86 protein-coding genes and 3 tRNA genes (2 of these 89 only partly in view) are annotated in these 96795 nt (G+C 74.4%); 24 read left to right on the top strand and 65 right to left on the bottom strand.

The features are described from left to right. Window positions 1-8, top strand: partial view of a VOC family protein gene (locus O2W53_RS22385; RefSeq protein ID WP_269165269.1) — the 3' portion only. It extends 424 nt beyond the left edge of the window; 8 of the gene's 432 nt are visible here — the last part of the coding sequence; the start codon falls outside the window, past its left edge; its stop codon occupies window positions 6-8. Here the strand turns inward: O2W53_RS22385 and O2W53_RS22390 are convergent. From O2W53_RS22390 to O2W53_RS22425, 8 genes are all read right to left on the bottom strand, one after another. After that, window positions 1-310 carry the 5' portion of a ribonuclease E inhibitor RraB gene (locus O2W53_RS22390; protein WP_269165270.1) on the bottom strand. The gene continues 62 nt to the left of window position 1, outside the view, so only the first 310 of its 372 coding nucleotides appear in the window; it begins with the start codon at window positions 308-310; the stop codon falls past the left edge of the window. The two genes, O2W53_RS22385 and O2W53_RS22390, sit on opposite strands and share 70 nt — an antisense overlap. Next, on the bottom strand, window positions 303-2051 hold the full coding sequence (locus O2W53_RS22395; RefSeq protein ID WP_269165271.1) for a proline--tRNA ligase: 1749 nt from the start codon (window positions 2049-2051) through the stop codon (window positions 303-305). Before O2W53_RS22395 ends, O2W53_RS22390 begins: the two co-directional genes overlap by 8 nt. 47 nt (window positions 2052-2098) lie before the next feature. Next, window positions 2099-3193, bottom strand: coding sequence for an amidohydrolase family protein (locus O2W53_RS22400; RefSeq protein ID WP_269165272.1), 1095 nt, complete (start codon window positions 3191-3193; stop codon window positions 2099-2101). A gap of 4 nt (window positions 3194-3197) precedes the next feature. Further along, complete coding sequence (gene ffh, locus O2W53_RS22405; protein ID WP_036339798.1) at window positions 3198-4769, bottom strand: signal recognition particle protein; 1572 nt, start codon at window positions 4767-4769, stop codon at window positions 3198-3200. 184 nt (window positions 4770-4953) lie between these two features. Continuing rightward, window positions 4954-5145, bottom strand: a complete 192-nt coding sequence (locus O2W53_RS22410) for a hypothetical protein (RefSeq protein ID WP_269165273.1) — start codon at window positions 5143-5145, stop codon at window positions 4954-4956. A 95-nt stretch (window positions 5146-5240) separates the two neighbouring features. Beyond that, on the bottom strand, window positions 5241-7652 hold the full coding sequence (locus O2W53_RS22415) for a [protein-PII] uridylyltransferase (protein ID WP_269165274.1): 2412 nt from the start codon (window positions 7650-7652) through the stop codon (window positions 5241-5243). Between the two features lie 94 nt (window positions 7653-7746). Further along, entirely contained in the window at window positions 7747-8085 is a 339-nt protein-coding gene (locus O2W53_RS22420; protein WP_012950005.1) for a P-II family nitrogen regulator, read from the bottom strand. Continuing rightward, window positions 8082-9431, bottom strand: a complete 1350-nt coding sequence (locus O2W53_RS22425; protein WP_269165275.1) for an ammonium transporter — start codon at window positions 9429-9431, stop codon at window positions 8082-8084. The genes O2W53_RS22420 and O2W53_RS22425 overlap by 4 nt, the downstream gene beginning before the upstream one ends. Before the next feature lie 379 nt (window positions 9432-9810). Between O2W53_RS22425 and O2W53_RS22430 the strand changes: the two genes are divergently transcribed. From O2W53_RS22430 to O2W53_RS22450, 5 genes are read left to right on the top strand one after another with little or no spacing between them, the layout of a single operon-like run. Continuing rightward, window positions 9811-10521, top strand: coding sequence for an energy-coupling factor ABC transporter permease (locus O2W53_RS22430; protein WP_269165276.1), 711 nt, complete (start codon window positions 9811-9813; stop codon window positions 10519-10521). Further along, complete coding sequence (locus O2W53_RS22435) at window positions 10518-10853, top strand: PDGLE domain-containing protein (protein WP_269165277.1); 336 nt, start codon at window positions 10518-10520, stop codon at window positions 10851-10853. Before O2W53_RS22430 ends, O2W53_RS22435 begins: the two co-directional genes overlap by 4 nt. 1 nt (window position 10854) lies before the next feature. Next, window positions 10855-11637: a cobalt ECF transporter T component CbiQ gene (gene cbiQ, locus O2W53_RS22440; RefSeq protein WP_269165278.1), complete on the top strand. Its 783-nt coding sequence runs from the start codon at window positions 10855-10857 to the stop codon at window positions 11635-11637. Then, entirely contained in the window at window positions 11634-12383 is a 750-nt protein-coding gene (locus O2W53_RS22445) for an energy-coupling factor ABC transporter ATP-binding protein (RefSeq protein WP_269165279.1), read from the top strand. Before cbiQ ends, O2W53_RS22445 begins: the two co-directional genes overlap by 4 nt. A 13-nt stretch (window positions 12384-12396) precedes the next feature. Next, window positions 12397-14190, top strand: coding sequence for a SpoIIE family protein phosphatase (locus O2W53_RS22450; RefSeq protein WP_269165280.1), 1794 nt, complete (start codon window positions 12397-12399; stop codon window positions 14188-14190). A 29-nt stretch (window positions 14191-14219) separates the two neighbouring features. On the opposite strand, the gene ftsY is transcribed toward O2W53_RS22450, so the two are convergent. Beyond that, entirely contained in the window at window positions 14220-15422 is a 1203-nt protein-coding gene (gene ftsY, locus O2W53_RS22455) for a signal recognition particle-docking protein FtsY (RefSeq protein ID WP_269165281.1), read from the bottom strand. Between the two features lie 39 nt (window positions 15423-15461). Here ftsY and O2W53_RS22460 point away from each other — a divergent pair, with 39 nt between their 5' ends. Next, entirely contained in the window at window positions 15462-17123 is a 1662-nt protein-coding gene (locus O2W53_RS22460; RefSeq protein ID WP_269165282.1) for an alkaline phosphatase D family protein, read from the top strand. Between the two features lie 47 nt (window positions 17124-17170). Continuing rightward, window positions 17171-17914 (top strand): endonuclease/exonuclease/phosphatase family protein, encoded by a 744-nt coding sequence (locus tag O2W53_RS22465; protein WP_269165283.1) that lies wholly within the window; start codon window positions 17171-17173, stop codon window positions 17912-17914. On the opposite strand, the gene smc is transcribed toward O2W53_RS22465, so the two are convergent. From smc to O2W53_RS22525, 12 genes are all read right to left on the bottom strand, one after another. Next, a complete protein-coding gene (gene smc / locus O2W53_RS22470) occupies window positions 17915-21481 on the bottom strand; it encodes a chromosome segregation protein SMC (protein ID WP_269165284.1) in 3567 nt (1188 codons plus the stop codon). Window positions 21482-21604: 123 nt separating this feature from the next. Further along, on the bottom strand, window positions 21605-21796 hold the full coding sequence (locus tag O2W53_RS22475) for a hypothetical protein (RefSeq protein ID WP_269165285.1): 192 nt from the start codon (window positions 21794-21796) through the stop codon (window positions 21605-21607). A gap of 149 nt (window positions 21797-21945) precedes the next feature. Continuing rightward, a complete protein-coding gene (locus O2W53_RS22480) occupies window positions 21946-22221 on the bottom strand; it encodes an acylphosphatase (protein WP_269165286.1) in 276 nt (91 codons plus the stop codon). Continuing rightward, complete coding sequence (gene mutM, locus O2W53_RS22485; protein WP_269165287.1) at window positions 22218-23096, bottom strand: bifunctional DNA-formamidopyrimidine glycosylase/DNA-(apurinic or apyrimidinic site) lyase; 879 nt, start codon at window positions 23094-23096, stop codon at window positions 22218-22220. Before mutM ends, O2W53_RS22480 begins: the two co-directional genes overlap by 4 nt. A 3-nt stretch (window positions 23097-23099) precedes the next feature. After that, window positions 23100-23918, bottom strand: a complete 819-nt coding sequence (gene rnc / locus O2W53_RS22490) for a ribonuclease III (RefSeq protein WP_269165288.1) — start codon at window positions 23916-23918, stop codon at window positions 23100-23102. A 16-nt stretch (window positions 23919-23934) separates the two neighbouring features. Next, window positions 23935-24231: a 50S ribosomal protein L32 gene (rpmF, locus tag O2W53_RS24005; RefSeq protein WP_442929038.1), complete on the bottom strand. Its 297-nt coding sequence runs from the start codon at window positions 24229-24231 to the stop codon at window positions 23935-23937. Then, window positions 24117-24842 carry a YceD family protein gene (locus O2W53_RS22500; RefSeq protein ID WP_269165289.1) on the bottom strand — a complete coding sequence of 242 codons (726 nt, stop codon included), beginning with the start codon at window positions 24840-24842 and terminating at the stop codon, window positions 24117-24119. The genes rpmF and O2W53_RS22500 overlap by 115 nt, the downstream gene beginning before the upstream one ends. Before the next feature lie 143 nt (window positions 24843-24985). Next, on the bottom strand, window positions 24986-25675 hold the full coding sequence (locus O2W53_RS22505) for a hypothetical protein (RefSeq protein ID WP_269165290.1): 690 nt from the start codon (window positions 25673-25675) through the stop codon (window positions 24986-24988). Further along, window positions 25672-26157 carry a pantetheine-phosphate adenylyltransferase gene (coaD, locus tag O2W53_RS22510; protein ID WP_269165291.1) on the bottom strand — a complete coding sequence of 162 codons (486 nt, stop codon included), beginning with the start codon at window positions 26155-26157 and terminating at the stop codon, window positions 25672-25674. Before coaD ends, O2W53_RS22505 begins: the two co-directional genes overlap by 4 nt. Beyond that, entirely contained in the window at window positions 26154-26708 is a 555-nt protein-coding gene (gene rsmD, locus O2W53_RS22515; RefSeq protein WP_269165292.1) for a 16S rRNA (guanine(966)-N(2))-methyltransferase RsmD, read from the bottom strand. Before rsmD ends, coaD begins: the two co-directional genes overlap by 4 nt. A gap of 61 nt (window positions 26709-26769) precedes the next feature. Next, window positions 26770-28965, bottom strand: a complete 2196-nt coding sequence (gene recG, locus O2W53_RS22520; protein ID WP_269165293.1) for an ATP-dependent DNA helicase RecG — start codon at window positions 28963-28965, stop codon at window positions 26770-26772. Between the two features lie 11 nt (window positions 28966-28976). After that, window positions 28977-30578, bottom strand: coding sequence for a DAK2 domain-containing protein (locus O2W53_RS22525; protein WP_269165294.1), 1602 nt, complete (start codon window positions 30576-30578; stop codon window positions 28977-28979). Window positions 30579-30808: 230 nt separating this feature from the next. On the opposite strand from O2W53_RS22525, the gene rpmB reads away from it, so the two are divergent. Beyond that, entirely contained in the window at window positions 30809-30991 is a 183-nt protein-coding gene (gene rpmB, locus O2W53_RS22530) for a 50S ribosomal protein L28 (RefSeq protein WP_442928852.1), read from the top strand. Between the two features lie 136 nt (window positions 30992-31127). Here the strand turns inward: rpmB and O2W53_RS22535 are convergent, their stop codons facing one another. Genes O2W53_RS22535 through O2W53_RS22545 form a run of 3 tightly spaced genes read right to left on the bottom strand, consistent with a single transcriptional unit; the run spans window position 31128 to window position 33269 of the window. Next, window positions 31128-31754 (bottom strand): cytidylate kinase-like family protein, encoded by a 627-nt coding sequence (locus O2W53_RS22535; protein WP_269165295.1) that lies wholly within the window; start codon window positions 31752-31754, stop codon window positions 31128-31130. Then, entirely contained in the window at window positions 31742-32245 is a 504-nt protein-coding gene (locus O2W53_RS22540; RefSeq protein ID WP_269165296.1) for a GNAT family N-acetyltransferase, read from the bottom strand. The genes O2W53_RS22535 and O2W53_RS22540 overlap by 13 nt, the downstream gene beginning before the upstream one ends. Beyond that, window positions 32229-33269 carry a thiamine-phosphate kinase gene (locus O2W53_RS22545; RefSeq protein WP_269165297.1) on the bottom strand — a complete coding sequence of 347 codons (1041 nt, stop codon included), beginning with the start codon at window positions 33267-33269 and terminating at the stop codon, window positions 32229-32231. Before O2W53_RS22545 ends, O2W53_RS22540 begins: the two co-directional genes overlap by 17 nt. A 122-nt stretch (window positions 33270-33391) precedes the next feature. Between O2W53_RS22545 and O2W53_RS22550 the strand changes: the two genes are divergently transcribed. After that, window positions 33392-33625 (top strand): Lrp/AsnC ligand binding domain-containing protein, encoded by a 234-nt coding sequence (locus O2W53_RS22550; protein ID WP_014742398.1) that lies wholly within the window; start codon window positions 33392-33394, stop codon window positions 33623-33625. A 5-nt stretch (window positions 33626-33630) separates the two neighbouring features. After that, window positions 33631-34248, top strand: coding sequence for a DUF3515 family protein (locus O2W53_RS22555; RefSeq protein ID WP_269165298.1), 618 nt, complete (start codon window positions 33631-33633; stop codon window positions 34246-34248). Window positions 34249-34310: 62 nt separating this feature from the next. Here the strand turns inward: O2W53_RS22555 and O2W53_RS22560 are convergent, their stop codons facing one another. The 6 genes from O2W53_RS22560 to O2W53_RS22585 form a co-directional block, all read right to left on the bottom strand. Next, window positions 34311-34967, bottom strand: coding sequence for a hypothetical protein (locus tag O2W53_RS22560; protein WP_269165299.1), 657 nt, complete (start codon window positions 34965-34967; stop codon window positions 34311-34313). Continuing rightward, window positions 34964-36142 (bottom strand): D-alanine--D-alanine ligase family protein, encoded by a 1179-nt coding sequence (locus O2W53_RS22565; RefSeq protein ID WP_269165300.1) that lies wholly within the window; start codon window positions 36140-36142, stop codon window positions 34964-34966. Before O2W53_RS22565 ends, O2W53_RS22560 begins: the two co-directional genes overlap by 4 nt. An 11-nt stretch (window positions 36143-36153) precedes the next feature. Continuing rightward, window positions 36154-37314: a cystathionine gamma-lyase gene (locus tag O2W53_RS22570; protein WP_269165301.1), complete on the bottom strand. Its 1161-nt coding sequence runs from the start codon at window positions 37312-37314 to the stop codon at window positions 36154-36156. Between the two features lie 39 nt (window positions 37315-37353). After that, window positions 37354-38349, bottom strand: a complete 996-nt coding sequence (locus O2W53_RS22575; protein ID WP_269165302.1) for an NAD(P)H-dependent glycerol-3-phosphate dehydrogenase — start codon at window positions 38347-38349, stop codon at window positions 37354-37356. A 177-nt stretch (window positions 38350-38526) separates the two neighbouring features. Then, window positions 38527-40071 (bottom strand): amidohydrolase, encoded by a 1545-nt coding sequence (locus tag O2W53_RS22580; RefSeq protein WP_269165303.1) that lies wholly within the window; start codon window positions 40069-40071, stop codon window positions 38527-38529. Further along, entirely contained in the window at window positions 40068-41501 is a 1434-nt protein-coding gene (locus O2W53_RS22585) for a serine hydrolase domain-containing protein (RefSeq protein ID WP_269165304.1), read from the bottom strand. The genes O2W53_RS22580 and O2W53_RS22585 overlap by 4 nt, the downstream gene beginning before the upstream one ends. A 125-nt stretch (window positions 41502-41626) precedes the next feature. Here O2W53_RS22585 and cofC point away from each other — a divergent pair, with 125 nt between their 5' ends. Genes cofC through O2W53_RS22600 form a run of 3 tightly spaced genes read left to right on the top strand, consistent with a single transcriptional unit; the run spans window position 41627 to window position 45307 of the window. Further along, a complete protein-coding gene (gene cofC / locus O2W53_RS22590) occupies window positions 41627-42268 on the top strand; it encodes a 2-phospho-L-lactate guanylyltransferase (RefSeq protein WP_269165305.1) in 642 nt (213 codons plus the stop codon). Between the two features lie 14 nt (window positions 42269-42282). Beyond that, complete coding sequence (locus O2W53_RS22595; protein ID WP_269165306.1) at window positions 42283-44355, top strand: RNA degradosome polyphosphate kinase; 2073 nt, start codon at window positions 42283-42285, stop codon at window positions 44353-44355. Window positions 44356-44365: 10 nt separating this feature from the next. Next, entirely contained in the window at window positions 44366-45307 is a 942-nt protein-coding gene (locus O2W53_RS22600; RefSeq protein WP_269165307.1) for an NUDIX hydrolase, read from the top strand. A 26-nt stretch (window positions 45308-45333) separates the two neighbouring features. Here O2W53_RS22600 and leuD read toward each other — a convergent pair whose 3' ends face one another. Both leuD and leuC read right to left on the bottom strand, forming a co-directional pair. After that, window positions 45334-45939 (bottom strand): 3-isopropylmalate dehydratase small subunit, encoded by a 606-nt coding sequence (gene leuD, locus O2W53_RS22605; protein WP_269165308.1) that lies wholly within the window; start codon window positions 45937-45939, stop codon window positions 45334-45336. A 5-nt stretch (window positions 45940-45944) separates the two neighbouring features. Further along, on the bottom strand, window positions 45945-47369 hold the full coding sequence (gene leuC, locus O2W53_RS22610) for a 3-isopropylmalate dehydratase large subunit (protein WP_269165309.1): 1425 nt from the start codon (window positions 47367-47369) through the stop codon (window positions 45945-45947). An 88-nt stretch (window positions 47370-47457) separates the two neighbouring features. Here leuC and O2W53_RS22615 point away from each other — a divergent pair, with 88 nt between their 5' ends. The 3 genes from O2W53_RS22615 to O2W53_RS22625 are packed head-to-tail and all read left to right on the top strand — an operon-like array spanning window position 47458 to window position 49480. Next, entirely contained in the window at window positions 47458-48120 is a 663-nt protein-coding gene (locus O2W53_RS22615) for an IclR family transcriptional regulator (protein WP_241176056.1), read from the top strand. 41 nt (window positions 48121-48161) lie between these two features. Continuing rightward, complete coding sequence (locus O2W53_RS22620; RefSeq protein WP_269165310.1) at window positions 48162-48671, top strand: ArsR/SmtB family transcription factor; 510 nt, start codon at window positions 48162-48164, stop codon at window positions 48669-48671. Then, window positions 48668-49480, top strand: a complete 813-nt coding sequence (locus tag O2W53_RS22625; RefSeq protein WP_269165311.1) for a M23 family metallopeptidase — start codon at window positions 48668-48670, stop codon at window positions 49478-49480. Before O2W53_RS22620 ends, O2W53_RS22625 begins: the two co-directional genes overlap by 4 nt. Window positions 49481-49541: 61 nt before the next feature. Here O2W53_RS22625 and O2W53_RS22630 read toward each other — a convergent pair whose 3' ends face one another. From O2W53_RS22630 to O2W53_RS22665, 8 genes are all read right to left on the bottom strand, one after another. Beyond that, window positions 49542-49865 carry a hypothetical protein gene (locus tag O2W53_RS22630; RefSeq protein ID WP_269165312.1) on the bottom strand — a complete coding sequence of 108 codons (324 nt, stop codon included), beginning with the start codon at window positions 49863-49865 and terminating at the stop codon, window positions 49542-49544. Between the two features lie 31 nt (window positions 49866-49896). Further along, a complete protein-coding gene (locus tag O2W53_RS22635) occupies window positions 49897-51615 on the bottom strand; it encodes a sodium:solute symporter family protein (protein WP_269165313.1) in 1719 nt (572 codons plus the stop codon). Window positions 51616-51819: 204 nt separating this feature from the next. Further along, window positions 51820-51892 (bottom strand) — tRNA-Glu (locus tag O2W53_RS22640). Between the two features lie 158 nt (window positions 51893-52050). Next, window positions 52051-52123, bottom strand: a tRNA-Glu gene (locus O2W53_RS22645). Window positions 52124-52167: 44 nt separating this feature from the next. Further along, window positions 52168-52239: transfer RNA gene (locus O2W53_RS22650), tRNA-Gln, on the bottom strand. 85 nt (window positions 52240-52324) lie between these two features. Then, window positions 52325-53380, bottom strand: a complete 1056-nt coding sequence (locus O2W53_RS22655; RefSeq protein ID WP_269165314.1) for a CPBP family intramembrane glutamic endopeptidase — start codon at window positions 53378-53380, stop codon at window positions 52325-52327. Window positions 53381-53589: 209 nt separating this feature from the next. Next, complete coding sequence (gltX, locus tag O2W53_RS22660; RefSeq protein ID WP_269165315.1) at window positions 53590-55074, bottom strand: glutamate--tRNA ligase; 1485 nt, start codon at window positions 55072-55074, stop codon at window positions 53590-53592. Next, entirely contained in the window at window positions 55071-55880 is an 810-nt protein-coding gene (locus tag O2W53_RS22665) for a fumarylacetoacetate hydrolase family protein (RefSeq protein WP_269165316.1), read from the bottom strand. Before O2W53_RS22665 ends, gltX begins: the two co-directional genes overlap by 4 nt. 67 nt (window positions 55881-55947) lie before the next feature. Between O2W53_RS22665 and O2W53_RS22670 the strand changes: the two genes are divergently transcribed. After that, a complete protein-coding gene (locus O2W53_RS22670; RefSeq protein WP_269165317.1) occupies window positions 55948-56346 on the top strand; it encodes a VOC family protein in 399 nt (132 codons plus the stop codon). 4 nt (window positions 56347-56350) lie between these two features. Here O2W53_RS22670 and mdlC read toward each other — a convergent pair whose 3' ends face one another. Genes mdlC through O2W53_RS22695 form a run of 5 tightly spaced genes read right to left on the bottom strand, consistent with a single transcriptional unit; the run spans window position 56351 to window position 61489 of the window. Beyond that, window positions 56351-57982, bottom strand: coding sequence for a benzoylformate decarboxylase (gene mdlC / locus O2W53_RS22675; protein WP_269165318.1), 1632 nt, complete (start codon window positions 57980-57982; stop codon window positions 56351-56353). A gap of 2 nt (window positions 57983-57984) precedes the next feature. Then, window positions 57985-58953, bottom strand: coding sequence for an ABC transporter substrate-binding protein (locus O2W53_RS22680; RefSeq protein ID WP_269165319.1), 969 nt, complete (start codon window positions 58951-58953; stop codon window positions 57985-57987). Window positions 58954-59002: 49 nt separating this feature from the next. Further along, the gene (locus O2W53_RS22685; protein WP_269165320.1) at window positions 59003-59866 is read right to left on the bottom strand and encodes an ABC transporter ATP-binding protein; all 864 of its coding nucleotides are present in this window, start codon (window positions 59864-59866) and stop codon (window positions 59003-59005) included. Continuing rightward, the gene (locus O2W53_RS22690) at window positions 59866-60654 is read right to left on the bottom strand and encodes an ABC transporter permease (protein ID WP_269165321.1); all 789 of its coding nucleotides are present in this window, start codon (window positions 60652-60654) and stop codon (window positions 59866-59868) included. The genes O2W53_RS22685 and O2W53_RS22690 overlap by 1 nt, the downstream gene beginning before the upstream one ends. A 1-nt stretch (window position 60655) precedes the next feature. Further along, window positions 60656-61489, bottom strand: coding sequence for an ABC transporter permease (locus O2W53_RS22695; RefSeq protein ID WP_269165322.1), 834 nt, complete (start codon window positions 61487-61489; stop codon window positions 60656-60658). 222 nt (window positions 61490-61711) lie between these two features. Here O2W53_RS22695 and O2W53_RS22700 point away from each other — a divergent pair, with 222 nt between their 5' ends. Further along, entirely contained in the window at window positions 61712-62518 is an 807-nt protein-coding gene (locus tag O2W53_RS22700) for an IclR family transcriptional regulator domain-containing protein (RefSeq protein ID WP_269165323.1), read from the top strand. A 10-nt stretch (window positions 62519-62528) separates the two neighbouring features. Here the strand turns inward: O2W53_RS22700 and cimA are convergent, their stop codons facing one another. From cimA to serA, 5 genes are all read right to left on the bottom strand, one after another. Next, entirely contained in the window at window positions 62529-64157 is a 1629-nt protein-coding gene (gene cimA / locus O2W53_RS22705; RefSeq protein ID WP_269165324.1) for a citramalate synthase, read from the bottom strand. A gap of 199 nt (window positions 64158-64356) precedes the next feature. After that, on the bottom strand, window positions 64357-65322 hold the full coding sequence (locus O2W53_RS22710) for an NAD(P)-dependent alcohol dehydrogenase (protein ID WP_269165325.1): 966 nt from the start codon (window positions 65320-65322) through the stop codon (window positions 64357-64359). 45 nt (window positions 65323-65367) lie between these two features. Then, window positions 65368-66387 carry a 3-isopropylmalate dehydrogenase gene (locus O2W53_RS22715; RefSeq protein ID WP_269165326.1) on the bottom strand — a complete coding sequence of 340 codons (1020 nt, stop codon included), beginning with the start codon at window positions 66385-66387 and terminating at the stop codon, window positions 65368-65370. Window positions 66388-66492: 105 nt separating this feature from the next. Further along, the gene (locus O2W53_RS22720; protein ID WP_269165327.1) at window positions 66493-69813 is read right to left on the bottom strand and encodes a S8 family peptidase; all 3321 of its coding nucleotides are present in this window, start codon (window positions 69811-69813) and stop codon (window positions 66493-66495) included. Window positions 69814-70264: 451 nt separating this feature from the next. Then, window positions 70265-71866 carry a phosphoglycerate dehydrogenase gene (serA, locus tag O2W53_RS22725; protein WP_269165328.1) on the bottom strand — a complete coding sequence of 534 codons (1602 nt, stop codon included), beginning with the start codon at window positions 71864-71866 and terminating at the stop codon, window positions 70265-70267. A gap of 159 nt (window positions 71867-72025) precedes the next feature. Between serA and O2W53_RS22730 the strand changes: the two genes are divergently transcribed. Beyond that, window positions 72026-72994, top strand: a complete 969-nt coding sequence (locus O2W53_RS22730; RefSeq protein ID WP_269165329.1) for a hypothetical protein — start codon at window positions 72026-72028, stop codon at window positions 72992-72994. Between the two features lie 80 nt (window positions 72995-73074). On the opposite strand, the gene ilvC is transcribed toward O2W53_RS22730, so the two are convergent. The 7 genes from ilvC to O2W53_RS22765 form a co-directional block, all read right to left on the bottom strand. Next, a complete protein-coding gene (gene ilvC, locus O2W53_RS22735; RefSeq protein ID WP_269165330.1) occupies window positions 73075-74100 on the bottom strand; it encodes a ketol-acid reductoisomerase in 1026 nt (341 codons plus the stop codon). A gap of 102 nt (window positions 74101-74202) precedes the next feature. After that, on the bottom strand, window positions 74203-74727 hold the full coding sequence (gene ilvN / locus O2W53_RS22740) for an acetolactate synthase small subunit (RefSeq protein WP_036340025.1): 525 nt from the start codon (window positions 74725-74727) through the stop codon (window positions 74203-74205). 2 nt (window positions 74728-74729) lie between these two features. Then, window positions 74730-76688 carry an acetolactate synthase large subunit gene (locus O2W53_RS22745; RefSeq protein ID WP_269165331.1) on the bottom strand — a complete coding sequence of 653 codons (1959 nt, stop codon included), beginning with the start codon at window positions 76686-76688 and terminating at the stop codon, window positions 74730-74732. 249 nt (window positions 76689-76937) lie between these two features. Next, the gene (locus O2W53_RS22750) at window positions 76938-79709 is read right to left on the bottom strand and encodes a putative bifunctional diguanylate cyclase/phosphodiesterase (RefSeq protein ID WP_269165332.1); all 2772 of its coding nucleotides are present in this window, start codon (window positions 79707-79709) and stop codon (window positions 76938-76940) included. Continuing rightward, window positions 79706-82345, bottom strand: coding sequence for a putative bifunctional diguanylate cyclase/phosphodiesterase (locus O2W53_RS22755; protein ID WP_269165333.1), 2640 nt, complete (start codon window positions 82343-82345; stop codon window positions 79706-79708). Before O2W53_RS22755 ends, O2W53_RS22750 begins: the two co-directional genes overlap by 4 nt. Before the next feature lie 87 nt (window positions 82346-82432). Beyond that, window positions 82433-84199 (bottom strand): dihydroxy-acid dehydratase, encoded by a 1767-nt coding sequence (ilvD, locus tag O2W53_RS22760; RefSeq protein ID WP_269165334.1) that lies wholly within the window; start codon window positions 84197-84199, stop codon window positions 82433-82435. 13 nt (window positions 84200-84212) lie between these two features. Further along, a complete protein-coding gene (locus tag O2W53_RS22765) occupies window positions 84213-85190 on the bottom strand; it encodes a bile acid:sodium symporter family protein (protein ID WP_269165335.1) in 978 nt (325 codons plus the stop codon). Window positions 85191-85314: 124 nt separating this feature from the next. Between O2W53_RS22765 and O2W53_RS22770 the strand changes: the two genes are divergently transcribed. After that, window positions 85315-86142, top strand: a complete 828-nt coding sequence (locus tag O2W53_RS22770; protein ID WP_269165336.1) for a helix-turn-helix transcriptional regulator — start codon at window positions 85315-85317, stop codon at window positions 86140-86142. A 44-nt stretch (window positions 86143-86186) separates the two neighbouring features. Next, window positions 86187-86549, top strand: a complete 363-nt coding sequence (locus tag O2W53_RS22775) for a PH domain-containing protein (RefSeq protein WP_269165337.1) — start codon at window positions 86187-86189, stop codon at window positions 86547-86549. Between the two features lie 61 nt (window positions 86550-86610). Here the strand turns inward: O2W53_RS22775 and O2W53_RS22780 are convergent, their stop codons facing one another. Then, window positions 86611-87576 (bottom strand): 2-hydroxyacid dehydrogenase, encoded by a 966-nt coding sequence (locus O2W53_RS22780; protein ID WP_269165338.1) that lies wholly within the window; start codon window positions 87574-87576, stop codon window positions 86611-86613. Between the two features lie 65 nt (window positions 87577-87641). On the opposite strand from O2W53_RS22780, the gene O2W53_RS22785 reads away from it, so the two are divergent. Continuing rightward, the gene (locus tag O2W53_RS22785) at window positions 87642-88790 is read left to right on the top strand and encodes a PQQ-dependent sugar dehydrogenase (protein WP_269165339.1); all 1149 of its coding nucleotides are present in this window, start codon (window positions 87642-87644) and stop codon (window positions 88788-88790) included. Between the two features lie 12 nt (window positions 88791-88802). On the opposite strand, the gene O2W53_RS22790 is transcribed toward O2W53_RS22785, so the two are convergent. Genes O2W53_RS22790 through gatC form a run of 5 tightly spaced genes read right to left on the bottom strand, consistent with a single transcriptional unit; the run spans window position 88803 to window position 92876 of the window. Further along, window positions 88803-89345 (bottom strand): GNAT family N-acetyltransferase, encoded by a 543-nt coding sequence (locus tag O2W53_RS22790; RefSeq protein ID WP_269165340.1) that lies wholly within the window; start codon window positions 89343-89345, stop codon window positions 88803-88805. A 9-nt stretch (window positions 89346-89354) separates the two neighbouring features. Next, complete coding sequence (gene gatB, locus O2W53_RS22795; protein ID WP_269165341.1) at window positions 89355-90857, bottom strand: Asp-tRNA(Asn)/Glu-tRNA(Gln) amidotransferase subunit GatB; 1503 nt, start codon at window positions 90855-90857, stop codon at window positions 89355-89357. Beyond that, window positions 90854-91051, bottom strand: a complete 198-nt coding sequence (locus tag O2W53_RS22800) for a hypothetical protein (protein ID WP_269165342.1) — start codon at window positions 91049-91051, stop codon at window positions 90854-90856. The genes gatB and O2W53_RS22800 overlap by 4 nt, the downstream gene beginning before the upstream one ends. Next, on the bottom strand, window positions 91048-92580 hold the full coding sequence (gene gatA, locus O2W53_RS22805; RefSeq protein ID WP_269165343.1) for an Asp-tRNA(Asn)/Glu-tRNA(Gln) amidotransferase subunit GatA: 1533 nt from the start codon (window positions 92578-92580) through the stop codon (window positions 91048-91050). The genes O2W53_RS22800 and gatA overlap by 4 nt, the downstream gene beginning before the upstream one ends. Then, the gene (gatC, locus tag O2W53_RS22810; protein WP_036340508.1) at window positions 92577-92876 is read right to left on the bottom strand and encodes an Asp-tRNA(Asn)/Glu-tRNA(Gln) amidotransferase subunit GatC; all 300 of its coding nucleotides are present in this window, start codon (window positions 92874-92876) and stop codon (window positions 92577-92579) included. The genes gatA and gatC overlap by 4 nt, the downstream gene beginning before the upstream one ends. A 195-nt stretch (window positions 92877-93071) precedes the next feature. On the opposite strand from gatC, the gene O2W53_RS22815 reads away from it, so the two are divergent. Further along, window positions 93072-93734, top strand: coding sequence for an ACT domain-containing protein (locus O2W53_RS22815; RefSeq protein WP_269165344.1), 663 nt, complete (start codon window positions 93072-93074; stop codon window positions 93732-93734). Between the two features lie 26 nt (window positions 93735-93760). Here the strand turns inward: O2W53_RS22815 and ligA are convergent, their stop codons facing one another. Then, window positions 93761-95932 (bottom strand): NAD-dependent DNA ligase LigA, encoded by a 2172-nt coding sequence (gene ligA / locus O2W53_RS22820; protein ID WP_269165345.1) that lies wholly within the window; start codon window positions 95930-95932, stop codon window positions 93761-93763. A gap of 89 nt (window positions 95933-96021) precedes the next feature. Further along, window positions 96022-96795, bottom strand: a 774-nt coding sequence (locus tag O2W53_RS22825) for an HNH endonuclease signature motif containing protein (RefSeq protein WP_269165346.1), incomplete at its 5' end; no start/stop codon positions are given.

Below are 96795 nucleotides of genomic sequence, written 5' to 3' on the forward strand. Positions count from 1 at the left end.
CGTCGTAGCTGCCCCCGTGCCGCTCGACGATGCCGACCACCTCACGGGTGAAGCCGGCCGCCGTCTCGTGGTCCACCGCCGTCATGGCACTGAACTCGAGCCACACGGTGAGGAAGCGGCGGTACAGCCCGTCGACCCGGTAGCCGGCCGCGGTGAGCTCCTCGCCCGCCGCGACCGCCGCCGACCGGGACCGGAACCCGGCCAGGTGGTCGATCGGCCGGGGCCGATCGACCTGGTCGCCGTGCCCCAGGTTGGCCTCGACCGTCTCGGCGGTCAGCCGGAGCTGCTCGGCGAGCGACGAATCAGCCACGGACCGCGGCGAGCACGGCCGCAGCTGCGTCGGCCACCGCCACCTCCGACCGCTCCCCCATCGCCCGGTCGCGGACCTCGATCACGCCCTCGGCCAGACCCCGCCCGACCGTCACGATCGTCGGCATGCCCAGCAGCTCGGCGTCCTTGAACTTCACCCCGGGCGAGACCTTCGGCCGGTCGTCGTACAGCACGGTCAGCCCGGCGGCGACCAGCTCCTCGGCCAGCGACTGTGCGGCCTCGAACACGGCGGCGTCCTTGCCGGTGGCGACCAGGTGCACGTCGGCCGGGGCGATCTCCCGCGGCCACACCAGGCCCAGCTCGTCGTGGGTGGACTCGGCGATCGCAGCCACCGCGCGGGAGACCCCGACGCCGTAGGAGCCCATGGTGACGGTGACCAGCTTGCCGTTCTCGTCGAGCACCTTGAGGTCGAGCGCCTCGGCGTACTTGCGGCCGAGCTGGAAGATGTGGCCCATCTCCACGCCCCGGGCCAGTTCCAGCGGGCCGGAGCCGTCGGGGGCGGGGTCGCCGGGCAGCACCTCGGCGGCCTCGATCACGCCGTCCCAGCTGAAGTCCCGGCCGGCGACGAGGTCGAACACGTGCTTGCCGGGCTCGTTGGCCCCGGTGATCCACCGGGAGCCGGGGACGACGCGGGGGTCGACGAGGAACCGGATGCCGGACTTCCCCTCAGCGCCGAGGACCTGCGGCCCGATGTAGCCCTTGACCAGGTCGGGGTGGGCGGCGAAGTCGGTGAACGGCTCGACCTCGGCCGGGGCGAGCTGCGCCTCCAGTCGCTTGGTGTCGACGTCCCGGTCACCGGGCAGGCCGATGACCAGCGGCTCCCGGGTGCCGTCGGGGTGCACCAGGGTGACGACGACGTTCTTCAGCGTCGAGGCGCCGGTGTACCCGGCCTCTGGGAACAGCTCGTTCGCCGCCGCGACCAGCGTCTCGATGGTCGGGGTGTCGGGGGTGTCCTCGACGTGCGCCTCGGGCAGCCCGTCGAACGGGATCGACTCCGGGACGACGGTCGAGACGGCCTCGACGTTCGCCGCGTACCCGCCGGGTGAGCGGACGAAGGTGTCCTCGCCGATCGACGTCGGGTGCAGGAACTCCTCGCTCTTGGACCCGCCCATCGCACCGGACATCGCCGAGACGATCACGTAGTCCAGGCCCAGCCGGTCGAAGATCCTGATGTAGGCGGCGCGGTGGGCGGCGTAGGAGGCGTCCAGCCCGGCGTCGTCCACGTCGAAGGAGTAGCTGTCCTTCATGGTGAACTCGCGGCCACGGAACAGTCCGGCCCGGGGTCGCGCCTCGTCCCGGTACTTGGTCTGGATCTGGTACAGCGAGACCGGCAGGTCCTTGTAGGACCCGTAGAGGTCCTTCACCAGGAGGGTGAACATCTCCTCGTGGGTGGGGCCGAGCAGGAAGTCGTTGCCCCGCCGGTCCTTGAGCCGGAAGAGGTTGGGCCCGTACTCGGTCCAGCGGCCGGTCGCCTCGTAGGGCTCCCGCGGCAGCAGCGCCGGGAAGTGCACCTCCTGCGCGCCCATCGCGTCCATCTCCTCGCGGACGACGCGCTCGACGTTCCGGAACACCCGCCAGCCCAGCGGCAGCCAGGTGAACCCACCCGGCGCCGCGCGCCGGATGTAGCCACCCCGGGCGAGCAGCCGGTGGCTGGGGACCTCGGCGTCGGCGGGGTCGTCGCGCAGGGTGCGCAGGAACAGGGAGGACATCCGAAGGAGCACGGGAGGAGTGTCCCAGGCGTCCGCCGGACGCCGTCCAGCGGTTTGACTCAGGCGACGACGACGCCCCGGAGGACCATCCGCTGCGGTCGCTGTAGCGAGTCGAGGTCGGCCCGGGGGTCGGTCTCGTAGACGACCAGGTCGGCCGGGGCACCCTCGGCGATGCCCCTCAGGCCCAGCCACTCGCGTGCGCCCCAGGAGCCGGCGGCCAGTGCGGCCTCGGCGGGCAGCCCGGCGGCGTGCAGCGCCCGGATCTCGTCGGCGATGACCCCGTGGTCGACGCCCCCACCGGCGTCGGTGCCGGCGAACACGGGCACGCCGGCCTCGAACGCGGCGCGCACCACGGCCCCGGAGTTCGCGTACAGCCGCCGCATCGTGGACGCGTAGGAGGGGAACTTGGACTCCCCCGCGGCTGCGAAGCCGGGGAAGTTCTCCACGTTCACCAGCGTCGGGACGACGGCGGTGCCCCGGCGGGCCATCTCCCCCACCAGCTCCTCGGTCAGCCCGGTGCCGTGCTCGATGCAGTCGATCCCCGCCCCGATCAGCCCGGGCAGGGCGTCGGTGCCGAAGGTGTGCGCGGTGACCCGCGCACCCTCCTCGTGCGCGGCGGCGATCGCCGCGGCCAGGACGTCGTCGGGCCACTCCGGCGCCAGGTCGCCGACGCCGCGGTCGATCCAGTCACCCACCAGCTTCACCCAGCCGTCACCGCGCCGGGCCTGCACCCGCACCTCGGCCACCAGGTCGGGCGGCTCCAGCTCGATCGCCAGCCCGGGGATGTAGCGGCGGGGGGCGGCGATGTGCCGACCGGCACGGATGACCCGGGGCAGGTCCAGGTGCTCGTCGAGCACTCGGGTGTCGACCGGGGAACCGCAGTCGCGCAACGCCAGCACCCCGGCGGCACGCTCCTCCAGGGCCTGGTCGCGCAGGTCCTCGACGCCGGTGGCGTGCACCCCGCCCCGGCCGATGCCGACGTGGCAGTGCGCGTCGACCAGACCGGGCAGCAGGAAGCCACCGCGGCTGACCGTCTCGGCGCCGGGGACCGGCTGGAAGGTGATCCGCCCGTCGGTGACCCAGAGGTCGCGGTGCTCGCCCTCGGGGAGGACGACGCCGGACAGGTGCAGGGCGGGCGCGACAGCGGTGGTCACCGGTTCAGCGGCCCTGCTGGTCCTTGAACTGGCTGAAGTCCAGCTTGCTCAGGTCGGGCATCGCCTGACCGGGCGGCAGACCGGGCACCCCGCCCGGCATCCCGCCGGGCAGCTGACCGGGCGCCCCGCCCATCCCACCGGGGGCACCGATCGGCCGGCGGGCCGGGCCACCCTTCTTGCCGCCCTTGCCCTTCTTGCCCTTGCCGCGTGCCTGCACCTGGTTCTGCCGGCCGCGCTGCTTCTTCGACATCGGGCCCATGCCCGGCAGGCCCATGCTGCCGGCCATCTGGCCCATCATCTTCTGGGCCTGGGCGAAGCGCTCCAGCAGGTGGTTGACGTCGGTGACGCTCATCCCCGAACCGTTCGCGATCCGGACCCGGCGCGAGGCGTTGATGATCTTCGGGGTGGCGCGCTCGGCCGGGGTCATCGACCGGATGATCGCCGCGGTGCGGTCCAGGTCCCGCTCGTCGACCTGCGCGAGCTGCTCCTTCATCTGCCCGGCGCCGGGCAGCATGCCGAGCAGGTTCGCGATCGGGCCCATCTTGCGGATGGCCATCATCTGCTCGAGGAAGTCCTCGAGGGTGAAGCCCTCGCGGCTGGCGAGCTTGCCGGCCATCTTCTCGGCCTGGTCGGCGTCGAAGGCCTGCTCGGCCTGCTCGATCAGGGTCAGCACGTCGCCCATGCCGAGGATGCGCGAGGCCATCCGCTCGGGGTGGAAGACGTCGAAGTCGGCCAGCTTCTCGCCGGTGGAGGCGAACATGATCGGCTGCCCGGTCACGTGCCGGACCGACAGCGCGGCACCACCGCGGGCGTCACCGTCGAGCTTGGTGAGGACGACGCCGGAGAAGCCGACGCCCTCCTGGAACGCGGTCGCCGTGGTGACGGCGTCCTGCCCGATCATCGCGTCGACGACGAACAGCGTCTCGTCAGGCTGCACGGCGTCCCGGATGCCGGCCGCCTGGGCCATCAGCTCGGCGTCGATGCCCAGCCGGCCGGCGGTGTCGACGACGACGACGTCGTGCTGGGTGCGGCGGGCGTGGTCGATGGAGTCCCGTGCGACGGCGATCGGGTCGCCCACGCCGTTGCCGGGCTCGGGCGCGTAGACATCGACGCCCGCCTGCCCGGCCACCACCGACAGCTGCTGCACCGCGTTGGGCCGCTGCAGGTCACACGCGACCAGCAGCGGGGTGTGCCCCTGGGCCTTGAGCCAGCGGCCGAGCTTGCCGGCCAGGGTCGTCTTACCGGCGCCCTGCAGGCCGGCCAGCATGATCACCGTGGGCGACTGCTTGGCGTAGCGGATCCGGCGGGTCTCCCCGCCGAGGATGCCGACCAGCTCCTCGTTGACGATCTTGATGATCTGCTGCGCCGGGTTCAGCGCCGAGGAGACCTCCGAGCCGCGGGCGCGCTCCTTGACCGCAGCGATGAACGACCGGACGACCGGCAGCGCGACGTCGGCCTCGAGCAACGCGATGCGGATCTCCCGCGCGGTCGCGTCGATGTCCTCGTCGGAGAGCCGGCCCTTGCCGCGCAGACCGGTGAAGACCTTGTCCAGGCGGTCGGAGAGGGTCTCGAACACAACACGTCCTCAGGCAGTCTGGCGTGCAGCCACCGGCCGGCCCACCAGGGAGTTCAGCGGGCCGAGCGGCACGGCTCGGGCTCCCGGGGCCACCCCGGGGCCGTCACGCCACCGTTCCCAGCGTAATGGCCCATCGGCCGGTGCCCGCCAGGAACTCGTCGGCGGTGGGCAGTGGGCTCCTGCTTCAGGCGGCGTGGCGCCAGGTCGCGGCCGCCGGACGGTGCACGTCCCCGCTGACCAGGGCGGTGCCGCAGTCGGTGCAGGCCCACTCCGGGCACGCGCCGCCGTCCTCGGTGTGGCCGTCGATGCACTCGGGCTGCTCGAAGTCGGTGTCGTGCTCACAGATGGGGCAGGGCCACTGCTGCAGGTCGCTCACGAGTGCGTCCCCTCTCGTCTCGGCGCCGGTCGTCGGGAGCGGGCTCCCGTCCGGCACGTCGAACGTCTCACGGGGGTCCGACAGAACCGCGGACCTCAGGCCGACGGCGTGTCGCGCTTGACGCCGGGGCCACCCACCGTCGCCGACACGGCAGCGTCCACCGCCCCGGGTGTCGTGCCGCGAGCCGCGGACACCAGCGCCTCCTCGACCCGACGGCGCCGGTCGGCGTCCATCGTCGCGCCGGCGGGGTCGCAGACGTAGAAGGAGTCGAGCGCATCGGCCCCGAGGGTCTCGATCCGCGCCGAGGTCACGTCCAGCCCCTGGTCGGCCAGCGCGGAGGTCAGCCGGTAGAGCAGGCCGGCCCGGTCCCCGGCGCGGACCTCGACGATGCTCGAGGCGGCACCGTCGACCTCGTTGTCGTGCCAGGAGATCCGGGGCGGTGCCGCCCGGTCCCCGTTCTGCCGGTAGTCGATCTCCCGCTGCCGCAGCCGGTCGGCCAGCGGCAGCGTCCCCTCCAGGGCGGCCCGGACGCCGTCGGCCAGGATCTCCGGCACCGGCGCCCGGCCGAACCGGGGCCGCACGGCGAACACCGACGTCGCCTGCCCACCCTCGACCGAGGTGCTGGCCGCCCGGACGTCGAGCTGGTTCAGCGCGAGCACGCCGGCGCACCGGCTGAACAGGCCGGGCCGGTCCGGCGCCAGGAACGTCACCTGCTGCCCGTCGGCGACGTCCCGGACGCCCACCGAGATGCGCCCGCCCTCCCCCGCGGACCCCGGGCCCGAGGAGCTGACCTGCGGGGTGGTCGGCTCCAGCACCGGCCCGGGCGCCGGAGCGGCCACCAGGTGGGCCCGGACCCGGGCCACCAGCGCCGCGACCAGGTGGGCCTTCCACGGCGACCAGGCGGAGCTGCTGGTCGCCGCGCCGTCGGCCTGGGCCAGCGCGTGCAGCAGCTCCAGCAGGGCGACGTCCCGGCCGATCGTCTCGGCGACCCGGTCGATGGTGGCGTGGTCGTCGATGTCCCGCCGGGTGGCGGTGGCCGGCAGCAGCAGGTGGTGGCGCACCATCGCGGCCAGCGTCGCGACGTCCGGCGGGGAGAAGCCCATCCGGGTCGCCACCTCCGCGGCGATCGGCTCCCCGACGACGCTGTGGTCACCGGGCCAGCCCTTGCCGATGTCGTGCAGCAGGGCGCCGACCAGCAGCAGGTCGGGCCGGTCGACGTCGCGGGTCAGCTCCGACGCCGCCGCGGCCGCCTCCACCAGGTGCCGGTCGACGGTGAACCGGTGCCACGGGTGCCGCTGCGGCAGCGACCGCACCCGGTCCCACTCCGGCAGCATCCGGGCCAGCAGCCCCTCCTGGTCCAGCTGCTCGAGGACCGGGACGGCGCTGCGACCACTGGCCAACAGCCGCAGGAAGGACCAGCGGACCTCCGCCGGCCAGGGCTCCGGCAGCGCGGGCGCGTGCACGGCGAGCACCTTGAGCGTGTACGGCGACAGCAGCAGGTCCGCGCGGGCGGCGGCGGCGGCACCGCGCAGCACCAGCCCGGGGTCGGCGGCCGGCCGGGCGTCGCGGGCCAGCACCACCTCGTCACCCTGCCGGACCAGCCCCTCGGCCAGCGGCTCGCGCCGCACCCGCCGGTACCGCGCCCGCGGCCGCCGCACGAGCGAGGCGTCGACCCGCCGCCAGGTCTCGTCGGCGACGAAGGCGAGCCGGCGCCCGGCCAGGCTCACCCGGCGCAGGAGGACGTCGTCGTCGGCCAGCCCAAGCGCCTGGGCCACCGGAGCCTGCTCCTGGCGGACCAGGGCGTCGCCGGCGCGCCCGGTGCGGCGTCGCAGGGCGTCCCGCACGTCGAGCAGGAAGTCGTAGGCCTCCCCCGCGTCGGCCGGTGGCTCGTCGGCCAGCTGGGCCGCGGCCAGCGCCCGCAGCACCTGGCCCTCACGCAGTCCGCCGTAGGCCTCCTTGAGGTCGGGCTCCAGCAGGAACCCCAGCTCACCGACCAGCCGGGCCCGCTCCCGGCGGAGGTCACGCAGCTGGGGCAGCAGCCGGCCGGCGTGCTGGCGCCAGGAGCCCAGCGTCGCCGTCCGCAGGGCCGCGGTGACCTCCGGGTCGCCGGCCACGTGCCGGGCGTCGAGCAGGCCGAGGCCCGCCTTGACGTCCTCGGCAGCCACGGAGACGGCCTCGGAGACCGTCCGCACGGAGTGGTCCAGCCGCACCCCGGCGTCCCAGATCGGGTACCAGAGGGCGTCGGCGAGCGCCGCGATCTCGGCCCGGCCGTCGTGCACCAGCACCAGGTCCAGGTCGCCGTGCGGTGGCAGCTCCCGGCGGCCGAGGCTGCCCACGGCCACCAGCGCGACGCCGGTCCCCGCCGGCTCGGCCGGTGGGCCGCCCCGGCGGCGGGAGGCCCGGGGGGTGCCGGCGAGCGCCTCGGCCAGCAGGCCGGACAGCCAGTCGTCGAACGCCTGCACCCGCTCGGCGCGGGGCAGGTCGGTGAGCGTCGCGAGGTCGAGCACGGGCACCTCTCGGTCGTCCAGCGGGGAAGACGGCGTCGGCCGGGGCAGCGGGTCTCCCCGCCACCCCGGCCGACGTCAGGTCACCGGACCGGCCTCAGAGCGCGTCAGCTCCGCGCTCACCGGTGCGGACCCGGACGATCTCGTCGATCGTGGTCACCCACACCTTGCCGTCACCGATCTGCCCGGTGGACGCCGCCTCGACGATCGCGTCGACCACCCGGGCCGCCTCGATCTCGCCGACGACGACCTCGATCCGTACCTTCGGCACGAAGTCCACCTGGTACTCCGCACCGCGGTAGACCTCGGTGTGGCCGCGCTGACGGCCGAACCCCTGCACCTCGCTGACGGTCAGACCGGCGATGCCGATCAGCTCCAGGGCGTTCTTGACGTCGTCGAGCTTGAACGGCTTGACGATCGCGGTGACGAGCTTCATGCCCGGCTCCCTTCCGTGTTGCGCGCCTCGGCGCGTGCCTGGCCAGCCAGGGGCGCGGTGCTGCCACCGCCGCCCAGGGAGGCGAAGTCGTACCCGGACTCAGCGTGCACGACCGTGTCGATGCCGGTCACCTCGTCCTCCTCGGTGAGCCGGAAGCCGATCGTCTTCTGGATCAGGAAGCCGATGACCAGGGTGAGGATGAAGGAGTAGGCGAGCACCGCCAGGGCACCGACGACCTGGCGCCAGAGCTGGTCGACCCCTCCACCGTAGAAGAGCCCGTCCACGCCGGCCGGAGCAGCGGCCGTGCCGACGAAGCCGACCAGGATCGTGCCGACCAGGCCACCGACGAGGTGGACGCCGACGACGTCGAGCGAGTCGTCGTAGCCGAGCTTGAACTTCAGCCCGACGGCCAGGGCGCAGAGGGCACCGGCGACGGCACCGATGACGATCGCGCCGATCGGGGAGACCGCCGAGCAGGCCGGGGTGATCGCGACGAGGCCGGCCACGACGCCGGAGGCGCCGCCCAGCGAGGTCGAGTGACCGTCACGCATCTTCTCCACCAGCAGCCAGGCCAGCGTCGCCGCACCGGTGGCGACCAGGGTGTTCACCCAGGCGACGGCGGCGGTGTTGTTGGCGGCGAGGGCGGAGCCGGCGTTGAAGCCGAACCAGCCGAACCACAGCAGGCCGGCGCCGATCATCACCAGCGGCAGGTTGTGCGGCCGCATCGCGTCCCGGCCGAAGCCGCGGCGCTTGCCCAGCACCAGGGCGAGCGCCAGGCCGGCCGCACCGGCGTTGATGTGCACCGCAGTGCCGCCGGCGAAGTCGATCGCGGCCAGCTGGTTGGCGATCCAGCCACCGGTGTGGGTGACCACGCCGTCGTCGTCGGTGAGGGTGAAGTCGAAGACCCAGTGCGCGACCGGGAAGTAGACGACGGTCGCCCAGATGCCGGCGAAGACCATCCAGGAGCCGAACTTGGCCCGGTCGGCGATGGCGCCGGAGATCAGCGCGACGGTGATGATGGCGAAGACGGCCTGGAAGCCGACGAACGCCATGGCCGGCAGGCCGCCCTCCTCGGTCGTGACGTCCTCCATCAGACCGGCCAGGCCGAAGAACTCGGTCGGGTCGCCGAGCAGACCGAAGCCGACGTCGTCACCGAAGGCGAAGGAGTAGCCGTAGAGGACCCACAGCACGCTGATCAGGGCCAGTGCGCCGAAGCTCATCATCATCATGTTCAGCACGCTCTTCGCGCGGACCATGCCGCCGTAGAAGAGCGCGAGGCCTGGGGTCATCAGCAGCACGAGGGCGGCGCTGGTGAGGATCCAGGCGGTGTCGCCGGTGTTGACCACGGCAACCTCCTGAGGGTGTCGTCGGCCATCGGCCGCAAGCGGGGGCCCCGAGGGGCCTCGGGCGAGCCACCGCCCCGGGAGGCGGTGCGGAGAAGACGGTGCCGCCACCGTGTTTCCGCCGACGGCGCGGACGTGTTTCGCCACGGTGAACTCCGCAGCGCGTGTCGCCCGGTCGTGTTCCGGACGTGTTGCCGGCGCCCCATCCGCCCCGGCGGTGTGTCGGTCGGCGTGCGCTCGGTCACGTCACCGGCCGTTCACCGGGCCTTCTTGCGAATCCTGTGCAGCTGCCAACGAGGTGCAATAAGCTCCCCGTGGCGTACGACCGCGGGCACCCGTCACCGGCCGCGCAGCTCAGCAACCCGAGGTCCCGGAGGTCCGTGTGCACGTCCCCGATGGCTTTCTCGACGCCACGACCAGCACCGGCACCGCCGTGGTCGCCGCCGCCGGCGTCGCCCTGGCCCTGCGCGGTGCCCGCCGCGAACTGGACGAGCGCACCGCCCCGATGGCCGGGCTCACCGCCGCCTTCGTGTTCGCGGTGCAGATGATGAACTTCCCGGTGGCCTTCGGCACCAGCGGTCACCTGATGGGCGGCGCGCTCACCGCGGTCCTGGTCGGCCCCTGGACGGCGGTGCTGTGCCTGACCGTCGTCCTGATGGTCCAGGCCCTGGTCTTCGCCGACGGCGGCCTCACCGCCCTGGGCACCAACGTCACCCTGATCGGCCTGGTGGCGATCGCCGTCGGGTACGGCGTCTTCCGTGCGTTGCGGGCCGTGCTCCCGGCCACCCGCACCGGCCTGCTCGCCTCGGCCGGGGTCGGCGCCTTCCTCTCGGTGCCCGTGGCAGCGCTGGTCTTCGTCCTGCTGTTCGGCCTCGGTGGCGTCGCCGACGTCGCGCTGGGGTCGGTGGGGATCGCGATGGTCGGCGTGCACCTGCTGATCGGCCTGGGCGAGGCGGTCATCACCGTCGCCGTCCTCGGTGCGGTGCTGCGCGTCCGGCCGGACCTGGTCCGCGGCGCCCGGCACCTGCAGCGGGCCAGGGCGCTCGCCCCCCGCCCGGACCTGGCCGGCGCGACCGCGGTGGACGCGCGATGACCCGCACCCGCACCTTCGTGCTGATCGGGGTGGTCGTCGCACTGCTCATCGCCGGCGTGGGCAGCTGGTACGCCAGCTCCGCACCCGACGGGCTGGAAGCGACCGCCGAGGAACAGGGCTTCGGTTCCACCGCCCGGGACAGCGCGGCCGCCGACTCGCCACTGGCCGACTACGCCATGGCCGGGGTCGGCGACGACCGGCTCTCCGGTGGCCTCGCCGGCGTGGTCGGCGTCCTCCTGGTGCTCGTGCTGGCCGGCGGCCTCACCCTGCTGGTGCGCCGGCGCCCGACCGAGGACGCCACCGCTCCCCCGGCCGGCGAGCGCCAGCACTGAGGTGGGCGCCGGACACGGCGGAGGGCTGTCCGCGGCGTACGTACCCGGCGACAGCCCGGTGCACCGGCTGGAGCCGCACACCAAGCTCGTCGCCGTCCTCGCCTTCGCCCTGGTCGTGGTGGCCACCCCGGTGGACGCCGGCTGGGCTCCGGTGGCCTACGCCGGGTTCCTGCTCCTGCTGCTGACCGTCGCCGCGGTGGCCCGGGTGCGGCCGGGCCGGCTGCTGCGGGGCCTGGTGGTGGAGGTGCCCTTCGTCTTCTTCGCCGTCCTCCTGCCGTTCGTCTCCCGCGGCCCACGCACCGACGTGCTCGGGCTGTCGCTGTCCGACAGCGGGCTCGCCGCCGGCGGCAGCATCCTGGCCAAGGCGACCCTGTCGGTGCTGGCCGCGACCCTGCTCGCCGCCACCACCGATGCCCGCGCCCTGCTGCGCGGGCTGGAGCGGCTGCGGCTGCCCACGGTGCTGGTCCAGATCCTCAGCTTCATGATCAGGTACACCGACGTCGTCGGTGGCGAGCTGCGCCGGATGCGGGTGGCCCGGGAGTCCCGCGGGTTCCGGGGCCGCCACCTCGGGGCGCTCAAGGTCCTCGGCCCGGCCGCCGGCTCGCTGTTCATCCGCTCCTACGAGCGCGGTGAGCGGGTGCACCTGGCGATGCTGTCCCGGGGCTACACCGGGCGGCTGCCCGGCGGGCCAGTCGCGGTCGTCGGCGGGCGCGCCTGGGCGACCGCGCTCAGCCTCCCCCTGGCTGCGGTCGCCGTGCTGGCGGCGGGTTCACTCTTGGGGTGAGCACCTCCGCCCCCTCGTTGCTGGTCGACGACCTGGCGTTCGCCTACCCCGACGGGCACCAGGCGCTCTACGGCGTGGACCTGCGACTGGAGCCCGGCGAGCGGGTCGCGCTGCTGGGGCCCAACGGGGCGGGCAAGACGACGCTGGTGCTGCACCTCAACGGCATCCTGCGTGGTGGCCGCGGCCGGGTGGAGGTGGCCGGGCTGCCGGTCGAGGACCGGAACCTGCAGGAGGTCCGGCGCCGGGTGGGGATCGTCTTCCAGGACCCGGACGACCAGCTGTTCATGCCCACGGTCGGCGAGGACGTCGCCTTCGGCCCCCGCAACCTCGGCCTGCCCGAGCCCGAGGTCGCCCGGCGGGTGGCCGACGCCCTGGCCGCGGTCGACATGGCCGACGCCGTCGACCGCGCGCCGCACCACCTCTCCTTCGGCCAGCGCCGGCGCGTCGCCGTCGCGACGGTGCTGTCGATGCAGCCCGAGGTGCTGGTGCTCGACGAGCCCAGCAGCAACCTCGACCCGGCCGGCCGACGCGAGCTCGCCGAGGTGCTGCAGGCGCTGTCGATCACGCTGCTGATGGTCACCCACGACCTGCCCTACGCCCTCCAGCTCTGCCCCCGGTCGGTCGTGCTGGACGGCGGGGTGGTGGTCGCCGACGGCACGACCCGCGAGCTGCTGGCCGACCCGGGGCTGCTGGCCGCACACCGGCTGGAACTGCCCTTCGGCTTCGACCCCCGCGCCGTCGGCTGACCGGCGGTCACCGATGCCCGAGCCGTCCCCCGATCTGCCGGTACCCGACTTCGCCAAGGTCTTCGACGAGGCCCCCGCGCCGTTCCTGCTGCTCACCCCGGACCTGGTCATCGTGCACGCGAACCGGGCCCGGCTGGAGGCGACCGCGACCACCCTCGAGGACACCGTCGGCCGGCATCTGTTCGACGTGTTCCCGCTCAACCCCGCCGACCCGGCGGCCGACGGCGTGGCGAACCTGGGCGCCTCGCTGGCCGAGGCCCGGGACACCCGCCGGCCGGTCACCATGCCCATCCAGAAGTACGACATCCCGATGCCCGACGGCAGCTGGACGGAGCGCTTCTGGAGCCCGCGGAACGTGCCGATCCTTGACGACGACGGCGAGGTCGTCCTGCTGCTGCACCGCTCGGACGACATCACCGAGTACATCCGGGACCGCGACGAGGCGCGGCAGGCGGCCGAGCGCGGCCAGGTCCGGGTCGAGCAGGTGGAGAGCGACCTCTTCGCCCGCACCCGGGAGCTCGAGCAGTACAACGCCGCGCTCCAGCTCAGCAGCGAGCGGGAGCGGCGCACCGCCCGCTCCCTCGCCGGGCTGGCGACGACCGTCTCCGCCCTGGCCACCGCCGAGACGACGGCCGGGCTGCTGCACCGGCTGTTCGAACAGGGCCGGTCGGCGCTGGGTGCCAGTGCCGCCTCGGTCGTCCTGCCCACGCCCGACGGGCAGGGCCTGACCCTCACCGAGGACCGCGGCAGCCGGTTGCTCTCCGCGGACGTACCGCCGGACTCACCGTTGCCGATGGCCCGCGCCGCGGTGCACGGCGAGCGGGTGCTCATCGAGGACACCGAGGCCGACCGGCCCGGGCACCCCGACGCCGTCCGTCTCCTCCAGGGTCTGGACACCCGCTCGTGGGCCGCCCTGCCGCTGCGGTCGGGCGGACGACTGCTGGGCTCCTGGACGATCGGCTGGGCCGGCCCCCGGGAGTTCGACGACGACGACGTCCGGGTGCTGGAGGCCCACGCGGCCCAGTGCGGACAGGCGGTCGAGCGGGTGGCCCGGCTGGAGGCCGAGCGCCGGCGGGCGACGGCGACCCGCAGCCTGGCGGAGGCCTTGCAGCGGTCGCTGCTCACCGCTCCCCCGCAGCCGCCCGGCCTGCGCATCGCGGTGCGCTACCGGCCCGCGGCGCAGGAGGCGCAGGTCGGCGGCGACTGGTACGACGCCTTCCTCACCCCCGGCGGCGCCACCACCCTGGTCGTCGGCGACGTCACCGGCCACGACCGGACCGCGGCGGCCGTGATGGCCCAGTTGCGCAACCTGCTGCGGGGCATCGCTCACTCCCTGGACGCGCCACCCGCCCCGGTGCTGACCGCCCTCGACCGTGCCCAGCAGGGTCTCGGGGTGACCACCCTGGTCACCGCGGTGCTCGCCCGGGTCGAGCAGGGCCCGGGCGACGGGGAGCGCCGGCTCCGCTGGTCCAACGCGGGACACCCACCGCCGCTCATCGTGCGGGCGGACGGGACGCCGGAGCTGCTGGAACGACCGCACGACCTGCTGCTGGGCGTGGACCCCGACCGGCTCCGCACCGAGCACGTCCTCGAACTGCACCCCGGCGACACCGTCGTGCTGTACACCGACGGCCTGGTGGAGCACCGCCGGTCGACGCTGGACGACGGCCTGGCCCGCCTGGTCGCCGCCGCGCGGGAACTGGCCGGCCGGCCGGTCGAGGAGCTGTGCGACGCGCTGCTGACCCGGATGGCCCCCGAGCACGCCGACGACGTCGCGCTGCTCGCCCTGCGCGTCGATCCCGCCTGAACCGTTCCCTCAGGCGATGCCCCCCGTCGTCAGGCGTTGCCGACGAGTGCCTCGGCGAACGCCTCCGGCTCGAACGGCGCCAGGTCGTCGGGGCCCTCGCCCAGCCCGATCAGCTTCACCGGGATGCCCAGCTCACGCTGCACGGCCACCACGATGCCGCCCTTGGCGGTGCCGTCGAGCTTGGTGAGGACGACGCCGGTGACCTCGACCGCCTCGGTGAACACCCGGGCCTGCACCACCCCGTTCTGACCGGTGGTGGCGTCGAGCACCAGCAGCACCTCGTCGACCGGCCCGTGCTTCTCCACGACCCGCTTGACCTTGCCGAGCTCGTCCATCAGGCCGGACTTGGTGTGCAGCCGCCCCGCGGTGTCGACCAGGACGGCGTCCACCTCGGCCTCGGTGCCGGTGCGGACGGCCTCGAAGGCGACCGACGCCGGGTCACCACCCTCGCGGCCGCGGACGGTGAGCACCCCGACCCGCTCGCCCCAGGTCTCCAGCTGGTCGGCGGCGGCCGCGCGGAAGGTGTCGGCGGCACCGAGGACCACGCTCTTCCCGTCGCCCACCAGCACGCGGGCGATCTTGCCGACCGTCGTCGTCTTCCCGGCGCCGTTCACCCCGACGACCAGGACCACGGCAGGGCGCCCGTCGTGCCGGGACGTGCGCAGGGTGCGGTCCATGTCCGGGCCCAGGACGGCGGTGAGCTCCCGGACGACCAGGTCGCGCAGCTGCAGGCCCGAGGCGGTCGCGAGCACCAGGCTCTGGGTGCGCAGCCGGTTCACGATCTGGGTGGTGGCGGCGACGCCGACGTCGGCGGCCAGGAGCGTCTCCTCGACCTCCTCCCAGTCGTCCTCGGTGAGCTTCTCCCGGGCCAGCACGGTGAGCAGGCCGCGGCCCAGCGAGGACTGCGAGCGGGCCAGCCGCGAACGCAGCCGGATGAGCCGGCCGGCCGAGGGGGGCGGGGTCTCGAAGACCAGACCCGGCTCCGGCTCCGCCGGCGGCAGGTCGACGACGATCTCCGGCTCGGCCCGCGCGGGAGCCGGTGGTCCGGTGTAGAGGTCGGCCGCGGTGGCCCCCGACGACGGGTCCGGGGCGTTCGGCGGGCGGGTGAGCGTGGTGCCGAGCGCGTCATCGGCGTCCAGGCGGGTGGTGCGCCGGCCGCGGCCGACGAGCAGGCCGACCCCGAGGACCAGGGCGACGACGAGGATCGCTATCGCGATCAGCACGAACTCCATGCCGACAGTCTCCCAGGATCATGCGGCAGGCTGTGCCCCATGCCCGAGACCGTCGACACCCGGCCGCTCCTGCTGCTCGGGCCGCTCCTGCGCCACGTCGACCCGGTGTCGGCCACCATCTGGGTGGAGACCGACCGCCGCTGCGAGGTGGAGGTGCTGGGCCGGCGGGCCCGCACGTTCTGCGTCAACGGCCACCACTACGCCCTCGTCGTCGTCGAGGGTCTGGAGCCGGGCAGCAGCACGCCCTACGAGGTGCACCTGGACGGCCAGCAGGTCTGGCCGACGTCGCAGTCCAGCACCCCGCCGAGCCGGATCCGCACGACCGGGGGCCCGGGCCCCTTCCGGCTGGCCTTCGGCTCCTGCCGCTACGCCACGCCCACCTCGGTCGACCTGCGCGACGGCATCCCACCGGACGCGCTGGACAGCTATGCCCGCCGGCTGCTGGAGCTGGCCGAGGACCAGTGGCCCGACGCCCTGGTCCTGCTGGGCGACCAGGTGTACGCCGACGAGGTGACCCCGGCGACGAAGGAGTGGATGGCCTCCCGCCGGGACCTGTCCCAGCCGCCCGGTGCCCAGGCCGCGGACTTCGAGGAGTACAGCCGGCTCTACGCCGAGTCCTGGGGCGACCCGGAGGTCCGCTGGCTGCTGTCGACGATCCCGTCCTCGATGGTCTTCGACGACCACGAGATGATCGACGACTGGAACACCTCGGCCGCCTGGCGCGCCGAGGTCACCCCCACCGAGTGGTGGCACAAGCGGATCTGTGGCGGGCTGGTCAGCTACTGGGTGTACCAGCACCTGGGCAACCTCTCGCCGAACGAGCTGGCCGAGAACGAGACCTGGCAGGCGATCCAGCAGCGCGCCGGCGGCTCGGACGACGCCGGCCCGATGCTGGACGAGATGGCCCGGGCCGCCGACACGGAGCCGGAGACGGTGCGCTGGAGCTACGTGCGGCACTGGGGGTCGACCCGGCTGATCATGGTCGACACCCGCGCCGGCCGGGCGCTGGACGAGCACGACCGCAAGATCGTCGACGACTTCGAGTTCGACTGGGTCGACGCCGCGGTGCGCCGGTCGGTGGAGGACGGCGTCGAGCACCTGCTCATCGGCACCTCGCTGCCCTGGCTGCTGCCGCACTCGGTGCACGACATCGAGCGGTGGAACGAGACGCTGTCGGTGCGCCACCACGGCAGGCCACTGGGCCGGCTGATGGAGAAGCTGCGGCAGGGGGCCGACCTGGAGCACTGGGCGGCGTTCGGGCAGTCCTTCGAGCGGCTGGGGCGGACCCTGGTCGCCGCCGCACGCGGCGAGCTGGGGCACCCGCCGACCACGGCGCTGGTGCTGTCCGGCGACGTCCACCACGCCTACGCCGCCGAGCTGGTGAACCCCGGGGACCTGGCCACCCGGGTGCACCAGCTGACCGTGTCGCCGCTGCACAACCAGGCGCCGCACGCCATCGAGATCGGCTTCAAGGTCGGCTGGAGCCGCTGGGCGCGGGTGGTGACCGGCGGGCTGCGCGCGCTCGCCCGGGTCGAGAGCAGCCCGCTGCAGTGGCGCAAGCAGGCCGGGCCCTTCTTCGGCAACGAGCTGGGCGAGCTGCTGCTCGAGGGCCGGGACGCCCGGTTCTTGCTCTGGGCGACCAGCCGGGACGACGACGGCACCGAGCACTTCACCCAGGTCCTGGACACCCGGCTGTCATGACCGCGTCTGCCGCCGATCCGAGCCGGCCTTCGACGAGGGTGCGGCTGGTGAGCTTCAACGTCCACCACGGCGTGGGCGCCGACGGCAGGCACGACCTGCCCCGGCTCGCCCAGGTCCTGGCGGCCGCCGACGCCGACGTCGTCTGCCTGCAGGAGGTCGATCGGCACTTCGGCGACCGCAGCGAGCACGTCGACCAGGCGCTGCTGCTGTCCCGTGCGCTGGACATGGAGCTGGCGTGGGGGCCCTCGATCGACGAGCCGGGCGGCGGCACCGATCGCCGGCAGTACGGCAACGCGCTGCTCTCCCGGCTGCCGCTGCTGGGCTCCGAACTGCACCGGCTGCCCGGGGAGGGTGAGCCACGCAGTGCGCTGCGCACGCAGGTCCAGCTGGCCGGCGGGGAGCTGTGGGTGACCACGACGCACCTGTCCAGCCGGTCCGCGGAGGACCGGACCGTGCAGGCCGCCGCCGTCGCCGGGCTGCACACCGACCCGCGGGCGGCGGTGCTGGTCGGCGATCTCAACGCCGACGCCGGCGCCCCGGAGCTGGCGGCGCTGCGCGAGCGCCTCAGCGACGCTTGGGAGCTGGCGGCCGAGCGCAGCGACCAGTCCGGGCGGTTCTCGCTGCACGCGCGCCAGGGGCTGACCCACCCCGCCCGCCGTCCGCGGGTGCGGATCGACCAGGTCTGGGTGTCGGCGGGCGTGACGGTGACCGGTGCCCGGGTGCTGGACGCCGCGGGGGCGTCGGACCACCACCCCCTGCTGGTCGAGCTGGACGTGCCGGTGACCGGCTGATCAGGAGGCCTGCAGCTCGCGCAGCCGCTGGCTGATCACCCCGGTGATGCCGTCGCCGCGCATGCTCACGCCGTAGAGCGCGTCGGCGATCTCCATGGTCCGCTTCTGGTGGGTGATCACGATTAGCTGCGAGGTGTCCCGGAGCTGCTCGATCAGGGTGAGCAGCCGGCCGAGGTTGACGTCGTCCAGCGCCGCCTCGACCTCGTCCAGCACGTAGAACGGCGAGGGCCGGGCGCGGAAGATGGCGACGAGCAGCGCCACGGCGGTCAGCGACCGCTCGCCGCCGGACAGCAGGGACAGCCGCTTCACCTTCTTGCCCGGCGGGCGGGCCTCCACCTCCACGCCGGTGGTCAGCAGGTTCTCCGGGTCGGTGAGGAAGATCCGCCCCTCCCCGCCGGGGAACAGCGTGGCGAACACCTGCTCGAACTCCCGCTGGGTGTCGGCGAAGGCCTCGGCGAACACCTGGTGGATGCGGGCGTCGACCTCGCGGACCACGGTGAGCAGGTCACGGCGGGTGGCCTTGAGGTCCTCGAGCTGGGTGGCCAGGAAGGTGTGCCGCTCCTCCAGGGCCGCGAACTCCTCCAGCGCCAGCGGGTTCACCTTGCCCAGCGCGGCGAGGTCCCGCTCGGCCCGCGCCGCCCGGCGCTCCTGCGCGCTGCGGTCGTAGGGCACCGGCTGGGGCTCGGGCTCCCCCGCCGCCTCCGCCGCGGCGAGCTGCGCCTGGGTCGGGGCCACCTGTGCGGCCGGCCCGTACTCGGCGAGCAGGGTCGGCAGGTCGACGCCGTACTCCTCGGCTGCCCGGGACTCCAGCGCCTCGATCCGCAGCCGCTGCTCGGCGCGGGCCACCTCGTCGCGGTGCACCTCGTCGGTGAGCCGGTCGAGCTCCGCGGTGTGCTCGCGCACCCGGGCCCGGACCACCAGCAGCTCGGCCTCCCGCCCGGTGCGCGCCTCGGCCAGGGCATCGCGTTCGGCGGCCGCGCGGGCGAGTGAGGTCGCCAGGTGGGTGAGCGCCTCCTCGGCGCCGGCCCGCACCTCGGCAGCCACCCGGGCACCGCGCTCGCGGGCGACCCGGGCGGCGGCGGCCCGCTCGCGCGCCGCCCGCTCCTGCCGGGCCTGCCGGCGCAGCGACTCGGCCCGGCCGGCCAGCGACCGGGCCCGCTCCTCGGCCGTGCGCACCGCCAGCCGGGCCTCGGTCTCGGCCTGCCGGGCAGCGGTCGCCTCGGCGCGCAGCCGGTCGCGCTCGTCGGTCGCGGGCTCCTCCTCCATCGGCGCGGCCTCGGCTGCGGCCAGCCGCTCCTCCAGCTCCACCAGCCCGGCGACGGCCTGCTCGCGCGCCTGCTCGGCGCGCACCCGGGCGGCGTCCAGCCGCTCGGCCTCGGCCACGGCCGACCGCGCCGCGGCACCGAGCTCGGCGAGCTCGGCGGCGGCGGCCGAGCGGGCCCGGTCGCCGGCCTGCCGGGCGGTGAGCGCGGCGTCGACGTCGGCCGAGCGGGCGGTGGCGGCCTCGCGGGCCCGGGCCAGCTCGTCGGCCAGCCGGACGGCGTGCGCGGCCGCCCGGTCGAGCTCGGCGGCGGCCTCGTCGACCCGCGCGCGCACTTCCAGCCCCGAGGGGGCGTTGACCTGGCCGCCCACCGACCAGTCGGCGCCCAGCAGGTCCCCGGTGTCGGTGACCGCCCGGACGCGGGGGTGGGTGCGCACGAGGGAGACGGCGGCCGGCAGGTCGGGGACGACGGCGACCCGCTCCAGCGCCCGGGCCAGCGCCGGCGCGAGCTCGGCGGGGGCCTCGACCAGGTCGAGGGCCCAGCGGGCGCCGGCGGGCAGCTCGGGCCAGCCGTCCCGGGAGACCGCCGGGAGCCCGCCGGTGACCAGCAGGCCCGCGCGACCCCCGTCGTTGCGCGCCAGGTGGGTGAGCACCGCGGCCGCCTGCTCGACCCCGGCGACCACGACCGCGTCGGCCATCCCACCGAGGGCGGCGGCCAGCGCGACCTCGGCCCCGGGCTGGACGGTCAGCCGGTCGGGCACCGGGCCCAGCACCCCGGGCAGGGCGGCAGCGAGCACCGCGGCGGCGCCGTCGGCCGGTGCCAGACCGAGGGCGAGGGCGTCGCGGCGCGCCTGCCAGCCGGCCCGGTCCCGCTCGGCGGCGCGCTCGGCCGCGGCGAGCTCGGTGACCGCCCGGGCGGCCTCGCTGTGCGCGGTGACGGCGGCGGCGTGCGCGGCGGCCAGCCCCTCGTCCCCGCCGGCGTCCGCGCTCAGTTCGTCGCGCCGGGCGGTCAGCCGGTCGGTGGCGACCTCCGCCCGGTCGGCGGCCTCCGTCGCGGCCGCGGCCAGCCGCTCGATCTCGGCCTCCCCGGCCGCGGCGCGGGACCTCCCCGCGGCCACCTGCCCGGAGAGGCGGGCCAACTGCTCCCGCCGGTCGGCCAGTGCCCGAGCGGCGGCGACCAGCGCCCGTTCGGCCTCGGCCAGCGCCGTCTCGACCTCCCCGCGGACGGCCACGGCGGTGTCCAGCCGGGCCCGCTCGGCCTCCAGGGAGGCGGCCAGCTCACGCTCGGTGGCGTCGACCCGGTCCGCCTCGGCGTCCAGCTGGTCGGGGTCCCGGCCCCCGGGGGCGGCGGCAGGGACCGCAGCGAGGTGGCGGTGCCGCTCGGCGGCGAGCTGGGCGACGCTGCGGAACCGCTCGGCGAGCGTGGACAGCCGGAACCAGCTGTCCTGGGCGGCGGCCAGCACCGGGGCGTCGGCGGCGAGCTGACGTTCCAGCGCCGACTCCTTGCCGGCGGCCCCGCCCAGCGCCGTCTCGACGGTGGCCCGCCGGGCGCGGGCCGCGGTCTCGTCGGCGATGTCGGCGTCCAGTGCGTCGCGCAGGTCGACCAGGTCGTCGGCGAGCAGCCGCAACCGGGCGTCGCGCAGGTCGGCCTGGACCCCGGCGGCGCGGCGGGCGACCTCCGCCTGCCGGCCCAGCGGCTTTAGCTGGCGGCGCAGCTCGGCGGTGAGGTCGCCGAGGCGGTCGAGGTTGGCCTGCATCGCGTCGAGCTTGCGGAGCGCCTTCTCCTTGCGCTTGCGGTGCTTCAGGACGCCGGCGGCCTCCTCGACGAAGGCCCGCCGGTCCTCCGGGCGGCCGGACAGCACGGCGTCCAGCTGCCCCTGGCCGACGATGACGTGCATCTCCCGGCCGATGCCGGAGTCGCTGAGCAGCTCCTGGACGTCGAGCAGCCGCACCTTGTCGCCGTTGATCTCGTACTCGCTCTCCCCGGAGCGGTACATGCGGCGGGTGATCGAGACCTCGGTGTAGTCGATCGGCAGGGCGCCGTCGGCGTTGTCGATCGTGAGCGTCACCTCGGCGCGGCCCAGCGCCGGGCGGCCGGCGGTGCCGGCGAAGATGACGTCCTCCATCTTGCCGCCGCGCAGGCTCTTGGCGCCCTGCTCACCGAGCACCCAGGCGATGGCGTCGACGACGTTGGACTTCCCCGAGCCGTTGGGCCCGACGACGGCGGTGATGCCCCGCTCCAGGCGCAGCGTCGTCGGCGACGCGAAGGACTTGAAGCCCTTGAGCGTCAGGCTGGACAGGTGCACGGTGGAGAGACTCCCGGGGAGGTACGACGGTCCTGCTCAGCGCAGGGCAGCCCCATCCTCACCCACGACACGCCGATCACCCCTCCCGCTGTGCACGGGAGGGGTGGGTGGGACGGAGGTGGTCTACGCGAGGACGGGGTCGGCCGACTCGTGGGCCATGCTGAGCAGCTCGCGGGCGATCGCCGCGTCGCGCTCCTCGCGGAGGTCGGCGAGCTGCGCCTCGAGCCGGCGCACCTTCGCCCGGAGGGCGGCGTTCTCCTCGGCTGCTCGAAGCTCGTGCGGAGCGACGACGGAACCGAACAGGGCCTTGGCCATGGCTCAGCGGCCTTTCACTGCAAAAGGGATGTCCCGTCGCACCGCCGGAGGGCGGTCTGCGCGGGCTGGCGTCCTCAGGGTGACACCAGCCACGACCTGGGTCAACGGCAGTGCGGGGGCGTCACCGTGTCGGGGGGATGTCGCCTTCGTCACCCCACGGTGAAGTCCGGCACCTCGCGCACGTCCTCGTCCCGGTGTTCCACCGCGGTCACCGAACCCGGGGCGCGCGGCCCGGAGAGCTCGGCGAGCACGGCCCGCACGTCGTCGTCCGGCCCCTCGAGGACCACCTCCACCCGGCCGTCGGGCAGGTTCGTCGCGGACCCGGTCAGCCGGCGCGCGCTCGCCGCCTCGCGCACGAACCAGCGGTAGCCGACGCCCTGCACCTGCCCGTCGACCAGCGCGACCACCCGCCGCGGCGTGCTCATCGGGCCGAGCGGGCGCGCGGTCGGGGCTGGCACTGCGGGCAGCTGTAGCTGGACCGGTTCATGAAGGACTCCCGGCGGATCGGGGTGCCACACCGTGGACACGGGCGGTCCACCTGGCCGTACACGGCCAGGTGCCGGGAGAAGTACCCGCTCTGCCCGTTGACGTCGACGTAGAGCGAGTCGAAGGAGGTACCGCCCTGCGCCAGGCTCTCGCCGAGCACGTCGCGCACCCCCTCCAGCAGGTCGCTCACTTGGGCGCGGGTGAGCTTGTCGGTGGACCGGGCGCCGTGCAGCCGGGCCCGCCACAGCGACTCGTCGGCGTAGATGTTGCCCACCCCGCCGATCAGCGTCTGGTCGAGCAGTGCCCGCTTGACCTCGGTGTGCCGGCGGCGGAGGGCGGCGCTGAAGGCGTCGACGTCGAACCCGGGGTCCAGGGGGTCGGTGGCGATGTGCGCCAGCCGCGCCGGGAGCCCGTCACCCGGGGCCTCCTCGACCGCCAGCCCACCGAAGGTCCGCTGGTCGACGAAGCGCAGTTCCCGGCCGCCGTCGGTGAACCGGAACCTGGCCCGCAGGTGCACCTCGTCGGGCTCGGCGGGCTTCTCCACCAGCAGCTGGCCGCTCATGCCCAGGTGGGCGACGAGGGCCCGCCCGGACGGCGCGCCGTCCGGCTCGGCCAGCGGCAGCCAGAGGTACTTGCCGCGACGGTGTGCGGCGGTGAGCGTCCGGCCGGTGAGCGCGGCGACGAAGTGCTCGGCTCCCTCCAGGTGCCGGCGCACCGCGCGGGGATGGTGCACCTCGACCTGACGGACAGTCCGGCCGGCGACCCAGCGTTCCAGGCCCCGGCGGACGACCTCGACCTCAGGCAGCTCCGGCACGGCTCAGTCCCGCGTCGGTCCGCCGTCGGCCGACAGGGCGCGCCAGGCCGTCTCGGCGGCCTCCTGCTCGGCGGCCTTCTTCGTCTTGCCTGCCCCCGATCCGCGCACCTCACCGGCCAGCAGCACGGCGGCGGTGAAGGTCTTGGCGTGGTCGGGACCCTCGTCCTCCACCTCGTAGACCGGTGCGCCCAGCCCCCGGGACGCGCCGAGCTCCTGGAGGCTGGTCTTCCAGTCCAGGCCCGCGCCGCGGGTGGCCGACTCGGCCAGCAACGGGTCGAACAGCCGGTGCACGACCGTCGCCGCGGTGTCCAGCCCCTGACCGAGGTGGACCGCACCGATCAGCGCCTCGAGCGCGTCGGCGAGGATCGAGTCCTTCTCCCGGCCGCCGGTGGCCTGTTCACCCCGGCCCAGCAGCAGGTGCGGCCCGATGCCCCCGTCGCCGAGGGACCGGGAGACGCGGGCCAGCGAGGTCATGTTGACCACCGAGGCACGCAGCTTCGCCAGCTGCCCCTCGGGCAGGTCGGGGTGGCTGCGGTACAGCTCGTCGGTGACCACCAGGCCGAGCACCGAGTCGCCGAGGAACTCCAGGCGTTCGTTGGTCGGCAGCCCACCGTTCTCGTAGGCGTAGGAGCGGTGGGTCAGGGCCAGCGCGAGCAGCTCACCGGAGAGCTCGAGGCCCAGCGCGTCGAGCAGCCAACCGGCCGCCCGCTCGGCGTGTGCGGCACCGCCCGCGGGCGCACGGACACCGGCGTCCTGGGCCCCGGGCTCCCCGGAGAGGGAGTCCGGCACCGAGGACGCCGGTGCGCTGGTCGTCTGCGCCACGCTGGAGCTGCGCGGGTCAGACCGAGAGGACCTGGCGACCGTCGTGCTGGCCGCAGGTGGGGCACGCCTGGTGCGGCGGCTTGAGCTCACGGCAGGCCGCGTTGGGGCAGGGCGCCAGCGTGGGGGCCGTGGCCTTCCACTGCGACCGGCGAGCACGGGTGTTGCTCCGGGACATCTTCCTCTTCGGAACGGCCACGGTCAGTTCTCCTCTGGGTCGGTGCGGTGGGTGGACCCCGGCTGGGGTCCGGCCGCGCTGTCGGTCGGTTCGGCACTGTCGGCCGTCTCGGTGAACCGGGCTGCGAGCCCTGCCCACCGGGGGTCGAGCACCTCGTGGGAGTGGTCGGCAGGGAGGTCGTCGAGCCGCTCGCCGCAGTCGACGCACAGGCCGGCACAGTCGGGCCGGCAGGTGGGCGACAACGGCAGGGTGAGGACGACGGTGTCACGGACCAGCGGAGCGAGGTCGAGCCGGTCGCCGTCGATGCGGCGCACCTCGTCCTCGCCGCTGGTGGCCTCGGTGGTGCTGCCCGCGTAGGCGTACAGCTCCTGGACGTCGAGCGTCAGGGTGTCCTCGACCGGCTCGAGGCAGCGGGCGCACTGGCCGGTGACCGGCAGCTCGACCTGGCCGCTGACCAGGACGCCCTCCATCACCGACTCCAGGCGCAGGCGGAGCTCGACCGGAGCGCCCTGGGGGACCCCGATCATCTCCACACCCCAGCCGCTCAGGGCCGGGAGGGTCTTCTCCCACTCGCGCATCGAGCCGGCGCGGCGACCGAGCTCCCGGAGGTCGACCTTCCAGGCCTTCTCGGCGGCCTTCTCGGCCGGCGTGGGGAGCGGCTTGTCGACGGGGTCGCCGACCGGACGCCGGACGTCGGTGGACGCAGCGTCGGAGGACGGCCCCGTGGAGCGCGCAGAGGAAGCAGGCATGTCGGTACTCGTCGTCGTCGATGGTGGGGGCGCCGGCGCGGGGCCCGCGCCGGACGGGCACGCGGGACGGCAACAGCCGGACAGACGTCCAGCCTACCCGATCCCCCGGTCCGCCCTTCCCGGTCAGGGGGTGGGCGGAGCGGTCACGGGCTGCGGAGGTTGTCCCGGGCCTTGTCCACCGAACGTGCCATGTGCGCCAGGGTGTTCCCGAAGTCGGCCAGCCGGCTGTCGACGTAGTCGTCGACCTCGGCCCGCATCCGGGCCACCTCGGCCACGGTCTGGGCACCGAGCTCGTCGGCCCGGTCGACCGCGGTGCGGTACACCTCGGTCTCGGTGAGCAGCCGCTCGTGCTCGGCCTGGCCGGCGGCGATCAGCTCGGCACGCTGCTCCTGGCCGTCCTGCACCAGCTGGTCGCGCAGCCGGCGGGCCTCGGCGAGCAGCTCCTCGGCCTCCTCCTCGGCCTGGGCCAGCAGCTCGTCGGCCTGGGCCTGCGCCTCGGTGAGGATCTCGTCCCGCTGGCGGCGGGCGGTGCCGACCAGCTCCTCCCGCTGCCGGCGGGCGGCCACGACGACCTGCTCGCTCTCGCTGCGGGTGCGTCCGGTGAGCCGCTCGGCCTCGGCCTGCGCCTGCTGCAGGATCTCGGCGCGCTGCTCGACGATCGCCCCGGCCTGCTGGACCTCCTCGGGGAGGTTCTCCCGGAGGTCGTCGAGCAGGTCGAGCAGGTGGTCGCGCGGCACCATGCAGGAGCTGGACATCGGCACGCTGCGGGCGTTCTCGATGACCGTCGTCAGCTCGTCGACGGTCTCGTAGAGCCGGTACACGACCTCCGTCACGACTGCCTTCCCTTCGTCTGGGCCACCAGCCGGTCGTTGACCGCCTTGGGGACCAGGGACGACACGTCGCCGCCGAAGCGGGCGATCTGCTTGACCAGGCTGGAGGACAGGTGCCCGACCTGGGGTGCGGTGGGCACGAACAGCGTCTCGACCGCGGCGAGCTCACGGTTCATCTGGGCCATCTGCAGCTCGTACTCGAAGTCACCGACGGCCCGCAGGCCCTTGACGATGACCGGGATCTCGTTGGCCAGGCAGTAGTCGACCAGCAGCCCCTCGAAGCTGTCGACCGTGACGTTGGGCAGGTCGACGACCGCCTCGCGCAGCAGCGACATCCGCTCGTCGACGTCGAACAGGCCCGCCTTGCCGGGGTTGACCAGCACCGCGACGACCAGCTCGTCGTACAGGCCGGCGGCGCGCGCGATCACATCGACATGGCCGTTGGTGACCGGGTCGAACGAACCGGGACAGACCGCTCGCCTCACGACAAGCGACCGTACCGGAGCACCGCCTCTCCGTACCGCCGATCACGCAGTCCGTCGAAGGGTGTCGGCCACGCGAAGGGGTGGTCGCGGCTGGACCGCTCCACCACGACGACGGCGTCCGGGGCCAGCCACCCCCCTCCGACCAGCGAACCGAGCACGCCCAGCACCTCCTCGTCGGGCGTGGAGTAGGGCGGGTCGGCGAACACCAGGTCGAAGGCGGCCGAGGGCCGACCCCCGACGACCGTCGGCACGCTGCCGGGCAGCACCACGGCACCGGGCAGCCCGACGGCGGCGATGTTCGCGCGCAGCACCGGCAGCACCCCGCCCCCGGACTCGACGAAGACCGCCTCCGCCGCCCCACGCGACAGCGCCTCCAGCCCGAGCGCACCGGAGCCCGCGTAGAGGTCGAGCACCCGGACGCCCTCGACGTCCAGCAGCGACCCGAGGGAGTTGAACAGACCCTCCCGGGCGCGGTCGCCGGTGGGCCTGACCCCGGTGCGGGGGACCTTGAGCCGGCGGCCACCCGCGACCCCTGCGATCAGCCGCGTCATGCCCTCGGCCGCCTGCAGGGGCCCGCCGCGAGCTCGCGAGTGGTGGGGGGCAGGAGGTCCTTCACGCCTTCTCCAGGTAGGTGGCGCGCTCGTCCAGGGCCAGGGCGGCGACGGCGGCGGCCAGCTCGGGGTGGTCGGCGAGGCCGCGGCCCTGCTCGACCAGCGCCGTGGCCTCCACCCGGGCCTCGGCGATGAGCGCCTCGTCGTGCAGCAGGGAGAGCAGCTTCACGTTCGAGCGGCGGCCGGACTGGGCCGCGCCGAGCACGTCGCCCTCCCGGCGGGTCTCCAGGTCGAGCCGGGCGAGGGCGAACCCGTCGGTGGTCGCGGCGACCGCAGCCAGCCGCTGCCCGGTCGGTGAGGTGCTGGGTGCCTCGGTGACCAGCAGGCACAGCCCGGCGTGCTTGCCGCGGGCTACCCGGCCGCGCAGCTGGTGCAGCTGGCTGACGCCGAACCGGTCGGCGTCCATCACCACCATCACCGTGGCGTTGGGCACGTCGACGCCCACCTCGACCACGGTGGTGGCGACCAGGACGTCGATCTCCGCGGCGGCGAAGGCGCGCATCCGGGCCTCCTTCTCCTCCGGTGGCATCCGGCCGTGCAGCACCTCCACCCGCAGCGCCGACAGCGGGCCGGCACGCAGCCCCTCGGCGACGTCGAGCACCGCCAGCGGTGGGCGCTTGTCGCTCGCACCGGCCTTCTCCTCCTCCGGCGGCGGGGCGCCGTCAGCGCCGTCCGGGCCGTCGTCGTCCTTGCCGCCGCCGTCCTCGAGGTCGCCGATCCGGGGGCAGACGACGTAGGCCTGCCGGCCGGCGGCGACCTCCTCGCGGACCCGCGCCCAGGCACGGTCCAGCCAGGCCGGCTTCTCCCCCACCGGCACGACCGAGCTCGACACCCCACCCCGGCCGGCCGGCAGCTGGCGGAGCGTGGAGGTCTCCAGGTCGCCGTAGACGGTCATCGCCACGGTGCGCGGGATCGGGGTGGCGGTCATCACCAGCACGTGCGGCGGCTTCGTGCCCTTGGCGCGCAGCGCGTCCCGCTGCTCCACCCCGAACCGGTGCTGCTCGTCGACGACGACCAGCCCCAGGTCGGCGAACTCGACGCCCTCCTGCAGCAGCGCGTGGGTGCCCACGACGATGCCGGCGCTGCCGTCGGCGACCGCGGCCCGCGCCTCCCGGCGGACGGCGGCCTTCTGCGAGCCGGTGAGCAGCACCACCCGGGTGCCGCTCGGGTCCCCGTCGAGCTCCCCGGCCCGCCCCAGCGGGCCCAGGATCGCGGCCAGGCTGCGGGCGTGCTGGGCTGCGAGCACCTCGGTGGGGGCGAGCAGCGCGGCCTGCCCACCCGCGTCGACGACCTGCGCCATCGCCCGCAGCGCGACCACCGTCTTGCCCGACCCGACCTCGCCCTGCAGCAGCCGGTTCATCGGCTGCTCGCGGGCCAGCTCGGCGGCCAGCTCCTCGCCGACCTCGCGCTGGCCGTCGGTCAGCGAGAACGGCAGTGCGGCGTCGACGGCGTCCAGCAGCCCACCGCTGCGCGACGGCCGGGCGATCCCCGGCTCGAGTGCGGCGGCCCGGCGGCGGGCGGCCAGCGTCGCCTGCAGGACGAGCGCCTCGTCCCACTTGAGCCGCTCGTCGGCCTCGTCGACCTGCTCCTGGCTCTCCGGCCGGTGCTTCTGCCGCAGCGCCGTGGCCAGGTCGACCAGGCCGTGCCGCTCGCGGACGGGTGCCGGGATCGGGTCGTCGAGCAGCTGCTCCAGCGAGTGGGCGTCGTCCATCAGCAGCTTGACCGACTTCTGTACCACCCAGCTCGAGACGTCCTTGCTCGCCGGGTAGAGGGGCACCATCGCCCGCGCCCAGTCGTCGTCGTCCCCGGTGATGATGTGGCAGTCGGGGTGGGTGAACTGCTTGTCGCCCCGCCACAGCCCCACGGTGCCGGCGAACAGCCCCCACTCGCCGACGTCGAGGTGCGCGTGCCGGTTGTTGAAGAAGACCAGCCGCATGCTGCCCGCGCCGTCGCCGACGGTCACCTCGGTGAGCGTCCCGCGGCGCTGCTGCATCCGCCGGGTGCTCACGCTCTTCACCTGGGCCAGCACGGTCACCCGGTCGCCGACCTCCAGGCCGTCGAGCCGGGTCATCTCCCCGCGCCGGGCGTAGCGGCGGGGGTAGTGCCGCAGCAGGTCGCGCACCGTGTGCAGGGCCAGCTGCTCGGCCATGACCTTCGCCGTCTTCGGGCCGAGCACCCGGGTCAGCGGGGTGTCCATGGAGATCGCCACTACTCGACGCCGATCAGCAGGGGCACCGCCCCGGCACCGCCGGGGTACCGGACCACCTCGACCGTCGGGTGCACCGCCGAGAGGTGGGCGCACACCGCGTCGCCGAGCGCGAGCTCCTCCCCCACGACGACGGTGGCCATCTCCCCGCCCGCCGACAGCAGCCGGTCCAGCAGGTCCCGGGCGACGGTCACCGGGTCGGCACCGATCACGACGACGTCCCCCTCCGCGCTGCCCAGCACGTCCCCGGGGGCGCAGCGGCCGGCCGACGTGAGCGCCTCCTGCTCGGCGACGGTCACCTCCGCCCACCGGGTCGCGGCCGCGGCCTCGGCCATGGCGATGACGTCGTCACCGAACCGACGGGCCGGGTCGGCGACGGCGAGCGCCGCGAGACCCTGCACGGCCGACCGGGTGGGGACGACCACGACGTCCCGGCCCTGCTCGCGGGCCCGGTCGGCGGCGCGGGCGGTGACCGCGGTGACCTCCCAGTGGTTCGGCAGCACGACGACCTGCTCCGCCCCGGTGTCCAGCACCGCCTGCAGGACGGCGTCCTCGTCGACCGCGTCGACCGGTGCGGTCAGCACGGTGACCCCCTCGGTGCCGAAGAGCTCGGCGAGCCCGGCGGAACAGGCCAGGGCGAGGACGGCGCGCGCCCCTGCGGCCGCGGCCGGCGCGCGCACCGGCGCCAGCGGGGTCACCGAGATCCGGTGCGGCCGACCTGCCTCGATCCCCGCCTCCACCGCCGCGCCGACGTCGCTCACGTGGACGTGCACGTTCCACTCCCGGCCGCCCGGGGTGTCGACCCCGACGACGACCAGGCAGTCGCCCAGCTCGGCCAGCCGGGCCTGCAGCCGGGCGACGGCCGCGTCGTCGGAGTCGGCGAGCAGGAACTGCACCTCACTGCCCGGCCCGGGCGCGGGGGCAGCCGGCACCGACCACGGTGACCGGCGGGGACGGGCGGGCCGCCCGTCCAGCGGCGCGCGGGCAGGTGTCGTACCGGTGACCGTGCCGACCAGCGCGTCGAGCACGAGACACCAGCCGGCACCCCCGGCGTCGACCACCCCGGCGTCGCGCAGCGCGGCCAGCTGGCCGGTGGTCGCCCGCAGCGCGGTGAGCGCGCCCTCGGCTGCTGCCCGGACGACGTCGGCCAGTGCGGCCTGCCCCCCGGCGACGGCGGCCGTGGCCGCGTCGGCGCCGGCCCGGGCCACGGTGAGGAAGGTGCCCTCCTCCGGATCGGCGACCGCGGCGTAGGCGGCGCCGGCGGCCGCGGCCAGCGCATCGGCGAACACCGGCCCGTCGACGCGCCGGACACCCGCCAGCTCGTCGGCGAGGCCGCGCAGCAGTTGCGCCAGGATCGCCCCGGAGTTGCCCCGGGCGCCCAGCACGGCGCCGCGGGCCAGCACGCTCCACGCGGACTCGGTGCCGTCGGCGCTGGTCAGCGCCGCGTTCCCGGCCTGGGCGGTCATCAGCAGGTTGGTGCCGGTGTCGCCATCGGGGACGGGGAAGACGTTCAGCTCGTCGAGCCGGCCACGCGCCTGCGTCAGCGTGTCGACGACGGCGGAGCTCCACCGGCCGACCGCGGCCTCGTCCAGCGCCTCCAGCACGGACCGGAGGGTACCGGGGCCCACCGACACGACCCGGCGCCCACGACCTCCCGCTGCCGCCCCGGCCCCCGCGGACGGGGCGGTCCGACACGACCCGGGAGCACCGGCTACAGTGGTCTCCAGTTGTGCGTGGCTGGACCATGCCCTGGGCGTCCGCCCGGGTCTCCGCCGAGCACCGCGACCTGACTTCAGCTGGACCAATTCTCTGGGAGTGATCGACCGTGGCTGCCGTGTGCGATGTGTGTGGCAAGGGCCCCGGTTTCGGCATGTCGGTGTCGCACTCGCACCGCCGCACGCCGCGCCGTTGGAACCCGAACATCCAGTCCGTCCGCGCCGCGCTGACCGGCGGCGGCCGCCAGCGCATGAACGTCTGCACCTCGTGCATCCGCGCGGGCAAGGTCGCTCGGGCCTGAGGAAGGCCCCCGTCCTCCTCACCCCTCGCGGGCTCGGGGCGAGCCTCGGGACGGGGCCGGAGGGCCTGGCAAGACTGAGCTGACAAGACCCCGGAGGTCCTCGGACCTCCGGGGTCTTCTCGCGTTCCCGGTCGGCTCAGCGGCCGATCCCGCGGGCCCGGGCCGCGGTCACCACCAGGTCGACCACGGTGGCGTGCGGCAGCGCCGTGCTGTCCACCACCAGGTGGTAGTGCCGGGCCTCCGCCGGATCGCAGCGGTAGAAGTGCCGCACGTAGGCCGTCCGGGCGGCGTCGGCGGCCTCCTGCTCCCGGCGCACCTCCTCGACGGGCAGGTCCAGGTGCTCGACCGCGGCGGCCAGCCGGCGCTCCGGCGGGCCGTCCAACCGCACGTGCAGGACGTCGGGCCGGTCGTGCAGCACCATCGCCCCGGCCCGGCCCAGGACGACGCCCCCCGGGCCGGCGGCGATCTCGGTCAGCACCCACTCGGTCTGCTGCCGGTAGGCCCGCTCGTCGGGCAGCGCCCCGGTGGGCAGCACCCCGCCCACCGGGTCGGGCATCGTGCCCAGCGAGCTGACCAGCCGCCACAGCCCGCGGGTGATGGTCTCGTCGTTGGCCTCGGCCTCGGCCACCGGCACCCCGAGCCGACCCGCCACCTGCGCCGGGATGACCCGGTCGTGGAAGGGCAGGCCGAGCCGCTCGGCGACGGCCGGGGCGATCTCCGCGCCGCCGGCGCCGAAGGACGCCGAGAAGGTCACGACGCCCATGCGTCCTCCTCCGGCTCGGGCCGGTCCGCGGCCAGCTCCTTGCCGAGGAAGACCGCCTCGGGCGAGTCCGCGTAGATGCCGTAGCCGGCCACGGGGTGATACCCGGCCCGGTCGTAGAGCGCCAGGGCCTCGGGCTGCCGGTCACCGGAGTTCAGCAGCAGCCGCTCGTGCCCGGCTGCGGCCGCGGTGCGCTCCAGCTCGGCCAGCAGCAGCGCGGCCAGCCCCCGGCGCCGGAAGCCGGGCTCGACGTACATCCGCTTGAGCTCGGCGACCCCGTGCCCGTGCGCCCGCCAGCCGCCGCAGCCGGCCGGCACCCCGTCGACCTCGGCGACCAGGAACAGCCCCAGCGGCGGGGAGAACTCCGTTGGGTCCACCACCGCGGCGTCCCGGCCGCCGTACCGGACGACGTACTCCTGCTGCACCCGCTCGATCAGGTGCTGGGCCACCGGGTCGGCGTACCCGACGGCGCGCAGCTCAGCCGAAGTGGACATGCCCCGCCCCCTCCCCCAGTTCCTCGGCCACCCGGCTCGCGGGCACCCCGTCCACCCGCACGCCGGGCCCGTCGTCGCCCGGCTCGTGCACCGCGCCGACGACCGTCCAGCCCTCCGGCAGGTCCACCCCGGCCGGGAAGGTGGCCACCAGCGCGTGGTCCTCACCGCCGGTCAGCACCCAGGCCATCGGGTCACCGCCCAGCGCCGCCGCGACCTGCGGGAGCGGTCCGGCCGGGTCGACGAACGCCTGCTGGAGGGCGGCCCGGTCCAGCTCGATCAGCACCCCGCTGTCGGCGGCCAGGTGACCGGCGTCGGCGAGCAGTCCGTCACTGGTGTCGCACATCGCGGTCGCCCCGGCGTCCGCGGCGGCCGGGCCGGCGGCGTAGGGCGGGGTCGGCCGGCGGTGCGCCCGGACCGCGGCGATGGGCGAGGAGAAGCCCCGGCGCAGCACGGCCAGTCCACAGGCCGACCAGCCCAGCCGCCCGGCGACGGCGACGACGTCCCCGGGCCGGGCACCGCTGCGCAGCACCGGCGCCCGGCCACCCAGGTCGCCCAGCGCCGTCACCGACAGCACGACGGCCTGCGAGTCCGGCGCGCTCGCCGAGGTGTCCCCACCCACCACGGCCGCGCCGAAGGGGGCGCACTCGGCGGCCATCCCGTCCGCGACGCCCTCCAGCCAGGCGGCCGGGGTCTCCGCCGGGCAGGCGAGCCCGACCAGCAGGGCGGTCGGCACCGCGCCCATGGCGGCGACGTCGGCCAGGTTCGCCGCCGCGGCCTTGTGCCCGACGTCCTCGGCCGAGGACCAGTCGCGGCGGAAGTGCCGCCCCTCCACCAGCACGTCGGTGCAGGCCACCACCCGGCCGTCGGGGGTGCGCAGCACCGCGGCGTCGTCACCGGGGCCCACGTCGGCCACCGCAGCGGTACCGGAGCGGGCCACGACCCGGTCGATGAGGGCGAACTCCCCGACCGCGCCGACGCTGTCGTCCGGGTCGGGCCGGAGGCCCAGAGGGCGGGGCCGAGTCATCGGTCACTCCCCCCGACTGGGGTACGTTGCCGATCGGCCCGCTGCTCGGCAGGCCGGTCGCACCCCCAGCCGTCGCCGACGTGCCAGCCGGCGTCGAGGCACTGCCCGAGGAAGGTCAACCCGTGGTCCACGCCTACATCCTGATCCAGACCGAAGTCGGCAAGGCAGCCGCGGTCGCCGCGAGCATCAGCGAGATCGCCGGCGTGACCAAGGCCGAGGACGTCACCGGCCCCTACGACGTCATCGTGCGGGCCGAGGCCAACACCGTCGACGAGCTCGGCCGGCTCGTGGTGGCCCGGGTGCAGTCCGTCGACGGGATCACCCGCACCCTGACCTGCCCCGTCGTCAACCTCTGAGCCGCTTGAGCACCGCCGCCCCCGACCAGCCCGCCGCGCCGCCTCCCGACCCGTTGCGGCGGGCGGCGCTGATCGCCACCGCCGTCCTGGTCCCGCTGGTGGTCGTCCTGCTGGTGCTGGTCAACGTGGTCGGCCGCGGCAGCGACGCCGAGGACGAGCCCGGCACGGTCGCGGAGATCTCCGGCACGACCTCGGCGCCGCGCGCCGACCTGCCGCCGCTGCCCGTCGACACCCCGCCGATCACCCCGGAGGCCGACCTGGCCTGCCCGGCGCTGATGGGCCAGCTGCCGCTGGAGCTGGCCGAGGAGACGTCGCGCCCGGTCGACTCCGACAGCCCGTTCGCCTACGCCTGGGGCGACCCGGCGACCGTGCTGGTCTGCGGCGCCGGACCACCGGCCGGCTACGTGGTGGGCGGCCCGCAGACGCTGGTGGTCTCCGGGGTGGAGTGGTTCGTCGACACCACCGACCCCGACGTCTACGTGTGGACGACGGTCGACCGCAACGTCCCGGTCCAGGTGCGCGTGCCGGCCAGCTCCGACAGCGCCGCCCCCACCGCGCTGAGCCCGCTCATCGCCGGCTCGATCCCCTACACCGAGCCGACCCCGGCGCCACTGCCCGACTGAACGGCCCCCGTGCAGGGTCCCGCCGCGAGCTTGCGAGTGGCGGGGGGCACGGGGGTCCTTCCTCAGCCGGCCGGGAGCCGGTCGAGCTGCGCGGTGGTGACCGCCTCCAGCTCGCGGCGCGCCTCCTCCTCGGTGTCGGCAACGGCGGCGACCGCGACGGTGAAGACCCCGGCGGCGCACCAGGCGAAGACCGCCGGGCCGGACATCCGGTGCTCCGGCGCCGGGTCGTCCTGGGCGAGCAGCACGCAGTCGTCCGGCAGCCCCGCCGGGGAGCGGTCCAGCACACCGCCGTAGTGCTCGGCGTCGTTGCGGGCCAGGTCGTCGGCGTAGGTGACCGCGCCGGACGGGTCGGCGAACTGGTCGAGGAAGACGCTGGTCAGCTCCGCCTCCGACCGCCAGAAGCGCTCCCAGCCGCGGGTGTACCCGTAGTCGGCGAGCACCTCCTGCTCGCGCTCCGCGTCCTGCCCGTAGCGGGCGACGTCGTCGATCGTCTTCTCCCCCGCCGGCGGGACCAGCTCGTCGTCGGGCACCCGCGGCAGCCCGGACGGCACGTCGTCGACCAGCAGCGCCTCCAGCTCGGCCGGGCTGGCCGGGGTCGCCGCCGTCGTCGCGGCCTGCGGTGCCGGTACGGCCTCCGAGGACGAGCAGCCGGCGCACACCGGGGCGACCAGCAGCAGCACTGCGGCCGTGGCGCCCGGCAGCAGCCGCCGGGAGGTCATCCGGCGCCCAGCACGGCGCCGTCCGGCGAGGCGGTCGCGTCCGGGGTGGTGACCGGTTCCCGGCCGGCCAGGGCGCTGGCCACCAGCCGGTCGACCAGCTCCGGGTAGCTCACCCCGGAGGCGGCCCACATCCGCGGGAACATCGAGATCGGGGTGAAGCCGGGCATCGTGTTGACCTCGTTGACGACCCACCGGTCGGCACCGGTCGCCGGGTCGGTCGTCAGGAAGAAGTCGACCCGGGCCAGGCCGGCGCAGTCCAGCGCCAGGTACGCGCGGCGGGACATCTCCTGCACCGCCCGGACCTGCTCGGCGGTGAGGTCCGCGGGCACGTCGAACTCGACGGCGTCCTCGAGGTACTTGGCGTCGAAGTCGTACCAGTCGGTGCCCGGCCGCAGCCGGATCTCCGCCGGCAGGCTGACGTCGGGCAGCCCCGCACCGGACGCGGCGAGCACCCCGCACTCGATCTCCCGCCCGGGCACCGCAGCCTCGACCACGACCTTCGGGTCGACCGCGGCCGCCGTCGCGACGGCGGCCGGGAACTGCGCCCAGTCGGTGACCTTGGTGATGCCGATGCTGGAGCCGGCACGGGAGGGCTTGACGAAGACCGGCAGCCCGAGCCGCGCCCGCGCCGCCTCGTCCAGCAGCGCCGGGTCGGCGCAGAGCGCACCCGAGGCGTCGCGCAGCACCACGTGGTCACCCTGCGGGATGCCGGCCGCGGTGAGCAGCTTCTTGGTGAACTCCTTGTCCATCGACGCCGCGCTGGCGAAGACCCCGGAGCCGACGTAGGGCAGCCCGGACATCTCCAGCAGACCCTGGATCGTGCCGTCCTCGCCGTAGGCGCCGTGCAGCACCGGGAAGACGACGTCGACCTCGGTGAGCCGGCCGATCGCCTGCCCGGCGTCCAGCACCGCCAGCCCCCGGCCCGCCGGGTCGCCCACGAGCGACACCGCGGTGCCGTCGGCGACCTCGGGCAGCTGCCCGTCGTCGATGGCCAGGGCCTTGCCGTCGTGCAACAGCCAACGGCCGTCCCGGGTGATGCCGACGGGCACCACCTCGTACCGCGCCGGGTCCAGCGCGGCGAGCACGCTCCCGGCCGACACGCAGGAGATCGCGTGCTCCGCGCTCCGCCCGCCGAAGACGACAGCGACCCTGGTCCTACGCGCCTTCCCGGTCATCGCCGCCGACCCTAGCCGAGGGTCCCGAGCGCGGATGTCAGGTCGGCCACCAGGTCGGCGGTGTCCTCGATGCCGCAGGAGAACCGCACGAACCCGGCGGGGACGGCGTCCCCGCCCCACTGGGCCCGCCGGTCGACCGTGGTGTGGATGCCGCCGAAGCTGGTCGCGGCCGCGATCAGCCGGCTGCCGCGCACCAGGCGGGCCACGGCGTCGGAGTCGGCGAGCTCGGCGGAGACCACGCCGTTGGGGCGCAGCATCTGCCGGGTCGCCAGCGCGTACGACGGGTCCTGCGGCCGCCAGGGCCACCGGACGCCGCTGACCGCCGGGTGCGCGGCCAGCAGCTCCGACAGTGCGGCGGCGTTGGCGGCCTGCCGGGCCAGCCGCAGGTCCAGGGTGCCCATCGACCGGTGCGCCAGCCACGCCTCGAACACCCCGGGGGTGTTGCCGGTGGTCTTGCGCCAGGCGGCGATCCGGGTGTTCAGCTCCCGTCCGCGATCGGTGCGGGCCGTGCTGACGTGCCCGAGCAGCACGTCGCTGTGCCCGGTCAGGGCCTTGGTGTCCGAGCCCACGGTGACGTCGGCACCCAGGGCCAGCGGGCGCTGCCCGATCGGTGAGGCCGTGGTGTTGTCCACCACCAGCAGCGCACCCGAGGCCTGGGTGGCCCGGGCGACGGCGGCGATGTCGCAGACGTCCAGCTGCGGGTTGCTGGGGGTCTCCAGCAGCACCAGTCGGGCGCCGTCCAGGTCCCCGCGGGCGGCGACGTCCTCGATCTCCAGGGTGGGCACCAGCTGCACCTGGACGCCGAAGCGGGCCAGCTCGTCGCGGGCGAGCACCCGGGTGGCGTAGTAGCCGTCCGACGGCAGCACGACCCGGTCGCCGGGGCCGACCAGTGCCAGGACGGCGGAGCTGATCGCAGCCATGCCCGTGGCGAAGGACAGGCAGTCGCCGCCGTCCAGCTCGCCGACCGCACGTTCGAATACCCGCAGCGTCGCGTTGTCCGGGCGGGCGTAGCCGTCGGCGCCCTGCCAGCCGGGGGCCTCGTCCCCGAGGTGGTACGGCGCGGCGAAGACCGGCGACGGACGCAGCGGGGTGCCCGGCACCGCCGGGTCGTCACCGGCGTGGACCAGCCGGGTGCCGTCGCCGAGGTCGGCGGGCAGGTCAGGAGTGGTCACGGACGGTCCTCCACGGGTGTGCGACGGCGCCCCGGGGAGCTACTCCGGCTTGGCCTCTCGGGACATCATCTCCCGCACCATCTGCGCGGCGGACTCCCCCTCGTGGCAGACCCGGACGACCGCCTCGGTGATCGGCACGTCGACCCCGTGCGCGCGGGCCAGGTCCAGCACCGAGCGGCAGCTCTTCACGCCCTCGGCGGTCTGCCGGGTGATCTGCTCCACCTCGGCGACCGACATGCCCTGACCGAGGTGCTCGCCGAAGGTGCGGTTGCGCGACAACGGCGAGGAGCAGGTGGCCACCAGGTCGCCCAGCCCGGCCAGCCCGGCGAAGGTGGTCACGTCGGCGCCGAGGGCGATGCCCAGCCGGGCGGTCTCGGCGAGACCGCGGGTGATCAGCGAGGCGCGGGTGTTGTCCCCGAAGCCGAGGCCGGCGGCGACCCCGCAGGCCAGCGCGATGACGTTCTTGACCGCGCCGCCCAGCTCGCAGCCGACCAGGTCCGGGTTGGTGTACGGCCGGAAGTAGCGGGTGTGGCAGGCCGCCTGCAGCGCCGCGGCCCGCTCGTCGTCGGAGCAGGCGATCACCGTGGCCGAGGGCTGCTCCTCGGCGATCTCCCGGGCGAGGTTGGGCCCGGACAGCGCCGCCACCCGGTCGGCACCGGCGCCGGTGACCTCGCGGATCACCTCGCTCATCCGCTTGGTCGTGCCGAGCTCGACGCCCTTCATCAGCGACAGCAGCGAGGAGTCGGCGGGCAGCAGCGGCGCCCAGCCGGTGAGGTTGGCCCGCAGCGTCTGGCTGGGCACGGCCAGCACGACGACCTCGGCACCGTCGAGCGCCTCGGCCGCGTCCCCGGTGGCGCGCACCGCGTCGGGCAGCCGCACCCCCGGCAGGTAGTCGGCGTTCTCCCGGCTCGCGGTGATCGACGCGACCAGCTCGGGACGGCGGGCGTGCAGTGTCACCGAGCACCCGGCGTCGGCGAGCACCTTGGCGAAGGTGGTGCCCCAGGAACCGGCGCCCAGCACCGCGGCGCGGGTCATGCGGCCACCCCGGCGCGCGGGGTGGGCACGGTGACCGTGCGCGGCGACGACTGCTCGGACACCGGACCCCTTCCGTCTCGTGGCCCGCCGGCGCTGCACCGACGACCCGGCCCATGATCGTGCCCTCCGGCCCGGAGCGGCCGGCACGCGCCCCCGGGGTGTCGGGCGGCGCCCTCCTCAGCCGAGGCCGGGTGCCCGGTGGGTGAACCGCCCGCCGACCAGGGTGGCCAGCACCTCCATCGCCCGCAGGCCGTCGGCGCCGCCGCGGGCGAGGACCGCCGCGGGTGGCTCGGCCACCACCACCAGGTCCGCCACGTCCCCGACCCGGACCCCGCGCCGTCCACCGCTGGCCGCGGCCAGCGCGGTGTCCAGGTCCAGGTGCTGCTCGGGGTGCCACGCCGGGCGGTCGTCCAGCGACCGGTGGACGGCGCTGGCGATGCCGTCCCAGGGGTCCAGCGGTGCCACCGGCGCGTCGGAGCCCAGCACGATCTCCGCGCCGGCGTCGACCAGCGCCCGGTAGGGGAACGCCCGCTCCGTCGCGGCGGCCCAGTGCTGGTCGGCGGCGTCCCGGTCGTCCAGGGCGTGCCGGGGCTGCACGCTGGCGACCACCCCCAGCTCGGCGAAGCGCGGCAGGTCGGCGTCGTGCACCTGCTGGGCGTGCTCGATCCGCCCGGTGCAGCCGGCGGCGGCGAAGCCGTCCAGCGCGACCGTCGCGGCCCGGTCGCCGATGGCGTGCACGGCGAGGTCCAGCCCGGCCGCGCTCCCCCGCCGGAGCAGCCGTTCCAGCTCCTCCGGCGGGGTGCGCAGCACCCCGTGGGCGTCCGCTCCCGCGGCCCCCGGGTACGGGTCGTGGCAGAAGGCGGTGCGGGTGCCGAGGGAGCCGTCGACGAAGACCTTCAGCGGGCCCATCCGCACCCGGTCGGCGGCGACCGGGTCGACCACCCCGGGCAGCGGGTCGCCGCTGCGCAGCCCGGCGGCGATCGCCTCCTCCAGCCGGTCGACCCAGACCCCGGCCCGCACCCGCAGCGCGGGACCGCCCTCCCGCAGCCCGGCCCGCCGGGCCCAGGAGCCGATCAGGTCCCCGTACTCGAGGTCGACGACGGAGGTGAGGCCACGCGCCGCCGCCGCGGCCATGGCGTCCAGCACCCAGCCGTCCAGGACGGCCGGGTCGACGCGGGCGGCCCGGGCCACGACGTCCATCGCCTCCTGCTCCAGCACGACCCCGGTCGGGTTGCTCAGGCCGAAGCGCCGGGTGGCGGCGGTGTTCGCCCAGGTGGTGTGCAGGTCGCCGCTGACCAGGACGACGCTGGTGTCCGGCGGCGCCACCCCGGCCAGGGCGTCGTCCAGGACGGCGGCGGTGGCCGGCTCCGCCCACAGCGCGTCCCGGAAGCCGTGGCCCAGCACCACCGCTGCCGGTGCGGGCGGCGCGGCCTGCAGCGCAGCGGCCATCAGGGCGGCGGCCTCCTTCGCCGACTGCGCCGCGGAGACGTCGACCCGCCGCTGGGTCGCGGCCCACTGCTCCAGGTGGGTGTGCGCGTCCTGCAGACCGGGCAGCAGCACGGCGCCGGCCAGGTCCACCACCTCCAGCGGGACGGGGAGCCGGTCGAGCCCCGGGGCACCGGAGGACAGGTCGTCGGCGATCGCCACCACCCGCCCGTCGGCGAGCAGGACGTCGCGGGTCCGGCCACCCAGCCGGGCCGACCGCAGCAGCACCGCGGTCATCGGCCGGCCCCGCCGGCGTGCCCGGCGCGGACCTGGGCGGCCCGCTGCGCCCGGAACACCTCGGCCGGCCAGGCCGAGATGCCACCGAGCCGCACCGCGGCGGCGGTGCCGTCGTCGGCCCAGGTGTACTCGACCGTCTCGCCGGCCGCCCCGAACCCGGCGACCGCCTCCTGGCGCAGGGTGTCCGGGCCCTCCACCGTGAGCTCCAGGTGCTCCTCGGCCGGCTCCGGGGCGCTGGGGTGCAGCAGCACCAGCCGGCCGCCCAGCAGCGCGACGTCCGTGGCGCCCCACAGGTTGACGAAGCGGCCGGCGTAGCGCGCCAGCTCGGCCGCCGGCGGCTGCGGCACGTCGGCGGGCGCGGCCAGCGCCAGGTCGAGGAGGCCGAACAGGCCCCGGGCCAGTACGTCGGCCGGCCCGTCCACGGCGTTGGTCAGCACGCTCACGACGACGTGGGCCTCCGGGTCGATCCAGGTGCGGGTGATGTGCCCCGGGAAGCCGCCACTGTGCCCGACCAGCCGTCGCTCCCCCTGCGTCCGGAGGTCCAGCCCGAGCCCGTAGTGCCGCGGCGGGGCCCCGTGCGCGCGGATCTCGGACTCCGGCCGGCGCATCAGCCGCTTGGTGTCCTCCCGCAGCAGCCGGGCGTCGCCGGAGGTGAGGGCCGCCCCGAACGCGGTCAGGTCACGGGCGGTCGACCAGAACCCGGTCGCCGCGGCCATCGCCCGGGTGTCGACCGCCGGGATGGTCAGCCGGGTGTCCTCGCCGTCCAGCAGGCCGGTGTGCCCGGCGGCGTGCTCGCCGGCCCGGGCCGGCGACCACTCCGGTCCGGTGTCGACCAGGCCCAGGGGCTCGACCACCGCGCGCTGCACGTGCTCGGCGTAGGAGGTGCCGGTGACCGCCTCGATCGCCAGCCCGAGCAGCGAGTAGCCGATGTTGGAGTACTTGAAGTGCTCGTTGCGCTCGAGGACCGCTCCCTCCTCGACCGCGATGCGCAGCAGCAGCTCCGCGTCCGGGAAGGGCTGCCCCAGCTGCCAGTGGTCGTTGTCCCGGCCGTCCCGGATGACGCCGCCCTGGTGACCGAGCAGCTCACGGACGGTGACCGCGGCCACCGCCGAACCCTCCAGCGCCGGCACCCACTGCCCGATCGGGTCGTCCAGCCGCAGCCGCCCGGCCTCGACCAGCTGCAGCACCGCGGTGGCGGTGAAGGTCTTGGAGTGCGAGGCGATCCGGAACAGGTGGCCGGGGGTCAGCGGCGCCCCGCTGTCCAGGTCGGCCACGCCCAGCGCGGTGTCCAGCACCAGCTCGCCACCGACCCGGACGGCCGCCTGCACGCCCGGCACCCGCAGCCGGCGGCGCTGGTGGTCCAGCCACGACTCGAGGTGGCCCGCCGCAGCGGTGGCGACCTCGGCGGTGCGCTCAGGGGTGGTGCTCATCGCGGCGGGCTCCTCGGGGCCGGCGGACTGTGCCGCGGGGAGCAGATCACCCTCTCCGGCGTCGCGCGCAGCGGGGGCCCTGTGCCGACCTGCCCCACGCCGCCCCGGTGTGTTGAGCTTGCCCGGTGCAGCGGTGGTCGGTCGTCGTCCCGGCGAAGCGGCTCGACGCGGCCAAGACCCGGCTGGCGCCGCTGACGGCGACGCTGTCCGGTGGCACCCCGGCCGCACACGAGGAACTGGTGCTGGCCCTGCTGGGCGACACCGTCGCCGCCGCGCTGGCCAGCCCCGCCGTCGGCCTGGTGCTGGTGGTCACCGACGACCCGCGGGCTGCCGCCGTCGTCACCGGCCTGGGCGCCCGGACGGTCGACGACCGGCCCGGCCGGGGCCTCAACGCCGCCCTGGAGCACGGCGCCCGGGTCGCCCGGACCGGCGGCGCCGGCCCGCTGGCCGCGCTGAACTCCGACCTGCCGGCCCTGCGGGCCACCGAGCTGTCCGATGCGCTGGCCGAGGCGGCCGGCCGGCCGCGCAGCTTCGTCGCCGACACCGCCGGCACCGGGACGACGCTGCTGGCCGTCCCCGCCGGAGAGCTCGACCCGCGCTTCGGCCCCGGTTCCGCCGCCGCCCACACCGCGGCCGGGGCGGTCTCCCTGACCGGGCGGTGGCCCGGGCTCCGCCAGGACGTCGACACCCCCGCCGACCTGGCGGCCGCCCGACAGCTCGGCGTCGGCCCCCGGACGACGGGGTTCCTGTCGTCGAACGCCAGGTGAGGCAGGATCGACCCGTGCCTGCTGCCTCTCCCCCGCTCCCCGCCGACCGCTTCCTCAACCGTGAGCTGTCCTGGCTGGACTTCAACTCGCGGGTCCTCGAGCTGGCCGAGGACGACGGCCTGCCGCTGCTGGAGCGGGTGAAGTTCCTGTCGATCTTCGCCAGCAACCTCGACGAGTTCTTCATGGTCCGCATCGCCGGGATGAAGCGGCGGCAGAGCACCGGGCTGACCGTGCGCTCCCCCGACGGCCTGACCATCCGGGAGCAGCTGGCCCGGGTCACCGAGCGCACCCAGGCCCTGGTCCACCGGCACGCCAGCGTCTTCGACAAGGACGTGGCGCCGCGGCTGGCCGAGCAGGGCATCCGGATCATCCACTGGTCGGACCTGGCCGAGGCCGACGCGATGCGCCTGCGGGAGTACTTCCGGGACCAGGTCTTCCCCGTGCTCACGCCGCTGGCGGTCGACCCCGCGCACCCCTTCCCCTACATCAGCGGGCTCTCGCTGAACCTCGCCGTCTCGGTGCGCGACCCGGACACCGGCGCCCCCCGCTTCGCCCGGATCAAGGTGCCCAACAACGTGCCGCGGTTCATCCCGATCGGGACGAACACCCGCAGCACGGACGCCGAGGCGGTGTTCCTCCCGCTGGAGGACCTGATCGCGGCGCACCTCACCGCGCTGTTCCCCGGCCTGGACGTGATCGACCACCACCTGTTCCGGGTCACCCGCAACGCCGACCTGGAGGTCGAGGAGGACCGCGACGAGGACCTGCTGCAGGCGCTGGAGCGGGAGCTGGCCCGGCGCCGGTTCGGCCCGGCCGTGCGCCTGGAGGTCACCGAGACGATGGACCCGCAGATCCTCGACGTCCTGGTGCACGAGCTGGAGATCAGCCCGGCCGACGTCGTCTCGGTGCCCGGGCTGCTCGACCTCGGCTCGCTGATGGCGCTCTACGACCTGGACCGCCCGGAGCTCAAGGACGAGCCGTTCGTGCCGGCGACGCACCCCCGGCTCAGCGAGGGCGAGACCCCCAAGAGCGTGTTCGCCACGCTGCGCGAGGGCGACGTGCTGGTGCACCACCCCTACGACTCCTTCGCCACCAGCGTGCAGCGGTTCATCGAGCAGGCCGCGGCCGACCCGGACGTGCTGGCGATCAAGCAGACGCTGTACCGCACGTCCGGTGACTCCCCGATCGTCTCGGCGCTGATCGAGGCGGCCCAGGCGGGCAAGCAGGTGGTCGTCCTGGTCGAGATCAAGGCCCGGTTCGACGAGGAGGCCAACATCAGCTGGGCCCGCTCGCTGGAGCGCGCCGGCTGCCACGTCGTCTACGGGCTGGTCGGCCTGAAGACCCACTGCAAGACCGCGCTCGTCGTCCGGATGGAGCACGGGGTGATCCGCCGGTACTGCCACATCGGCACCGGCAACTACAACCCGAAGACCGCCCGGATCTACGAGGACCTCGGCATCCTCACCGCCGACCCCCGGGTGGGCGCGGACCTCACCGACCTGTTCAACACCCTCACCGGCTACTCCCGGCAGACCACCTACCGCTCGCTGATGGTCGCCCCGCACGGGATCCGCACCGGCCTGGTCGAGAAGATCCGCCGCGAGGCCCGGCACGCCGCGGAGGGCAAGCCCGCCGGGATCCGGATCAAGGTGAACTCGCTGGTCGACGAGCAGATCATCGACGCGCTGTACGAGGCGTCGCTGGCCGGCGTGCCGGTCGAGCTGGTCATCCGGGGCATCTGCGCCCTGCGACCGGGCGTGCCGGGGCTGAGCGAGAACATCCGGGTCCGCTCGATCGTCGGCCGGTTCTTGGAGCACTCCCGGGTCGTCAACTTCGCCAACGACGGTTCCCCGGAGTGGTGGCTGGGCAGCTCGGACCTGATGCACCGCAACCTGGACCGGCGGGTCGAGGTGCTGCTGCGGGTCAACGACCCGGTGGCCGCCCGCCAGCTGCAGCGCATGTTCGACGAGGCGATGGCCCCGGACGTGCGCAGCTGGCAGCTGGCCGGCGACTCGACCTGGACCCGCACCGGTGAGCGCGACAACCAGAAGGAGCTGCTGGCGCTGCGGGGTGAGAACGCTGGCTGAGGACGACCGGTTGATCCCCGCCGCCGGCGGCGTGGTCTGGCGCACCGCGGACGACGGCACGGTCGAGACCGCGGTGGTGCACCGGCCCAAGTACGACGACTGGTCGCTGCCCAAGGGCAAGCTGGACGCCGGAGAGCACCCGCTGGTCGCCGCGGTCCGGGAGGTCGGCGAGGAGACCGGCCTGCAGGTCGCGGTCGGCCGGCGCAGCGTGCAGACCCGGTACGCCCACCGCCAGGGCCCCAAGCGGGTCGACTACTGGGTGATGCAGGCCGTCGGCGGTGCCTTCGCGCCCAACGACGAGGTCGACGAGCTGCGCTGGCTGCCGGTGCCCGGGGCCGTCGACCTGGTCAGCCACAGCCACGACCGGGCCGTGCTCGAGGACCTCGCCCGCACCGACTCCCCCCGGGCACCCCGGGTGCTGCTGGTGCGGCACGCCTCGGCCGGCGACCGGTCGGACTGGGACGGCCCGGACGAGACCCGCCCGCTGGACCGCCGGGGCCGCGCGCAGGCCGCGACGCTGGCCGCCGTCCTGCCGGTCTTCACGCCGTCCCGGCTGCTGGCTGCCCCGCCGGTGCGCTGCGGACAGACCCTCGACCCACTGGCCCGCGAGCTCGGTCTCCCCGTCGGGCCGGTGCCCGAGCTGGGCGAGGAGGGGTTCGACGCCGACCCGCAGGCCGGGGTCGAGCTGGTGACCCGGCTGCTGGCGGACACCGACGCCGCCGGCCCGGTGGTCATCTGCAGCCAGGGCGGCGCCATCCCCGCGGTGCTGCTCGCGCTGGGGGTGCGGTGGCACGATACCGCCGGTGCGCTGTGGCCGCCGTCGGCGAAGGGCAGCGTGTGGGCGCTCGGCGGCCGGCCCGGCGCCCTGGTCGCCGACTACTACCGCGACTTCACCGCCGACCCCGCGGCCCCGGCCGGCACGCTGACGCCCAGCAGCGCCGGCCGGAGCTGACGCCGGCCCCCTCTCGGGGGCCGACCTCAGGCGGGGAGCGCCGGCAGGGAGCGGGGCAGCCAGGCCGGGCGCGCGGCCTCGAACGCGGTGATGTCGTCGAGGTGCCGCTCGGTGAGGCCGACGTCGTCCAGCCCCTCGAGCAGCCGCCAGCGGGTGTAGGGGTCGACCTCGAACGGCACGGTGACCGAGCCGTAGGTGACCTGCTCGGCCCGCAGGTCCACGGTGACCGGGGTGGCCGGGTCGGCCTCGATCGTGGCCCACAGCGCCTCGACGTCCGACTCGGACATCAGCACGGTGAGCAGCCCGGACTTGGTCGAGTTGTTCTTGAAGATGTCGGCGAACCGGGAGCTGATGACCACCCGGAAGCCGCCGTCCAGCAGCGCCCAGACCGCGTGCTCGCGGGAGGAACCGGTGCCGAAGTCGGGCCCGGCGACCAGGATCGAGGCGTCGGCGTACTGCGGCTGGTTGAGCACGAAGTCCGGCTCGTTGGTGCGCCAGGCGACGAACAGCCCGTCCTCGAACCCGGTGCGGGTGATCCGCTTGAGGTACTCGGCCGGGATGATCTGGTCGGTGTCGACGTTGCTCCGCCGCAGCGGGGCGGCGGTGCCGGTGTGCGTGGTGAAGGCGTCCATGTCGGTCAGACTCCAGCGGGGATCGGGGCGTCGGGCAGGTCGGCGGGGGCGGTGAGCCGGCCGGTGAGCGCGGTCGCCGCGGCGACGGCCGGGGAGACCAGGTGGGTGCGCCCGCCCTTGCCCTGCCGGCCCTGGAAGTTGCGGTTGCTGGTGGAGGCCGCGCGCTCACCCGGCTTCAGCTGGTCGGGGTTCATGCCCAGGCACATCGAGCAGCCCGCGCCCCGCCACTCGGCGCCGGCGTCGAGGAAGACCTGGTCCAGCCCCTCGGCCTCGGCCTGCAGCTTCACCTGCACCGAGCCGGGGACGACGAGCATCCGGGTGCTGGCGTCGACGTGCTTGCCCTTCAGCAGGGCGGCGGCGACCCGGAGGTCCTCGATCCGGCCGTTGGTGCACGACCCCAGGAAGACGGTGTCGACGTCGATCTCGCGCAGCGGGGTGCCGGCGGTCAGGCCCATGTAGGCCAGCGCGGACTCGGCGGCCCGGCGCTCGTTCTCGTCGGCGATCGTGGCCGGGTCGGGCACCGCGGCGTCGATCGGCAGCCCCTGGCCGGGGTTGGTGCCCCAGGTGACGTAGGGGGTCAGCGAGGCCGCGTCGATGTGCACCTCGTGGTCGAAGACGGCGTCGTCGTCGGTGGTGAGGGTCGACCAGTGCGCGACGGCGGCGTCCCAGTCGGCGCCCTGCGGGGCGTGCGGACGGCCCTGCAGGAAGTCGAACGTCGTCTGATCGGGGGCGATGAGCCCGGCGCGGGCGCCGGCCTCGATCGACATGTTGCAGATCGTCATCCGGGCCTCCATGGACAGCGCCTGGATCGCGCTGCCCCGGTACTCGATGACGTGGCCCTGGCCGCCGCCGGTGCCGATCTGGGCGATGACGGCGAGGATGACGTCCTTGGCCGAGACGCCCGGGGGCAGCTCGCCGTCGACGGTGACCGCCATCTGCTTGGCCGGCAGCTGCGGCAGCGTCTGGGTGGCGAGCACGTGCTCGACCTCGCTGGTGCCGATGCCGAAGGCCAGTGCACCGAAGGCGCCGTGGGTGGAGGTGTGGCTGTCGCCGCACACGATGGTCATGCCCGGCTGGGTGAGCCCCAGCTGCGGGCCGATCACGTGCACGATCCCCTGATCCCGGTCGCCCATCGGGGCCAGCCGGATGCCGAACTCGGCGGCGTTGCGCCGCAGGGCGTCGACCTGGGCCCGGCTGATCGGGTCGGCGATCGGGGACAGGATGTCCAGGGTCGGGACGTTGTGGTCCTCGGTGGCCATGGTCAGGTCCGGACGGCGCACGGTGCGCCCGGCGGTCCGGAGCCCGTCGAAGGCCTGCGGGCTGGTCACCTCGTGCACGAGGTGCAGGTCGATGTAGAGGAGGTCGGGCTCTCCCGCCGTCCGCCGGACGACGTGCTGCTCGTACACCTTCTGCGCCAGGGTCCTGCCCACGGGGTCCTCCTCGTTGCCATCTCACATGTTGGGATGCGAGTATTACGACGTGGGACAGCCTAACCCCGTCGCGGTCCTGGACAAAGCCGTGGCCATCCTCCGCGCCGTGTCGGCCGAGCCGGCCAGCCTCGCCGAGCTGGTGGCGCGTACCGAGCTGCCGCGGGCGACCGCACACCGGCTCGCCACGGCCCTGGAGGCCCACCGCCTGCTGCGGCGCACCGACACCGGCGCCTGGGCCCCCGGCCCGGCACTGGCCGAGCTCGGGCGGGGTGGCGTCGACCTGGGCGACCTGGCCGGCCGACACCTGGCCGTGCTGCGCGACAGCACCGGCGAGAGCGCCCAGTTCTACGTGCGGGACGGCAGCAGCCGGGTGTGCATCGCCGTCGCCGAACGCGCCAGCGGGCTGCGCGACACCGTGCCCCTGGGCGCCCGGCTCCCCCTGACCGCCGGCTCGGCGGCGCACGTGCTCCTGGCCTTCTCCCCCGCCGAGGAGGTCACCGCCCTCCTGCCGGCGGCGAGCTTCACCGCCCGCACCCTGCTCGACGTCCGCCGCCGCGGCTGGGCGCACAGCGTCGCCGAGCGCGAGGCCGGGGTCGCCTCGCTGTCCGCCCCGGTGCGCGACGGTGCCGGCGGCGTGCTGGGTGCCGTCTCGATCTCCGGCCCGGTCGAGCGACTGGGCCGCCGCCCCAGCCCCGAGGTGGTCTCCGCCGTCCTGGACGCCGCCGTCGCCGTCTCCCGGGCCGCGCGCTGACACGCTTGTTCGTTCCTACGTAGTTCCGTACTATCGGACGCGTGGACGACGCCCGCCTGACCCGGATCGAGGAGCGGCTCGCCGCGCTGGAACAGCAGCGGTCACAGGCACCCGGTCCCGTGCCACCGGACCGCGAGCGGTTCTGGCTGCTGCACGGGCTGGCCGCCGAGGCGGCCGAGCTGCCGGGTGGTGCGGTCGCCTACGGCGGGCAGGTGCGCCTGCCCGGCGGCGAGGAGTACGCCTGGCAGCGCACCCACGACGCCGAGGGGCTGCGCGCGGCCGGGCCAGACGACGACGAGACCCGCACCACCGCGCTGTCGGCCCTCGCCCACCCGGTCCGGCTGCGACTGCTCCGGGAGGTGCTGGGCGGGCACACCACGACCGCGGCGCTGGCCGCACTGCCGGGCCTGGGCACCACCGGGCAGCTGCACCACCACCTGCGCCAGCTCACCGCTGCCGGCTGGCTGCGCACGGCCGGCCGGGGCACGTACGCGGTCCCGGCCGAGCGGGTCGTGCCGCTGTACGTCGTGCTCGCGGCGGTGGCCCCGTGACCGGCGCGACCCTCCGGCGACTGGTGGCCCGCTCCCGTCCGCCGCTGCCCGCGCTCGGCGTGCTGCTGATCCTGGCGGACACGGTGGACCTGCTGACCTGGGGTGCGCTGGCCGGCATCGTCGTCCTGGTCGGGTTCGGCCTGCTCGACCGGGTGCGGCCCCCCGCCGCCCCGGTGCGCGTGGTCGACTCCCCGGTGCGCGGCCCGTGGCGGGCACTGAACTCCCCGGCCACGAAGGTCCCGTCGCACGGGGTCAACAGCCTCGGCCAGACCCACGCCATCGACCTGGTGCTGGACCCGCCCGACGGCAGCCGCCCGGAGTTCGGCTCCGGCGGGCACTGGCGCCGGCCCGCGGAGTACCCGGCGTTCGGGCAGCCGGTGCTCAGCCCGGTGGACGGCGTCGTGGTGCGCGTGCACCAGCGGCGGCGCGACCACCGGGCCCGCAGCGGCTGGCTGTCGATCCTCCACCTGCTGGTGGTCGAGGGCTTCGTCCGGCAGGTGGGCGGCGCCCGCTGGCTCGCCGGCAACCACGTCGTCGTTCGGGCCGACGACGGGGCGTTCGCCGCCCTCGTCCACCTGCGCCGCGGCTCGGTCCTGGTGGGGCGGGGCCAGCGGGTGGTCGCCGGGCAACAGTTGGCCGAGTGCGGCAACTCCGGGAACAGCAGCGAACCGCACCTGCACGTCCAGCTGTGCGACTCCCCGGGGCTGGGTGGTGCCGCCGGCGTCCCGATGGCCTTCCGCGCCGGTGCCGCCGACGGCGCCGACGGGCTGCCAGCCGACGGCGAGCTGCTCGGCGTGGCCGTCCGGTGACGCACGACGGCCCGCGGTGGGGATCCCCACCGCGGGCCGTCGTCGGGTGTCCTGCCGAGGGCTACCGGCCGGCGGTGTCCGCTCCACCGGTGGGGTCCTCGACGGCCTCGCCGCCCTCGACGACCACCGGCCGCAGCCGGGTCCAGGCGACGAAGACCAGGGCGAAGACCAGCATGCCGATGCCGGCCCACAGGTTGGCGTTCACGCCACCGGTCTTGGCGGCCTCCTCCGCGCCGTAGTCGACGATGCCCAGGACGATCAGGACGACGCCGTAGAGCCCGATCAGGGCCGCGATGACGACCCGGACGTCGTAGGCGCCCGCGGTGTGCCGGCCGCCGGTCGCCGGCGTCCCACCCGCGTCCTGCCCGTTGCTCGGAGTGCTCATGGGGTGCTCCTCTCGGGAACGCTGGTGACGGTCAGCGGAAGATCAGGTTCAGTGCGATGACGAGCACCAACGAGATGCCGGCGAGCTTCGTCGGCGACTGGTACCAGGGCAGCTTGTGCGCCTCGGGGTCGGTGCGCACCTCCTTGGGCGTCTCGGAGTAGACCAGTCCGGCCAGCTCGGAGACCGGCTTCGGCGCGGTCACCATGCTCACCGCGACGCTCACCACGATGTCCACCACGAACGCCGCACCGGCGGCCACGAAGCTGGCGCCCTGCCCCTCCAGCCCGATCACGCCGACCTCGCTCAGCGACCACACCAGCACCGCGGCGAGCGTGCCGGAGACCAGTCCGGCCCAGCCTGCGGTCGGGGTCATCCGCTTCCAGAACATGCCCAGGATGAAGGTGGCGAACAGCGGGGCGTTGAAGAAGCCGAAGAGCGTCTGCAGGTAGTCCATCAGGTTGTCGAAGCCCGCGGCGATGAGCGCGGTGAAGATGGCCGTCACCGTGGCCCCGACGGTCGCCAGCCGGCCGACCTTCAGGTAGTACTCGTCGGGGCGGTCCTTCTTCACGTACTGCTGCCACAGGTCGTAGCTGAAGACGGTGTTGAAGGCCGAGATGTTGGCCGCCATGCCCGCCATGAACGACGCCAGCAGGCCGGCGATCGCCACGCCCAGCAGGCCGTTGGGGAGCACGTCGCGGATCAGCAGCAGGATCGAGTCGTTGTAGGTGACCCCGGGGTCACCGCCGGCCTTCAGCTCCTGCACCTCGTTGACCAGGACCGCGGCGATCATGCCGGGGACGATCACGATGAACGGGATGAACATCTTCGGGAACGAGCCGATCATCGGGGTGCTCCGTGCGGCCGACATCGACTTGGTGGCCATCGCCCGCTGGACCTCGACGAAGTTCGTCGTCCAGTAGCCGAAGGAGAGCACGAAGCCCAGGCCGAAGACGATGCCGATGACCGACAGCACCGGGTTCTCGATGCTGGTCAGGTCGCTGGCCGGCCAGGAGCTGAGGTCGTTCTCGTTGCCGCCGTCGCGGATCGAGTCGATCAGCCCGCCGACGCCACCCACCCGGTTCAGACCGATCAGCGTCAGCGGCAGCAGCGCGGCCACGATGACGAAGAACTGCAGCACCTCGTTGTAGATGGCCGCCGACAGGCCGCCGAGGGTGATGTAGCTCAGCACGACCGCCGCGGCGACGATCAGCGAGATCCACTGCGGCCAGCCCAGCAGGGCGTTCACGATGGTGGCCAGCAGGTAGAGGTTGATTCCGGCGATGAGCACCTGGGCGAGCGCGAAGCTCAGCGCGTTCACCAGGTGGGCGCCGGTGCCGAAGCGGCGGCGCATGAACTCCGGGACGCTGCGCACCTTCGACCCGTAGTAGAAGGGCATCATCACCACGCCCAGGAAGAGCATGGCCGGCACGGCGCCGATCCAGAAGTAGTGGAACGTGGCCATGCCGAACTGGGCGCCGTTGGCCGACATGCCGATGATCTCGACGGCGCCGAGGTTGGCCGAGATGAACGCCAGACCGGTCACCCAGGCGGGCAGCGACCGGCCGGACAGGAAGAAGTCGAGGCTGTCGGACACCCGGCTGCGGGCGGCGAAGCCGATGAGCAGGACGACGGCGAAGTAGGCGGCGACGAGCGCGTAGTCGACGAGGTTCGCGTCGAGTCGCAGGCTCTCCTCCGCGGCGAGGACCACCGGGGTTCCCTCCAGGTTCGGTGAGATCGGGTCTCCGGCCACGGACGGCCGGGGACCTCTGCCTGCCTCACAGAGCGGGCACGGTGGTGCGGCGCGATGATCAGCCCGGCGAAGCTAACACCGGATCACCACTCCGGCACTTCGTTGGTCACCGCAACGGGTGACGGCTGTGACCGCCGCCATGCGGGCGCTCCACAGAGACGACGAGAGCCCCCGACCCGGGTGGGTCGGGGGCTCTGTCCGGTGTAGCCCCGAAGGGATTCGAACCCTCGCTACCGCCGTGAGAGGGCGGCGTCCTGGGCCGCTAGACGACGGGGCCAGGTGGTGCGGCGCTGATTCTGCCAGACGGCCGGGACCCGCTCGCGGGACCCCTCTCTCGTCGGCGCCGCGTCCGGGGCGCCGATGGAACGGAGCTGCCCGGAGGTGCACAGAGACGACAGAGCCCCCGACCCGGTGGGTCGGGGGCTCTGTCCGGTGTAGCCCCGAAGGGATTCGAACCCTCGCTACCGCCGTGAGAGGGCGGCGTCCTGGGCCGCTAGACGACGGGGCCAGGTGGTGCAGTGGTGCGGTCGTGCTGAGGACCTGTGCTCCTCGCTGGGGTACCAGGACTCGAACCTAGACTAACGGAACCAGAAACCGTCGGGCTGCCAATTACCCCATACCCCATTGGCCGTGCAGCACCTTGCGGCGCCGGGAAAGAACACTACCCGATCCCCCAGGAGCCAGCACGGGCACCCCCCTCGTGGGCGCGTCAGCCCGCCGGTGGCCGGCCCCAGCCGCTGGCGGACGGCGGCGCGGCCCAGGCACCCGGCGCCGCCGGGGGACCCCACGGCGGCTGGGCAGGTGGCGTGCCCCACGCCGGACGACCGGGGGCCGCCGGAGGGGCAGGCGCCGGCAGCTGCAGCGCGGGGCTGAGCAGCTCCGGCCGCAGCCGTCGGCTGGCGACGGCCACCCAGACGAGGAAGGCGACCATCCCGGACATCCCGAGCAGGGTGGTCACCCAGCTCAGGGCGCCGCCGGGGTCGGCGGTGGCCAGCTCCTCGCCCAGGGCGCCGGCCAGCACGAAGATCACCACGTTGTTGACCGCGTGCAGCGCGATGGCGGCCTCCAGCCCCCCGGTCAGCCAGACCACCCCCGACAGCACGAGGCCGATGACGAACCGGTAGAGGAACGACTCGGCGTCCGGCGGCAGGTGGGCGGCGGAGAACAGGGCGGCCGTCAGCACCGCCGCGACCACCGCGCCGGCCTGTGGTCGGCCCACCCAGCCGGCGATCGCCTGGGTCAGGTAGCCGCGGAAGACGTACTCCTCGGCCGCGCACTGCAACGGCGTCGTCAGCAGCACGACCAGGAGCAGCCAGCCGAAGGATGAGGTCGGCCCGGTGATCGACAGGTCGGTGGCCGCGACGGTCAGCAGCAGGCCGGCGGCGACCGCCAGCCCGAGGGTCGCCAGTGCCCGCCAGGTCCAGGGCAGCAGCATCCGCCAGCGCAGTCGGCCCAGCACCGAGGACGACCAGCCGATCCGCAGCCCGTGCGGTACCAGCCAGCACACCCACACGATCGGGATCGCCACGATCAGCGAGGCGTTGGTGAACAGCAGGACCCAGACGTCGGTGAGGTCCGTCATGGCGAGGTCGGGCACCACGCCGGTCAGGTAGACGACCAGCACCAGCACCACCGCTGCCACCCCGTAGAGGACGGTGAACAGCAGCAGGCCCAGCAGCGGCCGCCACCAGGCCCAGTCCCGCGTCCGCATCAGCAGCTCGTACCGCTGCGGGGTGTCGTGCGGCGGCGCCCCGGGTGGGGTCACCGGCCGGGGCGGTCGCGGAGGGCGCTGCGGGGGGCCGGCAGCCGGGTACAGGCCACCGGGAGGCGCCCACCCCGGCCCGGCCGGCCAGCCGGCGGGACCGCCCGGCGGCGGGCCGAGCGGGACCCGGGGCGGGGCGCCGTACCGGCCGGTCGGCGGCGGGCCGGCGTACGGCGGCTCACCCTGCCCCCAGGCGCTCCAGCCCCCGCCGGTCATCCGGTCGCGATCCCGCGGGCAGCGTCGAGCCGGGCCAGGGTGAGCTCGCGGCCCAGCAGCTCCATCGACTCGTACAGCGGTGGGGAGACCGTCCGGCCGCTGACCGCCACCCGGACCGGCCCGAAGGCCTGCCGCGGCTTGCGGCCCAGCCCCTCGACCAGGGCCTCCTTGAGCGCCGTCTCGATCGCCGGGGTCGTCCACTCCGGCAGCGCCTCCAGCGCCGCCGACGCGGCGTCCAGCACCTCACCGGCACCGGCGCCCAGCTGCTTGTCCGCGGCCGCCGGGTCGATCTCGACGTCCTCGGTGAACAGGAAGCCGAGCAGCCCGACCGCGTCGGACAGCACGATCATCCGCTCCTGGGCCAGCGGTGCGATGGCCTGGAGCGTGGCAGCCTGCTCGGCGGTGGGTGGATCGGCGACCAGCCCGGCGCCGGCCAGGTACGGGGCGACCCGGGAGATGAACTCGTCCACGGGCAGCGCCCGCAGGTGCGTGGCGTTGATCGCCTCGGCCTTCTTCAGGTCGAAGCGGGCCGCGTTGGCGTTGACGCTGTCGACGTCGAAGGCAGCAGCCATCTCCTCGGGCGAGAAGACGTCCCGGTCCTCGGCGATCGACCAGCCCAGCAGCGCCAGGTAGTTGACCAGGCCCTCGGGCAGGAAGCCACGATCGCGGTAGACGTCGAAGTTCGACTGCGGGTCCCGCTTGGACAGCTTCTTGTTCCCCTCCCCCATCACCAGGGGCAGGTGCCCGAAGCGAGGCGTCCCGCTGGCGACGCCGATGTCGGTGAGGGCCGCGTAGAGGGCGAGCTGGCGGGGGGTGGAGGACAGCAGGTCCTCCCCACGCAGGACATCGGTGATCCCCATCAGGGCGTCGTCGACCGGGTTCACCAGCGTGTACAGCGGGGTGCCGTTGCCCCGGACCAGCACGAAGTCGGGAACCGCAGCGGCGGCGAACCGGACCTCGCCGCGCACGTGGTCGTGCCAGGTCAGGTCGGCGTCGGGCATCCGCAGCCGGACGACGGCCTCCCGGCCCTCCGCGAGGAAGGCGGCCCGCTGCGCATCGGTCGTCGTCCGGTCGGCGTTGTCGTACCCGAGCTTGGGGTCCTGGCCGGCCGCGGCCCGCCGGGCGTTGACCTCCTCCGGCGTGGAGAACGACTCGTAGGCGTGCCCGGACTCGAGCAGCCGGGCGACGACGTCGCGGTAGACGTCGCTGCGCTCGGACTGCCGGTAGGGGCCGTGCGGACCGCCGATCTCGGGACCCTCGTCCCAGTTCAGCCCCAGCCACCGCAGGCAGTCCAGCAGGTGCCGCTCGGACTCCAGTGTGTTGCGGGCGGGGTCGGTGTCCTCGATCCGGACCACGAACTGACCACCGGTGTGCCGGGCGTAGGCCCAGTTGTAGAGCGCCGCCCGCATCACGCCGACGTGCACGGTGCCGGTCGGCGACGGGCAGAAGCGGGTGCGCACCGGGCCGGCCGGGGCGGTCATCGGACGCCGGCCGTGGAGGTCGGGTCGGCGCCGGCGACGGAGCTGGTCAGCGTGCCCAGGCCCTCGATCGTGCACTCCACCCGCTGCCCCGGCGCGATCGGGCCGACACCGGCCGGGGTGCCGGTCAGCACCACGTCACCGGGCAGCAGGGTCATCACCTGGGAGATGTGCGAGATCAGGGTCGGCACACCGAACAGCAGCTGGCTGGTCCGCCCGGACTGGCGCAGCTCGCCGTCCACGCTGCAGGTGATCTCCAGGTCCGCGGGGTCCTTGCCGAGGCCGGCCAGGTCGGTCTCGATCCACGGGCCCAGCGGGCAGAAGGAGTCGAAGCCCTTCGCCCGGGTCCACTGCCCGTCGTTGCGCTGCATGTCCCGCTCGGTCACGTCGTTGCCGATCGTGTAGCCGAAGACGCTGGACAGCGCCTGCTCCGGGCTCACCTGACGGGCGCCGCGCGCCCCGATGACGACGGCGAGCTCGACCTCGTGGTGCACGTTGGTGCTGCCGGCCGGGATGCGGATCGCGTCGCCCGGGCCGATCACCGTGGTGGAGGGCTTGAGGAAGACCAGCGGCTCCTTCGGGGCGTCCCCGGTCGCCATCTCCTGCACGTGGTCGGCGTAGTTCTTGCCGATGCCGACCACCTTGCTCGGGAGGATCGGCGAGAGCAGCCGGACGTCGGCCGCGGCGTACCGCTGACCGCTGAAGGAGATCTGACCGAACGGGTGGCCTTCGATCTGGGCGACCTGGCCGTCCCCGTCGAGGACCCCGAAGGACATGCCGGCTGGGTGGGCGAAGCGGACGATGCGCACGTCCTCAGGCTAGTCGGGGCCCCATGTCCGGCCACCGTGCGGCGCCCCCAGGTCGCTACCGTGAGCCATGGCCGCCCGGATCACCGCAGTCGCCGTCGACTCCACCGACCCTTCCGCGCTCGCCCAGTGGTGGGCAGAGGTGCTCGGCTACGAGGTGCAGGACACCGACGATGACGGCGTGGTGACGATCGGCCCACCGGGGCAGGAGCCCAAGGGCCCACAGCCCGTGCTGGACTTCGTCCCGGTGCCCGACCCGACACCGGGCAAGCGCCGGCTGCACCTGGACCTCAACGCCACCGACCGGTCGCAGGCCGAGGAACTGGACCGGCTGCTCGCCCTCGGCGCCACCCCGGTGGACGTCGGCCAGGGCCCGCTCACCGAGGAGATGACCTGGCACGTGCTGGCCGACCCGGAGGGCAACGAGTTCTGCCTGCTGGCCAGCACGGTGGCGCCGCTCAGGGGTTGACCGCTCAGGGGTTGAACTCGGCTTCCGGGGCCACCTCGACGTCCAGCAGCAGCGGGGCGTCGAGGTCCCGCAGCCGGGGCAGCACGTCGTCCAGCACCTCCAGCAGCTCCTCGTGGCTGCTGATCCGCCGGGCCGGGCAGCCCAGCGCGGTGGCCAGGGCGGAGAGCCGTACCTCCGGGAAGCTCGGCCACGGCGCCTTGCCGGCCCCCTGCCGCTCGACCAGCTTGTCCATGATCGCGTAGCCGCCGTTGGCGAAGACGACGAACAGGACGCCGACGCCGTAGCGGGCCGCCGTCCACAGCGACTGGACGGCGTACATCGACGAGCCGTCGCCGAGCACCGCGACCACCGGCCGGTCGGGGCGGGCCATCCGGACGCCGATGGCGGCCGGCATCCCGAAGCCGAGGCCGCCCATGGCCACGCCCAGGTACCCCAGTGGCTGCCGCGAGGGGACCATCTCCTCCAGCACCTGGCGGGTGGACGGCGACTCCTCCACCACCACGGTGTCCGGGTCCAGGCGCCGGGCGAGCTGGGCGTAGACGTGCGGCGCCCGCAGCGGCTCCCCGGGTGCCGGCGGCGGCACGGTGACCGGCGTCCGCGGTGGGCCGGGCGGCAGCCCGCGGTCGGTCACCCGCTCGGCGAGTGCGGTGCAGAAGACGCCCGGGTCGGTGAGCACGGCCAGGTCGGCGGGGCTCCGGTGCACCTCGGCCGGGTCCTGACTGACCTGCACGATCCGGGCGCCGGGATCGACGAAGGGCCCGGGCTGGTAGGGGTACTGCCGGAAGGCCGGGCCGCCGACCACCAGCACGAGGTCGTGGCCGGCCAGCACCCCGCGCAGCCGCTCCCGGCCGGCGGGCAGGAGCCCTTGGTACTGCGGGTGGTCCTGGGGGAAGCCGGCCCGGGCGCCGAAGGCCTCCTGGCGCACCGGGGCGGCCAGCCGTTCGGCCAGCTGCACCAGCGCGGCCCGGGTGACGGCGGTGTCCGCCCCGGCCCCGACCACCAGCGCCGGGGACCGCGCGCCGTCGAGCAGCTCGGCGACCTCGGCGACCGTCGCCTCGTCGACCCCGACCGGCCGCCGCACCACGGTCGCAGCGGCCAGTGGTCCGGCGTCGGACATCGGCTGCGCCCAGTCGTCCATCGGGACGACCACGATCGCCGGGCCGCGGCCGGTGACCGCCTCGTGGTGGGCCCGGGCGATCGCCCCCGGGACGTCCTGGGCCCGGACGGGTTGGTCGACCCAGACCGGGTAGTCGCCGGCCAGGCCGGCGAGCCGGCCGGCCAGGAAGGGCTCCAGGGCGAGGTGCCGCCGGTCCTGCTGGCCGACCACGACCACCAGGGGTGCCCGGTTGACCCGGGCGGTGGCCAGCGCGCCGACGGCGTTGCCCAGGCCCGCGGTGGTGTGCAGGTTGACCAGTGCGGGCCGGTCGTGGGCGATGGCCCAGCCGGTGGCGATGCCCACCACCGACCCCTCGTGCAGCGCGAGCACGAACTCGATGTCGTCGGGCAGCCCGGCGAGGAAGGGCACCTCGGTCGAGCCCGGGTTGGCGAACATCGTGGTCAGGCCCAGCCGGCGCAGCACGTCGAACGTGACGTCCCGGACCGTCGGCGTCACCGGGGTGCTGGTGGGGTCGGGCACGGTCAGTCGGTCGCGAGGAGCGCGTCGACGTCGGCGGTCTCCTCGGTGATCCCGTACTCGGCCATCAGCTCGGCGACCGTCTCCATCGACTCCACGTTGATCTCCTCCGGGAAGGACGGGAGGGCGATCTGCCCGGCGACCTCCGGGGAGATGCTGGTGTAGGTGGTGATGATCCGGCGCAGCTCGTCCGGGTTGTCCTGGGCGTACTGCAGCGACTCGTTCATCGCGGCCTGGAAGTCGTCGACCAGGTCGGGGTTCTCGGCGAGCATCTGCTCGGTGGTGAAGTAGGTCGCCACGGTGAGGTCCTCCACCGGCTCGGCGAAGTTGCGCACCACGGCCCGGGCGCCCTGGCCGGTGGCGACGGTGACGAACGGCTCGACCACCCAGGCGGCGTCCACGTTGCCGTTGGCCACCGCGGCCGGCATGTCCGGGAAGGGCAGCTCGACGAAGTTGACCGTCGAGGAGTCGCCGCCGGCGTCCTCGACCGCCTTGCGGATCGTGACCTCGCCGATGTTCTTGAAGTTGTTCACCGCCACGGTCTTGCCGGCCAGGTCGGCGGCGGTCTGCACCGGGCTGTCCGCGGGCACGACGACGGCGGAGAAGTCGGTCTCGGGGTCACCGGTGGAGGCGGTCCCGTTGGAGACGACCTGCAGCGGCAGCCCCTGCGTCTGGGCCAGCAGCAGCGAGGTCACGTTGCCGAAGGCGAAGTCGAAGTCCCCGGCGACCACACCGGGCACGGCGGCGGCGCCGCCGGACCCGGGCACCAGTTCCAGCTCGATGCCCCGCTCCTCGAAGAAGCCCTGCTCCTGTCCGAGGTAGATGGGGGCGACGTCGATGATCGGGATGATCCCGACGGCGACCTGGGCCAGCCCGCCCTCGGTGTCGGTGGCCGGCTCGTCGGACGAGCCGCCGCAGGCGGTGGCGGTGGTCAGCAACGCGAGAGCGGTGATCGGGGCGAGCAGGCGACGCATGGTGGCTCCTTTGCCGGGCGTGCGAGGTGGAGAGGGGGTGGAGCCTGGGCTAGTGACCGGGGTCCGCGGCCACGGTGGGCTCCCCGGCCCGGTGGCTGCCGGTGGCGACCTCGTCGCGCTGGTGCTGGTCGCCCTTGCGGTGCTTGGCCAGCTGGATCTGCTCGTAGACGTGGCCGCGCAGCTCGGCGAACCGCGGGGAGGAACGGGTCTCCAGCTGGTTGCGCTCGTCGGGCAGGTCGATGGCGAGGTCCTCCATGATCACGGTGGGCGAGGAGGACAGGACCAGCACCCGCTGCCCCAGGTAGACCGACTCGTCGATGTCGTGGGTGACGAAGAGGATGGTCACCCCCAGCTTGTGCCACAGCGACCGGATCAGGTCCTCCAGGTCGGCGCGGGTCTGGGCGTCGACGGCGGCGAACGGCTCGTCCATCAGCAGGACCTTGGGCTCGTACGCCACCGCCCGGGCGATCGCCACCCGCTGCTGCATGCCGCCGGACAGCTGCCACGGGTAGGCGCTGTGCACGTCGGCCAGGCCCACGGCCTCCAGCGCGTCGCGCACCAGCTCCCGCCGGCGGGCCTTGTCCAGCTTCTTCTGCTTCAGCGGCAGCTCGACGTTGCCCTCCACCGTCAGCCACGGGTACAGGCTGCGGCCGTACTCCTGGAAGACCACCGCCATCGCCTCCGGCGGCCCGTCGACCCGCGAGCCGGCGAGGGTGACCGTGCCGGCGGTGGGCTCCAGCAGCCCGGCGATGCACTTGAGCAGCGTCGTCTTCCCCGCACCCGAGGGGCCCACGATGCAGACCAGCTCACCGTCCCCGACGGAGAAGGTCAGGTCGCGGACGGCCTCGACGGTGCGGCCGGAGCCGGTGTAGGTCTTCTGCACGCCGGCGACGTCGAGCAGCGGCTGGGTCATCAGTTCTCTCCTCGCTGAGATCGGCGCAGGCCGTGGTACCAGCGCAGGGTGCGCCGTTCGAAGAGCTGGAAGAGCAGGGACAGGACGAACCCGAGCAGGCCGAGCAGCAGGATGCCGCTCCACATCTCGGGGATGGCGAAGCTGCGCTGGAACTGGATGACGCTGAAGCCCAGCCCGTTGGTGGAGGCGAACATCTCGCTGATGACCATGAGGATGATCGAGATCGACAGCGCCTGGCGCATGCCGGCGACGATCTGCGGGCTGGCGGCCGGCAGCACCAGGTGGCGGAGCCGGGCCAGGCCGGTGACGCCGTAGGACCGGGAGGTGTCGGACAGGACCTCGTCGACCGCGCGCACGCCCTCGACGGTGTTCAGCAGCACCGGCCAGACCGCGCCGGAGATGATCACGATCACCTTCGCGGTGTCCCCGATCCCGGCGAACAGGAACAGGATCGGGATCAGCGCCGGTGGCGGGATGGCGCGGAAGAACTCCAGCACCGGCTCGGTGACCCGGCGCAGCGTGCGGTTGGCGCCCAGCAGCACGCCCAGCCCGACCCCGAGGACGACCGCACCGGTGTAGCCGATCAGCAGCCGGGTGACGCTGGGCAGGACGTCGGCGCGCAGGCGCTCGGAGAACCAGACGTCACCGAAGGTCGTCAGGATCGTCTGCAGCGGCGGTGCGTAGTAGTTGGTGCTGTCCGCCGACCACACCCACCACAGCGTGACCAGGACGACGGGCAGGGTGAGCGCGTAGCCCACCGTCCTGCCCCAGCGCAGCACCGGGTTCATGTCAGCCCCCCACGTCCGCGCGCACCGACGAGTGCCACGCCAGCGTCCGGCGCTCCAGCACCCGTGCCGCCAGGTTGACCACCACGCCGAGCAACCCGGTGAAGATCACCAGGCCGTACACCAGCGGGACGGCGTTCGACGACTGGGCGAGCGCGATCTCCGCGCCCAGCCCGGTGCCGATGCCGACCAGGCCGGCCGTCACGGCCAGGATCAGCGCGACGGCCGCACCCAGCCGCACGCCGGTCATCACGTAGGGCAGCGCCGTCGGCCAGATCAGGTACCGGACCCGGGCCCAGCGGCCCAGGTGGTAGGACCGCGCCGTCTCCCGGGCCACCGGGTCGACGTCCTGTACCCCGTAGATGACCTGGATCAGGATCTGCCAGAACGAGGCGTAGACCACCAGCAGCAGCGTCGACTGCAGCCCCAGGCCCAGGAGCAGCACCGCCAGCGGGATCAGCGCCACCGACGGCACCGGCCGCAGGAACTCGATCGTCGAGGCGGTGAACCGGCGCAGCACCTCGACGCTGCCGATCAGCAGGCCCAGGCCGATGCCGGCCACCAGTGCGATCCCGAGCCCGATCCCCCACGCCTGGACCGTCTCCGCGGTCGCGGCCCAGAAGCGGTCGGTGCCGGCTGCCTCCACCAGCGCCCGGACCATCTCGCTGAACGGCGGGAAGTAGTCGGCCGACACGATGCCGGTGCGGGGCAGCAGCTCGAGCAGCGCGGCGAAGGCGACCAGCCCGAGCAGGCCGAGGACGGACGACGGGAGCTCGGGACGGCGCCGTCGGGCGGGCTCGGCGCCCGCGCGGGCGGGGCGCACCTCCGTCGTGCTCATGGCGCCGCCCGGGTGAGCAGGTGCATCAGGTGCCTGTCCTCCACGGTGAGGGCGGTGGTCGAACCTGTCAGCCGATGGGGTGGACGACCACGTCGGTTCCACTACGGTGTGCGGCATACGAACAAGCGTTCAGGTGGAGAACGTAGGTCGTGAGGCCAGTCACGTCAACGCCCGTGATGGAGCCGTGATCGGGCGCCGAGGCAGCCGCCCGGGAGGAGTTCGATGGACGCGACGGCACCCCCCGACGACGAGGGCGGCAGCGAGCGACCGGCCGCCTTCGTCCAGTCACTGGAGCGTGGTCTCGCCGTCATCCGGGCCTTCGACGCCGAGCACACCCAGCTGACCCTCAGCGAGGTCGCCCGGCAGACCGGCCTCACCCGCGCAGCGGCCCGCCGGTTCCTGCTCACCCTGGTCGAGCTCGGGTACGTCCGCTTCGACGGCCGGCTGTTCGCGCTGCGCCCGCGGGTGCTGGAGCTGGGCTACGCCTACCTCTCCGGGCTGTCCCTGCCCGAGGTCGCCCGCCCGCACATGGAGCAGCTGGCCGCCGACGTGCACGAGTCGTGCTCGCTGTCGGTGCTGGACGGCGAGGAGATCGTCTACGTCGCCCGGGTGCCGACCAAGCGGATCATGACCGTCGCCATCAACCTCGGCACCCGGTTCCCGGCGCACGCGACCTCCATGGGCCGGGTGCTGCTGGCGTCCCGGCCGGAGCCCGAGCGCGAGCGCTACCTGCAGACCGCGCAGCTGGCGGCGCTGACCCCGTTCACCGTCACCGACCCCGACCGGCTCCGCCGGGCCCTCGACGAGACCCTCGCCCAGGACTGGGCACTGGTCGACCAGGAGCTCGAGGAGGGGCTGCGGTCGATCGCCGTGCCCGTGCGGGACGGCGACGGCGCCGTGCTCGCCGCCATGAACATCTCCGCCTCCGCCCGGCACAGCACCCCCGAGGCGGTCCGCGACGAGCTGCTGCCCCCGCTCCGGGCGGCGGCCCGGGAGATCGAGCTGGACCTGCGCCGCAGCCCCGGCTGACCGGGCGGGGTCAGCGGCGCCGCACCGCGTAGGTGAAGGCGTCGACCAGGGCGTGCCAGGAGGCCTCGACGATGTTGTCGTGCACCCCGACGGTGGTCCACTCCCCCACTCCGTCGCTGCTGTCGACGAGCACCCGGGTGGTGGCGCTGGTGCCGCCGTTCCACCCCAGGATGCGCACCTTGTAGTCGGCCAGCGAGACGTCGGCCAGGTGCGGGTACCGGCTGACCAGAGCCTGGCGCAGCGCGTTGTCCAGGGCGTTGACCGGGCCGTTGCCCTCGCCGGTGCTGATCACCCGCTCCGTCGTCCCGTCGTCGTTCGGCACGTGCACCTTGACCGTGGCCTCGCTGACCACCACCCCGTTCCCCCAGTGCTCCACCGAGGTGCGGTAGCTCTCCAGCTCGAACAGCGGCGCGGGGGCACCGGGCAGCTGCGCGCGCAGCAACAGCTCGAACGAGGCGTCCGCGGCCTCGAAGGACCAGCCGTCGGCCTCCAGCACCTTGACCTGGTCGACCACCCGGCCGATGGCGTCGGCCTGCCCGGCCAGGTCGACCCCCAGCTCCCGCCCCTTCAGCTCGATGGACGCCCGGCCGGCCATCTCGGTGACCAGGATGCGCATGTCGTTGCCGACGACGGCGGGGTCCAGGTGGTTGTAGAGCTCCGGGCTCACCTTGATCGCGCTGGCGTGCAGGCCGGCCTTGTGCGCGAACGCCGAGGCACCGACGAACGGCTGGTGGTCGTCGGGGGCGATGTTGGCCAGCTCCGCGATGGCGTGGCTGACCCGCTTGAGCTCGGGCAGGCACCCGTCCGGCACCACGGGCAGCCCCATCTTGGTCACCAGGTTGCCGATCAGCGCGAACGTGTCGGCGTTGCCGGCCCGCTCGCCGTAGCCGTTGGCGGTGCCCTGCACGTGGGTCACCCCGGCCTCGACGGCGGCCAGGGTGTTGGCGACCGCGCAGCCGGTGTCGTCCTGGCAGTGGATGCCGAGCTTCCCGGTGGTGCGCGCGCGGACGTCGGCCACCACCCGGCCCACGCCCATCGGCAGCATCCCGCCGTTGGTGTCACAGAGCACGCCCACCTCGGCGCCGGCGGCGAAGGCGGCCTCCAGCACCGCGACGCCGTGGTCGGGGTCGGCGGCGTACCCGTCGAAGAAGTGCTCGCAGTCGAGGAAGACCCGCCGTCCGTGGGAGACCAGGAAGGCGACGGTGTCGGCGACCATCGCGAGGTTCTCCTCGGGCGTGGTGCGCAGCGCCTCCCGCACGTGCCGCACGTCGGACTTGGCCACCAGGCACACCACCGGGGTCTGCGCGTCCAGCAGCGCGCGCACCTGCGGGTCGTCCTCGACCCGGACGCCGACCTTGCGGGTGGCGCCGAAGGCCACCAGCTGCGCGTGCCGGAGGTCCAGCTCGGTGCGCGCCCGGGCGAAGAACTCGGTGTCCTTGGGCATCGCCCCCGGCCAGCCGCCCTCGATGAAGCCGACCCCGATCTCGTCGAGCAGCCGGGCGACGGCGAGCTTGTCGGCGACGGAGTAGCTCACGCCCTCGCGCTGGGCGCCGTCGCGCAGCGTCGTGTCGAAGACGTGGAACGAGTCGGTGTCGACGACGTGGAACGAGGTGGTGTCAGTGGCGGGGGGCTTGGCCACGGTGTCTCCCGGGTCGGCTCGGTACGGGGCCCAGACACGAAAAAACCTCCCGGGGTACGGGAGGTTGCGCGCAGTCCGGGGAGGTGACTGCGCGCTAGCTGATGATGATCGTGCGGGTGGCGTCCATCACCACCAGTACAGCACGCCGGGTCCCCGGAGTGGAACCGGCGTTCCACCTCCTGGGACGGCGGACACCGGGTCACCCGACGTCGATCACCACGCTGCCGGTCTTCTGTCCGCACTCGACGTACCGGTGGGCCTCGACGATCTGCGCGAGGGGCCAGCGCCGGTCGTCGAGGACGGGCCGGAAGGCACCCGAGGCCAGGAGGTCCCGCAGGTCGGTGGGCATGGCCGGGTCCTGTACCGGGACGGGGAAGACGACCCGGCGCCGGCGCAGCAACGGCGTGACCGCGGCCAGCACCGGGTTCTGCGCCAGCCGCCCCAGGTCGGTGGACACGTAGCGGCCGCGGGGGCGCAGGAGCCGACGGCACTGGCGGAACGAGCTCTTCCCGACCGCGTCCACGACGACGTCGTAGCGGTGCGGGTCGGCCCGGAAGTCCTCGGTCGTGCGGTCGATGACCCGTTCGGCGCCCAGGCTGCGCACCAGGTCGGCCCGGGCCCCGTCGCAGACGGCGGTGACGTGTGCACCGAGGTCGCGCAGCAGCTGGACCACCGCCGAGCCGATCGCCCCGGTGGCGCCGTGGACGAGGACGTCCTCACCCGCCCTGATCCGCGCCCGCCGGAGGACCGCCACCGCGTAGTGGGCGCCCTCGGTGGCGGCCGCCGCGACGTCGTCGGGGACGTCGTCGGGCACCCGCGCCAGGAAGCCGTCGGCGGGGACGGTGAGGAACTGCGCATGCGCACCGAACCGGCCCTCGACGTAGCCGAACACCCGGTCACCGACCGCGAGGTCACCCACCCCGGCACCGACCGCCGCCACCACGCCGGCGAACTCGGTGCCCAGGACGGTCGCGCGGGGCCGGCGCACCCCGGTGAGCAGCCGGGTGAGCAGGGGCGTGCCCGCCCGGTACGCGCAGTCGGTGCGGTTGACCGTGGTGCAGCGCACCCGGACCAGCAGCTCGCCCGGGCCGGCGACCGGCATCGGCACCTCGGTGACCCGGACGACGTCCGGCGGACCGTAGCGTTCCCGCACCGCAGCCAGCACGGCGGTGACGCTAGCGCCGGGGCGACCCGGCCGGTAGCTCCCCGCTCAGCCGGCGAGGGCGGCCAGCCGGTCGCCGACCTCGGTGGTGCGGATCGTCCCCTTCGGGTCGCGGGTGGAGAGGTCGAAGGAGACGGCGGCGTTGACCTTCTTGGCCAGCTCGGGCCGGCCCAGGTGCTCCAGCAGCAGCCCGACCGAGAGCACGGTGGCCGTCGGGTCGGCGATGCCCTGCCCGGCGATGTCCGGCGCGGAGCCGTGCACCGGCTCGAACATGCTCGGGTTGGTGCCCGACACGTCGAGGTTGCCGCTGGCGGCCAGCCCGATCCCGCCGGTGACCGCGGCGGCGACGTCGGTGACGATGTCGCCGAAGAGGTTGTCGGTGACGATCACGTCGTAGCGGCCCGGGTCGGTGATGAAGAACATCGCCGCGGCGTCGACGTGCTGGTAGGCCACGCTGACCTCGGGGAACTCGGCGGAGAGCTCCTCGACGGTGCGCGACCACAGCGAGCCGGCGTGGGTGAGCACGTTGGTCTTGTGGATCAGCGTGAGGTGCTTGCGCGGCCGGGCGACCGCCCGCTCGAAGGCGTACCGGACGACGCGCTCCACGCCGAAGGCGGTGTTCAGGCTGACCTCGGTGGCCACCTCGTGCGGCGTGTCCCGCCGCAGCACCCCGCCGTTGCCGACGTAGGGACCCTCGGTGCCCTCGCGCACGCAGAGCATGTCGATCTCACCCGGGTCGGCCAGCGGGCTGCGCACGCCGTCGAACAGCCGCGCCGGGCGGAGGTTGACGTGGTGGTCGAGCTCGAAGCGCAGCTTGAGCAGCAGCCCACGCTCCAGGATGCCGCTGGGCACCCCGGGGTCACCGACCGCACCGAGCAGGATCGCGTCGTGCTGCCGGAGCTCCTCCAGCACCGAGTCCGGGAGCAGCTCACCGCTGCGGTGCCAGCGGGCCGCCCCCAGGTCGTAGAAGGTGCTCTCGATGTCCGGGGCGACCGCGCCCAGGACCTTGAGGCCCTCGGCCACCACCTCGGGACCGATGCCGTCTCCAGGGACCACTGCCAGGCGCATGAGGCCAGAGGTTAGTGGGCGCCCGGCTCGGGCCTGGCACCCGCACACGCCGGACGCCCCCCGCAGGTGGTGCTCGCGGAGGGCGTCCGGGTGGTGCGGTGCTGGTCAGGGCGCCGTGGGCGCCCCCGGCCGCACCGCGATCGGGACCGTCAGGGCCCGGCCGGTGCCGGTGTCGTTGTGCGACACCACCACCATCGCGCCCTTGAAGCCGCCGACCGACGTGTCGGCCGCGTACGACGCGCTCTGGGTGACCGCGATCGTCGTGCCGTTCATCGCCGGGACGAGCACCGCCGGTGCGCCGTCCACGGTGAACGACAGCCCCGGGTCGAGCGGGTCGAAGCTCATCCGCTCCGAGGCCAGCTCGGCCTCACCCGTCAGGCTCAGCACCGTGCCCACGCCGTCGACCGTGCCGTACGCGCTGGCGGACTGGACCCCGAAGGAGATCCGGCCCTGCACCAGCGGCAGAACCGACGTCGGCACGCCCATGACCTGGACGTCGGAGTCGTAGACGTTGGTGTCGACCGTGCCGTCGGCCACGTTGAGGAACCCGATGTAGGGGTCCTCGGCCGGCAGCAGCTGGTACTGACGGTCGGTGACGACCACCAGCGGCACGTCGTAGTCGGGGATCCGGGTGGTGGTCACCTGGTAGTCCCACGCGCCGTCACCGGTCGCGTCGACGTAGACGCCGTAGTTCACGGCCGTCTCCGGCGAGGTGGACCGGCCGTGCGCGGTGACCCCGAAGTACAGCCACGGGTCCGCCGGGCTGGCTGCCACGTCGGAGGCCACCCCCACCATCGCCAGGTCGACCGACCGTTCCAGCTCGGACTTGTAGCAGTCCGGCAGGGCGGCGTCGGCGCACCGGGGCATCTCCGGGCTGCGGCCCAGGCCCTCGAAGGCGGTGGCCAGCGAGGTGTAGGACGTCGGCTCGAACGCCGGGCCGTTGCTGACGCCCCGACCGACCAGGGTGATCGAGGTGCCGCCCTGACGGTCCTGTGCGATCAGGTTCGACGCCGGCTCCGGGTTCGCGTGCACCGGTACCCGGAGCGTCGGTGCGTCGCCCTTCTGCGGGGTGAGCACCACCCGGCCACTGGCCTCGCCCAGGAACTGCCGGCCGTCGTCGGTGACCATCGTCGGGTCGGCCACCTTGCGCAGCTGGTCCCGCTTGACGGTCAGGACGACGTTGACCACCGTCTTCGTGTTCGGCGCGACGTGCACCACCGAGGGCTCCACCCGGTAGCTGGCACCGGGCTGGTCGACCAGCGCCTCGTACCGGAGCTTGTAGCCGACGGTCCGGTCGCTCTTGTTGGAGACGGTGATCTGCTTGTTCTGCACCAGCTTCGGGTCGACCGCCTCGATCACCCCGAACGAGGCGGACACGACGCCGGAGCCGGCGTCGGCGTAGGCCAGCACCTGGTTGTCCAGGGCCGCCCGGGCGTCGATGCGGCCGGCGCCCTGCCGGTTCGGGCCGTAGACGACGCCCTCGGCGGTGTGCACGTCGTGGACGGCGGTGTTCATCAGGTCGGCCTTGACCTCCTCCGTCGTCCAGTCCGGGTGCGCGGCGCGGATCAGCGCGGTGACCCCGGAGGTGACCGGGGCGGCCATCGACGTGCCGGACTGGCTGACGCCCTCGTCGCCCGTGCCGACCGCTGCGGAGTACACCGTCACGCCGGGCGCGGAGACGTCCGGCTTGAGGCCACCGGCCTGGCGGGTGCCGCGCGAGGAGAACGACGCGAGCAGGTCGACCTGCGCCGGGTCGTCGACGGTGGCGGCGTCCTTGAGGCTCGGGCCGAAGGTGACCGTCACCGGGCCGGCCTGGACGGCGGCGGCGAGCGCCGCACCGTCGGTCGCGGTGATGAGGATGCCCGGGATCTCCGGGACCCCGGTGATCCCGGTCTCGAGCAGGTCGTCGTCACCGATGATCATGAACCCGACGGCGCCGTGGTCCCGGGCGTTGGAGCCCTTGGCCACCGAACCGCAGGCGAACCCGTCGGCCTCGATGAGGACGATCTCGCCGGTGTAGTCCCCGCTCCACGGGGCGCAGCCGGTCGGGTCGTCCCCGGCCTCGGGCAGGACGACCGGGCCGGTCACGTCCGGCTTGAGCTCCCCCGCCTCGTCGCGGTCGCTGTAGGCGATCGAGCGCAGGCCCGGCCGGATGCCGCTGGGGCCCCCGCCGGAGACGACCTGCCAGCCGTCGAAGATGCCGTAGCCGTCGTTGGACGCGGCGACGCCGATCCCGCGCGGGGCGTTGCCCGGCGAGCCGCCGATGTCGTAGCTGTCACCGGCGTTGCCGGCGGACATGACGACGAGCATGCCGTGCTCCATCGCCTCGTTCGCGACCATGGCGTCGGCGTCGTCGGCCAGGCCGTAGTCCGAGCCGAGGGAGAGGTTGACGACGTCGAGGTGGTCGTCGATCGACCCGTCGCCGTCGGGGTCCATCGCCCACTCCAGAGCCTGGATGGTGACGTCGGTCGAGCCGTCGCAGCCGAACACCTTGAGCGCGTACAGCGAGGCGTCCGGCGCCATGCCGGGACCGATCCGCAGCGCGCCCGGGTCGAAGGACTCGTCGTAGGCGCCGGCGTAGGTCTGCCCGTCCGCGGTCACGCCGTAGCCCGCTGCGGTGCCGGCCACGTGGGTGCCGTGCCCGTTGCAGTCCAGCGGGTTGTCGTCGGGCATGGCCACCGGCTGGTGGTCCGGGGAACTCGGGTCGGCGTTGTAGCTGTCGCCGACGAAGTCGCGCCCGCCGACCACCTTGGCGTTCGGGTAGACCCCGGCCGGGGCGGGGGCTGCCTCGGCGGCCTGGAGCGCCGCGTACTGCGCGACGTCGCCGCTGCCGCCGAAGTCGGCGTGGGTGTAGTCGATGCCCGTGTCGATGATGCCGATGGAGACGCCCTCGCCGGTGTTGCCCAGCGCCTGCCAGGCCTCGACGGCCCGGACGACCTCGGCGGCGCCGGTGTTGCTGATCTCCTTCGGGGTGATCGCGTGCACCGCGGTGACCCCGGGCAGCGCGGTCAACGCCTCGTAGTCGCTGGCGTCCGCGGACACCGCGACGCCGGGCACGACCGTGGAGGCGGTGTAGAGCACCTCGGCGTCGGCCACCGAGTCCGGCAGGTCGGCGACGACCTGGTCGGCGGCGGCCTCGACCTCCGGCTTGGCGGCCCGGGCCGCGTCGGCGGCCTGCGCCTGCCCCTCCCCCTCGTCGAGTGCGTCGGAGTAGACCTGCGAGGTGCCGGTCTCGTCGATCTCCAGGAAGAAGGACGTCGGACCGCTCTGCGGCAGGCCCGCCGGCCGCGCCTGGGCGGCCAGCTGGGACCTGAGCTGGTCCAGCTGACCGGCGCTCAGGTCGGCCTGCCCCCGGTCGGCCACCGGGGCGGCGGGCGCGGCCAGCGCACCGCCGACGCCCCCCGTCGTGACCAGGGCGGCCGTCATGGCGACGACCCCCGTCCGGACGGCGACGCGTCGGCGTCCCGCCCGGTTCGTGTGCGTGCTGCTCGGACCCACGGGCACCCCTGTCAGTGATTCGTGCGGGAGGACCGCCCGACCGACCACCAGGAGCGGTGACCAGCTGAGACGGACCAGTCACACGGTGCTCGCCGTGGTCACCGGGGGCCAATAGGCCGTTCGGCGCAGCGCAGCCCGTCGCACAGCGCATCTGCGCAGCGTCCTCGGGCATCGACCCGACCTGGGAGCCGTCGACATCCGGACCCCGGCGTGCCGCGCACCGTTCGGCGGAACCAGATCGGGCAGATGACACGTTGGATCAGCCCTCAACCACCGTTCGGCCCAGTCGGCCGGTCCGCCGGATCGACCCCGGACACGACGAGGCCACGTCGCCCCCGTGGGGACGACGCGGCCCGTGGTCGCGCAGGAGACGAGCGGGTCAGCTCGGGTTGAGGTCGGCGGTCCGGGCCTGCCCGGCGCCGATCCGCTGACCGATGTCGGCCAGCAGCTCCCCGCTGACCGGGCTGTCGACGGTCACGGCCATCAGCGCCTCGCCGCCCTGGGTGGTGCGGCTGACCTGTGCGCCGGCGATGTTGACCCCCGCCTCGCCGAGCGCGGCCCCCACCGTGCCGACGACGCCGGGCCGGTCGGCGTAGACGAAAAACATCAGGTAGCCGTCGGCGGCCAGGTCGATCTCGAAACCACTGACCTCGGTCAGCTTCGGCACCTGGTTCTTGCCGTAGAGCGTGCCCGAGACGGTCACCTCCGTGCCGTCGGCCATCGCCCCCCGCACGGTGATCAGGTTGCGGTAGTGCGGGCTCTCGGTGCTGCTGGACAGGGTGACGTCCAGGCCCCGCTGGTCGGCCAGCAGCGGCGCGTTGACGTAGGTGACCGGCTCCTCGACGACGTCGGAGAAGACGCCCCGCAGCACCGCCAGCTGGACGACGGAGACGTCGAACTCGGCGATCTTGCCCTGTACCTCCACGTGCACCGACTGGGCCAGCCCACCGGCGACCGCGGTGAACACCCGGCCCAGCTTCTCGGCCAGCGGCAGGCCGGGGCGGACGTCCTCGGCGACGATGCCGCCGGCCTGGACGTTCACCGCGTCGGGCACGAAGTCGCCCTGCAGCGCCAGCCGGACGCTGCGTGCCACGGCGGTGCCGGCCTTGTCCTGCGCCTCGGTGGTGGAGGCGCCCAGGTGCGGGGTGACCACCACGTTCGGCAGCCCGAACAGCGGGCTGTCGGTGCAGGGCTCCTTGGCGTACACGTCGATGCCGGCGGCACCGACCTGGCCGGACCGCAGCGCCTCGGCCAGGGCGGCCTCGTCGACCAGCCCGCCCCGGGCGGCGTTGACGATGATGACGCCGCGCTTGGTGGCGGCGAGCTGCTCGGCGCCGATCAGCCCGAGGGTCTCCGGCGTCTTGGGCAGGTGGACGGTGATGAAGTCCGACTCCCGCAGCAGCTCGTCCAGGGACACCAGCCGGACTCCGAGCTGGGCGGCCCGGCCGGGCTGGATGTAGGGGTCGTAGGCGATCAGGGTGACGCCGAAGGCGGCCAGCCGCTGGGCGACCAGCACCCCGATCCGGCCCAGCCCGACGACGCCGACGGTCTTCTCGGTGACCTCGACGCCGGTGAACTTCGACCGCGCCCACTTCCCGTCCCGCAGCGAGGCGTCGGCAGCCGGGATGTGCCGGGCGGCGGCGAGCAGCAGCGCGACGGCGTGCTCGGCGGCGCTGACGATGTTGGAGGTCGGCGCGTTGACGACCAGGACACCGCGCTCGGTGGCCGCGGGGACGTCGACGTTGTCCAGGCCGATGCCGGCCCGCGCGACGACCTTGAGCTGCGGCGCCGCCGCGAGCGCCTCGGCGTCGATCTGGGTGGCCGAGCGGATGAGCACGGCTGATGCGTCGGCCAGCGCGGGCAGCAGGGCGCCCCGGTCGGCGCCGTCGACGTGGCGGATCTCGACGTCGCCTCCCAGCACCTCCAACACGCTGGGCGCGAGCTCTTCGGCGATCAGGACTACGGGCGTGGTCGTGGTCACGGCTCCACAGCGTAGGGACGCCGCCCACCCCGCGGCGCGCCGGTGTCCGCTGGTCCCACTGGGTGGACACACGGACGGACCCCCGTGCTTGCCCGGCCCTGCCGGCACCGCCAAGCTGGCGGCGAAGCGCCGGTACCACCGGCCTCGTCGGAGGAGAACATGAGCAGCGACCGGGACGACGCCCAGGGCCGTGACGAGACGACCCCGTTCGGCCAGCAGCCGGAGGAGGGAGAGCCACCGCCGACCCCGGGGAACACCGGCTCCACCGCGTTCGGGCAGGACTCCCAGCCCGGGGAGCAGTACGGCCAACAGCAGTACGGCCAACAGCAGTACGGCCAGCAGCAGTACGGCCAGCCCTCGTACGGGCCCCCGACCGGCCAGAACCCGTACGAGCAGCCGGACCCGCAGTACGGCCAGGGCGGGACGGGCCAGGGCCAGGGCCAGTACGGCCAAGCGCAGTACGGGCAACCCCAGTACGGCCAGCCCCAGTACGGGCAGGGCCAGTACGGCGAGGGCCAGTACGGCCAACCCCAGTACGGCCAGTACGGGCAGGGCCAGTACGGGCAGGGCCAGTACGGCCAGCCCGACCCCTACGGCCAGCAGCAGTACGGCCAGCAGGCCCAGTCCTACGGGCAGTACGGGTACGGGGAGCCACCGTCGACCGCCCGCCCCGGCGCGGTGATCACCGCCGCCGTCCTGGGCTTCGTGCTGGCGGCGTTCGGCGTCCTGGTCGGCTTCTTCCTGATCGTCTTCGGCGCCGCGGCCCTCGCCGGCGCCGAGGGCTTCGACGAGGAGCTCTTCGACGTCGCCGGCGGCGGGCTCGGTGCGGTCGGCGGGATCTCGCTGGCCTTCGGGCTGATCACCGTGCTGTGGACGGTGCTGATGATCTGGGGCTCGGTCTGGGCGCTGACCGGCCGCAACCGGGTGCTGCTCATCGTCGGCGGGTCGATCGCCATCGCGTTCACCGGCCTGACCCTCATCGGCGCCCTCGGCGACGGGGACGGCGGCGCCATCCTGTTCTCCCTGCTGCTGGTCGCCGCCGCGGTCGCGACCGTCGTGCTGGTGTGCCTCAAGCCGGCCGGCCGCTACTTCGCCGCCCGCCGGGCGCAGCGGGCAGCCACCCGCTGACCCCTCCCCCGGACGCGACACGGCCCCCGCAGCAGACGCTGCGGGGGCCGTGTCGTGTCGCCCCCGTGAGGGGGCCCTGCTCAGCGGGCGGCGGTGCCGGTGTAGTCGTCGCTGGCGCTGACCCAGCTCATCAGGCCACGGAGCTTGCGGCCGGTCTCCTCGATCGGGTGCGCCTCCGCAGCGGCCCGCTTGGCCGTGAAGTCCGGCGCCCCGGCGTCCTGGTCGGCGATGAAGGCAGCGGCCCAGGAGCCGTCCTTGATCGCGGCGAGGACCTCCTTCATCGACTCCTTGACGCGGGCGTCGACGACCTTCGGGCCGGAGGTGTAGTCGCCGTACTCGGCCGTGTCGCTGACCGACCAGCGCTGCTTGGCGATGCCGCCCTCGTACATGAGGTCGACGATCAGCTTGAGCTCGTGCAGGCACTCGAAGTAGGCGATCTCGGGCTGGTAGCCGGCCTCGGTGAGGGTCTCGAACCCGGCGGCCACCAGCGCCGACATGCCGCCGCAGAGCACCGCCTGCTCACCGAACAGGTCGGTCTCGGTCTCCTCGGCGAACGTCGTCTTGATGACGCCGGCGCGGGTGCCGCCGATGCCCTTGGCGTAGGAGAGCGCGAGGGCCTGGGCGCTGCCGCTGGCGTCCTGCTCGACGGCGATGAGGCAGGGCACGCCCTTGCCGTCGCTGAACTCGCGGCGGACCAGGTGCCCGGGGCCCTTGGGGGCGACCATGGCGACGTCGACGCCGGCCGGGGGCTTGATGTAGCCGAAGCGGATGTTGAAGCCGTGGCCGAAGAACAGCGCGTCGCCGTCCTGCAGGTTGGGCTCGACCGACTCGGCGTACAGCGTCCGCTGCACGTGGTCCGGGGCGAGGATCATGATCAGGTCGGCCTCGGCGGACGCCTCGGCGGGGGTGACCACGCGCAGGCCCTCGGCCTCGGCCTTGGCCCGGCTCTTGGAGCCCTCGGGCAGGCCGACCCGGACGTCGACGCCGGAGTCACGCAGCGACAGCGCGTGGGCGTGGCCCTGGCTGCCGTAGCCCAGGACGGCGACGGTGCGCCCCTGGATGATCGAGAGGTCGGCGTCGTCGTCGTAGAAGATCTCGGCGGCCATGCGGTTCGTGCTCCTTCGGTTCGGTTCGTTCGTGGATGAGTTCAGCGGCCCCCTCCAGAGGCTCGTCCCGAGCGTGCGAGGGATGAGGAGGAGGGGGTCCTTTCAGGCGGAGCGCTCGACCGGGCGCAAGGTACCGGCGCCGCTCATCGACCGCGGTCCGCGGCCCAGGGCGACGGTGCCGGACTGGGCCATCTCCTTGATGCCGAGCGGTGCGAGGACGGCCAGCAGCGCCTGCAGCTTGTCCGGCGTGCCGGTGGCCTCGAGCGTGACGGTGTCGGTGTTGACGTCGATCACCCGGGCGCGGAAGAGCTCGGCGGTCTGCAGCACCTGGGCGCGGTCGGCCAGCGGCGCGCGCACCTTGACCAGCAGCAGCTCACGCTGCACCGCGGCGGTGTCCAGCTCGACGATCTTGATCACCTCGATCAGCTTGTTCAGCTGCTTGGTGATCTGCTCCAGCGGCTGCGCCTCGGCGTCGGCCACGATCGTCATCCGGGACAGGTCCGGGTTCTCCGTCGGCCCCACGGCGAGGGACTCGATGTTGAACCCGCGCCGGCTGAACAGCGCCGAGACCCGGGCCAGGACGCCGGACTTGTTCTCCACCAGGACCGAGAGCGTGTGCCTCGTCATCCCTACACCTGTCCCTCTCCGAAGACCGGGCGCACGTCGCGCGCGGCCAGGATCTCGTCGTTGCTCTTGCCGGCGGCGACCATCGGCCACACCTGGGCGTCAGAGCCGACGATGAAGTCGATGACGACGGGCGCGTCGTTGATCGCCATGGCCTTCTCGATCACCGCGTCGACGTCGTCCTTGGACTCGCAGCGCAGCCCGACGCAGCCCAGCGCCTCGGCGAGGGTGACGAAGTCGGGGATGCGGACCTGCCGGGCCGCCCCCTCCTTGCCACCGTGGGTGTTCAGGTGGGTGTTGGAGTAGCGGCCCTCGTAGAACAGGGTCTGCCACTGCCGGACCATGCCGAGGTTGCCGTTGTTGATGACGGCGACCTTGATCGGGATGCCCTCGATGGCGCAGGTGGCCAGCTCCTGGTTGGTCATCTGGAAGCAGCCGTCGCCGTCGATCGCCCACACGGTGGTGCCGGGCATGCCGTACTTGGCGCCCATCGCGGCCGGGACGGCGTAGCCCATGGTGCCCAGGCCACCGCTGTTGAGCCAGGTGCCGGGCTTCTCGTACTTGACGAACTGGGCGGCCCACATCTGGTGCTGCCCGACCCCGGAGGCGTAGATGGCGTCCGGGCCGGCGATGGCACCCAGCCGCTCGATCACGTACTGCGGGGAGAGCATCCCGTCCTCGGGCCAGTCGTAGCCCAGCGGGTACCGGGTGCGCCAGTCCTCCAACTGCGTCCACCAGGCGTCCAGGTCCGGGGTGCGCCCGGCCTCGTGCTCGGCGCGCAGCGCGGACACCAGCTCGATGATCGTGGCCTTGGCGTCGCCGACGATCGGGACGTCGGCCTTGCGGTTCTTGCCGATCTCGGCCGGGTCGATGTCGGCGTGGACGACGGCGGCGTGCGGGGCGAAGCTGGACAGCTCGCCGGTCACCCGGTCGTCGAAGCGGGCGCCCAGGGCGACCAGCAGGTCGGCCTTCTGCAGCGCGGTGACCGCGGTGACGTTGCCGTGCATGCCCGGCATGCCCAGGTTCTGCCGGTGGCTGTCCGGGAAGGCCCCGCGGGCCATCAGCGTGGTGACCACCGGGGCGCCGGTCAGCTCGGCCAGCTCGGCCAGCTCCTCGGCGGCACCGGCCTTGAGGACGCCGCCGCCGACGTAGAGGACCGGCTGGCGGGCGGCCGCGATGAGCGCCGCGGCCTCGCGCACCTGCTTGCCGTGCGGGCGGGTGGTCGGCTTGTAGCCGGGCAGGTCGATCTGCGGCGGCCAGCTGAAGTCGGTGGTGGCCTGCAGGACGTCCTTGGGGATGTCGACCAGCACCGGCCCGGGGCGCCCGGTGCTCGCCAGGTGGAAGGCCTCGGCGATCTTCTGCGGGATCTCCGCCGCGTCGGTGACCAGGAAGTTGTGCTTGGTCACCGGCATGGTGATGCCGCGGATGTCGGCCTCCTGGAAGGCGTCGGTGCCGATGGCGGCGGTCGGCACCTGCCCGGTGATCGCGACCATGGGCACCGAGTCCATGTAGGCGTCGGCCAGCGGGGTGACCAGGTTCGTCGCGCCGGGCCCGGAGGTTGCCATGCAGACGCCGACCCGGCCGGTGGCCTGGGCGTACCCGGTGGCGGCGTGCCCGGCGCCCTGCTCGTGCCGGACCAGCACGTGCCGCAGCGCGGAGTCGAAGAGCGGGTCGTAGGCCGGCAGGATCGCCCCGCCCGGGATGCCGAAGACCACCTCGACACCGACCGCCTCCAGCGACCGGACCAGGCTCTGCGCACCGGTGATGCCGGAGGCCGGCTCCGCGGCGGCCTCGGCCATCGACCGGGCGGTCGTCTCCACCCCGAGGGTGGCCTGGGCGGCGGCCTCGCTGGGGACGACGGCCGTGGCCGGCGCGGGACCGGCACCAGGAGCCGGGCCGACCGAGGGGCCGGCTGCGGACGAGGGGTGGGCCGCGGCGGTGCGGCCGGTGCTGGTGGTGCTCATCTCGACGATCTCCCTGGGCGCGGGGTGGGGTGCTGCGGCGGACGCCTGTCGGTGGGCGGGGAGTCGGCCAGGCGGTGCCCGGCCAACAAAAAACCCCTCGTGCCGGCTGGCACGGAGGGGTGGCGCGTCGGTCGGGAGGGACCGGCGCGCTAGTGGATCGCTACGAGCAGACGAGTGCGTGGCACGAGGACACTGTGCGCCCCGCAGCACGACCACGTCAACCGCGACGTCCCACGTCGTGGGATGGGCCTAGACGGTTCCTGGGACGGCGGTCGCCGCCGACACCGGTCCGGACACGACGTCGAGCAGGTCCGGGTCGAACGCGTCGATGACCGCCGGCAGTTCCGCGGGGCTGGTCGGGCGGCCCAGCAGGAAGCCCTGCAGGTACCGGCAGCCGAGGTCGCGCAGCGCCGCCAGCTGCTCGGGGGTCTCCACGCCCTCGGCGACGACGTCGATGGACAACCGCTGCCCGAGCTCGATGACGCTGTGCACGAGTGCGGCGCTGCGCGCGTCCTCGGCGATGCCGGCGAGGAACTCCCGGTCCATCTTGAGCACGTCGACCGGCAGCCGGGCCAGGTAGGCGAAGGTCGAGTACCCCCGCCCGAAGTCGTCGAGGGAGATGACGCACCCCATGTCGTGCAGCGTCTGCAGGTCGCCGTCGGCCCGGTCCGGCTGACCGATGAACAGCGACTCGGTCACCTCCAGCATGAGCCGCTGCGGCGGCAGCCCGGCCCGCGCGAGAGCGGCGGCGACGTCGGGCACCAGGCTGCCCGACTGCAGGTGCCGCACGCTGATGTTCACCCCCAGTCGCAGGTCGCGGCCCGCGCGGACCAGGCCGGCCAGCTCGGCGGTCGCCTGGTCCAGCACCCACCGCTGCAGCGGCACGATCAGCCCGTCGTCCTCGGCCAGCGGCACGAACTCCTCCGGCGACACCTCACCGAGCACCGGGTGGTCCCAGCGGACCAGCGCCTCGACGCCCAGCACCCGGCGCTCCGCGACGCCGACGACCGGCTGGTAGACCAGCCGGAGCTGCCCCCGGGACAGCGCGTCGGGCAGGTCGCGGGCCAGCCTGGTGCGCCGGACGGTGGCGCTGTCGGCGGTCTCGCCGTGCCGACGTACCCGCCCCTTGCCGGCGGCCTTGGCCGCACGCAGGGCCAGGTCCGCGTGCCGGATGGTCGCCGGCACCTCGTCGGCCGGGGCCAGCTCGGTGACCCCGATGCTGCAGGAGACGTCGAAGACCAGGTCCGGGTCCGCGCCCGGGGTGGGCACCGAGCGGTGGACGCCGGCCAGCTCGGCGATGATCCGCTCCCCCAGCGCCGTCGCCTCGTCCAGGTCGGCCCGCACGACGACGGCGAACTCGTCACCGCCGAGCCGTCCGACCAGGTCCCGGTCCCGGACGGAGGCGCGCAGCCGGTCGGCGACCTCGGTCAGCAGCAGGTCACCGGCCTCGTGCCCGGCGATGTCGTTGACCGCCTTGAAGCCGTCGAGGTCCAGCAGCAGCAGGCACGAGGCCTCCCCCTCCGCGGCCCGGCTGCGGGCGCCGGCCAGCGCGGCCATCAGCCGGGCCCGGTTGGGCAGCCCGGTGAGGTAGTCGGTGTAGGCCATCCGCTCCAGCTCGAGCTCGCTGTGCCGGCGCTCGTCGACGTGCCGCAGGTACAGCACCAGCCCGCCGCCACCCAGCTCGGGGGCGGTGACGTCGGGGCGCCGCAGGTCACCGGAGGCGAGCACCCGCACCGTCTCGTAGGACCGCCAGCTCCCGTCCTTGCCGCGCAGCCGGAAGACCCGCCCGCGGCCCTGCCCCGGGTCGGCGCCCGTGGTCAGCACTGCCGCCAGCTCCGCCCGGTCCTCGCCGTGCACGAACTCCACCAGCTGCCGGCCCTCGAGGTCGCGCGCCGACCAGCCGTGCGGGTGCCGGCCCGCGGTGGAGTCCCAGGTGATCCGACCGCGGTGGTCCAAGACGATGGTGACGTCGGCGGCGCTGTGCACCAGCGTCCGGAAGTAGGCCTCGGTGCGCAGCACCTGCCTGGTCAGCCGGGCGCCGTCCGCCGCCCACACCAGGGTGCGGGCGAAGGTGAGCAGCAGCAGCAGGGCCGCGGCCATCGCCTCGACCGGCAGGATCGACCTCCCGCCGATCCGGCCGACCAGCAGCACGAGCACCACGCCGAAGGCGGCGCAGTAGCTGACCACCACGCCCAGCAGGGGCACCTCGGGGGGCTCGTCCGGGTCGGTGGACCGGCCCGGGTCGGCGGCGATGGCGAGGGTGCCGAAGCCCAGCATGGCCAGCCAGGCCGTGCCGCTGACCACGTCGGTGACGATGGAGGGGCGGACCACGGCGATGGCCCCGCTGACGGTCACCACGGCCACCGCGGCGAAGCAGCCCAGCAACCATCCGGCAGCGGCCCGCCGGGCCTGCCCCACCCCCGCGAAGGTGACCAGCCCGACGGTGCAGAGCACCACCCCGGCGGCGGGGTAGCCGTGTGCCATCAGGTCGTCGACGGAGTCGGCCGTCCGGTCCAGCGCGGCACCGATCACCATCTCGACCAGCGCGGACAGCGCGACCAGGGCGACGGCCGCGTCCAGCGCCACCCGGGCACCGATCCCGATGGTGGCCGACCGGATCAGCCGGGCGCAGCCCAGCAGCGCGAACGGGACCGCGGCCACCAGCGGGACGTCCTGCGGCCCGGCGGTCACCGCGTTGACCCCGACCCCGCGCACGGCGGCGATCGCCTCGCCCAGCGTCAGCAGACCGGCGAGGACGGCGAACGCCCGCCAGGGCGCCGCGGACTCCCGGTCCAGCCGCATCGCGTGCCGCACCACGAGCACCCCGATGGCCAGCGACGCCGCGCTGAGCACCGCCGGTGCCGTGTGCGCCGCGGCCGCGGGCCAGGCCGTCTCCACGAGGGCGAGGCCGACGGCGACCGCGCCGAGCAGGGACAGCACCGCCGCCCGGGGCCAGTGCGCCACCGCGGGCACGAGGGGCAGCGCCGGCACGCCGGCCGACGACGCAGGCAGTGCGGTCACGAGGCGGCGACCCGACCGGTCAGCCCGGGCCACAGCCGCCCGGTGTCGGACTCCAGCAGCTGCACCAGTCCGGTCAGCCCGACCGGGCGGGAGAGCAGGAACCCCTGGGCGTACCCGCACCCGAGGCCGCGCAGGACCGTCAGCTGGCTGGTGGTCTCCACGCCCTCGGCCACGACGTCGATGCCCAGGGTCGCGGCCAGCGTGACCACGGCCTGGCAGACCGCCCGGCTGTAGGGGTCCCGGTCCACCCGGGACAGCAGGCTCCGGTCCAGCTTGATGATGTCGACCGGCAGCCGGCCGAGCGCGGGCAGCGAGGAGCGCCCGCTGCCGAAGTCGTCCAGGGCCAGGCGCACGCCCATCAGCCGCAACGCCGCCACGTCGTCGGCGAGCGCATCGACCTCGAGGATCGACTCGGCGATCTCCAGCACCAGTCTCTCCGGCGGCAGGCCGCTGTCCCGCAGGGCAGCCGTCACGTCACCGACCAGCGTCCCGGCCGCGAGGTGGGCGGCCGAGACGTCGACCGCCAGCTTCAGCTCACCACGGTCCCGCGGCAGGGTCAGCGCAGCGGCGGTCGCCTCGCGCAGCACCCAGCGCTGCAGGTCCACCGCCAGCCCGGCCCGCTCGGCGACCGGCAGGAACTCCTCCGGCGGCACCTCCCCGTGCAGCGGGTGCTGCCAGCGCAGCAGCGCCTCGACCCCGGTGACCCGCTGGTCGTCCAGGGCGACGATCGGCTGCCAGACCAGGGCGAGCTCGCCGCGCTCCCGGGCGCCGACCAGGTCCTCGCGCAACTGCTCCCGGCGGTCGCGAGCCGCGGACAGCTCAGCGCGGTACCGGCGCACCGAGCCGCTGCCGGCCGACCGGGCGTCCACGACGGCGAGCTCGGCCCGGTCGACCGCCTGCTCCTCGGTCAGCCCGCGCTCCAGCGACACCAGCCCGACCGCCCCGGACAGGTCCACGATCCCGGCGTCGGTCACGATCGGCGCCTCGATCGCCGCGAGGCACCGGTCGGCGAGCCGGTCGTGCTCGTCCCCGGTCCCGTGCGCCAGCACGCTGAAGAGCTCGGTGCCGACCCGGGCCACCTGGTCCTCGCCGCGCACGGTCGCGCGCAGCCGGCGGGCGACCTCGCCCAGCGTCGTCTCGACGACCTCGCTGCCGGCGTTGTCGAGGGCCTCGCGCAGGCCGTGCAGCTCGACCAGCAGCAGCGCGGCGTCGGTCGGCGCGTCGTCCGGACCGGCCAGCAGCCCGGCCAGGGCCAGCCGTTGGGCCGCCCGGTTCGGCAGCCCGGTGAGGGGGTCGACGAAGGCCAGCGAGCGCAGCTCGTGCTCACGGTCGAGCCGGGCGGTGACGTCGCGGCAGTGCAGCACGAGCGCCGCGACGTCGGCGTCCCCGCGCAGGTCGCTGACCCCGGCCTCGAAGACCCGCCAGGCGCCGGTGCGGTCGGCCAGCCGGAAGCAGCGCAGCCCGCTGACGTCCCCGTCCGACCCCTCGCCGGTGAGCCAGGCGGTCACCTCTGCGGCGTCCTCCGGGTGCACGACGTGGGGCAGCAGCCGGCCCCGCAGGCCCGGTTCGTCGGCCGGCTCCACCGCGGGAGCCGCCCAGCCGATCCGCAGGTCGCCGTCGAGGATCAGCACCGCGTCGCTGCTGGAGCGGACCAGCGAGCGGAAGTAGGCCTCGCTCCGGCGCAGCCGCGCGGCGACCCGGTGCTCGACCCGGGCGGCGGTGGCGCGGTGGACGGCGGTCAGGGACAGACAGCTCAGCAGCGCGACCGTGGCGGCCGGGGAGGGATCGGCACCCAACAGCGGCGCACCGAGGTAGACGACCCCGGCGGCCACGGTCACCAGGTGCGGGAGCAGCTGACCGACCACGTTGAGCCGGGCACTGGCCCGGGTCGGCGGCGCCTCGGCGTGGGCGCCCGGATCACGCACCGCCGCCAGGCAGACCAGCAGCAGGGCGACGAGCTCACCGGCGGGTGCGGCGCCGTCCAGGGCGGCGAGGTGCAGCTCCTCGCCGGCGATCGCCAGGCCGTGCGTGGTCGCCCAGGTCGCTGCGGCGAGCAGCAGCAGGGCGCCGGCGCACCGCCGCGGCCCGGCGGACGCCGCGATCACCAGGAGGACGGCGGACAGCACCGAGGCGGTCACCAGGCAGGCGACCTCCAGGACGACGCGGTCCGCGCCGTCCAGGGGCTGGGTCCGCATCGCCGGTCCGACCACCAGCACCTGGGCCAGGACGAGGGAGGCGCAGAAGAACAGGGCGGTCTCGGTGGCCAGCCGGGCACCGCCACGGCGCAGCCTGCCCCGGGACAGCAGGGTGAGGACGGCGACCAGCGCGAGCAGCGCCGCCGGCAGCTGGACCAGTCGCCCGGCGGCGTCGAACACGCCCTCCGGCGGAGGGTCGGGCAGCAGCCCGGCGAACAGGCTGGTGCCCAGCCCGAGGAGCACGGCGACGGAGAGCAGCCGCCAGCCGCGCAGGCCGCCGGAGAGGCGGCCCCCGGCGCGCCACAGCAGCCCGGCGGTGACCAGCGCGGCAGCGCACAGCAGCAGGTCGGCGGCCAGCGGGGCGGCACCGCCCGCGGCCCCGGTGAGCACCGGGACGGCGACCAGCCACCCAAGTGCCCGCCACCGGCGTGTCCGCTCCACCCCAGGACTGTCGGCGCGGGAGCGCGCCGGCAACAGCGCGAACGGCCCGGCCTCACCCCATCGGGCGGGGCCGGGCCGGTGCGGACGTCAGCCGCAGACCGCGCCCTGGGCCGCCGAGCCGACCAGCTTGGCGTACTTGGCGAGCACGCCGCGGGTGTAGCGCGGGGCCGGCGGCGCCCAGCCCTCCCGGCGGCGGGCCAGCTCCTCGTCGTCGACCAGGAGCTCCAGCGTGCGGGCGGCCAGGTCGAGCCGGATCCGGTCACCGTCGCGGACGAAGGCGATCGGGCCGCCGTCGACGGCCTCGGGCGCGATGTGGCCGACGCACAGGCCGGTGGTGCCGCCGGAGAACCGGCCGTCGGTGAGCAGCAGCACGTCCTTGCCCAGCCCGGCGCCCTTGATCGCGCCGGTGACGGCGAGCATCTCGCGCATGCCGGGGCCGCCGCGCGGGCCCTCGTAGCGGATCACCACGACGTCGTCCTTCTGGAGCGTGCCCTCGGTGACGGCGTCCATGGCGCCCTGCTCGCCGTCGAAGACCCGGGCGGTGCCCTCGAAGACGTCGGCGTCGAAGCCGGCGGACTTCACCACCGCGCCCTCCGGCGCGAGCGAGCCGCGCAGGATCGTCAGGCCGCCGGTCTTGTGGATCGGGTCGTTCATCGCGTGCACGATCGTGCCGTCGAGGTCCGGCGGGCTGATCTCGGCGAGGTTCTCGGCCATCGTCTTCCCGGTGACGGTGAGCACGTCGCCGTGCAGCAGCCCCGCGTCCAGGAGTGCGCGCAGCACGACCGGCACGCCGCCGACGCGGTCGACGTCGGTCATCACGAACCGGCCGAACGGCTTCACGTCGGCCAGGTGCGGGGTGCGGTCACCGATCCGGTTGAAGTCGTCGAGGGTGAGGTCGACGTCGGCCTCGTGCGCGATCGCCATCAGGTGCAGGACGGCGTTGGTCGAGCCGCCCAGCGCCATGACGACGGTGATCGCGTTCTCGAACGCCTTCTTGGTCATGATCTGCCGCGCGGTGATGCCCTTGCGGAGCAGCTCGACGACGGCCTCACCGGAGGCGATCGCGATGGCGTCCCGGCGGGCGTCCGGCGCCGGCGGGGCGGCGCTGCCGGGCAGGGCCATGCCCAGCGCCTCGGACACGCTGGCCATCGTGTTGGCGGTGTACATGCCACCGCAGGAGCCCATCCCGGGGCAGGCGGCCTTCTCGATGGCGGTCAGCTCGTCGCGGGTGATCTTCCCGGCGGCGCAGGCGCCGACGCCCTCGAAGACGTCGATCAGGGTGAGGTCCTTGTCGCCGAGCTTCCCCGGCAGGGTCGAGCCGGAGTAGACGAACACGCTGGCCAGGTCCAGGCGGGCGGCGGCCATCAGCATGCCGGGCAGCGACTTGTCGCAGCCGGCCAGCAGCACCGAACCGTCCAGCCGCTCGGCGAACATGACCGTCTCGACCGAGTCGGCGATGACCTCGCGGGAGACCAGCGAGGCGCGCATCCCCTCGTGGCCCATGGAGATGCCGTCGGAGACCGAGATGGTGCCGAACTCCAGCGGGTAGCCGCCGGCGGCGAACACGCCCTCCTTGGCCCGCTTCGCCAACCGGTCCAGCGACAGGTTGCACGGGGTGATCTCGTTCCAGGAAGAGGCGACGCCGATCTGCGGCTTGGCGAAGTCGTCGTCGCCCATGCCCACCGCGCGGAGCATGGCCCGGGCCGGGGCCTTGGCGTCCCCGTCGGTGACCTCGCGGCTGCGGGGCTTGATGTCGGCAGTGCCGGAGCTGGTGGGGCGGTCCTCGACGGTCGTCACGACCGGCGATGGTAGGCCGGTCGCGGCCGGTGCACCGGTCGGCTGGGTGGTCGTCATGGCGTGCTCCTGATCAGGGACGGGGGCCGGGAGAACCGGCCGGGAGGGTGGGCTCGGACTCCGCTGCGGCGCTCCGGCGCGCCCAGTGGCCGGCCAGCAGCGAGCCCGAGACGTTGTGCCAGACCGAGAAGAGCGCCGCGGGCAGCGCGGCCGCGGGAGAGAAGTGCGCCGTGGCCAGCGCCGCCGCCAGCCCGGAGTTCTGCATGCCGACCTCGATGCTGACCGCCCGCCGGCCCTGCTCGTCGAAGCCGCAGACGCGGGCCACCGCGTAGCCCAGGCCCAGGCCCAGCAGGTTGTGCGCGACGACCGCCACGACCACGAGCAGCCCCACCGACAGCAGGGTGTCCGCGCTCGCCGCGACGACGATCGCCACCACCACGGCGATCCCGGCGACCGAGACCAGCGGGAGGAGGTCCAGCAGCCGCTCGATCAGCCGCGGGACGAGCCGGCGCAGCAGCAGCCCCAGCAGGACCGGCACCAGCACGATCTGCAGGATCGAGGTGAACAGCCCGGCGCCGTCGACCGGGAGGTACTGGCCGGCCAGCCACAGCACCAGCAGCGGGGTGAGGAACGGGGCCAGCAGGGTGGAGACCGACGTCATCGCCACCGACAGCGCGGTGTCGCCGCGGGCCAGGTAGACGATCACGTTCGACGCGGTACCGCCGGGGGCGGAGCCGACCAGCACCATCCCGGCCGACAGCGCCGGGGAGAGGTCGAGCGCCTCGGCGATCCCGAACGCCAGCCCGGGCATGACGACGAACTGGGTGGCCACCCCGGCGAGCAGCGCCCAGGGGCGGCGCGCCACGACCGCGAAGTCGACCGGCCGCAGGGTCATGCCCATCCCGAGCATGATCACCGCGAGCAGCCAGGGGACCGCCGCCGTCCCCCCGGCGAACGCCCCGGGGACCGCCAGCGCCAGCGCACCGGCCAGCACGACGATGACGGCGAACCAGCGCCCGACGAACGAGCTCACGGCCCTGATCTGGTGCACCCCGGACTCCTCTCGCGCGCAGCACTGCGGCCGGCCAAGCGTGCGGGCCGGTGGACGGGGGCACAAGGAGACCCTTGATGCTGGTACTGGCACCACCACCCGACGTCGTCCCGAGGAGGTCCGCGTGACCGGTTCCCCACGCACCGAGCTGGCGGCCTTCCTGCGCTCCCGGCGCCGGCAGGTGGAGCCCGCCTCGGTGGGGCTGCCCGGGCACGGCGCCCGGCGCGCGCCCGGGCTGCGGCGGGAGGAGGTCGCGCTGCTGTCCGGGGTCAGCCACACCTGGTACACGTGGCTGGAGCAGGGCCGGGACATCTCGCCGTCCCGGCAGGTGGTGGACGCCGTCGCCCGCACGCTGCAGCTCTCACCGGCCGAGCACGAGTACGTGCTGCGGCTGACCGGGCACGCCGCGACGGCACCGGCCGAGCCCGGTCCGGCGGAGCTGCCGGCGCACGCCGTGCGGCTGCTGGACGCCCTGGGCCCCTCCCCCGCGTTCGTCCTCACGCACAGCTGGTCCATCCTCGGCTGGAACGCCGCGTACGAGCGGCTCTACCCCGGGGTGGCCACCGCGCCGGAGGGCGAGCGGAACCTGCTGTGGGTGGTGTTCACCGACCCCGCCGTGCGCAGCCTGCTCGGCGACTGGGCCACCGACAGCCGGCGCTTCCTCACCCAGTTCCGGGCCGAGGTCGGCAGTCGGGTGCACGACCCGGCCGTCGTCGACCTGGTCACCCGGCTGCAGGCGGCCAGCGAGCACTTCCGGGCCGGCTGGGCCAGCCACGACGTCGACTCGTTCAGCTCCAGCGAGCGCCGCTTCGAGCACTCCCGGGTGGGCAGCCTGCTGCTGGAGCACCACCAGCTCACCCTGGCCGACTCCCCCGACCTGCACCTGGTCGTCTACACGGCCGCCGCGGGCACCGACAGCGCCGCGCGGCTGGCCCGGCTGAGCAGCGACTGACCGACCCCCACCGGCCACCCCGCCGCATCTGGGACCATCGAGGGGTGGCTGTCGCTCGCATGCGGATGAGCCGGATCGCGCTCGTCCCCGTCCTCTTCCTGACGATCTGCGTGCTCCCGGTGACCGTCGGCACGCCCTGGGCGTGGCTGCTGATGGCGGTGCCACTGGCGCTGGCCGCCTGGGTGTTCCGGGTCGGCGTCGACCTCGGGGACGACGGGGTCACCGTGCGGTCGCTGGTCGCCCGCCGCACGATCGCCTGGGACGAGGTGGCCGGCATCCGGGTCGGTGAGCGCGCCGACCTGTGGCTGGTCACGACCGCCGGCACCCAGCTGCAGCTGCCGGTGCTGCGCGCCCGCGACCTGCCCCGGCTGGCCGCCCTCTCCGGCGGCCGCATCCCCGCCCCCTGAGGAAGGACCCCACTGCCCCCCACCACTCGCAAGCTCGCGGCGGGCCCCTGCAGCGGGGCCGTCAGTAGTCGGTGACCACGTTGGACAGGGGCTCCCCGGCCAGCACCCGGGCCAGCTGGTCGGTGACGGCGGCGGTGGCGCGGTCGTTGGTGGCGGGCACCGCGCCGGCCACGTGCGGGGTGAGCAGCAGGTTCGGCGCGGACCACAGCGGGTGGCCGGCGGGCAGCGGCTCGGGGTCGGTCACGTCCAGGGCGGCGCGCAGCCGGCGCGAGGTCAGCTCGGCCAGCAGGGCGTCGGTGTCCACGACCACGCCACGAGCGGCGTTGACCAGCAGGGCGTCGTCCTTCATCGCGGCGAGGAAGGCGGCGTCGACGAGGCCGGTGGTCTGCGGGGTCACCGGCACGATGAGCACCACGACGTCGGCCTCGGGCAGCAGCTGCGGCAGCTCGTCGATGCTCCGCACCCCGTCCCGGGCGGTGCGGGCGACGTAGGTGATGTCGACGTCGAAGCCGGCCATCATCCGGCCGATCGTGCGGCCGATGTCACCGGCGCCCACCATCAGCACCTTGGCCCCGATCAACGAGTGCTCGGTGCGGAAGTCCCAGCGGCCGGCGTCCTGCTCGCGGGTGAAGTGCGGGATGCCCCGCTGCGCGGCCAGCGTGGCGGCGACCGCCCACTCCGCGGTCGAGGGTGTGTGCGCGCCACGGGCGTTGCACAGCGTGACCCGCTCGGGCAGCCGGCCGACGAACTTCTCCGCCCCGGCGCTCATCAGCTGGACCAACCGCAGCTGCGGCAGCGCGTCCAGCACCTCGGCGGCGATCTCCCCGCCGCCGCGCGGCACCAGCACCTGGGCCTGCGCCGCCTCCCCGGTGGGCGCCCCCTCGTCGGGGAACCGGTGGGCGCGGACGCGGGGCGAGAGGGCCTCGGCCGCCTCGGCGAGGGCCCGGGAGGGGACGAGCACGTGCAGCGTCTCCTCCGGGCCCAGGGGCAGCGTGGTGGCGGTGTCGGGACCGGTGACGTCGGGCACGGGTCCCGACCCTAGGCGGGCCCGCTCGGCGCAGCGCGCCGGGCAGCCGCCGTACTGTTGCTGAGGTGGGACGGCGGACGACAGCACCCGGTGCCCGGCGGCTGACGGCACTGCTCCTGGGCGGGCTGCTGCTGGCCGGTTGCGGCCGCGGCTACGAGCCGGCCGGCCCCTTCCGCGACGTGCCGCAGGGGCAGCCCCCGCAGGTCGCCCCGCCGCAGGAGAGCACCCCGATCCCGGCGCCCGGCCGGCCGTCCACCCCGGGCGCCGAGGACGAGCAGGCCGGTGACCCGAACGTGGTCGCCACCGACCTGGTCGTGCCCACCGGCCTGGCACTGCTGCCGGACGGGACGGCGGTGGTCGGTGAGCGGGACACCGGGCGGCTGCTGCAGGTCTTCCCCGACCGCGCCGAGCCCCGGGAGCTGATGACCGTGCCGGGCATCGACACCGGCGGGGACGGCGGGCTGCTCGGGCTGGCCCTCTCGCCGACGTTCGCCGAGGACGGGCTGCTCTACGCCTACGTCTCCACCGCGACCGACAACCGGGTGGTGCGCTTCCCGATCGGCGGCACCCCCAACCCGGTGCTGACCGGCATCCCCCGCGGGGAGGTGCACAACGGCGGCGGTCTGCTGTTCGGGCCGGACGGCGTGCTGTACGTGGGCACCGGCGACGTCGGGGACCCGGCACTGGCGGCCGACCCGGCGTCGTTGGCCGGCAAGGTGCTGGCCGTCGACGTCTTCGGTCAGCCGGTCGGCGCCGGCCCGGTCCTGACCCGCGGGCACCGGGACGTCACCGCGCTCTGCCAGAGCGGCGACCAGCTCTACGGGACCGACGACGCGCTGCAGGGGCCCGACGAGTTCAACGCGCTCGCCGCCGGCGGCGACTACGGGCCCGGCGGCGTCGCACCGGTGCTCGAGGTGCCCGGGGAGGAGGGTGGGCTGGGCGGCTGCGCGGTCACCGGCCCCTACGTCTTCCTCGGGGCGCTCGACGGGCAGCAGGTGCACGTCGTCGAGCTCGACGGGGCGCGGGTCCCGGTCGAGGAGCCGACGGCGTTCCTGGACGAGGACTACGGCCGGCTGCGCGCGGTGGCCCTGGACGCCGAGGGCGCGCTGTGGATCACCACCTCCAACCGCGACGGGGTGGGCACGCCGGACGAGGACGACGACAAAGTGCTGCGGGTGCTCCCGCCGACCTCCTCGGCGGGCTCCCCGCTGTAGCCGGGCCGGGGACTACCGGGTGAAGCGGTGGACCACGTGGTCGGGCGGGTCGACCGGGTTGTCCGGCACCAGCTCACCCGCGGCGTACCAGCGCGCCCCGGCGCGGCGCAGCGCCCGCCACGAGGCCTCGTTGCCCAGCGCCACGGGGACCAGGAGGTCGTGCGCCTCGGGGTGGTCGGCGAGGCCGCGGGCGACGGCGGCGGCGATCATCGCCGCCCCCAGCCCCCGGCCGCGGGCCCCCGGCTCACCGACCAGGTAGTCGATGCTCAGCGCGCCCGCGGGCACCGGGCAGATCGCCGACAGCTCGGCGAGCGACTCGGGTTCGTCGGCGAACGCGTACACCTGGACGAACCCGAACGGCTCGCCCTCGTACACGCCGAGGTACACCGCCGTCGGGTCGGCGCCGTCGACGCTCGGCCCGTACTGCCGTTCGACCGCAGCGGGACTCGGGTCGTCGTCCCACCAGCGGGCGACCAGCGGCTCGGCCAGCCAGCGGCTGAGCAGCGGGAAGTCCGCCCGCCGCAGCGGGCGCAGCTCGACGGCGGGCAGCCCCACCGCCCCAGGCTAGGAGCCCAGCACCCGCTCCTCCAGCATCCGCTTCACCGTGGGGGCATCTGCCTTGCCGCGGGTGGTCTTCATGACCGCCCCGACGAGCGCACCCAGCGCCTGGACCTTGCCGGCCCTGACCTTGGCGATGACGTCGGGGGCGCCGGCGATCGCGGCCTCGACGGCGGCGACCAGCTCGTCGGACTCCCCCATCACCGCCAGCCCCTGCGCCTCGACGACGTGCGCCGGGTCGCCCTGGCCGGCCAGCACGCCGTCGAGCACCTGGCGGGCGAGCCCGTCGTTGACGGTGCCCTCGTTGACCAGCCGGACCAGCTCGGCCACCTGTGCCGGGGTGATCGCCAGCTCGGCGAGCTCGGCGCCGGCCTCGTTGGCCCGGCGGGCGAGGTCGCCCAGCCACCACTTGCGGGCGTCACCCGGGGTGGCGCCGGCGGCGACGGTCTGCTCGACCAGGCCGAGCGCTCCGGCGTTGGCCAGCCAGGTCATCTCGGTGCCGGAGATGCCCCACTCCTGCTGGAGCCGGGTGCGCCGGGCGGCGGGCAGCTCGGGCAGCCCGGCGCGCAGCTTCTCGATCCACTCGGCGTCGGGCGCCAGCGGCACCAGGTCGGGCTCGGGGAAGTACCGGTAGTCGGTCGCCTCCTCCTTGCTGCGCCCGGAGGAGGTGCTGCCGGTGTCCTCGTGGAAGTGCCGGGTCTCCTGCACGATCCGGCCACCTCCGTCGAGGACGGCGGCCTGCCGGCGCATCTCGAAGCGGACGGCGCGCTCGACCGACCGCAGCGAGTTCACGTTCTTGGTCTCGGTGCGGGTGCCCCACTCCAGGTCACCGACCGGGTTGAGCGAGATGTTGACGTCGCAGCGCAGGCTGCCCTGCTCCATCCGCACGTCGGAGACGCCGAGGGCCTGGACGATCTCGCGCAGCTCGGTGACGTAGGCGCGGGCGACCTCGGGGGCCAGCCGGCCGGCGCCGGGCACCGGGCGGGTGACGATCTCGACCAGCGGGATGCCGGCCCGGTTGAAGTCGATCAGCGAGTGGTCGGCGCCGTGGATGCGCCCGGTCGCCCCACCGACGTGCAGGTTCTTGCCGGTGTCCTCCTCCAGGTGCACCCGCTCGATCTCCACGCGGTGCGTCGTCCCGTCGACCTCGACGTCCAGGTGGCCGGCGACGCACAGCGGCTCGTCGTACTGGCTGGTCTGGAAGCCCTTGGGGATGTCGGGGTAGAAGTAGTTCTTCCGGGCGAACCGCGACCAGTTCGCGATCCGGCAGCCCAGCGCCAGGCCGATCTTGATGGTCGCCTCGACGGCGGCGGCGTTGGCCACCGGCAGCGAGCCGGGCATGCCCAGGCACACCGGGCAGGTCTGCGTGTTGGGCTCGGCCCCGAAGGTGGTGGCGCAGCCGCAGAACATCTTGGAGGCGGTGCCCAGCTCGACGTGGGTCTCCAGCCCGATGACCGGTTCGTACCGGGTCAGGACCTCGTCGAACTCGACCAGCCGATCGGTGCTCACGGGGTGTCCTCCTTCGAGGGGGTCGGCCTGTCGGCGGACTCGGCTCGGCCGGCCACCACAGCACCGGCAGCCGTCAGCACGCCCAGGAAGATGAAGACGGCGAAGATGATCTCGCCGGTGACCAGCCAGAGCACCACGCCCGCGACGATGACGAAGGCGGTCAGGGCCCAGGCGGCCTTCAGGGCGCCGCTCACGCGGCACCCGCCGGGGTGCCCAGCTCGTCGAGCAGCCGGTGGCCTCGGGCGGCGTCCTGCGCGGCCTCCAGCGCGGCGGCGACCCGGTAGCAGCGGTCGTCGGCCAGCGCCGGGGCCATCACCTGCAGCCCGACCGGCAGCCCCTCGGACAGCCCGCTGGGCACCGAGATCGCCGGGAGGCCGGCCAGGCTGGCCGGCAGGGTGCACAGGTCCGCGGCGTACATCGAGATCGGGTCGTCGACCCGGGTGCCGATCGGGAAGGCGACGGTCGGGGTGGTGGGGCTGACCAGCACGTCGACGCCGGCGAAGGCGGCGCTGAAGTCGCGGGTGATCAGCGTGCGCACCTTCTGCGCCTGGCCGTAGTAGGCCTCGTAGTACCCGCTGGACAGCGCGTAGGTGCCCAGGATGATCCGCCGCTTGACCTCCGGGCCGAAGCCCTGCTCCCGGGTGATCGCCATGACCTCGTCCAGGTCGCGGCTGCCGTCGTCGCCGGCCCGCAGGCCGAACCGGACGCCCTCGTAGCGGGCCAGGTTGCTGGAGGCCTCGCTCGGCGCGATCAGGTAGTAGGCGGGCAGCGCCAGGTCGAAGGAGGGGCAGGAGACCTCGGTGACCTCCGCGCCCAGCCCGGCCAGCACCTCGATCGCCTCGCGGGTGCGGGCCAGGACGCCGGGCTCGTAACCGTCGGCGTGACCCTCACCGCCGAGCTCGCGGACGACCCCGACCCGCACGCCGCGCAGGTCGCCGGCCGCGCCTTCCCGGGCGGCGTCGGCCAGCCGGGCGAGCGGGGTGTCGATGCTGGTGGAGTCGCGCGGGTCGTGGCCGCCGATGACCTCGTGCATCACCGCGGCGTCCAGCACCGTGCGGGCCATCGGCCCCGCCTGGTCCAGGCTGGAGGAGAAGGCGATCAGGCCGTAGCGGGAGACCGAGCCGTAGGTCGGCTTGTGCCCGACCAGCCCGGTCAGCGCGGCCGGCTGCCGGATGGAGCCGCCGGTGTCGGTGCCGATGGACCAGGGCGCGAGGTGCCCGGCGACCGCGGCGCTGGAGCCGCCGGAGGAGCCGCCGGGGATGCGCTCGGCGTCCCAGGGGTTGCGGGTCACCTGGTAGGCCGAGTTCTCGGTGGAGGAGCCCATCGCGAACTCGTCCATGTTGGTCTTGCCCAGCAGCACGGTGCCGGCCTCGGCGAGCCGGGTGGCGACCGTGGCGCTGTACGGCGGGCGCCAGCCCTCGAGGATCTTCGAGCCGCTCGTGGTGGGCACGCCCTCGGTGACCACCAGGTCCTTCAGCGCCAGCGGCACGCCGGCCAGCGGGCCGAGCTCGGCGCCGGTGGCGCGGGCCTGGTCGACCGCGGCGGCCGCGGCGAGCGCGGCGTCGTCCTCGACGTGCAGGTAGGCGCCGAGCCGGCCGTCGTCGGCGGCGATCCGGTCCAGGTGCGCGCGGGTCACCTCGACGGCGCTCACCTCGCCGGAGCCCAGCAGCCGGGACAGCTCGGCGACGTCGGCGCGGGTCAGGTCACTGCTGGTGCCGGTCACTCGGCGTCCCCCAGGATGCGCGGCACGCGGATGCGACCGTCCTCGGCGGCGGGCGCACCGGCCAGCACGACGTCGCGGGACAGGCTGGGGGTCACCTCGTCGGGGCGGAGCACGTTGGTCAGCGGGACGGCGTGGGTCATCGGCGGCACGTCGGCCACCGCGGCCTCACCGACCCGGGCGACGGCGGCGAGCACCTGGTCGAGCTGGCCGGCGAACCGGTCGAGCTCCTCGTCGGTGACGGCCAGGCGCGACAGACGCGCCAGGTGTGCGACGTCGGAACGGGAGATGCTGCTCATGCTGCGCGGGGACCCCACTTCGGCGGCCGGACGGGCCCGGCCTCGACTCGCTCCAGGACTCAGCCACTCTACGTGGCGCGACCGGGCCGCCCGACCGCGAGCCGGGTTGGTCCCGGGGCCCTCGATGCGGCAGGCTCCCCCTGTCCGCGATCGACGGTGATCGGCCCCGCCTCAGCACGACGTCCGGGGGGATCCGTGTCCTACCTCTTGCGGCTGGTCGTCCCCGACCGGCCCGGCACCCTGGGCGCCGTCGCCACGGCGCTCGGGCAGGCCGGCATCGACATCGTCTCCGTCGACGTCCTGGAGCGCGGCAACGGTGTCGCCGTCGACGACATCGTGGTCGAGCTCCCCGCCGACCGGGTCGCCGACAGCCTGATCACCGCCGCCACCGCGGTGCCGGGTGTGCAGGTCGAGTCGCTGCGCCCGTTCGCCGGTCCGCTGGACACCCACCGGGAGCTGGAGCTGCTCGAGGCGCTGGCCCCGGCCGGGGCGGGCACCGCCAAGGTGCTCGCCGCCGAGCTCCCCCGGGTGTTCCGCAGCGGCTGGGCGGTGGTGCTCGCCGGTCCCGCCGACCAGCTCACCGTGCTGGCCGCGTCCGACGCCGCACCCTCACTGGAGGACATCCGCACCCCGTGGCTGCCGCTGACCACGCCCCTGCTGCTGCCCAGCGACGGTGACTGGGTGCCCCTGCGCTGGCAGGAGATGGCGGTGGAGATGATGGCCGCGCCGCTGGGCACCGAGGGCACTGCGGTGCTGCTCGGCCGGTCCGGCGGGCCGGCGTTCCGGCGCTCGGAGCTGCTGCGACTGGCCCACCTGACCGGGCTCGCCGCGACGGTCACCCGGCTCCCCCCGGTGTAGCTCTCCGGCCCGCTGGGGGCGACGGTTCAGCTGTCCGCCGGCTCCGCACCGTCGCCGATGGTGGCGACCTCGCGGGCGGCGTCCGGCCCCTGCTCGAGCAGCACCGTGAAGCCGTCGTCGTCCAGGACCGGCGCCTTCACCGCGACGGCCTTGTCGTACTTGCTGCCGGGGTCGGCGCCGACGACGACGAAGCCGGTCTTCTTCGACACCGAGCCGGTGACCTTGCCCCCGCGCTCCTGGATGGCGGCGATCGCCTGGTCCCGGCTGTGGTCGCGCAGCGAGCCGGTGACGACGACGGTGATGCCGGTCAGCGGCCCGGGCCCGGAGTCGGACTCGGGGTCGGCCAGCCGCACCCCCGCGGCCCGCCATTTCTCCACCACGTCGCGGTGCCAGTCGACGGTGAACCAGTCGCGCACCGCCGTGGCGATGGTCGGCCCGACGCCCTCGGCGGCGGCCAGCTCCTCCTCGCTCGCGGCCATCAACCGGTCGACCGAGCGGAACTCCCGGGCGAGCGCCTGGGCCGCCGTGGGGCCGACGTGCCGGATCGACAGCGCGACCAGCACCCGCCACAGCGGGACGTCCTTACGGGTCTGCAGGTTGGTCAGCAGCCGCTTCCCGTTGGCCGAGAGGGTGCCGTCTTTCTTGGTGAAGAAGTCGGTGCGGCACAGCGCGTCCTCGTCGAGGGTGAAGACGTCGCCCTCGTCGGCGAGCAGCCGGCTCTCCAGCAGGGCGGTCGCCGCCTCGTAGCCGAGCACCTCGATGTCGAAGGCGCCGCGGCCGGCGACATGGAAGACCCGCTCCCGGAGCTGGGCGGGGCAGGAGCGGGCGTTCGGGCAGCGGATGTCGGCGTCGCCCTCCTTCTCCGGCCGCAGCTCGGTGCCGCACTCGGGGCAGTGCGTGGGGAAGACGAACTCCCGCTCGGAGCCGTCGCGGGCAGCGACGACCGGGCCGAGCACCTCGGGGATGACGTCGCCGGCCTTGCGGATGACGACCGTGTCGCCGATCAGCACGCCCTTGCGCTGGACCTCGCTGGCGTTGTGCAGCGTGGCCAGCTGCACGGTGGACCCGGCGACCTTCACCGGCTCCATGTAGGCGAAGGGGGTGACCCGCCCGGTGCGGCCGACGTTGACCCGGATGTCGTGCAGCTTCGTCGTCGCCTCCTCCGGGGGGTACTTGAAGGCGATGGCCCACCGCGGCGCGCGGCTGGTGGACCCGAGCCGGCGCTGCAGGGCGACCTGGTCGACCTTGACGACGACGCCGTCGATCTCGTGCTCGACGGCGTGCCGCTGCTCGCGGTACCGCTCGATGTAGGCCCAGACCCCGGTGAGGTCGTCGACCACCTCGTACCGTTCGCTGACCGGCAGCCCCCAGGCGCGCAGCTGCTCGTAGGCGTCGGACTGGCGGGCGGGCTCGAAGCCGCGGCGCGCGCCGATGCCGTGCACGACCATGCTGAGCGGGCGCTTCGCCGTCTCCCGGGCGTCCTTCTGCCGCAGCGAGCCGGCCGCGGCGTTGCGCGGGTTGGCGAACGGCGGCTTGCCCGCCTCGACCAGGCCGGCGTTGACCTCGGCGAACGCGGCGACCGGGAAGTAGACCTCGCCGCGGACCTCGAGGAACTCCGGCACGTCGTCGCCGGTGAGCTGCTGGGGGACGACGGCCAGGGTGCGGACGTTGGCGGTGACGTCCTCCCCGGTCGTCCCGTCGCCGCGGGTGGCCGCGCCGACCAGCCGGCCGCGCTCGTAGACCAGGTCGATGGCCAGCCCGTCGACCTTCAGCTCGCAGAGGTAGCCGGCGCCGGCGGCACCGTCCCGCTCCGCGCGAGCAGCCCAGGCGGAGAGCTCGTCGGAGGAGAAGGCGTTGTCCAGGCTCTGCATCCGCTCCGGGTGGGTGACCGGGGCGAAGGTGGCGCCGAACCCGCCGTTGACCTTCTGGCTGGGTGACTCCGGGGTCAGCAGAGCGGGGTGGGCCGCCTCCAACGCCTTGAGCTCGCCCATCAGCTCGTCGTACTGGCCGTCGCTGACCAGCGGGGCGTCCTGCACGTAGTAGGCGAAGGCGTACCGGTCGAGCTCCTCGGACAGGTCGCGGTGCCGGGTGCGTGCCTCGTCGGGCACCTCGGTGACGTCCTGCCGGTCGACGGCCGCCTCGACCGTGGGCTGGTCAGCCCGCTCCACCGTGTCCTGCTCCCCTGCCTCGCTGCTCACGGACGAGACGTTATCCGGCGGCTCCGACGGGAAACGGCAGCACAGTCGGGCAGCGCGCCACCTCGGGCAGCGAGCAGCCTCCTACGCCACTACAGCGGTGGGCCGATGAGGATCTCGGTGTCGTCGGGGCGGTAGGTGCGCCAACGTCCGTCCGGTGGGCGTTCCACCCGGAAGCCGTGATGGACCTTGGTGTGGTGCCGTTCGCACAACAACGCTGAGTTCTGCAGGTTGGTCTCGCCGCCGTGCAGCCAGTGGACCAGGTGGTGGACGTCGCACCAGTGGGTCGGGGCGCCGCAGCCGGCGAACACGCAGGACTTGTCTCGTCGCTCGACGGCCTTGCGCAGGCCGGGGGTGACCACCCGGTGGTCCCGGCCGAGATCGAGCGGGACGCCGTCGGGGCCCATCACGAGCCGGGAGATGCTGCCGTCACAGGCCAGGTAGCGAGCCCGCGCTGCCGAGATCGTCGCCCCGAAGCCCAGCTCCGCCGCACCCGCGCCGGTGGCCGGATCGACGAGGTCATCGAGATCGACGCCGACGACCACATGCGGCTTGACGGTGCGCAGGATCGGCAGGCTGCCCGAGGCCAGCTGGTTGTCGCACAGCTGCACGAGGGCATCGGCGTTCTGCTGGGCTCGGGTCCGGTCATCACCCTTCGGGCGGTCGGCCTGCACGATCGACTCGATCGCCGCCTGCACCTTCTCCCCACCCACCGCATCCAGGTCGAACCGGCCGGTGACGCTGCCGTCGGAGTGCTTGGCGATCGTGAGCCGGCGACCTTCGGTGGGATCGGGCTCCGGACCGTCGGGGTCCAGCGCGTCCTCGAACGCCTGCACCGCAGCCACCAACGACTGGTGCGGAGCCAC

Source organism: Modestobacter sp. VKM Ac-2978 (genome assembly GCF_026968025.1).
Taxonomy (GTDB): Bacteria; Actinomycetota; Actinomycetes; order Mycobacteriales; family Geodermatophilaceae; genus Modestobacter.

Excerpts from the sequence above, each read along its gene's own strand:
- O2W53_RS22565 (WP_269165300.1), bottom strand. The coding sequence starts at position 36,142 with ATGACCGGGAAGGCGCGTAGGACCAGGGTCGCTGTCGTCTTCGGCGGG.
- O2W53_RS22535 (WP_269165295.1), bottom strand. The coding sequence starts at position 31,754 with ATGGGCGTCGTGACCTTCTCGGCGTCCTTCGGCGCCGGCGGCGCGGAG.
- O2W53_RS22690 (WP_269165321.1), bottom strand. The coding sequence starts at position 60,654 with ATGAACCCGGTGCTGCGCTGGGGCAGGACGGTGGGCTACGCGCTCACC.
- O2W53_RS22500 (WP_269165289.1), bottom strand. The coding sequence starts at position 24,842 with ATGCCTGCTTCCTCTGCGCGCTCCACGGGGCCGTCCTCCGACGCTGCG.
- O2W53_RS22420 (WP_012950005.1), bottom strand. The coding sequence starts at position 8,085 with ATGAAGCTCGTCACCGCGATCGTCAAGCCGTTCAAGCTCGACGACGTC.
- recG (WP_269165293.1), bottom strand. The coding sequence starts at position 28,965 with ATGGACACCCCGCTGACCCGGGTGCTCGGCCCGAAGACGGCGAAGGTC.
- O2W53_RS22575 (WP_269165302.1), bottom strand. The coding sequence starts at position 38,349 with ATGACCCGCGCCGCGGTGCTGGGCGCCGGTTCCTGGGGCACCACCTTC.
- O2W53_RS22480 (WP_269165286.1), bottom strand. The coding sequence starts at position 22,221 with ATGAGCACGCCGCGGCGGGTGGTCGCGCTGGTCGACGGGCAGGTGCAG.
- O2W53_RS22700 (WP_269165323.1), top strand. The coding sequence starts at position 61,712 with ATGGACGCGACGGCACCCCCCGACGACGAGGGCGGCAGCGAGCGACCG.
- ilvC (WP_269165330.1), bottom strand. The coding sequence starts at position 74,100 with ATGGCCGCCGAGATCTTCTACGACGACGACGCCGACCTCTCGATCATC.
- O2W53_RS22695 (WP_269165322.1), bottom strand. The coding sequence starts at position 61,489 with ATGAGCACGACGGAGGTGCGCCCCGCCCGCGCGGGCGCCGAGCCCGCC.
- O2W53_RS22680 (WP_269165319.1), bottom strand. The coding sequence starts at position 58,953 with ATGCGTCGCCTGCTCGCCCCGATCACCGCTCTCGCGTTGCTGACCACC.
- gltX (WP_269165315.1), bottom strand. The coding sequence starts at position 55,074 with ATGACCGCCCCGGCCGGCCCGGTGCGCACCCGCTTCTGCCCGTCGCCG.
- O2W53_RS22460 (WP_269165282.1), top strand. The coding sequence starts at position 15,462 with ATGCCCGAGACCGTCGACACCCGGCCGCTCCTGCTGCTCGGGCCGCTC.
- O2W53_RS22715 (WP_269165326.1), bottom strand. The coding sequence starts at position 66,387 with ATGCGCCTGGCAGTGGTCCCTGGAGACGGCATCGGTCCCGAGGTGGTG.
- O2W53_RS22450 (WP_269165280.1), top strand. The coding sequence starts at position 12,397 with ATGCCCGAGCCGTCCCCCGATCTGCCGGTACCCGACTTCGCCAAGGTC.
- O2W53_RS22585 (WP_269165304.1), bottom strand. The coding sequence starts at position 41,501 with ATGAGCACCACCCCTGAGCGCACCGCCGAGGTCGCCACCGCTGCGGCG.
- leuD (WP_269165308.1), bottom strand. The coding sequence starts at position 45,939 with ATGGACGCCTTCACCACGCACACCGGCACCGCCGCCCCGCTGCGGCGG.
- O2W53_RS22545 (WP_269165297.1), bottom strand. The coding sequence starts at position 33,269 with ATGACTCGGCCCCGCCCTCTGGGCCTCCGGCCCGACCCGGACGACAGC.
- O2W53_RS22685 (WP_269165320.1), bottom strand. The coding sequence starts at position 59,866 with ATGACCCAGCCGCTGCTCGACGTCGCCGGCGTGCAGAAGACCTACACC.
- O2W53_RS22745 (WP_269165331.1), bottom strand. The coding sequence starts at position 76,688 with ATGAGCACCACCAGCACCGGCCGCACCGCCGCGGCCCACCCCTCGTCC.
- O2W53_RS22475 (WP_269165285.1), bottom strand. The coding sequence starts at position 21,796 with ATGGCCAAGGCCCTGTTCGGTTCCGTCGTCGCTCCGCACGAGCTTCGA.
- rsmD (WP_269165292.1), bottom strand. The coding sequence starts at position 26,708 with ATGACGCGGCTGATCGCAGGGGTCGCGGGTGGCCGCCGGCTCAAGGTC.
- gatC (WP_036340508.1), bottom strand. The coding sequence starts at position 92,876 with ATGAGCAGCATCTCCCGTTCCGACGTCGCACACCTGGCGCGTCTGTCG.
- O2W53_RS22730 (WP_269165329.1), top strand. The coding sequence starts at position 72,026 with ATGAGCAGCGACCGGGACGACGCCCAGGGCCGTGACGAGACGACCCCG.
- O2W53_RS22720 (WP_269165327.1), bottom strand. The coding sequence starts at position 69,813 with ATGACGGCCGCCCTGGTCACGACGGGGGGCGTCGGCGGTGCGCTGGCC.
- ftsY (WP_269165281.1), bottom strand. The coding sequence starts at position 15,422 with ATGGAGTTCGTGCTGATCGCGATAGCGATCCTCGTCGTCGCCCTGGTC.
- ilvN (WP_036340025.1), bottom strand. The coding sequence starts at position 74,727 with ATGACGAGGCACACGCTCTCGGTCCTGGTGGAGAACAAGTCCGGCGTC.
- O2W53_RS22435 (WP_269165277.1), top strand. The coding sequence starts at position 10,518 with ATGACCCGCACCCGCACCTTCGTGCTGATCGGGGTGGTCGTCGCACTG.
- O2W53_RS22670 (WP_269165317.1), top strand. The coding sequence starts at position 55,948 with ATGGCCGCCCGGATCACCGCAGTCGCCGTCGACTCCACCGACCCTTCC.
- ilvD (WP_269165334.1), bottom strand. The coding sequence starts at position 84,199 with ATGACGACCACCCAGCCGACCGGTGCACCGGCCGCGACCGGCCTACCA.
- O2W53_RS22580 (WP_269165303.1), bottom strand. The coding sequence starts at position 40,071 with ATGACCGCGGTGCTGCTGCGGTCGGCCCGGCTGGGTGGCCGGACCCGC.
- O2W53_RS22560 (WP_269165299.1), bottom strand. The coding sequence starts at position 34,967 with ATGACCTCCCGGCGGCTGCTGCCGGGCGCCACGGCCGCAGTGCTGCTG.
- O2W53_RS22630 (WP_269165312.1), bottom strand. The coding sequence starts at position 49,865 with ATGAGCACTCCGAGCAACGGGCAGGACGCGGGTGGGACGCCGGCGACC.
- O2W53_RS22540 (WP_269165296.1), bottom strand. The coding sequence starts at position 32,245 with ATGTCCACTTCGGCTGAGCTGCGCGCCGTCGGGTACGCCGACCCGGTG.